The organism is Bacillus sp. XF8 (genome assembly GCF_017498755.1).
In the GTDB taxonomy this organism is placed as follows: domain Bacteria; phylum Bacillota; class Bacilli; order Bacillales; family Bacillaceae_G; genus Bacillus_A; species Bacillus_A bingmayongensis.
This window is the reverse complement of record NZ_JAGDQK010000010.1, coordinates 1-115343: the sequence shown is the minus strand read 5'-3', so window position 1 is coordinate 115343 and position 115343 is coordinate 1. Positions and strand designations below refer to the sequence as shown.

Here is a 115343-nt window from a genome sequence, read left to right as displayed (position 1 = left end):
GATAATCATCTAGTTGATCATATGTAATACCTAATTCTGTTTCATCCGCTTGCCCCGGTTTTTCATCTAATAAATCTGCTGTTGGCATTTTCAAGTAAAGGCGTTCATCGGCACCTAATTCTTGCAATAAACCTTTTCCTTGTCGTTTTGTTAAGCCTGTAAGTGGTAGAAGATCGGCACCGCCATCTCCGAATTTTGTAAAGAAACCTGTTACAGCTTCAGCAGCATGGTCTGTTCCGATAACAAGTAAACCTTGTTGTCCGCCAATTGCATATTGTGTGACCATACGAAGACGAGCTTTAACGTTTCCTTTGTTAAAGTCTGTTAAGGATTCGCCTAATAGGTCTTTATATTGGTTAGAAAATGCATCGACAGCCGGAGCGATATCAAAAGCAATAGATTGATCTGGTTTAATAAATTGAAGTGCTAATTGTGCATCATCTTCATCTTTTTGCACTTTATATGGAAGACGTACAGCAATAAACGTTGCATTACCGCCTTCATTGCGAACTTCTTCAACAGCAAGTTGTGCTAGGCGACCTGCTAGTGTAGAATCTTGTCCACCACTAATTCCAAGCACAAATCCTTTTGCGCCGGTTTTTCTTAAATAGTCTTTTAAGAAGTCAATTCGTTTACGAATTTCTGCCTTCGGATCGATTACAGGTTGAACATGTAATGCTTTCATAATTTGTTCTTGTAATGTCATTATGTTTTCCTCCTATTCATTTAGAACGAGCGATAAGTATATATGTACTGATTCATAAAGTGAAACTTCCATCCGCGGGGAGGTTTCATCCCCCGCGGATGGAAAGCCCGCACCAATCGGGCTTTTACGAGCAGTTATCCCCCACCTATCTTCCTAGGCGCTCTCTCAATCTTGAGGTGAGGGTCTTACTGCCCGTTAATGCGGGGTAAATCTCCATTCTTATTATTTCGCAAAATTAACGAATATACAATAGGTTGAACGTATGAATATGAATGTAGTTATTATAATGAAACTGCTTCGTTTAATCAATTTTTCTGTAACCTTTCAAAAATGTAAGGTTTTTGTCATTTGAATCGATGGAAGATATTTCTTCGCTTTATTATGATAGCAATATAGTTATTGAGAGAGCGGAGGGTACAACATGAATATTAGAGAATTAGCGTTTCGTAATGTAACGCGAAATAGACGAACATATTCAGCTTATTTTTTGAGTAGTGCATTTGCAATTATGGCCTTTTTTGTTTATTCATTTTTTGCTTTTCATCCTGCATTAAGTGCGGGGCAATTGGGACAATATGTGTTTGTAAGTATGTCTTTCGCACAATTTATTATTTATCTTTTTACATTTTTCTTCATTCTATATTCAATGAGCATGTTTTTAAAAACTAGAAAGCGTGAACTAGGAATTTTAATGATGCTAGGTATGACAAAATTTCAATTAAAACGTCTTATCTTTTTTGAAAATGTAATGATTGGGATTGCGGCTATTATTACGGGTATTATTTGTGGAATGATATTTTCAGGGATATTGATTGTGGTGGCACCATTTTTGTTAAAGCTAGATTTACCTTTATCATACTATGTACCAACGACAGCAATTGTTGTAACAAGCACTATGTTTTTTATCTTATTTATTATCATTTCTTTCTTTAGTGCAGGGTTAATTCGTAAAAATCAAATTATGAAACTATTTAGAGGTTCAGTAAAAGCCAAACCTGAACCAAAAGCATCTATTATTTCTTCAATACTAGCCGTATTATTACTTGGCGCGGGATATTTAGGTGCTTTAACTTCGCATGGTGCCATGGTGTTTATTATGTTAATTCCTGTAACGACAGTTGTCATTATTGGCACATACTTATTTTATAAGCAGCTCAGCGTATTTATTATTCGAGTATGCAAGAAGAGTAAACGGTTCTATTGGACAAGAACAAATATTATTACTCTCTCAGATTTAGCGTACCGTATGAGAGATAACGCGCGAATGTTCTTTATTGTTACGATTATTTCAACTGTAGCATTCTCAGCCATTGGTACATTAGTAGGCTTTGCTTCTATGACAAAGGGAATTATGGAGCAACCCATTGCATTTCATTATCAATCTAAACAAGGGAATGAAAATGAATCCGGGCATGTAGAATTGATTGAGCAAACATTAAAGAAACATAATATATCTGCTGAAAAAATAGATATTGCATCAAAGCAGACTGAAAATAAACCATTAAGAGGTGTGACTTTTGTAAGAGAATCTGATTATAAAAAGTATGCAAAATTAGCGGGGGAGCCAGTTGATTTATTAACTGAAAATGCAGTTCTATTTCTATCAATAGAAATACCCGGTCCACCGCAAAAAGAGAGAAAAACAATTGAATTACCGAATGATAACAAATCGTTGCAGGTGAAAAAAGTTAATACATCTTCTCTTGGTAAAGTACTTACTGGAAATATATATGTAGTTTCAGAGGCTCAATATAATTTATTACAAGATGGATTTAAAGAAGTAAAAGATTATATGTATAAAACAAAGGAAATGAAAAATGAAATTGAAGCTGGAAAAGAACTCACAAACCAGATAAAAGCCCATCAAGAGCATTCAAGGCTTAGTGCGGCAGAATATGATCAAAATCAGGCTTTACAATTTGCTGGACCTATTTTGTTTGTAGGATTCTTTATTGGTATTGTATTCTTTGTTTGTGCAGGTAGCTTTCTATACTTCCGTCTATTCTCGGACTTAGAAGATGATTATCGTTTATTTGATTCCATTCGAAAAGTGGGATTAACAAGTAGTGAGTTAGCAAAAGTAGTAACAATTCGATTGGCGTTATTATTCTTTGTTCCAATTGGTGTTGCAACATTACATGGTGCGGTTGCGTTAACAGCTTTAGGGCAAATGTTTGAGTATTCGCTTTTCAAAGAAAATGCGATTGTATTAAGTATCTTTGCAGGAATTCAAATCGTATACTTCATCTTGATACGATCCCGTTATTTAAAACAATTGAAAGAAAGATTACGAATGAGTTAACATACAGTAATTCATAAAAAATCTCTTAACACATGACGTTAGGAGATTTTTTTTGGGGGATACGTGGGAGGTTTTTAATAATTATATATAAATAGTAATTTGTAGTTTTTGTGAACAGTCTTGTTTCTCACATATATTTGTCCTACACTTTATTTGTTTGTAAGAAAGCAACATACATATAGTGTAAAGTTATTAATTAACTTTATTAAAGATTAACAACATGTAAGGAGGGTTTGTATGTGGAAATGGTTACAGAGCACAACAGACTTTGCGAGTAGTAAAAAAGGTGCAAAAATCATTGTTGTATCTTGGATTATTATTATGCTCGTACTAACAGGAGTCACAAAACCAGCAAAGAAATATGCAAATAATGTAAGTGGTGATGGCATTCCGGAAAGTGCAGCATCCTTGCAAGCTGAAAAACAAGTAGAAAAATATTTTCCAAATGATGAAGGCTTGCCTGCTATTATTGTATTTGATCAAAAAGAGGAAATGAAGGAAGAGGAATTACATAGTATTCAAGAATTTGCAAAGAAGTTAGCAGGTAAGAAGATCGAGCATGTGGAGAAAATTGTACCAATTAATGAAATGCCAGTTCAAATGTTAACAGGCTTTTTATCTAAAGATAAAACAAGTTTTATTTTACCTGTAACAATGACAAATAATTTAGAAGTAGAAGAGATTCATACTACTGTAAATCAAATGAAAAAAGAATTAAAACGGGAATTGCCTTCTAGAATGGAGGCCAAGATAACGGGTCCAGCAGGGATTGCTGCGGATACACTAGAAATTTTTAAAAATGCTGATGTGATACTTCTATTATCAACAATTGGATTAATTTTTGTGTTATTAATTATTATTTATCGCTCGCCACTTTTAGCAATTATCCCGCTCATAGCAGCAATTATTGTGTATCAGGTGATCGATCGAAGCCTTGGCTTGTTTGGTAAATTTGGTCTTGAAATTAAATCACAATCATTATCCATCATGTCAATCTTATTATTTGCAGCATTAACAGATTATGCTTTATTTATTTTTGCAAGGTACAAGGAAGAATTGCAAAGGCGAGAAGATAAATATGAAAGTATGAAACAAGCGATGAGAAGAGTTGGGGAACCAATTCTCTTTAGTGGGAGTACTGTACTTGCTTCGATGTTAATGCTCTTTTTCGCAGTATATAATGGTTATCGTAACTTTGCACCGCTATTTTCTATTGCGCTTGTTGTCATTATTCTAGGTGGAATTACATTACTACCTGCTTTGTTTACGCTGTTTGGTAGAAAAGCATTCTGGCCGTTTATTCCGAAGGTCGGGCGGCAAAAAGAAAAAAACGTGATATGGAAAAAGGTGAGTCATGCTGTAGTAAGCAGACCATATATAGTTGGAGGAGCAGTTGCGATTTTTCTAATTGTATGCTCCATGAATATTTTTCAAATTAAGTATTCATTCAATTTATTAAAGTCTTTCCCGGCAAATTTAGAATCAAGACAAGGGTATGAGTTAATTGAAGAGAAATATTCTCCAGGCCAATTAGCACCTATTACAGTTGTAGTAAATAAAGAGGAAAAACTATCAAATGAAGAAATAGTACAATTTGTAGAAAAGTTGACCGTACAAAAGGGTGTAGAAGGGGTCAATCCTTCCATTGAAACGATTAAAAAGAATACAAGTCAATTATTGTCTGAGGATGAGAAAGCAGCAAAAGTGCAATTAATCTTAAAAGATCAGCCATACTCATTACAAGCAATGGATACGATTCAATCACTTCAAAGTAAAGAAAATGACTTCGTAAAGGATGGTCATGTTTATTTTGCAGGTGAAACAGCAAAGCAAGCTGATCTTTATGATATAAATAATCAGGATACAACATTAATTGTCGTGTTAATATCTATCTTAATTTTGATTTTGTTAGGCATTCAAACAAAATCACTCATTGCACCAATTTATATGATTGGAACAATACTATTATCATATTGTGCAGCATTAGGGCTTAGTATGTTCTTATTTGAGCATTTGTTTGGATATACTGACATGAGTTATCGAATTCCGTTATATACGTTTGTGTTTCTTGTTGCACTTGGTGTTGATTACAATATTATGCTCGTTTCACGTATTAAGGAAGAAGCAACGCAACACTCGTTACAAGTAGCTATTGAAAATGGGCTAACAGCGACAGGTGGCGTAATTTCTTCTGCTGGTATCATATTAGCAGCTACATTTGCTGTGTTAACTACTCAGCCATTACTAGAGCTGTTTATGTTTGGATTTGTAGTTGCACTAGGGGTTATTATCGATACATTCCTTGTGCGGACATTGCTTGTTCCAGCAATTATGTTGTTATTAAAGAAGTGGAGTTTGTGGCCACAAAAAATTAAGTAGTACAATCAAAAATGTCTTTTTCGTCAGAATATTTGATGGAAAAGACGTTTTTTATGTTGAGAAAAATTTTGAAGCAGGAAAATAGGAGCGAGAAAACGAATGTTGTTAATAAATGTAAGCGCATTCAAAAGGAGAAAATAATATATTTTTTAGGAGGGATTATGATGAACAGTAGTACAGCGAATAAACAAAAAGGTATTCAATTAATTCCGTTTACGGTCGATAAAGTAGTAGAGCAAGTAAACGAAATTCCATCAGGTGTACAACTGATTCATGCTCCTGGGGTTTGGGAAAAGAGTGCAAAAGGAAAAGACATTGTCGTTGCTGTTTTAGATACGGGTTGTGACGTAAATCATATTGATTTAAAAGATCGAATTATTGGCGGAAGAAATTTTACTGAAGATTATGAGGGAGACCCGAAAGTTTATCTTGATAATAATGGCCATGGTACGCATGTTGCAGGAACAATTGCAGCAACAGAAAATGGTGATGGTGTTCTAGGCGTTGCACCCCTTGCTAAATTACTAGTATTAAAAGTGTTGTCTGGGGACGGTTCTGGGAATTATCAACATATTATTGAGGCGATTGATTATGCAGTGCGTTGGAGAGGGCCTAACCAAGAACGGGTACGGGTCATTTCTATGTCACTTGGTGGGCCACAAGATGTTCCGGAGTTACATGAAGTCATTCAACATGCGGTGAAACAAGATGTACTTGTTGTATGTGCCGCAGGAAATAATGGAGATTGCAGTGATGAAACAGAAGAATTAGACTTTCCAGGTGCTTATTCAGAAGTAATTGAAGTAGGAGCTGTAAATTTAGAAAGGAAACTTGCTTGCTTTAGTAATTCAAATCAAGAAATTGATTTAGTAGCACCAGGGGAAGGGATTCTCTCTACTTATCCAGAAGGAAAATATGCAGTATTAAGCGGAACATCAATGGCTACGCCACACATTGCCGGAGCATTAGGGCTTCTTATTAAGCAATGTGAGAGAGAGTATGGTAGAAAGTTATCAGAACCAGAAATTTATGCACAGCTTATTAAGCGTACTGTACCTTTAGGATATGAACGAACATCTGAAGGAAATGGTTTAATAGATTTATTAAAAGAATAGCTGTACTAAAAAACATCTCATTTTAAAATGAGATGTTTTTTAGTATGGTTCTGTTGCATGTAAGATTGTATCAAGTAATCCTGGAAATCTAACGTTTAAATCTTCTGTTCGGATCGAAATAAAACGTTGTGTTCCTTCTATACGTGTATACATTACACCTGATTCACGTAAAACTTTAAAATGATGGGATAAGGTTGATTTTGCTACAGGAATATTTAGCGAACCGCATGATTGTTCACTTTGTTCCAATAGCATGTTTACAATTTGTAAACGAATTTGGTCGCTGAGAGCATATAAGACAGAAGAAAATTGAATTTCTTCTCGATTTGGATGGTATAGTGTTCGCATAATTTCACCTACTTTTATAAGTTCTTTCAGTTGCACTATATCATAAAGCATGATATATTTCTATTGTTCGAATATATTCGAACAATAGAAATATAGGGGGATGAAAATGAATTATACGACATTGCAAAAGGCAGGATTACAAGTTTCTCAAATTGGTTTAGGAACAAATGCAGTAGGGGGCCACAACTTATTTTCAAATGTAAATGAGCAAGAAGGAACGAAGATGATTGAGGAAGCTATAAGGCAAGGAGTTACATTTATAGATACAGCGGATGCATATGGGGTTGGAAGGTCAGAAGAATTAATAGGGCAGACAATTAAAGGGAAACGACAAGATGTTGTGCTTGCTACAAAAGGAGGAATACAGCATTTATTTAAGGGCTCTACTTGTATTAATAATGAACCAAATTATTTAAGAAGTGCGGTAGAAAATAGTTTGCGAAGACTACAGACAGATTATATTGATTTATATTATTTACATTTTACGAATCCAGAAACTATGTACATAGATTCAATTGGAGAACTTGTTCGTTTAAAAGAAGAAGGGAAAATTCGTTCAATCGGAATATCAAATGTGAATCTAACTCAGTTAAAAGAGGCAAATCAGTTTGGGGATATTGATGTACTGCAGTCTCCCTATAATATGTTAGATCGTACAGCAGAGAAAGAACTTTTACCATATTGTATAGAAAAAGGGATTTCATTTATTCCATATGGACCTCTTGCTTTTGGAATTTTAGGTGGTAAATATACAGAAAATTTGAAATTAGATGAAAAAGATTGGCGCTGGGACGTATCGTTATTTGAAGAACATACATATAAGAAGAACTTTATGAAAGTTGAAAAATTAAAAGATTTTGCTAGAAAAAAAGATACAACGTTATCTAATATAGCGCTAGCTTGGCTTCTAAATCAAAGAGGAATTGATACAGTAATTCCAGGCGGGAAACGTGCAGAGCAAGTAATAGAAAATGTAAAGGTAGTAGATGTCTCGTTAAATGAGAGTGATTTGGAATATGTACAATCTATTTTAGAGGATTAATAAAGAGGGGTGAAACGTCTACCCCTTTCTTACCATTTAAGGAGATGAAAACGATGAATAAAGTTATGATTATATTTTTTGTCATAATGTTTATGATTGGAACAGATACTTTTTTAATTTCACCACTTTTACCAACATTACAAACGGTATACGGGGTTCCAACAGAAATTTCGGGATGGATGGTAAGTGCGTACGCATTAGGGTATGCTGTATTCGCACTTATTGCCGGCCCTATTTCTGATGGATTAAATCGGAAGAGGGTAATGCTAGGAGGTATGAGCTTTTTTGCGATTAGTACGTTTTTATGTGGATTAGCACCGAGTTTTTGGTGGATGCTAACATTTCGTTTTTGCGCAGGGGTAAGTGCAGCATTTGTATCTCCGCAAGTGTGGGCATCTATTCCACTTCTTGTACCAAAAAATCAAATTGTGAAATTTATCGGAATTGCAACGGCAGGATTGTCGTTAGCACAAGTGCTTGGTTTACCTATTGGAGCATATTTAGCAACAATACACTATACAACCCCTTTCTTTACAATTGGTATTTGTTCAGCGATACTTGTCATTTTTATTTATGTTGTAGTGCCGGAAATTCACCCGCTACAAATAAAACGTCAATCCATTATAAATCGCTATCAACAATTATTGGGGAATTCCAAGGTTTCACTTTCTTATTTTGCATATTTTCTCTTCCAAACTGGCAATTTTGCAGCATTTTCATTCTTTGGAGTATGGTTAACCACTCAATTTGGATTACAAGTAAACGAAGTAGGAACCGCAATGCTTATACTTGGATTAGGAAATCTAACAGGTAATATTTTAGGACCTAGATTTGTTAAAAAACTAGGTTATGCTTCTACTTTTTATGGTGGTATTCTTGTTGTAGCTGGTTTATATGTCATTTTACCGCATTTGAAACAAATTCTATTGGTTGAGCTATTTTTCTTTATCTTATTTTTTATTACAGGAATTTTATTTGTGTTAATGATGAGTCACTTGCAAAAAATGTCTAACACAGCTAGAGGAACCGGTGCAGCACTTGCAAACTCTTCTATGTATATTGGACAAACGATAGGGGCTGCGGTCGCAGGAGTTTTCTTTGCATCATTTCATAGCTTCGTATCAATTGGTTATTTTACAGCTGTTACGTATGTAATTGCATTTCTCGTGTTTAGAAGAAGTGATCGGCATATAGAACAAGAAATAGGAGAGAAACAGAACGTTGTTTCATAATAAAATAACTATAAAAAAATTATGTAAACAAAAAAACAAAAAGCACTGTTTTAGACACATTACTAAAACAGTGCTTTTCGTTTAGACTGAACAGTTGCAGCATTTTCATCTTCGATTCCTGCTTCTTCAATAATTCGTTTTTTTGCTTTATCTAATAGGTGATTGACTGTTTCACCAAAATAGTTAGCTTCGCGCTTTGTGCGGGCTGCTCGTAAACATTTATAGTTTTCTACCAGTTCCCCTTTTTCAGAGTCTGTTAAGAAATCTTCTATTTTCTTTTTTGTCATACGACACAACCTTTCTTCTGACAGACGACGCAATTCAGAAATATTTATTTCTCATTATAACAGTAATTTTTAGATGAAGTATAGACTAACGTCGTAATAATTTGTCAATTTCTTGAATTTTCTCATCCGCTTTACCAATCTGTGTATTTTTTGCTTGTTCACCACCGAGAGCCTGATGAAGTAAGAAAGTTTGCCCAGAAATGGCAGTCACAATAGAAACTTTAATAATCTCTTTTATTGTTACCGCATCAAATAAAACGAGCCCAAGAAGTGCAGCAAGACTACCAGTCAAAATATCAGTAAAAAAACCAAGGTGGAAAAATGTTTTTAAACGGCGTGGAAGCAATAACTTGCCTTGGTTATTGATCAGATGGGAAACGAAACCAGTAACGCCACCAATGAGAACAGCAGTTAGCCATTGATACATCTCCATCAAATCCACTCCTTTTAGTATATAAAATTCGGACTACGTTGTATGGATTCCTTTTTCAATTTCATATACAAATATTGAGAAAATTTGGTTTGGCTACATGCAGGCTCAATTTTATTATAACAGAAAATTCTGGTATATTTCAGTCTGTTATATGACGTTCTTTTTCATTATTATAAATCTAGAGAAGGAGGATGAGAAAATGCAAATAGATTACCGAATACGAAGTGTAGAGGATTATACGCCCAATATTGGACAACTTGTTAGTATGCTTGAGCATACAAGAGCGGTTACATTGCAAGAAATAAAGGATTTAACAGTTGGAGATATAGATTTTATCCTGGTCGATGGTGGCAATTCTATTGGAGCATTGTTAAAGCATATTGCCGCAATAGAAAAAGTTCATCAGCTTATTTCCTTCCATAAACGAGATTTTACAAAAGAGGAGTTGGAGGTCTGGAATGACGCTCTTTTCTTAGGAGAAGCGGGAAGAAAAATCTGTGGAAATGAAGTACAATACTACGTACAACTTTTAAATAAAGTTAGAGAAGAATCGTTGCGATATTTAAAAGAACAAGATGATGATTGGTTAATGTCAGAAGGACGATGGGAAAACGGAGTCGTATATAATCAGTACTATTTGTGGTTCCATGTACTAGAAGATGAAATCAGCCATCGTGGACAAATAAGAACGATAAAAAACAAATATCTGAAAATTTAGTTAAATAAAGTAGCTTTTCAAAATAATATTTCATATAATGGGATTAACTAAAAGAAGAACGGAGTGATGTATTATGGCGATGATTTATATGAATGTTAAAGCGAATACAAAGGTGGACGGAAAGAGCGGGACTTTGTAAGGAATCGCGCTATCCTTCCACTGGGCTCAAAATAGGGAGGATATAAATTTGAATCAAAATCGATTAGAAGCATTTGGATGGGATTCTTTTTTTGAGGATCAATCTTTAGAAAAGTATGAGATAGGTCGAATTTTACTTGAACATAAGCACATGTATCGTATTATTTGTGATGATGGCGAATATATAGCAGAGTTATCTGGAAAGTTTCGGCATGAAGCGCTAGATAAAGGTGATTATCCAGCAGTTGGTGATTGGGTGCATATAAAGAGAATAGAAAAGGAGAACAAGGCAATTATTCATCGTGTTTTTCAAAGAAGAAGTTCCTTTTCTAGACAAGCGGCCGGCGAAAGAACGGATGAACAAATTGTGGCAGCGAACGTTGATTATTTATTCTTAGTAAATGCGCTTAATCATGATTTTAACGTAAGGAGAATCGAGCGTTATTTATTATTAGCTTATGAAAGTGGGGCAATGCCTGTTATTGTTTTGACGAAAAGTGGCCTATGTGAAGATGTGGAGCAAAAAATATTGGAAACAGAAGCGGTAGCTATTGGTGTTCCAATCTTTGCAGTTGATAGTCTGCAACAAGCGGGAATTGAATCTTTGCAACAATTTGTCGCTCCTGGCAAAACGATTGCCCTCGTTGGTTCATCTGGTGTGGGCAAATCTACTTTGTTAAATGCATTAATGGGAAGAGGAGTTGCAAAAACAGGTAGTATTCGCGAAGAGGATAGTAAGGGACGACATACTACGACTCATCGTGAGTTGTTCCAGTTACCGAGTGGTGGTTTAGTTATTGATACGCCAGGAATGAGAGAGCTTCAACTATGGGAAGGAAGCGAAGCAATTCATGCGACGTTTTCTGATATTGAAAAATTTGCGGAAGAGTGTCGTTTCCGTGACTGTGAGCATGAAAATGAACCTGGATGTGCAGTTCAAGCCGCCATTGATGAAGGTATTTTAGCAGCAAACCGTTTGCGGAATTATAAAAAGCTGCAAAAAGAAATTGCATACGCGATGAGAAAACAAGATCCGGTGCTTGCTCGTGCAGAGCGGGGAAAGTGGAGGAAAATCGCGAAGCAGAATCGGAAAAAGTAGAATAGAATGAGAAACCAAAAGCGAATAGAGTGCTTTTGGTTTTTTGTCATGTATTCTATAAAAATGGTATGAGTTGAAAAATAGACAATTATAGTCGAAAAATAGAGGAATTTGTTATATGCGTGTATAATTATTGAAAAGTAGACTATTTATAAAGGAGAAGAATATGGGAGTGTATTGGGGAACAAAAAGACATTCTTGGCTTAGTTATGTTTCATTCTGGGTGAGTATTTCATTTTTTCTTATCTTTTTAATTGAAGTGTTTGTATTTAGAACACTTTTTAATAGCTCGAGTGGTGTCGTACAATTTATTAAATATTTTTATTTCATATTTGTGCCATTAAATCTCATTATTAGTTTAAGACTATTGTTTAAAAAGAATGAAAAGAAAATATTACCGATTTTTAGTTTTATTGTATCATTACTCTTTGCAAGCTTAATAGCGGTATTAGCTTTAGCTGCGACAGGAAAAGTATTTTAATGGAAAGCAGGGATGATAAACGTCATTCCTGTTTTATTTTTGTGCATTCTATTATAGTGGGAAAGTTATTAGGCAGATGAATAAGGAAAGAGAAGTGATGTATGGTACAATAAGCTTGATAGTGATAGAGAAAAAGGGTATATAAAATACTCATTGTTTTTTTAGTACGAGAGGGGTTATCTTATGCTATACGAGGATTTGATGTCATTATTTCAAGCTGCTCCAACGGAAGATGGGAAAAATGGCTGGAGATATGTAATCCAAGAAGAAGAGGGTAAGTATTCAATTGTTAATAGTGTATCAACAGAACATATGAGTGTAGAATTGTTTTTTAATGAATATGACGAGTTGCGAATTACTTTATATAAAGAGGGTCAGCCAATTACAACTATACAACGAATAGCAATCTTAAAAACCGAGTTAGAAGAAGAGGAAGACGGGATTCAATTTGTTTTAGAGCGTATGCCGAGTCGGATGATTCGGTTACAATTAAAACCATTTCTTGCAGTAGAAATGGGGCTATATTGGGAAGTCTGTGAAGATTGTGAGTGAAAAAGCATCCGGGCATAGCGGATGCTTTTTTGCTATGTTTTTTCTAGTTGTTTATATGCGATAATTGGCAGAAGAATGATGCTAACCCATCCGATTATTGGATACAAGATGTGAAGAAGTTCACTGTAACCAATGTAGCTAAAGGCATAACTAATTAATAAAATAAAATAAACAATATTGTTGTTTTTCCAACCAGTGATAGACTGCATTTGTTTTGTCATCCCAAATACATTTCCAACTAATGTTGTAAACACTTCTCCAAAAATAATTAGAACAAAGAAGAAATGAAAAGTAGCATTAAATCTTCTTACTACTTCAGCCATAGGAATGTTATATTGATAAAATTGGTCAACAGATAAAATGGCTAAATGACTACATAATAAAATAAAACATAGTCCAGCTCCTCCTAAAATTCCGCCCCATAGAATGGCTTTTCGATCTTTTACTTCACTTGCTAACGGCACTAGAACACTTTGAGCGAGAGAAAGATTTAAGGCGACATATGTAAGGGGGCTTGTTACCCATTTCATATTCCAATTTTCTGTAGGAACAGTGTTAAGAATTGGTACTGTGCCATGAATAAAAGTTATAATAGCAAGTCCGATAATGAAAATCATCATAATTGGTACTACAAGTGTATTCACTTCAAATACACCTTGCAATCCACGGCTACCAATAATAATACATGCGATAACTGTAATGAAAATACCGAGTTGCCGTGGTAGACGAAGTTGTTCTTCGAATACAGCACCAGCACCTGATAGCATAACGCTTGTTACACCAAAAAGTACGAGTAATAACAAAGTGTTTATCACATTTCCAAATACATCACCAAACAAATATCGGTTAAATTCTTGAGCAGAAAATGCACCAATTTGTGAAGAAAGTAACATCATCTTCGTACCTAGCCAAATAAAGAAAATTCCACTTATGCATATTCCGATTGTTCCGTATAATCCGTTAATCGTAAAAAATTCAACAATCTCTCGCCCTGTTGCAAATCCAGCCCCGACGACAGTCCCAATATAAGTAGCAGCAACTTTTTTAGCTACTTGCCATTGCTGATTATCCATGTAATCCCTCTTTCTACTATGATGAGCTTGACCTATTATTATGCATATGTGTGAGCTTGGACAATTAGACATATGAAGTGAAAGAAAGGGTACATGGATTTTTCTGCATTAGGGAATGATTAAAGTTGTTGCAACTTTGTTACATATAAGCGAATGATTTGGACGAGTAGGGAATTTATGGTACAATAAGAATGTATTATTAAAAGAGAATAATTCTAAAAAAGTAAGAGGAGTGGATTGAATGAGTACGAAAACAAATGTTGTTGAAGTATTAAACAAGCAGGTAGCAAACTGGAATGTATTATATGTAAAACTCCATAACTATCACTGGTATGTGACAGGCCCACACTTCTTTACATTACATGAAAAATTTGAAGAATTTTATAATGAAGCAGCAACGTATATCGATGAACTAGCAGAGCGAATTTTAGCGTTAGAAGGAAAACCATTAGCAACAATGAGAGAGTATTTAGAAACATCTACTGTGCATGAAGGTACAAGTAAAGAATCAGCTGAAGAAATGGTACAAACATTAGTAAATGATTTCTCTGCAATTATTCAAGAGTTAAAAGAAGGTATGGAAGTAGCAGATGAGGCTGGAGACGAAACATCAGCAGATATGCTATTAGCTATTCATACAACATTAGAACAACACGTTTGGATGTTAAGTGCATTCTTAAAATAAGATATAAAAAACCTATTGAAAATTCTTTCAATAGGTTTTTTTATGATTTTTCAGCTTTCTTTTTATGGTATAATATAGTAAAAAGGAGGCGATGCAATGTTTCGCTTTTTCAAAAGTGGAAAAGAGGAGAGGTCAATTACGAAAGACGAATTAGAGCAAGCAATGGCTAAATTTCTGGAAACAAATGCAAATATTGTTTATACAGTATTAGTCAATGAAGATTATACAGTGAATTATGATTTGTTAAAACCGTATTTACCAGCATTTCCTACAAATACGTTCATTATAACGAAGGAAACACTGGAGGTATTTGAACATACAGAAGAAAATTTAGAACTCGTAAAAGAGATTGATCTTGTGCAAAAAGCAGTAGACCAATACGTTACAGAAAAAGAAATGTTTCCTATTGTAGAAGACGATGAGAATCGTCTTATATGTGGAATGAAACTAGCACCATATTTAGATCGTATATTAAAGCGAAATTTATATATTTCAGAGAAGCATTATTTAGTATCCAGTCAGCCGGATAAAAGTAAAAAAAATATTGTGTAACAAAAAACAACAATTATATAATTGTTGTTTTTTGTTACGAAAAGAAATTTGAGTCTGGAATAACAGATTGATTTTTCTGTCTATTGGTGTTTTTATTTAATATATAAGAGATTGAGAGGAGCGATGTATTATGAAAAATTATAAGTTAATTAATAAACATTGTCCTAAGAATAGAGGTAGTTACTGTTAATTTGACAGTATGTATATACCGGAACCTTAGGATAACTGAAAACGTGTTAGAGAAGTATATATCCCTAAAAAGGTTACGGGAGGAATTTATGTGAGTAACATTACGTATACAAGTTTATTAAATGAAACACTAGCGTGTTATACAAAGAAAGGGAGTTTAGAAGCGTATCGATATATTACCAAAAATGCTAATAAGGTAACTGGTAATAATGCTCAAATATATAATTTTAGATATGCATTAGCAAGTGCATCGGGGCTTGAGAAAGAAGCTTTACATATAATGAAAGAAGCGATTGTAGAAAATAAATTTTGGTATACCTATGAGTACCTAATAACAGACGATGATTTGAAATCCCTTCATAGATATGAAGAATTTCATCAGATGATTCGGCTATGTAAAGAAAGAGAAGAAGTAGCAAAGAAATCTGAACAAGCTGATTTGAAAATTATACAAGGAAATAACGGTATTGATAACAATTTACTCATTGCATTGCATGGTGATCAAGAAAATATGAAGATAGCAGAACCATATTGGCAATCGGTTGCGTCTCAAGGGTATCTGTTAGCATTACCGCAGTCTTCTCAAATTCAATTTTCAGAAGGTTATGTTTGGGATAATGTAGAAAAAGGATCCCGTGAGTTGAAGGAACATTATGAAAGTATTATAACGAACAATCATGGTGAGCTAGATTATACAATTATCGGGGGATTTTCTGCAGGTGCAAGGGTATCGCTACATGCAATATTAAACAAAAATATAACGGTAAAAGGATTTATTTTTGTAGCGCCATGGCTCCCTGAAGTTGAAGAGTGGGAAGATTTGCTGAACACATTAAGAGATAAAGGTGTCAAGGGATACATTGTGTGTGGGAATCAGGACGAAGATTGTTTTGAATGTACACAAAAGTTTGTGGCATTATTAGAAAAGAAAAATATAGAGTATAAATATAAAGTTATAGAGAACTTAAATCATGATTACCCAGAGAATTTTGAAGAAATCTTACAAGAAGCAGTTAGGTATATTGAGGGTACAGATTTATAAAAAATTTAGGTTAAAAAAGAGTGCATTATATAGAGTGATGCACTCTTTTTTGTATATTATAACTGAAAAGCTTCTGCCAACAAACGATATGACTTTAATTTATCCTCAAATTGATGAGTGATGGTTACAATCATAAATTCCTCAGTATTGTAAGCCTTACTCAAGTTTAAGATTTGTTCTTTGACGTATCTTTGATCACCTACAATCATACGTTGCCGATTTTCTTTAATTCGGAATCGATCATGGGTGCTATAAGCATAATTTTGTGCTGTTTCAATGGAAGGAGTACCAGTTGTGCGTTTTCCTTGTTCTAATAATAGAATGGATAAATCTAGACTAGATGCGATTTTCTCAGCTTCTTCAATTGTTTCTCCGCAAATAACAAAAATGGAAACAATTGATTTTGGTTTGTCTCCTAAGAAAGATGGCTGGAATTGTTCTTGATAAGCTTTCATCACTTCAGGGCCACCATAGCCGTTAATAAACTGAGCGAAAGCAAAGGCTGTTCCTTGTTTTGCTGCAACCATGGCGCTCTCTCCACTTGATCCAAGCATCCATATTTCAGGTGCAGTAGGAATGACAGGTGAGGCCTTTAAGTTAGCATATTGATGATTTTCAGGTACTTTGTCATATAAGTACATTGCCACATCTTGAATTTGTTCAGGATATTGATCGAGCGAAACCAGTTTTCCTTCTTGTAACGCTCGAGTTGCGATGGGCATACCACCAGGTGCTCTGCCTAACCCAAGATCGATTCGATTTGGATAAAGTGCTTCTAATACACGGAAATTCTCAGCTACTTTGTATGAGCTATAGTGCGGAAGCATAACGCCACCAGAGCCAACACGGATGCGATTTGTTTTTGCTGCAATATGAGAGATGAGCACTTCCGGGCTTGAGCCAGCTAAACTTACAGAATTATGATGTTCAGATACCCAAAAACGAGTGAAACCTAGCTTTTCTACTTCTTGAGCAAGTGTTACAGTATTGGAAAAAGCCTCAGTTGCTGTACTACCATCGGAAATGGGGGATTGATCTAATACGCTTAATTGAATCATAGAATATACCTCTCTATCCTTAATGTACATTCTATTATATATTTACTTACGAAAAATGCGTAAAGAAATGCTCAAAGGAAAAAGCGAATGCTTTCACACCCGCTTTTAATGAGAAATTCCTCGTTCATAATGATTCATTTCCACTAAAGTTAGAATATATTCGTAGTTATCGATCTCCATCTTAATTTGATTTCGATCCTCTTCAGTTAAATTTACATCTAATAATTTTTTACATAATAGTTGTTTTTTCAATTCTAAATGTTTTTTTGTTTCAGGATAGTCGTAAGTACGTTTCATTTTTATCAATCCTTTCCTTACATTTCCTATCTATATCTTTATTATATGATAAGGAATGTGAGATGAGAGCAAATCTCTGTGAATTATTAGTGAATATTCAGAAATATAATGTGTTGTTCTACTATACTCGTGAATACAATTCAGAGAATCACTGTTTTGTATTTCAAAAGTAAGGGGTGGAATGATGCGAGTGCATACACAATCCCATGTCACAACGGATGAAATGATGGGAATTATTGATAAGGGATTACCAAAAACAGTAGCGCCAAAACAAATTATTATAATTGGTGCTGGAATGGCTGGCCTAGTATCAGCATCGTTACTTAAGAGTGCAGGACATCATGTGAAAATTTTAGAAGCAAATAATCGTGTAGGGGGCCGAATTGAGACTGTTAGAATGGAAGACACTGGATTATATTTAGATGTAGGAGCAATGCGTATTCCTTATATACATACATTAACGATGGCCTATATAAGAAAGTTTGATTTACAAGTGACTCCTTTTATTAATCGGAATGAAACGGATATTATTTATGTAAATGGCAGAAAAACAACGCTGCAACAATATGAGAAAAATCCAAGTATTTTAAGGTATCCAGTTGCAGTGAATGAAGTGGGAAAGACTTCTGAAGAGTTATTATTGTTAGCAGTGCAGCCAATTATTGATTTTATTAAAAGAAATCCAGATAAAAACTGGGGGATTGTTGAAAAAGACTTTGGAAAGTATTCAACAGCACAGTTTTTAAAGTATCACCCTTATCAATATAATACGTATTTTTCGCCAGTAACGATTGAGATGATTGGTGTGCTTTTAGATTTAGAAGGATTTTTAGAAAGGTCATTTGTTGAAACACTACGCTTTATATATATACTGCAGCAGGAAAGTGGTTTTTGCGAAATTAGTGGCGGCAATGATAAATTACCTAAATCTTTTTTACCTCAGTTAGAGGGAGATATTATTTATAATCAAAAATTAATGAAGCTTTATCAACATGATAAAGGTGTGACAGCATATTGCAGACATGAAGAGACTTTTGAATATAGCAGCATAACAGGTGATTTAGTTATTATTACAATTCCATTTTCCACAATGCGCTTTGTTGAAATTGATCCTTTTGATTCTGTATCACATGAAAAGTGGAGAGCGATCCGTGAATTACATTATATGGCGGCTACTAAAATAGGAATTCAGTTTAAAAGTCGCTTTTGGGAAGAGCAAGGGCAATTAGGTGGAAGGATTATAACGGATTTACCAATCCGCTATGCGTATTATCCAAGCTATGGTCTCGGGACTAAGGGGCCAGCTATGATGCTTGGGAGCTATACATGGTCGTACGATGCATTATTATGGGATGGATTATCAAAAGGTGATCGTATTTATTATACATTACAAAACTTAGCAACGATATTAGGTGGGCAAGTCTATGATGAATTTATGGCAGGTATATCAAAAAGTTGGACATTGGACCCGTATGCATTAGGAGGGTTTGCAATTTTTCAAGCAGGTCAAGAAACAGAGCTGCAACCAGCTATTGTAAAACCTGAGGGAAAAATATATTTTGCTGGAGATCATACGACGCTTTATCATGGATGGATACAAGGAGCAATTGAGTCTGGAATACGTACAGCGGTAGAAGTGAACCAATTGATTGTATGAGTAGTAGGAAAAGATTATGATGCCTATGAATTAGGAGAGGTATATGTAATTGGATTTGAAAATAATTTAAATTCAGAAAAAACTATTTACTGTGTAGTTTGAATTAAATATTATTATATATAAAAGAAAATAGGGAGTGTTTGTAATGAATCCATTATTACTAGATTTTCCTTCTGAGTTTTACACTGATAGACTTCTTATTCGCATGCCGAAACCAGGGGATGGAAAAGCTGTATATGAAGCGATTCGAGCATCAATAGAAGAATTAAAACCTTGGATGATTTTTGCCCAAAAAGAGCAAACGGAAGAAGAAGTAGAAGCGAGTATAAGAAGATCACATATTCAATTTTTACAACGTGAAGATTTGAGATTACTAGTATTTTTAAAAGAAACCGGCGAATTTGTAGCTTCTGCTGGATTGCATCGTATTGATTGGGAGATACCGAGATTTGAAATTGGATATTGGATAGATTCGCGCTTTGGTGGAAAAGGTTATATGACAGAAGCGGCGAAAGGGATTATGGATTATGCTTTTACTGAGTTAAAGGCAAACAGGATAGAAATTCGCTGTGATTCACGAAATATAAAAAGTAGAGCGATACCTGAGAGGTTGGGCTTCAACTTAGAAGGGATTTTAGAAAGTAGTGGTGTAGCAGTAGATGGTAACGGATTAAGGGATACGTGTGTGTTTGCGATGACAAGAAACAGGTATGAAAAAGAAGAGCTGTAATGTATTAGCTCTTCTTTTTTTGATTGTTAGAAAATTATGGAACGGGATGTCCATTAGAACTTTCAAAGATGGTAAACCATTGCTGACGATCTAATGTAAGTTTTGTTGCAGCAATAGCTGCCTTCACGCGATCGAGTTTACCAGAGCCAACGATTGGCATCATTTTTGCTGGATGAGCAAGTAGCCATGTATACATGACAATATCGATGCCATCAACATTTAGTTCATTCGCAATCTTTTGTAAAGTTTCGCGTAAGCGTACAGCACGTTCATTTTGTCCTGTAAAGATTTCTCCACCAGCAAGAGGAGACCAAATCATAGGACTAATTCTTTTTTCTTGGCATAGATCAATTGTACCTTTTTCAAAATGCTCAAGCTGCATTGCTGATACCTCAATTTGATTTGTAATAAGAGGGAAATCTAAATAAGAACTGAGCATGTTGAACTGAGATGGTAAAAAGTTCGATACACCAAAATGACGTACTTTTCCATCTTTCTTTAAACGTGTGAAAGCTTCTGCCACTTCATTTGGGTCCATAAATGGGTCAGGTCGATGAATGAGTAACAAATCAATATAATCAGTATGTAAGTTTTGCAGTGATTGCTCCACACTTTTCATGATATGTTCAGCGCTAGTATTATAATGAGCAACATAACGCTCTGGAAATTTTGGTGATGGGGGAGCGATTCCACATTTTGTGACAATTTGCATATTTTCACGTAAAGAACGCTGTAATTGTAATGCTTCCCCAAATAATGATTCACACGTATATCCTCCGTAAATATCGGCGTGATCAAAAGTTGTAATTCCCATATCCATACAAGATTCGACAAAAGAAAGTAATTCTTGTTTTGACATATTCCAATCTGCTAAACGCCAAAATCCTTGAATGATGCGAGAAAATTCAAGGTTATTAGCCATTTGAATTCGTTCCATTTTGAGTAGACCCCCTTGATGAATGATGATATTTTTGAAAAGGCTTTCTTATTCGGTACTATTATATAGTTATTAGACTGTACTTACAATGAATATATCTTTGTTGTAAAAACGATTTTATCCCGCTATTTGCGGGTAGTAAGCCCCCGCCTCAAGGGTAAGAGAAAAACGAGGAAGATAGGTGAGGGATAACTGTCCCTAAAAGCTCGATTCGTTCAATTAACCATCAGTGGGGCTGAAGAAATTCCACTTATGGAAGTTTCACTTTATCTGTATGGTATAATGTACGAAGATATAGCTATAAGGAGATGTACGAAATGATTCCAGTAACAATTTTAACTGGTTTTCTTGGATCCGGGAAAACAACATTATTAAATCGTATTTTATCAGAAGAACACGGAAAGAAATTAGCGGTTATTGTAAATGAAATAGGACAAATTGGCATCGATAATCAGTTAATTATGAATGTCGAAGAAGAAATTATGGAAATGACAAATGGCTGTTTATGCTGTACAGTGCGAGAAGATCTACTTGTTGCTTTAAAACAATTACTGGATGTAAAAGAAGAAGGGAAAATGGATTTTGATGGTTTAGTGATTGAAACGACAGGTCTTGCAAACCCAGGGCCGATTATTCAAACGTTCTTTTTAGATCCAGTTATTCAATCAGCATACAAAATTAATGGTGTTGTGACAGTGGTAGATAGCTATCATATACATAAACATTTTGAAAAAGGACTAGAAGCGAAAGAGCAGATTGCCTTTGCTGATATGATTTTAGTAAATAAAGTAGATTTAATTGAGGAAGCAGAAAAGGAAAAACTTCTTACTGAGTTACAAGGGATTAATCCGATGGCAAAATTAATTCCAACGACAAATTGTGAAGTAGATATTCCTGCTTTATTAGAAATTCAAACGTTTAAAACGCGTGATACACTAGAGATTTACCCACATAAAGAGCATCATCATTTAGAAGGTGTAAAATCATTTGTATTACGTGAAGAGCGTCCATTAGATTTACAGAAGTTAAATGAGTGGATGTCAGCTGTTGTTCAAGAGTTAGGAGAGTATTTATATCGATATAAAGGAATTCTATCAATTGATGGAGTAGATCGCCGTATTGTTTTCCAAGGTGTTCATACACTATTTGCTGCTTCTTACGATAGAGAGTGGCAAGAGGGAGAAGAGCGCATGAGTGAAGTGGTCTTTATCGGGAAAGACATTAATAAAGAATGGTTCCAAGAACATTTTAAAGAATGTGTAAAAAAAGCCTGCTAATTTAGCAGGCTTTTTCTTTCATCTATAAGTAATTCCATTACAACACCAACAACGGGTCCTTCATCGTCAATATCACCAGTTAAGTGAAAACCGAAAGATTCATATAGTCTCATTGCTGGTTTGTTTTCTGGATGAAGACTTAAATAAATTTTTTTACATTGGAATTTTTGTTGTAAATACTGGATGAGTAAGTGGAGAAAACGTTTCGCGTAGCCGTTTCCTTGAAAATGGTAATCAATCATAAAACGATCTAACCATACACTATCATCTTTTGCTGAATACCAACCGTACATTGCGTATCCAATAAGTGTTTCTCCATCATATAAACCTAATGACGTTCCATTTTCTTCATATAGAGATTCCGCTAAAGAAAATGTATTACTTTCAATGAATTGTTGCTGCTCCGTTGCTACGTCTAGAGCAGCGACTGAACGCCAATTATTTGCTGTTACTTCACAAATGTGAAGATTCATAGTTCCAACTCGCTTTCTGAAATGTTATAAAGCTAACACATGGATAATTTTACTTGTTATTTTGTGCAAGTCAAGTTGAAGCGTACGGAAAAAACAGCTGAATAGGATTCAGCTGTCTGATAGGAAATGTAAATTTAACTTGTAGCTTCTTTTAAAGCGTTCACGTTCTCTTCCATTAATGTAAAGTAATCTTTATTTTTCTTCGCATCATCTTCAGAAATAGTAGCCAGGTGATTCAACCGTAAAATTTTTGTTCCTGTTTCTTTTTGAATAACTTCTGCTACTTTTGGAGTAGAGAATGTTTCAAATAGAATATATTTCAAACCATGATCTTTTGCTGTTTTTGTAATGTTAGCAAGTTCTTTTTGTGACGGCTCATCAGAAGCAGAGATGCCAGCAACTGGTATTTGTTTTAAGCCATAGCGTTTTTCCCAGTATCCATATGCAGCGTGAGAAACTAAAATATCTTTCGTTTTTGCATCTGAAATAACAGATTTAAAATGATCATCTAAGTCAGTGAACTTTGTTTGTAGAGCAGCGAAGTTTTTCTCGAATTCTTTTTTATGATCTGGTTGCAATTCTACGAGTGCATCTTTAATTTTTTCAGCTTGCTTCATCGCAAGTGTAGGATCAAGCCATACGTGTGGGTCTTTGTCGTGATGGTGATGTTCTTCCTCTTTATGACCTTCCTCGTGCTCGTGGTGTTCTTCTTCTGATGAAGCGATAAGATCGAAACCTTTAGAGGCATTAACAACTTTTACATTCTCTCTTTTTAATGTTTTTTCCATTTTTTCTGCAAAGGGTTCTAATTCTGCACCGTTATATACGAATAAATCTGCCTTTGCAACTTGTACCGTTTGTTTTTGACTTGGCTCATATGTATGAGAGTCAGCGCCAGGTGGATAAATTGTTTCAACATTTACGTACTCACCACCGATTTTTTTAGCGAAATCAGCAAGTGGAAAAATGGTTGTATACACAGAGAGTTTTCCATCTTTTTTTGTCAATCCGTCTTTTTTGCCGGTACATCCAGCGAAAATTAATGTAAAAATAAGTATAAAAGAAAATACCATTAACCTTTTCTTCATGTCATTCTCCTCTTTTCTTTCTTTTCCAATTTTATTTTCTCCAAAAATAAGAGAAAAAATATCTTTTTATAGCAAAACGGAATAATTACGTTTTAAGTTGCGAACTTAGTATAATACATCTTTACGAAAGTTGCAATAAATAATAATCATTACGATTTGATTTTGTTATAAAGTTGTCAAAAAGGACAGTATTAATTTTTACGAATGTCGCATATGTGACAACACGTCTTTCATATATTGAGGTAGGGGGTATGAAAAGGGGATGAGAGATTGGATTACTTAATGGAGGCAATCTTATTGATATTAGCGGTAGTTTTACCATTAACATGTGTTTTGATTTTCCTCAAGACATTAATTAGTAATCTAGGTGACTCTACAATAATTACAAAGCTACCGACAGAGAAAAAAAGAGAGAAGAGTAAGTAAAGCACTTGCATCACGCATAGTGCTTTACTTATGATAGAATAAGTAAAAGGAAACTCCTATAAATAGGATTTGTACTGCCTGGTTGGACGGTATAAAATTAGATAAAGAGGTATAAAGATAAATGAATAAAAGAACAGCCTTAGTACTCGGTGCAAGTGGTTTAGTTGGACAAGAAGTGACGCAGCTATTGCTTGACTCAGATTACTATGATTCGGTTATGGTTTTTGTCAGAAAACCACTGCAATGGGAACATGAAAAGTTACAGCAAAAACAAGTCGATTTTTCTACATTAGAAGAGTATAAAGAATTGTTTGCTGTTGATGATGTCTTTAGCTGTCTTGGGACAACAATTAAGAAAGCAAAAACGAAAGCGAATTTTAAAAAAGTAGACTATGAATATACATTACGAGCAGCTTGTTTAGCAGAAAAACAAGGTGTACAAAATTTTCTTGTTATTTCTTCTATGGGGGCCAATTCAAAATCACTTTTCTTTTATTCACAAGTAAAAGGGAAGATGGAGGAAGAACTTCAAAAGTTGGTGATTGGAGGGATTCATATATTTAGACCATCACTATTGCTTGGGGATCGAGAAGAATTTCGTTTTGGAGAAAGATTGGCTGAGAAGATATTTGGTGTTTTGCCATTTGTATTTAATGGTACTTTAAAAAAGTATAAGCCGATTACAGCCGAACAGGTTGCAAAAGGGATGTATTTAGCGGCACTACGCGAAGAATCTGGTGTCCATATTTATAATTCCACAGAGATTACAATGATGGAATAATGAGAACGAGAAGGGGGAGCCCTTCTCGTTTTTATGTCGTATTAGTGGCGAGTCGGGGCTATTTTACCACGAGCACGTTGATATTGACGTGGCTCTTGTAATTCAAATCCAAGTTCATTGGCTGCTGTTCTTGGAAAATATGGATTACGAAGTAACTCGCGACCAATAAAGATTAAGTCTGCTTCATTATTTGCTAAAATTTCTTCTGCTTGTATACCACTTGTAATTAGTCCTACTGCACCTGTCGCGATGTCCGCTTGTTCTTTTATATGATTTGCATATTTTACTTGATAGCTAGGGTAAACGTCGATTTGAGCAGGGACAACTGCACCAGAGCTGCAATCAATTACATCTACACCTTGTTCTTTCATCCATTTTGCAAATTGAACATAGTCATGTACTGTTAATCCTTCAGGATGATAGTCATTTGCAGAAATACGAACGAATAAAGGACCATTCCAAACTTCATTTACAGCATCAATGATTTCTCTTAAGAAACGATAACGATTTTCAGGTGATCCGCCATATTCATCAGTTCGGTTGTTTGATAATGGAGAAAGAAATTCGTTAATGAGATAGCCATGAGCCGCGTGGAGTTCAATAATATCGAAACCTGCTTGTTTGGAACGGTATGCAGCATCTTGAAAAGCGGAAATTGTCTTTTGGATTAGCTGTTTACTCATTTCTACTGGGATTTTCATTGTATCATTAAATGCAATAGCCGAGGGTGCTACAGCATCTGTATGTAATTCAGCTTTTCGTCCAGCATGTGCTAACTGAATAGCTGATTTTGCGCCATTTTCATGGATGAGTGACACCGTTTTTTGTAACCCTGGAATATGATCATTATTCCATATACCTAAATCTTTATTAGAAATACGTCCCTCAGGTACAACAGCTGTAGCTTCAAGCATAACAAGGCCTACTTGACCAGCTGCTCGAGATGCATAATGGATATGATGGAAATTTGTAACCTTTCCATCCTCGTTTTCTGAAGAGTACATACACATTGGTGACATAACAATACGATTTTTTAATGTAATGTCTTTAATCGTATACGGTGAAAAAAGATGATAGTCCATAGTTATTCCCCCTTATTGCAGTTTCCTTTATTGTATCATCATCATTTTTGTTTCCATAATGAAACGCTTATTCTCGAAATTTTGTACATATATGTTACAATTACTGAAATGAATCAAATTGGGGGATAGGGCATGTACCGAGCTTATTATGAAAGTGAAATAGGTTTGCTTGAAATTACTGCAAATGATGAAGGGATTACTTCTGTTATTTTTGTGGAGGAACGGAAAGAAGAGAATAAAAGTCAAATTGTAGAACAGTGCCTCGCTGAATTAGATGAATATTTTAATCAAAAGAGAACTGAATTTACAGTACCACTGTCAGCAGTTGGAACGCCATTTCAAAAGAGTGTTTGGGATGCGCTTTATACAATCCCATATGGTGTGAGTGCTTCTTATTTAGATATTGCAGAAAAGGTTGATAACACAAAGGCAGTGCGTGCGATAGGCGGAGCGAATAGCCGCAATCCGATCTCTATTATTGTTCCGTGTCATCGTGTAATTGGAAAAAGTGGTAAGTTAGTTGGCTATGCAGGTGGCCTATGGCGAAAAGAATGGTTATTGAAACATGAGGGAATTTTGAAATAATGATGAAACTCTTTGTTTTAATATGAATGGTTTAATCTGTTATTTATGAGGAGGTACCATCATATAAAAGTCTCTTTTTTCAAATAACTAAGTTTTTTAGTATGTGGGACAACAGAAGTATAAGTAGGGGATAAATCAAGGAAAGAGGGATTATTTTGCATTGTATAAATTGTGGGAATCCTTGTTCTGACGGTCAGTTTAATTGTGAAGCTTGTCAGCAAATTTTACATAATAGAACAAAAGAGGAGACCTCACCAATCGAAAAAAATATGGAACAATATGTGGGAGTGCACTATCCATATTATAAAAGAAAATGGGATAAAGAAAGGAAACGAATAGCAAGGTGGAGTTGGAATGGATGGGCTGCTATTTTCAATGCCGGATGGTTTGGTTATCGAAAGTATTACTTACCTGCTTGTTTATTTGTAATTTTATTAGTAGCTTGTGATGCATTTTCATATTATATGGGATTTAATGTAGCACTCCCAATTATTAATATGGTTCCGCTTACTTTTCTATTGCTCATTTTGATGATGATAGGAGTCGGGATTTTTGCTAATGGGTTATATTATCGATTTGCTGAGCGGAAAATATATCGGATAAAAGCAACAGGAATAAAGAATGAAGCTGTTGAGGGGTATCTTATCCGTGATAGTGGTGGAACAAGCAAAATTGGAGCGGTTGTTGTTACAATTTTGACAGCTGCTAGTATATTTATGAGTCACTTTTTCTTTCCGACAGATCAAGATGTCATTCAAAAAGTACGAGCAAGTTCCCTTTATGAGTATCCTTTCTTTCCTATCGGAGAATCGTTTGAGCAGCATTTTCAGCAACCAAACTGGGGTTATTATCGCGGGGGAGATGGATTGGAATTAGTAGAATTTCATGGGTATAATCGTGGTATGACAAGACAGAAAATTGTCATTCAATTTGTTGTAGATTACAGGTTGCATGAAATTGAACCATATTCTTTTACAGTTAACGGTGAGCCACAAGGTGAAGAAGAATTCTTAAAAATGATGGAAGATGTGTTTCGTACGCAAGATCTTTTTGAGTTAGATGATGGATTACACAAAGATGATAAAAAAGAAATGTTATAAGAAATGAATGTAAAAGCAGATGAAGTAGCTTTTACATTCATTTCTTTTTTATTTTAGGAAAGAAAAATATTTCAAATAATCAGAATGTTTTGTATAATACTATCATACATGCTTTATTGTATACATACAGATTGGGGGAAGGAAGAATGAAGAAAAAAGTTACAACGCTTGCGGCACTTGCATTATCAACAAGTATGTTCGTTGCAGGTTGCGGAAATGGGGAGAAAGCATCGACAACGAAGAAAGAAACTGATAAGGGAATGGCCGATAAACAAGTGCTAAATTTACTAGAATCAGCAGAAATTCCTTCGATGGATACGTCAAAATCAACAGATTCTGTATCATTCCGAGTATTTGTAAATGCAATGGAAGGCTTATATCGATTAGATAAAGATAATAAACCGACTCCAGGTATGGCAAAAGATGTGAAGATTAGTGAAGACAAGAAAACATATACTTTTGAATTACGAGATGCAAAGTGGTCGAATGGTGATCCAGTTCGTGCACAAGATTTTGTATATGGCTGGCAACGTGCACTTGATAAAGCAACAGCAGCCGAATATGCATTTATTTTATTTGATGTAAAAAATGCTCAAAAAGTTAATAAGGGAGAGTTACCACTTGATCAGCTAGGTGTAAAAGCAAAGGATGATAAAACACTAGTAGTAGAACTAGAACAACCAGCTCCCTATTTTCTAGATCTTACATCATTTCCAACGTTTTTCCCTTTAAATGAGAAGTTTGTAAAAGAACAAGGAGATAATTATGCATTAGAAGCTGATAAAATTTTATATAATGGACCGTTTACGTTAAGTGAATGGAAACATGAACAAAGTTATCAATTAAAGAAAAATCCAAATTATTGGGATAAAGATACTGTAAAACTAGAAGAAATTAATGTCAGTGTCGTAAAAGAAACGAGCACAGGTGTGAACTTGTATGATAGTGATCAAGCAGATCGCGTAATTTTAACTTCAGAGTTTGTTGATAAATATAAAAAGAGTAAGCCAGATGAATTCAAAACGAAACTAGATCCGCGTATGTATTTCTTACGTTTTAATCAACAAAATCCAACATTTAAAAATCAAAAAGTGCGTGAAGCGATTGATTTAGCTTATGATAAAAAAGGTATTGCAAATGTCATTTTAAATGATGGCTCATTACCAGCATATTTCTTAGTACCGGAAAAATTTACAACAGGTCCGGATGGAAAAGACTTCCGTACTGTAAATAAAAACTTCCGTGATAGTAAAGACAATGCGGAAAAAGCGAAAAAGTTATGGGAGGAAGCAAAAAAAGAATTGGGTCAAGATACAATTACGGTAGAATTACTAAATGATGATAATGGTAGCCGGAAAAAAGTTGGCGACTTTATTAAAGAAGAGCTTGAGAAAAATTTACCTGGAATTAAAGTGAATTTAAAACAACAACCATATAAACAAAAATTAGATTTAGAGAAGAAATTACAATATGAGTTTTCACTATCAGCATGGAGCCCAGATTATCCGGATCCAATGACATATATTGATATGTTTATTACAGGAAGTTCATTTAATGAAATGGCGTATTCAAACCCGAAATATGATGACTTAGTTGCTAAATCGAAAGGTGAGTTGTTAACAGATGATGCAGCGCGCTGGAAAGCCCTTGCAGAAGCTGAAAAAATCTTAATTGGAGAAGATGCTGCAATTTCACCGACTTATCAGCAAAGTACAGCATATTTAGAAAAACCATATGTAAAAGGAATTGCAAATCATACATTCGGTGGCGATTTTAGTTATAAATGGGCATATGTTACAAAAAAATAGTATAATAAAAGATGCGTGAATTTTTACGCATCTTTTATTAGTGAGGTGGACTAACATTGCTAAAAGGTATTAATCATATTTGTTTTTCTGTTTCAAATTTGGAAAAATCCATTCAATTTTATGAAACAGTATTAGAGGGGAAGTTATTAGTAAGAGGGAGAAAACTGGCGTATTTTGATATATGTGGAGTATGGGTAGCGCTCAATGAGGAAGTAGATATTGCAAGAAATGAGATTCATCAGTCTTATACACATCTTGCGTTTTCTGTTAAACAAGAGGACTTTGGTCGGCTATTACAGCGATTAGAGGAAAATAAAGTTCATATTTTACAAGGAAGGGAACGTGATGTAAGAGATTGTCAGTCTATATATTTTATTGATCCAGATGGACATAAGTTTGAATTTCATTCAGGTACATTACAGGATCGTTTAAATTATTATAGAGAAGCAAAGCCGCACATAAAATTTTATTAATAAACATAGGGGGGAGAGAATGCATGCACTGATTATTGGTGGTACGGGGATGTTGAAGAAAGTATCTGTTTGGCTTTGTAATCAAGGAGTTCATGTTTCTATTATTGGACGAAATAGAAATAGATTAGAAGATGTGAAACAGACATGTCATTATCCAAGAAGTGTCATATGTATCTCTCTTGACTATCATGACAGCAAAGCTCTACAAGAAGCTATAAAGGAATCTATTAAGCAAAATGGACCTATCACATTAGTAGTAGCTTGGATTCATACAACTGCTAAAAAGGCGTTGCAAGTAATTTGGGAAGAAATTGAATTACACTCTAAGGCGTATCGCTTATTTCATGTGTTAGGGAGTAGTGCTTCTCGATTGGAACGTCAAAACATAGGAAGTTCCTTATGTAATTATCATAGAATTTTATTAGGATTTGTTTTACAAGGTGAATATTCAAGATGGTTGACTCATGAAGAAATTGCTAAAGGGGTTATTGCAGGAATTCAAAATAAAAAAAGTGAATGGATTGTAGGAACATTGGAGCCATGGGAATTACGGCCAAGATGATAAGGGGGATAAAAATGAAAACAACATTATATGTAACACGTCATGGAGAAACGGAATGGAATGTAGCAAAGCGTATGCAAGGAAGAAAGAACTCGAATTTAACTGAAACAGGCATGTTACAAGCAAAGCAGCTAGGGGAACATATAAAGGATATACCACTTCATGCGATATATAGTAGTCCAAGCGGAAGAACAATGCATACGGCAGAATTAATAAAAGGGGAGCGGAATATTCCAATTATAGCTGATGAGCACTTCTATGAGATTAATATGGGAACCTGGGAAGGGCAAATGCTTGCAGATTTGGAAGTGCAGTTTCCAGAGGAAGTACATACGTTTTGGAATGAACCTCATCACTTTTGTTCAACATCAGGCGAAAATTTTTATGATGTGCATAGTCGGGTGATGGAAGGAGTAAACCTTCTTTTAGAAAAACATAAAGGACAAAATATTTTAATTGTATCACATGCAGCAGCTGCAAAATTGCTGGTGGGGCACTTTGCTGGTCTTTCTGTTGAAAAAGTGTGGGATGATCCATTTATGCATAGCGCGAGCTTAAGTATCATTGAATTTGAAGGAACAAAAGCTAGTGTTAAACAGTTTGCCGATATAAGTCATTTTCAGCAAGTATAAAAAAGACCGCAAGAGAGCGGTCTTTTTACGTTCACTGTTAACAATAAGGTATAAAGAATTAATACTTACGTTTTTTATACCAAAAGTGATCGAATTTTTTATTCTTTTTATAGAATGAATGTTTGTGATGATTGCAATCATGGCATTTTGAATGCGAATCATCATCACATGATGAATGTTCGTGGTGATCACAATCACAATCATGATCTCGGAAGAATACAGTTTTTTTACAGAATGATCGTTTAGTCCAGAAAAATTTCTTTTCAAAGCGAACGCATTTTGTAACGAATTTGCATTTTTTTACACGTGTAATTTTTGTAACGAACGTACATTTTTTTACACGTGTAACTTTTGTAACGAATGTAAATTTTTTTATGCGTGTACAGCGTGTTCTTGGACAATCACAATCTTTATGACAGTCACAATCGTCATGTGAATGTTCTTCATCGCACTCAAAAGAAGATGGGTCTTGATGTAAAAACTCCTCCATTCCTGCACTTTTGATTTCCTCAACGGCTTTTCGAATATCGCGTTTCATGAAAATCCTCCTTATCACTAATTAAAATGAAAAAGTATCCTTTTACATTACTCATGATATGAAAGTGTTTATCACCTTGTATGAGACAAGAGTTTAATTATCATGGAAATTAGGTATATAGCGGATGTATGGACAAAATTTGGAGCATACATTGAATGAAGAGAAAGAGAAAGAGAAAAAGAAGGAGTGGGAGAATATGTTGCCTTCTTACGATTTTTTTATTCATCCGATGTATCTTGTCGAATTAAAGAAAGACATTTGGTCTGACAGTCCAGTACCTGCTAAATTAACATATGGGAAAAGAAAATATGATATTGACATTGTATACCGCGGAGCGCATATTCGAGAGTTCGATAAAAAATCATATCATGTTATGTTCTATAAGCCGAAACAATTTCAAGGAGTGAAAGAGTTTCATTTGAATTCTGAGTTTAAGGATCCGTCACTTATAAGAAATAAATTATCACTTGACTTCTTTAGCGATATTGGTGTGCTCTCGCCAAAATCTCAGCATGTTTTTATCAAAATCAATGGTCAAATTCAAGGGGTATATTTACAATTAGAATCTGTTGATGAAAACTTTTTGAAAAGCCGTAAATTACCGAGTGGCTCAATTTATTATGCAATTGATGATGATGCAAATTTTTCTTTAATAAGTGAGCGTGAGAAGGAGGTTAAAACAAATCTATCTGCAGGCTATGAGTTTAAATGTGCAAATGAACATAGTGAAGAACAGCTTAGTGAATTCGTTTATCAGGCAAATGTACTATCACGAGAAAAATATGAAAAAGAAATTGTAAATTATCTTGACGTTGAAAAATATTTGCGGTGGCTAGCAGGTGTTATTTTGACTCAAAACTTTGATGGATTTGTTCATAACTATGCATTGTATCATAATGATGAAACGGGTTTATTTGAAGTAATACCATGGGATTATGATGCTACATGGGGGCGTGATGTAGAGGGGAGGCCACTTAACCATGAGTACATTCGAATTCAAGGATATAATACGTTGAGCGCCAGAATTCTTGATATACCGATATTTCGAAAACAATACCGTAATATTCTTGAAGAAATTTTGGAAGAAAAATTCACAGTTTCTTTTATAAAGCCGAAAGTAGAGGGGATGTGTGAAGCGATTCGGCCATACCTTATACAAGATCCCTATATGGAAGATAAAATAGATATTTTTGATCAAGAAGCAGAGTTTATTTTTCAATATATAAACAATCGCCGTAAATATATACATGAACATTTAGATGAATTGTCATAAAACAAGAAAGAGATTGATATATTGTCAATCTCTTTCTTGTTTATATAAATCGAAATAAAAACGACATAGCCTCTATCTTTTTAGGCGAGAGACGGCTATGCATAGAAGGGTGCCCCATGCCAAGGGAAAACAGAGAGAAAATGAGCGTAAGTCATCTCTTAATCTTCATAGCAGCAACTTATATGTCGAAAAATCAAAATGGATTAAGATATATAAAACACTAGGCTTCTATAAAAATATTTGATTTCTTTTAAAATTTGTGTGAATAGGATACTATTTGTATAGGTGAGGTAAATTGAAACATTACACTATTTATAGGATGGTGAGAATATGGAAGTGAAATGGATCGAGTGGGTAAAACAAATACAAGCCATCGCTCAGGCTGGATTAACGTATTCAAAAGATGTGTATGATATTGAACGTTTCGAGCAATTACGTGATCTTTCAGTTACTATGATGTCTCATTATACGAAGACAGATTGGGAAGTGGTAAAGAAATTATTTGCTAATGAAACAGGTTATCAAACACCAAAAGTAGATATTCGGGCTGTTGTGCACCAGGATGACAAATTATTATTTGTGAAAGAAAAAAGTGATGGGAAATGGGCCCTTCCAGGGGGCTGGGCAGATGTTGGCTATACGCCAACAGAAGTGGCAGCAAAAGAAGTATGGGAAGAAACGGGTTATAAAGTTGATCATTTTCGATTATTAGCAGTATTTGATAAAGAAAAACATCATCCATCACCATCAATAGTGCATGTATATAAAATATTTATTGGCTGTGAAATTGTTGGTGGAGAAAAACAAACAAGTATTGAAACAGAGGAAGTAAAATTTTTTGGTGAAAAGGAAATTCCAGAGTTATCCACTGCTAGAAATACAGAGTGGCAAATTAGAGAGATGTTTGCTTATATGAAAGATAGGAATAGAAGAGCCTTACTTGATTAAGAAAAGTGTATAAATCTCTTTTTCTTTCCATTCATGCTTGGTATATTTATAATGAATTGTACATATTTTGGGTAGAGAATGCGGAATATATTGGCATGCATAAATATTTGTGGGATAATAGAGGGGTATGTGAGCAGAAAAGGAGATAGAAAATGTTAGCGAATTTAATAGAGCAGTTGTTACAATTTTTCGCAAGTCTAGGATACTTTGGAGTTGCCTTAGGGTTAATGATTGAAATCATTCCGAGTGAGATTGTTCTCTCTTATGCTGGATTTTTAGTTGCAGACGGTAAAATCAGTTTTGTTGGAGCGGTAATTGCTGGTACAATCGGTGGTACTTTGGCGCAAATCTTTTTATATTGGCTAGGATATTACGGGGGACGTCCTGTAGTTGAAAAATATGGAAAATATCTATTGATTAACAAGCATCATTTAGATGTGGCGGAAGGCTGGTTTAATCGATATGGGGCGGGAGTAATCTTCTCAGCACGCTTTATACCAGTTGTGCGTCATGCAATTTCGATTCCAGCAGGATTAGCGAAAATGCCTTTGAAAGATTTTACGCTATACACAGTAATCGCAATTATCCCATGGTCGATTTTGTTTATTTATTTAGGAGAAAAATTAGGTGGGAATTGGCGTCATATTAAAGAATATGCAGCTGACTATACACATTACATAATTATTGGGGCAGTGTTCTTTATTGCTCTTTATTTCGGTTTAAAGATATTGAAAAAAAGAAAAGCAGCTCGTTAAAGTCAATGATTTCATTGACTTTTTTTATATTTTTCAGTTCTAAAATAAAGAAGTTGTCCATAATGTGTAGTAATAAAGCGTAGCGGGGGAATGAAATGAAAGGATCACCGTTTTTACGTGGAACACTATTTTTAACAATGGCAACGATGATATCTAAAATGCTCGGATTTATATATGTTATTCCATTTACAGCAATGGTTGGTACTGGAGGATACGTATTATATACGTATGCATATCGGCCATATACAATTATGCTAAGTATTGCAACGATGGGATTACCACTAGCTGTTTCAAAAATGGTCTCGAAATATGATCAGTTAAATGACTATCATACAGTAAAACGGGTATTGAAAAGTGGAATATTTTTTATGATTTTCATGGGAGTAGTTTCATTTCTAGTTCTTTATATGTCAGCTCCATATCTTGCAAGGCTAGTGATTGATGGAAGTGATCAAACAGGCAATAGTATGACTGCTGTTACATATAATATTCAAATTGTTAGTTTTGCATTATTGATTGTACCAGTAATGAGTTTATTACGCGGTTTTTTTCAAGGATTTCAGTCTATGGGACCATCGGCATCTAGTGTAGTTGTGGAACAGTTTTTTCGTGTATTAACAATCTTAATAGGAAGCTTTGTTGTTTTGCATATTTTGAAAGCGTCTGTTTCGTTAGCGGTAGGAGTTTCAACTTTTGGTGCATTTATGGGGGCGGTAGCTGGATTAACTGTTTTGATTGGATTTTATATGAGAAGGCGGAAATACTTAAAACGAAAAGAAATTGCCAGTATCCCACAGACAACGAAGTCTTTTTTCGCTTTATACAAAGAGTTATTTACGTATTCAATTCCATTTGTTGCGGTCGGATTAGCGATTCCGTTGTATCAAACAATTGATACATTTACAATTAATAAACTTTTAATAGAGATAGGTTACGTACAAATCGAAGCAGAAAAAATAAATGCGATAATTGGGCTTGTTCAAATGGTTGTACTTATTCCAGTTTCGGTTGCAACAGCTTTTAGTATGTCTCTCGTTCCTGAGATGACGAAAGCTTACACAGCTGGAAATGTACAATTATTATATAAGCATTTCACGAAAACGAATATACTTGTTGTAGCGATTACAATTCCGGCAGCAATTGGAATGATGATATTAGCTAAACCTATATATACTTTTTTATTTGGAGTAGGAAATGATCCGAGTTTAGGAAGTGTTATTTTACAGTACTATGCACCGGCATGTATATTATTTTCATTATTTACAGTTACTGCTGCGATGTTACAAGGGATTGATCAGCAACAAAAAACAGTTCTAGGTTTAACCTTAGGAATGATAATAAAAGTGGTACTAAATATTGTGTTATTGCCGTACTTTGACTACACAAGTTTTATTATCTCAACATATGCAGGCTACACCGTTTCGGTTTCATTTAACTTGTGGATGCTTTCTAAATATGTTATAAAGGCAACATGAGCTTTTGAAAAGACAGAGCAGTCTCTGTCTTTTTCTATTTTGAAAGAAATTATGAAGAAAAGCGTTTTCAAAATAATTTTCTATTGAAATTTGAACGTTTGTTTCATATGCTGAAAATGGCGGTTCAAAAACTGTTGTTTAAGTGAGGTAGATTCCCACATGTAAAAAGAATCGGGGTGATAGTATGTTAAATATTTATTTAACAGACCGAAACGGAAAACTACAAGAAATAGAGGAAATTGAAAAAGGTTGTTGGATTAATGTACTCCATCCGACAGAAGAGGAAATTCAATTTTTAGTGCAAACATTGAATGTAGAATTGGATTTCATTAAGGATCCATTGGATGATGAAGAGCGATCTCGTATTGAAAAAGAAGATGATAATGCACTAATTATCGTTGATATTCCAACAGTGAGGCATGATGAAGAAGGAAACTCAATATATGACACGATTCCAATTGGTATGATTGTAATGCCGGAATGTTTCGTTACAATCTGTTTGGAAGAAAATCCAATTTTTGAGCGGTTTATTAATCAACGTATTAAAGAATTTTATACGTTTAAAAAGACGCGTTTTGCTTTGCAGCTCTTATATACGATTTCTACTTATTATTTAAGATACTTAAAACAAATTAACAGAAAAACAATTGACTTGGAGCATGAATTAAATAAGTCGATGAAGAATAAAGAAATCTTTACGTTACTAGGTCTTGAAAAAAGTTTAGTGTATTTTACAACATCTTTAAAAGCAAACAAAATCGTTATTCAAAAGTTAATGCGCAATAATACGTTTATTAAAATGTATGAAGATGATCAAGATTTACTAGAAGATGTATTAATTGAAAATAAACAGGCCATCGAAATGGCTGAAATATATAGTAATATTTTAAGTGGTATGATGAATACATTTAGTTCGGTTATTTCAAATAACTTAAATAGTGTCATGAAACTGTTGACTTCTATTACCATTATTTTATCATTACCGACAATGGTTTCGAGCTTTTTTGGAATGAACGTAGAAATTCCTCTTGGTAATAATCCACATGGTTTTATAATTGTAATGATTATATGTGCAACATTATCTTGCACTTTAGCATTTATTTTTTGGAAAAAACGTTATTTTTAAAGATTGAAAAAGCTGCTCTAGCATAGTTATGAAACTACGCTAGAGCAGCTTTTTTGCTTATAGTAAAGGATATTTAATATACGGAATATGATTGCTAACAAGTATAATATTATTATTTTCAAATTATATAAGACTTGTTAAAATTGCTATTTGGCGTTAAAATTACACATTGTTAATGAAAAGATGGAGGAAATACATCATGGAATTGTTTCAGTTACCGAAAGCATTCCTGCAAATGAATACAATATTTATCTCAATTTTAATTGAAGCACTACCATTTGTGCTAATTGGTGTATTTATTTCAGGATTCATTCAAATGTTTGTGACAGAAGATATGGTGGCAAAATGGATGCCGAAAAATCGATTTCTTTCTGTATTGTTAGCTACTTTTCTTGGAATGATGTTTCCAGGTTGTGAGTGTGGAATCGTTCCAATTGTAAGGCGGTTAATTGGGAAAGGTGTCCCGCCGTATGCTGGAATTGCATTTATGTTAACGGGGCCAATTATTAACCCAGTCGTATTATTTGCAACGTATGTAGCGTTTGGAAGTAGTATGCATATGGTATGGTATCGCTCAATTGTGGCAATTATTGTCGCGATTATTGTTGGACTGATATTATCATTTATGTTTAAAGATCATCAACTACGTGATGACCATTTCCCGGAAGTGGATCATAAGCGTCCGCTACGTAAAAAAATGTGGGATGTTTGTACACATGCGGTTGAAGAGTTTTTCTCAATGGGAAAATACTTAGTTATGGGAGCGTTGATTGCTGCTGCTGTTCAAACGTTTGTACAAACTTCAACACTACTTGCTATAGGTCAAGGGCCGTTTTCTTCATCAGCTGTTATGATGGGACTTGCTTTTATTTTATCGCTATGTTCAGAAGCGGATGCCTTTATTGCTTCCTCGTTCCAAAGTACGTTTTCAACAGCGTCACTTGTCGCGTTCCTCGTATATGGACCGATGGTGGATATTAAAAATATGTTTATGATGCTTGCGACATTTAAAACAAGATTTGTAATTGTTGTGACTGTTACTGTTACACTCGTTGTTTATGCAAGCTCACTACTCATTTATGCGATGGGGTGGTAGGTTATGTTTCGAGCGTATATTTTACTTGGTTTTACAATTTTAATAGCACAGCTTCATATTTCTGGAAATATAACGAAATATATTAATATGAAGTACGCGTATTTATCAACAACTGCTGCAATTATTTTAGGATTTTTAACGATTGTTCAAATCATTATTGTGTTTCAAAAAGAACACGGGAAGAAAGCAGAAGAACATGCTTGTGGCTGTGACCATAACCACTGTGGACATGATCATTCAAAAGATGAAAATACATGGTGGAAACGCACTTTTGCTTATACCTTATTTTGTTTCCCTATTATTACAGGGTTATTCTTTCCAATTGCGACATTAGATTCGGATATTGTAAAAGCGAAAGGGTTTCATTTTCCAGTTTCGCAGCCGGATAGTCAAGATCCATTTATGAGAAGACAATTTCTAAGGCCGGATACGAGTATTTATTATGCGAAAGAAGGATATAGAGATGTAATGGAGAAAGGGAAAAAACAATTTGTAAATAAAGATAAGATAGCTTTAAATGATGAGAACTTCTTAAAAGGAATGGAAACAATCTACAATTATCCTGGAGAATTTACAGGGAAGAAACTTTCTTTTAAAGGATTTGTCTTCCGCGATGATTCTGCAAAGAAAGAGCAATATTTCTTATTCCGCTTTGGTATTATTCATTGCGTAGCGGATTCAGGTGTATATGGTATGCTGGTGAAAAAACCAGAGGGAGTAGAGTGGAAGAATGATGATTGGATTGAAGTGGAAGGTGAAATTTCAACGGAATTTTATCAACCATTCCACGCAAATATTCCTGTTTTAGAAATAACAAAATGGAATAAAGTTGAACAGCCGAAAGAACAATATGTATTTAGAGGAGCCGATTGATTATGATCGGTTCTTTTTTATAGACGTAAAGTTCTAAAAATTGTTAATATATAATATATAGTTCACTTAGTGTAATTTTTGTATGCAAGATGAACAGAAAAGTATGGGAAAGCTCGGAAATTCTCATATTAATTAGTATGTTGGACGTGTAGGATTGTGAGAAGTTAGGGAGTAGTTATTTAGTTTCTATGCCATTTGATATTTACGAATGAATTTAAGAGGTGAAGGAAATGGGAGAAATAAAGGGGAAAACAGTTAATGAATCACGAGTTTTTAAAACAAGTCGTGTCTTTCCAACAGATTTAAATGATCATAACACATTATTTGGGGGTAAAATATTAGCTGAAATGGATATGATTGCATCTATCTCAGCAACGAGGCATTCACGAATGGAATGTGTCACGGCATCGATGGACTGGGTGGATTTTTTACATCCAGTTCGTTCAACTGATTGTGTTAGCTATGAATCATTTGTTATTTGGACCGGGAGAACGTCGATGGAAGTGTTTGTAAAAGTAGTGGCGGAAGATTTAATTTCTGGTGAAAAACGAATTGCAGCAACATCTTTTGTTACATTTGTGGCCCTTGGAAAAGAAAATAATCCAGTTCCTGTTCCACGTGTGATTCCGGAAACAGAAGGAGAGAAAAAATTACATGAGATTGCTGTTTTACGTGCGCAGCAACGTCATATTCGAAAAGCAGAAAGTAAGAAAATTGCAACGTTATTAACTTTATAAGTGACCTGGAATGAAAAGCGGACACCTAAATTTAGGTGTCCGCTTTTATAGTTTTTCATCTGCATATCGCCTTGGGAGAGCTAACTAGCAAAAGCAAGCAGCACCGACGATAATTAAGAGGATAAATAGTACGACAAGTAACGCAAATCCATTTCCATGTGCGAAGCCCATTGTTATTTCCTCCTTTTATTGTAAGATACAACATACAATATGCAAATTCACTTTTGTTTGACAGGGACATATATCACGAAACTGTGGATTTTTCTTGTATGTTAACGTAAAAAAAAGGAAAGATATAGGAATAACAGCTTTTGAAGAAAGGGTTTTATCCATGAAAAAATGTATAGCCATTTTGTTATGTATCATAGGGATATTCATATGGATGAACATCGATCTAGAAATGGGGAAGAAAATGGCGAATCAACTTGAAATATCACAAATTCGGCAGGGGAGTTTTCAGTCATTTGCAAATGGAGAAGATTTATATCGGAATATGTTTGAAGATATCAATCGTGCTAAAAAATTTATTTATCTTCATTTTTATATTGTAGGTAAGGATAAAGTCAGTCGTGAATTTTTAGAACTATTAGAGAGGAAAGCATCGAGTGGTGTGGATGTGAAATTATCGGTAGATCGAATTGGTGGCTATAAAATTAAGAAAAAAGTAATTCGGCAGTTAAAAGAAAAGGGTGTTAAGTTTACTTTTAGTAAAAAGCCTAAATTAAAAAATCTGTTTTATTCATTACATCAACGTAATCATCGCCGTATTGCAGTGATTGATGGAAAAGTTTCTTATGTCGGTGGTTTTAATATTGGAGAGGAGTATCTCGGGAAGGATCCTAAATTCGGGAGATGGCGTGATTATCAATTGCGCATTGAAGGGGATGGCGCAGTTGATATGGAGCGGAAATTTGCAGAAGATTGGCATGCAGATACTGGTGAAAAGCTTTCTTTATATAAAGAGGTTTCTACGCAAGGAAGTGCAAAATATCAGTATGTATTTTCTGATGGGAAAGGATTTTGGAAAGAGTATAGTGCACTACTGAAGCAAGCTAAAAAGTCAATTATCATTGCAACGCCATATTTTGTACCAGGAAAAGAAATGATAAACGTTTTACAAGAGGCATTGCAGCGAGGAGTTGCTGTAAAGATTCTTGTTCCATTTAAAAGTGATGCTCTGTTATTAAAACAAGCTGCTTATCCACATTTAAAAAAGATGCTAAATGCTGGTGCAGAGATCTATCAATACCGAGATGGCTTTTTTCATGGAAAGGTGACAATCATTGATGATATAAGTGCTGATGTAGGGACAGCTAATTTTGATATGCGCAGTTTTTATATAAATACAGAGTCAGACTGTTTTATCTATGATAAAGCAGTTGTTGCTGAAGTATGGGAGAAATTACAAAAGGATTTTCATGATTCTAAACGATTAACAGACAAAGATTTTGACAAAATAAATAGTTGGGATTGGTTTCTAGCAAAAGTGGCAAACGTTCTGGCTTTCTATTTATAGGCATATATTTAGAAGAAAGGGGGGAGTTATAATATGAGATGCATGGAAGAATTAATGAAGTGTAGTTATGAAGTGATTCATATGATCGGTGAGTGTATGAATAAGGTGGAAGATGAAGAACTAGGAAATATATTAAAACAACATTTGCCCTATATTTTACAAGCTTACAATGAACAGGTGAATTTTCAAGAGGGTGAAAATGTACAGCATATAATTTGTGAACAATTGGAGTCTCCCCTTATCCAAAATAACATACCAATGAAAAATACTAGTAAAAGCGATATCGAAGTTGCTATTTCTTATATTTCAAATTTAAAAAGATTAGCACTCAGGTTTGCCCAAGTTGCAGTAGAAGTTGCGAATCCAGAGTTTCGTTCTTTTTTGGAAAGTTGCTTCGTTAAAATGAATCGTTATGCATATAGTGTGTGGCAATATGTTGTGAAGAAAGAATATAAGATTGAACATATATATGAAGATGAAAAATTTGCATAGAAAAACAAGACGGAATAGTAGCCGTCTTGTTTTTTTGTATAAGAATTATAAACTTTTTACCATTCCACCATCAACAAGGAATGATTGCCCGGTCATATAAGTATTTGCATCGGATGCAAGGAATGTAGCAAATTTAGCAAATTCACTAGGACGACCATATCTTCCAAGAGGGATAATTGCTTCATATTGTTTTTGAACGTCTTCTACTGCAATTTCGCGTTTTTCGGCAGCTGTTTCATCGAGAGAAGCGATGCGGTCTGTAGCGATACGTCCAGGTGCAATCGTATTAATTAAAATATTGTATGGAGCAAGTTCAGATGATAACGTTTTTGCTAACCCTGTAATGCCGACGCGGAATGTATTCGATAATAGTAATCCGGGAATTGGCTCTTTAATAGAAGACGAAGCAATGTTAATAATTTTGCCGCCTTGCTCCTTCATATATGGAAGTACTTCACGAATCATACGAACGTAACTTAATAAATTGAGTTCAAATGAGCTGTACCAATCTTCATCTGTTAATTGTTCAAATGTACCTGGCTTTGGTCCGCCAGCATTGTTAACTAAAATATCGATTGTACCAAAAGTTTGTACAGTATATGCCACCGCTTGTTTGATATTTTCTTTATTTGTGACATCACAAACTGTATACATGGCAGTACCTTTGTTAAGAGCAATCAGCTCTTTTTGTAAGGATGCTAGCTTTTCTTCATTACGACTAAGTAGCATAACATTTGTTCCTTCTTTTATAAGCTCTGTAGCAATTGCTTTTCCTAAGCCTTGACTAGAAGCGACAACTAGAGCAGTTTTTCCAGCTAATCCAAGTTCCATATGTATCAACCTTTCTTTTTTATATTACTTTTATTATAGGTGAAAACGCTGCAAAATTAAAAAAATAAGATTGTTGTTATCAGAAAATTTACAAACATTTACCGTATCTTTACTCTTTTCTAATATTTCCTTCAAAAAAGAGAAGTAATATGAGATTGTACATATTCTATCAAAAGGGGGATAAGCAAATGAGTAAATGGGTTAAATCTTTGACTGCTATGGCACTTGCGAGCTCTTTATTTCTGGTAGGTTGTAATAATAATGATGAGGAAAAGAAGAAAGATGAAGAAACTACAACACAGCAAGATGAAAAGACAGATCAGGAAACGAGTAAGGATAGCAATTCTTCAGATTCAAAGGAAAAAAAATAAGATTATGTTATGTATAGTGGAGCTTCCTCAGGTGATGAGGAAGCTTTTTTAGTTGTATATTTTTCGTTTTTGAGAAAAAATAGAGAGAAATAGAGAATAAGGAGAAGAGAGATGAAAATATGCATATTTGGAGCAACTGGAAGAGTTGGGGCCCAGTTAATGAAACTGGCATTACAAGATTCACATGATGTCACAGTATTAGTTCGTGATCAAAATAAGCTTGTGGTAAAACATAACAATCTACATATAGTAGAAGGAGATGTATTGCAAGAAAATGATGTGAAGAAGGCTTTAAAAGGAGCTGAAATTGTTTTAAGTGCTCTTGGGACAGATGAAAATAGAACGTTATCGAATAGTATACCTAGTATTATAAAACATATGGATGAAGAGGGAGTGAAAAGGATTATCACGATAGGAACAGCAGGTATTTTACAGGCTCGAACAAATCTGAACATATATCGGTTTCAATCGGAAGAATCAAAAAGAAGAACAACAACAGCTGCAGAAGATCATTTAGCTGCTTATGTAGCTTTAAAGAACAGTGGGCTATGCTGGACAATTGTTTGTCCCACATATCTAATTGATGGTGAAGAAACGGGTATGTACCGGACGGAGGCAAATATGTTACCACTGGATGGATCGAAAATTACGGTAGGAGATACGGCTTGTTTTACATGGTCTCTAATAAATGAAAAAGTATATGAAAATAGCCGCGTAGGCATTGCTTATTAAAAAACCATCCCTGAAAAGGGATGGTTAAAAAAGAATGTAACATACAAAAATGATAATCATAATGATTTGTAAGATTGCTTTTGCTACTGTACTGCTTAAAAAGCCGACGACTGTAGCGATTCCGACCATAAATGCTTCTTGCGGTGTTTTTTTATGCATTATTTCTGTCACGAAAACAGATAGAAATGGAATGATAATGAGACCAAATGGTGGGAAGAAAAAGGATCCGATAATAATAGAAATCATTCCCACGCGTTCGCTCCATTTAGTACTTCCGTATTTTTTTAAGAAGTATCCATTTGCAATAAAATCAGCAACGAAAATAATGATGGTAAAAATGATTTGAAGGATCCAAAAACTTGTTGTTAGTTCCTCGCCATTTATACCAAAATGATAAATGATATATCCAGCCCATAGTGCAAGTATGCCAGGGATGATTGGATAGATAAACGCAATAAATGATACGATAAAACAAGCAATTATACAAAGTGTTAATAAAACAGTCAATTTATATCTCCTTTTTACTATCTAGTTTATGTACAGCAACTTTCTTAATTTGATGCCCGTCAAGCTCTAATGCTTTAAATTGGAAACCAGCATATTCAATTGAATAGCCAACTTCGATATTTAAATCAATAGCCTGGGATAGAAGCCAGCCACCAATTGTATCTAAATCACTTTCATCAATATGTAAACCAAACATATCATTTACTTCTGAAATGAGTACTTTGCCATCCAGTACAGTGAGTTTTGGTGTGCGTTTTTCAATCATCGGTGATTCATCTGCATCAAACTCATCTTGAATTTCACCAATAATTTCTTCAATAATATCTTCCATTGTTAATAGTCCAGCTGTTCCGCCATATTCATCCATTACAATCGCCATTTGCACACGATTTTTTTGAAGATGAATTAATGTTTTACGGATTGGTACTGTTTCAAATACAGTTAAGACCGGATGTATATACGCTTCTAAAGGTTTTTGAATTCCCTTCGTTTGATCGTGAAAAATTTCTTTTGTATTTAGCATCCCGATAATATCATCTTTATCTTTTTCAATAATCGGATAACGTGTATATTTTTCAGATGCCACGATATCCATATTTTCTTCTAATGTATTTTCGGTAGATAAACAAACCATTTCGGTACGAGGTACCATTATTTCTTTGGCAACACGATCATCAAATTCGAAAATATTATTTACATATTTATATTCAGTTTGATTAATTTCACCGCTTTTAAAGCTTTCACCTAAAATGAGTCGCAATTCTTCTTCTGAGTGAGCAAGTTCATTTTCTTTTGCTGGTTCTAAGCCGAATAGTTTTGTAAAGAATACGGCTGTACCATTAAGTAACCAAATGAAAGGATACATAATTTTATCAAACCAAATGAGTGGTTTGGCAAATTTTAATGTAATTGCTTCGGCTTTTTGAATTGCAAAAGATTTTGGAACAAGTTCACCTAATACAACATGGAAAAAAGTAATGACACTAAATGCAATGATAAACGATAGCGTGTTAGCCATTGTCCCAGTAATATTTATTTTTTCAAATAGTGGTCGTAGTAAGTGTTCAACAGTTGGTTCACCAAGCCAACCAAGCCCTAAAGACGTGATGGTAATACCAAGCTGACAAGCTGATAAGTATACATCTAAGTTAGAAACAACGCTTCTGGCAGCTAATGCTTGCTTATTTCCTTCATTTGCAAGCTGATCAATTCGACTTTTTCGTACTTTTACCACCGCAAATTCAGATGCCACGAAAAAGCCAGAAATGAGAATAAGTACAAAGATGAGAAAAATATTTAATATGTCCAAGTGTGTTCTCTACCCCGAAGTGGGAATAAAGATGTCACCTCCTGCAAGTATGTTATACTTTTATAATAAATCGAAATGAAAATAATAGTCAAAGGAAATGAGTAAATATTGGAATGTTTTTCTAAACATTCATGAATTTGTTGGTATTTTACCCTGAATGAAAGGGGAATAACCCTCCGTTTTTAAAAGGAGGGAGATAGCTTAAAGTTTAATTATTTAATTATTGTTTTTGAGATAGCATAAGTTTGATGTTTAGACTGGTTTGTTGTCCATACGGATTGAAGAAAGGAAAGAATGATGTAAGGAATATAAATGAGTAGCAGTCCAATTGTGACAACAGTTGGTGAACTTCCTCCAAATTGAATAATAAATTGTAGTAATCCTTTTGTATGAAAAATACATTCCATATAAAAGAATGAAAGAATAATGGAGCTTAAAATAGATTTATGATTTGAAACGATTGCCATAAATAACGTATTAATGAGAAATGAGGAATCACGTATATCATGTTCTTCAGTTTTATTTAAAAACGGAATCCATTTTTTGATTGCCTGTATAACTATAATCATTGATGTACTACATATGATGATGAGGGAGGACAGGAATGGAATTGTTATGTACTTTGCAATGTATAAAGAAATTAAAACGATAGAACATTGTAATAAAGCAGTACTGAATGAGTATGGAATCCAGCGCAATATTGAAATGTATTTTTTTAATTGTTTTGGTGCCTTTAAGAATAAACGTCCAATCGCTAAGCTAATGAAAAAACCAATTGCGAGTGTGAGTGTAAAGCGAACGATTGATAAAAAGTATACTTCCCACATATAGGGGAATAGAAGTGGAGATTGTCCTGGAACATGTAACGTTGTGGTAGAATTTATAATAGGTTGAGATGAGAAAAGAATGGATTCATGCATCCAATCAATCATTGGGATGGAAATGGACGGAAAATGAGCAAAATTATGAAAAATCCCAAGTAAACCTTTTAAATAAGAAGATTCATGCGTTAATAATATAGCGGGAAGAGGGCTTATGATAAAAATGATTAGGAATCCAGCTAAAAAGCGATATGTGTAAGAACGAAATAATGAAGACATAATTGCTCACCTGCTCTTTGAATATTCAGAAAATTCTTATTCTTATTCTTATTCTAACGCTTTTTTGAAGAAGTTACAATATCTTTTTCTTTACATATTGGTGTAAGTTATGATAATAAGTAATTCTCTTTATTTTTAAAGGAAAACGGTAATGAAAAATAACAATCTATTTATAAATTTTTTAGTCAGCAATTAAGTCCAAAAGGATAATCTCTAAATTTTTCAAAATATGAATCATTCATGAACAAATTATGACAATAATACAAAAATTTCAGAAAAATAAAATAAATCATTTATTTTTTTCTGGAAATATAATATAGTTATGGCACAGAAAGTATTTTAACATAAGGAGGCTTTTTATGAGAGTAAAAGGAAATTATGTGTCAAAAAGAGAAGTCTTATTTTGTTCTGCTTCATTTACGATAGGTGAAGCATTGGATCATTTAAATAAAACGGGTTATCGTTGTGTTCCGGTACTAGATGAAAAGAAAGAGAAATTTTTAGGGAATGTATATAAAGTAGATATTTTAGAATATAAAGGATCATTAGATGATAATTTATTAAAATTATTAAGTGATAAAGATGGATATGTGAAAGAAGATTCTTCTTTCTTTAAAGTGTTCTTTACAATTAAAAAGTTACCATATTTGTCCGTTATTGATGAGAAAGGAACATTTCTTGGAATCCTAACTCATAAAAAGGTATTTGAGCTATTAGAGGATGCATGGGGTGTTCATTCTAGCAAGTATTCCGTCATGATAGGAACTCAAGATTATAATGGAGCGATCCAAAAACTATCTACAGTTTTGAAAAAATATAGTGGTATTCAAAGTTTAATGACATTTGATAATGATGCGTTATTAGTACGCAGAATTATGTTTACACTAGGTGAGGAGTTTAAAGAAGAAGGGTTAGAGACTTTACTTAAGGATTTAGAAGATCACGGATTTCGTGTTGTATATGTAGAAGAAATGAATAATCCACGTGAAGTAGAGATAATAGAATAGATATGGAAAGCCATCTGTTTGATTTAGGTGGCTTTTCATTATATTAGTTAAGGAAGAAAAAATATTTTGAAATAACAAAATGAGGGTAATGGCTTTTTCTATAGAAATATTTTTGCAAAAGAATAACATAAAAAATAAGTGTATACTATTTTGTTTTTCAAAAAATTCCATATATAAAATATGTTTCTATTTTTCAACTAAATGTGTTACTATATGTGTGACAAAAGTAAAGAGGTCTGACCTATTAACTCTGTGATATAACACTCTGATGTTTTTAATATTCAAAAAAATCAAAATTCGTTAATTAGAGTAAGAAAAAGGAGAAATTATGGGGAAAGACATTGCTTTTTGAGGAGCATATATAATCAACATGGATAGAGAGGAGGATGCATAGCATATTGTGAAAGAGATAAAAACAATAGAGACATGCTATGCAAAAGAGAGATGAAGGGACGATTAAGGCCAGGAGATACGCTAGCAATCGGTTTAATGTTATTTGCATTATTTTTAGGGGCAGGAAATTTAATTTTCCCACCAGTATTAGGTCAACAAGCAGGAGAAAATGTTTGGATTGCCACAATTGGATTCCTTGTGACAGGAGTCGGTCTTCCTCTACTAGCTGTATCTGCTGTAGCTTTTGTAGAAGGAGACTTGAAAGCGTTATCCTCAAGAGTACATCCTATATTTGCGTTAATTTTCCCACTGATTAGTTATTTAGCAATTGGACCATTTTTTGCAATTCCGCGGACGGGAGCAGTTTCATTTGAAATGGGAATGAAGCCGTTTTTATCAGAAGCATTTGTGTCAGAGTGGTATATGCTGTTTCTATACACAGTAATTTTCTTCGGTATTACTTGGTATCTATCACTAAACCCATCGAAATTAATTGATTGGTTTGGAAAATTTCTTACTCCATTATTAGTATTAATTGTCGCTGTAATTGTAGGGAAAGCCATTATTGATCCAATTGGAGCGCCCGCTGCACCGGTAGAAGCATATAAAGAGACTGCATTTTTTGGTGGGTTTATTCAAGGATACTTAACGATGGATGCTATTAGTGCACTTGTATTTGGCATAGTTGTTGTACAAGTTATTCGTTCAAAAGGGATAAAAGAGAGCGGGCAAATTGCAAAAACAACAATTGTATCTGGAATTATTGCTGTATTAGGTTTAACGTTAATTTATTTATCACTCGCTTATCTTGGTTCGACGAGTACATCGCTTGGTGTTTCTGATAATGGAGGTCTTATTTTAACAAAAGTTGTAAATGAGCTATATGGAACGAGTGGTAAAGTATTATTAGGCCTTGTTATTACACTTGCTTGTTTAACAACTTCAGTTGGACTTACATCAGCCTGTGCGGGATTCTTTACAAAGTTATTCCCTAAATTATCACATAAAATGATTGTAACATTGGTATGTGTGTTTAGTTTAGTTGTATCAAACTTAGGATTAACACAGCTTATTGCTGTAACATTGCCAGTATTGATGATTATTTACCCTGTTGCAATTGTACTAATTGTACTGTCTTATTTCAATAAATGGATTGGAGAGCGAAATACAATATATATTGGTGCAATTTTAGGTGCACTAGTTATTAGTCTATTTAACGGTTTAGAAAGTGCAAATATTAAGTTTGATGCAATAACAAATGTGCTAGAAATACTTCCTTTATATAAGGAAGGAATTGGTTGGTTACTGCCATCGTGTGTTGGTGGAGTTATCGGTTACTTCCTATATAGACCAAACGAATCAAGTGAGTTGCAAAAGAAAGGTGCTTAGGCATCTTTCTTTTTTTAGAGGAAATTTGTATGTTTTGTCTAAATGATAATTGGGAGGGAGAATAAAATGGCTAATTTTGAAGATTTTTTACAGTTAGATTTACGTGTAGGAACGATAATAAAAGCAGAAGAGTTTAGAGAAGCTCGTGTACCTGCGATTAAGCTGGAAATTGACTTTGGTGAACTTGGTATGAAGCAGTCCAGTGCTCAAATTACGAAGAGATATACACCAGAGGGGCTAATTGGCAAACAGGTTGTAGCTGTCGTGAATTTTCCGCCCAAACGTGTTGCAGGCTTTAAATCAGAAGTACTTGTGGTAGGTGGAGTTCCCGAAGCCGGGGATGTAATCTTACTGCAACCTGATATAGAAGTCCCAAATGGAACACCTATTAGTTAATATGGGAGAGGATTAGAAATGGATGTTGGAAAGGTCTATTTAGAATGTGCCATTTCAAACTTTAAGGCAATGCAAAAGCAAGGAGAACGGACACTTTCACAGTTATCATATGAACAAATAAGTTGGACACCTCATGAAGAAGTAAACAGTATTGCAATTATAATCAAACATTTACATGGCAATATGCGCTCAAGATGGACAGATTTTTTAACGACAGATGGTGAGAAATTAGATCGGAATCGTGATGGTGAATTTGAGGGTGGTTATGCTTCAAAAGAAGAGGTGCTAATAGCATGGCAGGAAGGCTGGGAATATGTTTTTCAAGCGCTGCAATCATTAACTTCACAAGACCTCTTAACAATCGTCCATATTCGAGGTGAAGTACATAGTGTTATGCAAGCAATTGAGAGACAAATTGCTCATTATGCTTCACATGTTGGACAAATCATTTATGTTGGAAAAATGTTAAAAGAAAAAGATTGGGAGTGTTTGAGTATTCCTAAAGGACAGTCTAATCGTTATTAGCAAAAGTGACGTTCAATATAATAGTAAGAAATCAACCGACATAGGGCAGGGGTTAAAAAGAAAATCCAAATAACTGATGGTTCAATTAAGGGAAAAATACTGCCTATAACGAGAGTATACCAAATGAAATATACTCCAAATAGTGTATTAATAGGAATAAAGCTAGAAAAGAACAATTGTTGGCTAAAACAAGCTTCGTGAAATAAGTAGAAACGTATGTGAAATATTGTGGTAATAAGATCTTGCTTTCTGATAATTTTTTTGGCAGTTATGACATATAAAAGTTGGTCTCATTTTTACACTCCATTTAAGCATTAAGTTCTTCTTAAATTTGTTACTAGTTTATAAATGAGGAGATATAAAGAGTATACCCCTACATAAGCACCGGTGATGAGAAATAATGGATTCAACAAAATACCGTGGATGGTTGTCATAAACACTAAGCCGTGCAATACAACATCATATATGTTAAAAGCAATTAATATACCAAGTATATATAAAGAAAGGTACGCACAAATATCTAAGAAAATACGGACTTTAGGATGTGCTGCAAATAATAAAAAAACAGATGATAAAAAAATAGGAATTATACCGATAATTAGCTTCAATTCATTTCACCTCTATGACAATATAGCCGAAATTTAGGCGGTCTATTCTCTATAGCTTGTACATAAGTTGAAACAGAGAGGGTGATGTTATGAATCGAGGCTTTTTTTATGTGCAATTAACAAGTGTACGTAAGCTTATTTTATTTGTTGTCATTATGATGTTAGCAACTTTTTTTCTTATTAGTATGATGGTGACTTCATTGAAAGAAACAAAGTCAGCATATTTATATAATTGGTTGAATGAGTTATCAATGAATGGGTATATGTATGTGATTGGAAAAGAAAATCATTATTTTACACAAGAATATCGAAATTTAAACCAAGACTTTTCGATTTCATCGTTTCTTTTTTCTACAGCGACAAATATTCGATTTGATGATGTTCGCAGTTTCGTTGGGAAAGAACTTCCTGGGTTTGGAAGGTATGATACAGAAATTGTCATTGCAGGTGAAGGGACTGATTATTCTAATTTACCAATAGAATCAAGTGTTCCGCTTGAAGAATTGGTGAAAGAAAGAACGGGAGAAACTGGACAGGTTCCTAAAACGGATACAAATAAAGAAAAGAAAAAACCTGCTCAAACGACGGGGAAAAGACAAGTTGCATTTATCTATCATTCTCACAGCTGGGAGTCTTATTTACCTTTATTAAATTTAACAAATGATCCAGATCCGAATAAAGCAACAAGTTCAGTGACGAATATTTCTATACTTGGAGAACGGTTCCATAACCAATTAGCAAATGAAGGGATAGGAGCAGTTAATGATAAAACGGATGTTGGGAAAAAGTTGATTAGTAAGGGATTAAATAGTAATAGTTCTTATAAAATGTCTCGGGAAATTGTACAGGAGGCAATGGCAGGCAATAAAGAACTACAATACTTTTTTGATTTGCACCGAGATAGCGCCCGTAAAAATGTCACGACAAAAGCAATTGGAGATAAATCGTATGCGAAGCTTGCTTTTGTCATCGGAAAAGGAAATAAAAATTACGCAAAAAACTTACAATTAGCAACTGCACTGCATGAAGCGATTAATAAAAAATATCCAGGGGTAAGTCGAGGGGTTATACAAAAGGGGTTTCAAACAGGGAACGGTGTTTATAATCAGGACTTGTCAGGACAAGCGATTTTAATTGAAGTGGGAGGTGTAGATAATACAGCCGAAGAATTAAATCGTTCAATTGATGTATTGGCGAAAGCATTTAGTGAATATTTTTGGCAAGCAGAAAAAGTAAATGGATGAACGTAAGCGAGGTGCTTACGTTTTTTTGTGCTCAAAAAGAAGAAAAAGATTGGAAGCAAGATTTTTCTAAATAAAGTTGCATCTTCATTATACTAATATCGAAATTTGTCTATTTATCCTATGAAAAATAGAAAGGTATTTCATAAAAAAATAGCGAAATTCTCTTTATGAATAAAATTTTTATCTTAAAAAATCGGCAGGGTGATAGAGATGATTCGAGAAATTCAAGTAGAGGACGCAGCAGCATTTTTGCAATTAGGAAAACAATTAGATGAAGAAACTTCCTTTATGTTATTGGAACCAGGGGAACGGGATACAACAGTTGAGCAGCAAGAAAAGATGATTCAACGTTTCATAAATAATCATACTTCTACAATATTTGTAGCTACTCATGAAGAACAAGTGGTAGGATTTATTTTAGCTAATGGTAGTGATGTGCAAAGAAAAAAACATGTTGCAACAATTGTGATTGGAATTTTACAAGAATATGGTGGCCAAGGTATTGGGACAGCTTTGTTTAAAGAAATGGAAAAATGGGCAAAATTACATGATGTATGGCGTTTGGAATTAACGGTAATGGCCCATAATACGCGAGCGCAGGCACTATATAAAAAAGCAGGATTTGAAAAAGAAGGTGTCAAAAAAGCTTCTCTTATTGTTGATGGAAAAAATATCGACGAGTATTATATGGCCAAATTATTAAAATAAGAGGTCGTTTTATGAAAAGAAGATGGACACTACTGAGTGTCGTAGTAGTTGCAATTATTATTGGAGTGGCAGGTATTAATTATAAAATGTATAAAGATAAACAGGCACAAGAGGTGAATAGTAGCGTTGCATTTCCAAAAGAGCAAGAAACCATCGCTACAACAGAAGGCGATATTGCGGTTGTGAATAATCCTGATTCTATACTTGTACTTGTAAATAAAAGCAGACGGTTACCAGATCACTATAAGCCACAAGATTTAGTCATTCCGAAAGTACGTTACTCAAGTGAAGGAGATCAAGAGAAGAAGAAAATGAGGAAAGAAGCAGCTCAGGCACTTGAGAAGATGTTTCAGCAAGGAGATCAAGAAAGAATGTTTCTTTTTGCAGTCTCTGGGTTCAGGTCTTTTGACCGGCAAAAAGCATTGAATACAATGTACAAAATTCAAGATGGAGAAGCGAAAACAGCTATGTCGAGTGCGATTCCAGGTACGAGTGAACATCAAACGGGACTCGCAATGGATATTACATCACAATCTGCTAAATTTCAATTAGAATCTATTTTTGGGGATACAAAGGAAGGGAAATGGCTTGCTGAAAATGCACATAAGTTCGGCTTTGTCATTCGATATACAAAAGAGAAGGAATCTATTACTGGTTATCGGTATGAACCTTGGCACGTACGTTATGTAGGGAATCCACAAGCTACGTATTTATATGAAAATCAACTCACCTTAGAAGAAGCAATGAAATAATCAATTGAGGGGAGATGGACCAGATGACGAAGTTATATAAGAAAAAGGTATATGCATACATTACAAGGGAAAAAGAAGGAGTTACACAATTACTTGTTTTTACACATCGTGATATGCCAGAAGCAGGTATACAGGTCCCGGGTGGAACAGTTGATGAAGGAGAAAAATTAGAAGCAGCAGTACTGCGTGAGGTATTAGAAGAGTCTGGAATTCGTCATTTATGTATAGAACGTTTCATTGATGATTATATCATCTATGTGAAAGAAAAACAGGAGTATCAAAAGCGTCACTTCTTTCACATTTCATTATTAACAGATGTAAAAGATATGTGGGAACATATAGTAAGTGCAGGAGAGGAAGATGAGGGCCTAACATTTTGTTATGAATGGGTTGATATAGCAAAGTGTCCTGTATTAACAGGCAATCAAGGTGAATTTGTACATTTGTTAGAGGACGTGTATGTGAAATAAAAGAGAGTTTGAAAATAGGAAGAAAATAAATGTGATTGTTAACAACGTTTTAGATAGTTTTATTCGTCTAAGGCGTTTTTTATTTTGTTTGAAGGTTTTTATGTATGGTAGACGAAATGTTTAAACAGATGTGAATTTGTCGAAATGAGGAGACAAGGCAATGATTCAAGCTAATAAGTAATAAGATAAGATTTGAAAGTGTGCAAGAAGAGGTAAGGGGAGAAATTAAATGGAAATTCAGTTCAATACATTATTAAGAAAAGATTTTCCTAATACGTTAAGAAACCCTGAATATTTGAATGCAAGATTAGAAGATTTATATTTTTCTCAGGAGCAAGGGAGTGATTTTGCTTTAAAAAAATATAATCTTGATGCAATTCTTTTCCCTTCATATATAGGGTCAACAATATGTGCTAAAGCAGGGGATCCTTCTATAGCGGTACCGGCAGGGTATTTGAAAAACGGAAGACCTTTTGGAAACACATTCGCAAGTATCGGATTTAGCGAAGGGACTTTAATCAAACTTGTATACGCGTTTGAACAAGCTACAAAGAGCATAGAAGAAGCCCCAATTTGTCGTAAATATAGTAGTAAAAGGATAGAGGATACTCTATCCTTTTTGTATGCTGTAAAGTTTCATATGCTAAACAAACAGTGAAATCAAAGAGAAACATCCTTTTCTTGTTGCTTCGTATGTTTTAGTAAAATAAAAGATAAACAAGCAGAACATAAAATTAGAAACGCAGCAATGATGTATATAGTGCGAACACCAAAAATATCGGTAATAATACCAACACTTAGCATAGAAAGGCCTGAAACAGCCGAAGTAAGAGCGCCGTGAGCTGTATACATTTTTGATAATAGAGATGGCGGTACACTTGATTGTAAAACGGTTGTTTGAGAAATATCCCGAATTTGATAGGAAGGCCCCATTAGAAGACAAAGAAACAGTGCAATAAATCCGTTACTTGTGATGCCATATAAGAACGTAAGTACGCTAAATAGAAGTGATCCTAAAGCCATTGAGCGTATTAAATTATTTTGAATATATGTACTGATTCGCCATGCTAATAGCCCACCAATTAATGTTCCGATATAATAACTCGTGTTGATATACCCCCACCATTCTTCTCCTTTATGAAGAGCGGTTGTTACATATGCCATCGTAATACCGCCAATCCATATCGTTCCAGCAAATGTTTCAATTAAGTCCATATATGTAACTGTACGGAGGGAAGGATGCTGAAATAACAGTTTCCATCCTTCTATTAATGTAGCTGATTTGGAGGGTGATTTCTCTGTTGTTTGTTCAGTTTGTATAGTGCGCAATGAAACATATAATGCAATACACCCAAAAATCATTAATATGTTGTTTATCATAAGTGTAGAAGTAGCTCCAATGAAAAGGACAACTACACTTGTGAATGAATAAGCAGCCGCCTGAACAATTTGCGTTGAAAAGGAAAAGACACTATTTACTTTTACTAATTTTTCTTGCAGTGTTAGGCGTGGAATAACAGCGTATAATAAAGGAGAACTCCAACCTCCACATAATGAAATAAGAATAATGAAAGTCAAAAGAGTTATAACGTTTGATGATAGAATAGGAAATAGTATAGTCAAGAGAATTAAAAGGAACGTTTTGACCCATTGTAGCGTGAAAAGTAATGAATAAGACGAAAAACGATTCATTAGAAGTGGTGCAGATGTACTTGCAATAAGGCTTGCAATAACTCGTAATAATGGGAAAAGAGCTGTGATAGTAGCTGATTTGGTTGTCATATAAATATGAGTAGTAAGAATCATTACATAAACAACATCGGCGAGAGTGATACACATTTTTGAAAACCAATAAAAGGGTAACGAGTGTTGGTTCAATAAGAGTACCGCCTTTCAAATAATAACAATTTTTTTTGAAATAATTATAATCTGAAAATTTAATTTTTAAAAGAATTTTATTTTTTGTAACTTTTATAAAGGGATTTTTATGTATAATAAAGAATATATTAATATATCATTTTAATAATACCCATTGTAACAGTGAATATGTATAGTAGCTTCCATTAAAACGTCCCGTATGCATTAGGAGGACGTGATAAACAATTCTTTTTTTCATATACATATAGAAAATAAAAAAGAAAGTGAGGGTTGCATATGGCTGGATGGGTAGTTTGGTTTATTATAGCTGGTGTTTTATTTATTGCAGAAATGCTATCGATTACTTTTTACATGTTATGGCTTGGAATCGGAGCGGTTGTCGGAGGTCTAATTGCACTATTTGCCCCAGAGGCACTATTCTTACAAGTTGTTGTAGGGGCAATTGTGAGTTTAACATTGACTTTCTTTACGAAACGAATCTCTAAAAATTTTCGAGAGGCAAAAGGGTTTATTGATACTGTCGATAAACTGGCTGGTAAAAAAGGAATTATCATGCAAGCGATTACAAGTGAAGGGAATGGAATTGTGAAGGTAGATGGAGATACTTGGACTGCTATTTCAGATGTTCCTATTTCCGCTGGGGAAAGAGTCATTGTTATAAAGAGGAGCAGTACAGTTTTACATGTGAAAAAGGAGAGTGAATAAACATGGTAGCATTAACATTAACGATTATTTTTGCATTAATTGTTGTTGTATTTGTAGCGTTAACAATTAAAATCATTTCGCAGCAAAAGGTGGCAGTTGTTGAAAGGTTTGGTAAATTTCAACGCATTATGCATCCAGGATTAAATATTTTAATTCCTATTGTAGATCGCGTTCGTGTTTATCATGATTTACGTATTCAACAAACAAATGTACCACCACAAAAAGTTATTACGAAAGATAACGTACAAGTAGAAATTGATACGATTATTTTCTATCAAATCGTTGAACCGGAACTTGCGACATATGGTATTTCAAATTATGAATATGGTGTTCGTAATATTACATCTGCAACAATGCGTCAAATTATCGGTAAGATGGAACTGGATGAAACATTATCAGGGCGTGAAAAAATTTCAACAGAAATTCGTTTAGCACTTGATGAAGCAACAGAAAAATGGGGCGTTCGTATTGAACGTGTAGAAGTTGTTGATATTAATCCGCCAAAAGATGTGCAAGCGGCGATGGAAAAACAAATGAAAGCAGAGCGTAATAAGCGTGCGATTATTCTAGAAGCAGAAGCGGCTAAACAAGATAAAGTTCTTCGTGCTGAAGGGGAAAAACAAAGTAAAATCTTGATGGCTGAAGGGGATAAAGAAGCGCGTATTCGCGAAGCGGAAGGTATACGAGAAGCGAAAGAACTAGAAGCACAAGGGGAAGCGAGAGCGATTGAAACGATTGCGAAAGCAGAACAAAACCGAATCGAATTACTACGTGCAGCTGATTTAGATGAGCGTGTTCTTGCTTATAAATCATTTGAGTCATTGGCTGAGGTTGCAAAAGGACCAGCTAATAAAGTCTTCATCCCATCTAATGCAATTGAAACACTTGGCACACTTGGTGCAATCGGTGAAATTTTCAAAGAAAAACAAGCGAAGAAATTGCCTTCTTCTGATACACCAAAAGAACAATAGAAATGAGAAAGAGAAATGGGTCGCCATTTCTCTTTTTTATTTAGAGGGGATCATATGAGAAAGGCTTTAAAAAGGATGGAAATCTGTATGGTGGTAGTATTTGTTTTGATTTGGTGCTGGGTGCTAAAAGATATTATTTACACTATTCTGTTTGGTTACATTGGCTGTATATCATTTGTTTTTCTTTAAGTTTTATCAACGCATATCAATCGAAGAAAAAAGTATTTGCATTGCTATTCTTTTTAGCTGTTGTATTAAATATAACAAGTGTATTCAAAATGTATATTACATAAAGCTTGTACATATCCATGTATAGAGAGGGTGATACATTGAAAAAGTATGCAACTCATATACATGGAAAGAAACTGATATTTTTAATCTTGTCGTATGCATTTGTCGTGATAGTAGCGGCGTCTATTGTAACTTCGCTTTTACATACAATGAAATCTTATTATGCAAATCAGTGGTTTGGTAAAGTTTCGATGCAAGGGTTTGTTCAAATGCTGGAGAGTGAAAATCATTATTTTGCATTTGATTATTTTAAAACAAATAAACGAGAATCAGTTGGGAATTTGATATTTTCTATTGCAACGGATCTTAAAATACAAGATTTAAGAACATTCGTTGGGAAAGAAGTGCCGGGAATGTCAAAATACTATTCTAATATTATCGTAGCAGGAGAAGGAACGGACTATACAAATATTCCGAACGAATCCAGTGTCCCAATTGAAGAGGTAACGAAAGAACGTGAAGTCGCAAAAGATAAAGTTACAGAAGCAGATAAAAAGAATCCTGTACAAAAAAATAAAAGCGATGTAAAAGGTGAAAAAGCCGTATATATTTATCACACGCATAGTTGGGAATCTTTCTATCCATTGTTGCCTGGGGCGAAAAATCCATCAAGTCCTGATGTAAATGTCTCGCTACTAGGAGAGCGTCTAAAAGAACAGCTGGAAGGACAGGGAATACCGGTTCTTCATGACAAAACAAATATGGGGGATTTATTAGCGAATAAGAAATGGAAATGGTATCAAGCGTATACCGCATCTCATGGATATGTGAAAGAAGCGTTGTCACAAAATAAAAATATTATGTTTCCGATTGATATTCACAGGGATGATCAGCGGAAGAATGTTACGACAAAAGTGATTAATGGAAAATCTTATGCGAGACTGTATTTTATTATTGGGATGGAAAATAAAGGACGTTCTAATAATGAAAAGATTGCAAAAGCGATAAATTCATATTTAGATGAAAATTATTATGGATTAAGTAGAGGCATTTTCCCGAAATATAAAAAAGATGGAAATGGTGTTTATAATCAGGATTTATCAAAAAATGCCATGCTGATTGAAGTGGGCGGTGTTGATAATACGTTGGAAGAGCTGTATAACACAATTGATGTTTTGACAGAGGCGTTTAGTAAATATTATTGGGATGCAGAGAAGGTGAATGGATGATGTAAGAGGGACAGGAAACTGTTCCTTTTTTATATGTCTCTTAAAAAATTTACTAGAATTTCATAATGTGAAATAAGGCAGTCGTTTTGAGTAGAGATTGTTTTATAATAATTAAAAATTCTGTCAATTGTAAAGGGTGACTAGAATTTCTAAACTTATTTGTATAGTAAACTTCAAAATGTATATATTGGAGGGGTAAATATGGCGATTCGAACAGGGGCTCAGTATATTGAAGGATTAAAGGCGAGAAATCCTGAAATTTGGATTGGTGGAAGAAGAGTAACAGATGTTGTAAATGAAGATGTTTTTCGGGAACCGATTTTACAAATTGCAAACCTATATGATATGCAGCATGATCCAAAATATCAAGATAAGATTACCCACATATGCGAAGAGACCGGAGAGCGGGTTTCGAATGCATTTTTAGTGCCGAGAAATTATGAGGATTTAAAAGCGCGTCGTGAATTGTTTGAGGTATGGGCAAAAGCTACCTTTGGTTTAATGGGCAGAACGCCAGATTTTTTAAATGTTACGGTCACTTCAATGGCGAGCAATGCATGGTTTTTTGAAAAATTTGATTCCTCATGGGGGGAAAATATAAAGAATTATTATAAACATATACGTGATCAAGATTTGTTTTTAACACATGCGATCATTAATCCACAAAATGACCGAAGTAAAGCGTCACATCAACAAGAAGATGAAACGATGCATTTAGGTGTAGTGAGTGAAACGGAAGAGGGAATGTATGTGAGCGGAGCTAAAATGTTAGCAACTCTTGCACCGATTACAGATGAAGTAATCATTTATTCCTATCCGAGCTTTAAACCAGGTGATGAGCGTCATGCAATCTCTTTTGCAGTTCCAATTGATGCACCAGGGTTAAGAATTCTTTGTCGTGAGCCAATGCAAGATGGAAAACGATCATTATTTGATCATCCACTTGCATCGAGGTTTGAAGAAATGGATGCATTACTTGTATTTCATAATGTATTTATTCCATGGGATAAGGTGTTTATTTATCAAAGTGTAGAGGCTGGAAATCAGCTGTATCCTAAAACAGGAATTGGACATCAACCGGCACACCAATCGGGAGTCAGGGGTCTGGTAAAACTTTCTTTTGCCGCTGAAGTGGCGATCAAGCTAGCAGATTCAATTGGAGTAGATGGCTTTTTAAACGTACAAAATCAGTTAGCAGAATTAATACAAGATGTAGAAACAATTCGAGCGCTCTTACAAGTAGCAGAATATGAGTATGAAATGAATGCATATGGTGAAGCTGTACCAGCAAGGTTACCTCTTGATACGATACGTAGTTTATTACCTAAAATGTATCCGCGTGCTATTGAAATTATTCAAACAATTGGTGCTGGTGGACTGCTAATGTCGCCAACTGGTGCGGACTTTATGAATCCAGAAATTCAAGATGATATGCATAAATATTATCTTGGGCGTGAAGGGGTATCTTCTGAGGAACGTGTTCGCTTATTTAAATTAGCTTGGGATTTATGTGGTGAAGCATTTGGACAACGTTTATTACAATATGAGCGTTATTATTCTGGCGATCCAGTTCGAAAAATGGGTATGTTTTATAATGCGTATAAAAAACAACAATCTTTATCCCTTGTGAATAATGCTTTGCAAACGAGTTCATCTGAAAGCGCATTAAGTTAACTACAAAATGATTACGCTTACAATTTTGAGTGAAAAAGGAAGGAGCAAGAAATAGATAACAAGAATTTTACTGTTAGGATGTAAATCTTCTTATAGGTTTAGCTCTATATGAATCTGAAAATATGTAACTGGAATAGGGGAGGTAAGTTATTTTGATCGCTTCTATCAGTAAAATTTGCAAAATTCTAAATTGTTTCACTAGTGATGAGCCAGTATTAGGAAACTCAGAAATTGCAGCGAAATTAAATATGAATCCGAGTACAGTTCATCATCTTGTTCGTACATTATGTGAAGAAGGAATGCTCATTCAAGATGAACAAAGAAAATACCGGCTTGGTTGGAAATTACTTGAGTGGGGCAATCAAGTAATGTTCCAACAAGAGATTTATAGTGGGGCAATTCCAATTGTAGAAGAGCTTGTGAGGAAATTTAATGGAACAGTGCATATTGGTATGTTTGATCGCGGAGACGTTGTATTTATTTTGAAAGTTTCATCAAAGGATTCCGTTCAAATTTCAACTCATGTTGGATCTAGAAAGCCTGCATATTGTACAAGTACAGGGAAAGTACTACTTTCATTTAATCCTTCTTCTTTAGAGTACACTTCAGAGCATGCGCTTTTGCCCAGGGCGCCAAATACGATTACCTGTATGAAGAAATTTCAAAAGGAATTACAGACAATTCGTAAGCAAGGTTATTCCATAAGTGATAACGAAAATGAGCATGGACTATATGGAATTGCCGCTCCTATTCGTTCTTACACTGGAAGAACGATTGCGGCTCTTAATATTGTTGGGCCAATAACGTATATGCAAGGCAGTAATCGTCAAGTCATGATTCGAAGTGTAATGAATACGGCAAATTTAATTTCAAAAGAATTTGGTTATTTAGATATTTGATGCCGATTAAAAAAAAGAGGTGAAAATCATTTATATACATGATTATTGTGTACCTAAATTAATAAAATCGATTGTTTCCATTGGAGCTTTTGATGGTGTTCATAAAGGACATCAAACTGTTATTAGAAACGCGGTAGAGAAATCTAAAGAACTACAGATTACAAATGTCGTGTATACATTTGATCCACCACCACGTGCTTATTTCCAGGGAGCTCAAGTATTAACATCAATTGATGAGAAATTAAATCGATTTCAAGAACTTGGTGTTGAACATGTAATTGTTATTCGTTTTGATGAAGCGTATGTAATGAGAACGGCTAGTCACTTTGTTCAAGAGTTACAAAAGTTATGCCCAGTAGGGATTTATGTAGGAGAAGATTTTCGGTTTGGAAAAGATCGTGAAGGTGATATAGGACTGTTAATGAAATATTTTGATGTTTCTATTGTTGAAGAAATTTGCTGTGCAGAAGGTGAAAGGATTTCTTCAACGAGAATTCGAAATCATTTATTTCAAGGAGAATTACAGAGGTCTCAATCTTTATTAGGATGGCCTCTTAAAACTATATAAATGGGATGAATTATAAGGAGGAAAAAACATGTCAAAAACATTACAATCTTTTAATTTACTAAAATGGATTGATGAAAATAAAGAGTTATTGAAACCACCGGTGAATAACAAGGTAATTTGGCAAGACTCAGAGTTTATTGCCATGATATTAGGAGGGCCAAATAGAAGACGTGATTTCCATGTAGATCCTTCAGATGAATTTTTTTATCAAATAAAAGGCGAATGTTATGTGGAATGTATTACGGAAGAGGGGAAACGTGAAGTTGTTACAGTGAAAGAAGGCGATGTATTTATGTTACCAGCTATGGTGCCACATTCGCCGCACCGCGTTGCAGACACGTATGGATTAGTAATTGAAAGGAAACGTAACCAAGGAGAACTTGAAGATTTTGTTTGGTTCTGTGATGAGTGTAATCATGAAATGCATCGCGTACGAGTTCAATTAAACGATATTGAAAAACAAGTGAAAGAAGCGATTCATAGTTTTAATTCTAATAAGGAAATTCGTGCGTGCAAAAACTGTGGGCATATTATGCCAGAAGAAGTGGAGGAATGGAAGTGCGAATAGATTTTCATACACATATTATTCCTGAAACATTTCCGGATTTTGAGGAGAAGTTTGGTGGTGGACGTTGGCCAATATTAAATCGCACTTGTACATGTGGTGCAGCCATTATGGTTGGAGGGAAAAACTTTCGCGATGTGACAGATCAAGTATGGTGTCCGGAGAAAAGAATTGAAGATATGGACCGTGAAGGCGTAGATATACAAGTACTATCACCAATTCCTGTTACATTTTCTTATTGGGCAAAACCAGAAGAAGCAGAAGCAATGGCGCGTATTCAAAATGATTTTATTGCGGAAACAGTCCAGGCATATCCAGATCGTTTTGTTGGATTAGGAACAGTGCCGATGCAAGATGGAGAAACTGCAGTTCGTGAGATGGAGCGATGCATAAAGGAATTAAGGTTACATGGAATCGAAATTGGAACGAATGTAAATGGGAAAAATTTAGATGATCCCTCATTTATTGAATTTTTCCGAATGGCTGAAAAGTGGCAAGTCCCGATTTTTATTCATCCATGGGAAACATTAGGACGTGATAGAATGCCACATCATAATTTTATGTATACAGTCGGGATGCCAAGTGAAACGGCACTTGCCGCAGCCACACTTATATGGAGTGGGATAATGGAGAAGTTTCCTAGGCTAAAGATTTGTTTTGCTCATGGTGGTGGTTCATTCCCGTATATTTTGCCGCGATTAGATCAAGGATGGCAAGTATGGCCGCATCTGAGACTAACTACGTACCCTCCTAGCCATTATGCAAAGAAATTTTATTTCGATTCTTTAAACTATGATCCTGTCAATCTTAAATATATGATAGAGCGATTTGGACATGAAAAGATTTTTATGGGATCGGATTATCCGTTTTTACTACGGGAAATTCATCCAGGTAAAGTAATTGACGAGACACTTGAGTTATCCGAGGAGCAAAAGGAAGCTATGCTTGGTGGAAATGCAGCGAGCTTCTTAAATATTGATATGAAAAAAAGAGGTGTAGTATATGCAGAAAGTACAAACACCAGAGAGTAAATTAAATGAAATGGGACTTACACTACCAGCTATTCGTCCGGCGGTAGGTAATTATGTAAGTTGTGTAAGGGTTGGAAACTTATTATTTACTGCTGGACAAGGTGTTGATGAGTACCATGGGAAATTAGGCAAGGATGTATCAATAGGAGATGGATATAAGGCAGCCCGGCAGTCGATGTTGAACTTATTAAGTGTCGTAAAGAATGAACTTGGTGATTTAAATAAGGTGAAACGAGTTGTGAAGTTACTTGGTTTTGTGAATAGTGCGGAAGATTTTATTGATCAGCCAAAAGTGATGAATGGTGCATCTGACTTATTAGTAGATGTTTTTGGTGAGAAGGGAAAGCATGCTCGTTCTGCTGTTGGAATGGCTCAACTACCGAACAATACAACAATTGAAATTGAGATGGTTTTAGAAATTGAAGAGTAGGAGGCAAAGAGTGTGAATAAAGAACTGTTAACTGAAAAAATGAAAGTAAAAGATGCAAAGTTATTTATTGGTGGTGAATATGTTGATGCGATGTCCGGTGAAACGTTCGATACGTTCAACCCATCGACAAATAGAAAACTTGCCTCTGTTGCACAAGCAAATGAAGAGGATGCAAAGCGAGCGATAGATGTGGCAGAGCGTACGTTTACAAATGGCATTTGGAGTAAAATGCCTGTAGAAGAACGGTCCACTATTTTATGTAAAATGTCCGATTTGATTATGGAAAAAGTGGATGAGTTAGCGTATATAGAGACACTTGATGTTGGAAAGCCGATAAAAGAGAGTCGTGGCTTTGATATTCCGCGTTCCGCACATAATTTTCGCTTCTTTGCTGAGATGGCGAAGTATATGGTGCATGAACACTATGATAAGCATAACTTTATGTCATATGCAAAATATGCACCTGCAGGAGTAACAAGTTTAATTATTCCTTGGAATCTGCCGTTTATGCAGATGACATGGAAGGCGTCTGCTGCACTAGCTGCTGGTAATACAGTGGTTGTGAAACCAGCTTCTTACACGCCGTTAAGTGCAGTCATGCTCGGTGAAATTGCGAATGAAGCTGGGCTGCCTCCTGGCGTACTTAATATTATTACTGGTCCAGGGAGTACGGTAGGAACAAAAATGACGACATATCCTGCTGTAAGACGTATTTCATTCGTAGGAGAAAGTAATACAGGGAAAACAATTATGAGGAATGCCTCAGAAAACTTAATACCAGTTTCGTTAGAATTAGGCGGGAAATCAGCGAATATTGTATTTGAAGATGCTGATTTAGATGAAGCGATACAAGGATCAATTGAAGCGATTTATCGGAATCAAGGAGAAATTTGTTTAGCTGGCTCAAGGTTACTTGTACAAGAAAGTGTATATGAACAGTTTTTAGAGAAATTTGTAGCAGCCGTAAAAAAGATAAAAGTTGGAGATCCTCTTGATGAAGAGACGGATATGGGAGCGCTTGTTTCAAAATCCCATCTAGAAACAGTTGATCGTTACGTAGAAATTGGTCTTTCAGAAGGAGCAAAATTAGCCCATGGCGGAAAAAGGATCGAGGGTCTAGCGCAAGGGAATTTTTATGAACCAACTGTATTATATGATGTTGATAACCGTATGCGTGTAGCCCAGGAAGAGATTTTTGGTCCAGTTTTAGTTGTTATTCCATTTAAAACAGAAGAAGATGCAATTCGTATCGCAAATGATTCTATTTATGGCTTAGCGGGGGTTGTTTGGACAAATGATCTTCGAAGAGCACAGCGAGTTGTTTCACAAATTGATTCGGGCTTGTTATGGATTAATTGTTGGTATGTTCGAGATTTACGTACCCCATTTGGTGGTTCTAAGGCAAGTGGTATTGGTCGAGAAGGTGGACGCCATAGCTTTGAATTTTATACGGAAGCGAAGACAGTCACGATGAAATTATAAAGTGAAACTCCATCAGTGGAATGGTATTTCCACTGATGTCTTATAAATATAGATTCTAAAAATGAGGTGAGATAAATGCAAGTGTTAATAAAGGAATTAGCAGATGAACTGTTGCAGGCAGAACAAACATGTAGACCAATTTCTCCTTTTACAGAAAGGTATCCAAATTTATCAGTTTCAGATTCGTATAGCATTCAGCTCGAAGTAGTGGGACGAAAGCTAAAACAAGGCCACACAGTGATTGGAAAAAAAGTTGGACTTACGAGTAATGCCATGCAGAAAATGCTTGGAGTAGATGAACCAGATTACGGACATTTACTAGATGATATGAAAGTAGAAAGTGGAAATATAATCTCTATAGATTCGTTTGTATCTCCGAAAGTAGAAGCAGAAATTGGATTTGTTTTAGCAGAGGATTTGAGTGGGCCTAATATTACATATATAGATGTGCTAATGGCAACGAAATATATTGTACCTACACTTGAAATTATTGATAGTCGTATTGCAGATTGGAAGATTAAGCTTGCTGATACAGTAGCAGATAACGGTTCATCAGCGAAAGTCGTGATGGGTAATCAGTTTTCAAACGTATCAGAAGTAGATTTACGTACAGCTGGAATGACGCTCTATAAAAATAATAGTTTAATTGCTACTGGAGCAGGGGCAGCGGCATTAGGGCATCCTGCGCAAGCTGTTGCTTGGCTAGCGAATAAACTTAGTGAATTTCATATATCATTGAAGGCAGGGGAATTAATTTTGCCAGGTGCATTATCAAGCGCTGTTTCAGTTCAATGTAATGATGTAATTCAAGCTGATTTCGGGTCTCTTGGTTCGGTTTCTATTAAATTTGTATAATCTTATGATTATGTGAAAAGGAGGGGATATATGTGAGGAAAGTGAAGGCGGCTATTATAGGTTCTGGAAATATCGGTACGGATTTAATGTATAAATTAAGAAAAAGTGAAGGTATTGAAATGACTGCCATGATAGGGATAGATTCTGAATCGGATGGATTAAAGAGAGCGAAGGAAGAAGGATATGAGATTTTTGATAATGGTATACAAGCAATCATTGAGAATCCTAGCATAGCGGATATTATATTTGATGCAACTTCAGCTAAAGCCCATATTTATCATGCAGAAGTCTTAAGAGAGTTAGGAAAATTAGTGATAGATTTGACACCAGCCGCATGTGGCCCATTTGTTTGTCCAGCTATACAAGACGATAATTATGTAGAAGCGCGAAACGTGAATATGATTACCTGTGGCGGGCAAGCAACAATTCCGATTGTCCATGCTATTAATGAAGTAGCGGACGTTACATATGCGGAAATAGTTGCTACGATTTCGAGTTTAAGTGCAGGGCCAGGTACACGGGCAAATATTGATGAATTTACGATTACAACAAAGCGTGGGATTGAAGAAGTCGGTGGAGCAGATTGTGGAAAAGCACTTATTATATTAAACCCTGCAGATCCTCCTATATTAATGAGAGATACAGTATATTGTGAAGTTAAGCATATGGATGAATTCTCAATTCAGCAGGCGATTTGTAAGATGGTTGAAATAGTTAAGTTATACGTTCCAGGGTATTCTTTAAAACAAGAACCAATGTTTGATGGGAACCGTGTGACTGTATTTTTGGAGGTAGAAGGAGCTGGAGATTACTTTCCTCCTTACGCTGGTAATTTAGATATTATGACAGCGGCGGCATTAAAAGTTGGAGAAGGGTTTGCATGCCGAATAATTGAAAGGCAGGAACGAGGTGTGATGAATGAAACGAAATAGTGATATGCCAATCAAAATAACTGAAGTTTGTTTACGTGATGGAAGTCATGTAATGAGGCATCAATTTACAGAGGAACAAGTTCGTTCTGTAACTAGGTCGTTGGATGAGGCTGGTATGCATTATATTGAAGTCAGTCATGGAGATGGATTAGGTGGTTCCACTTTACAATATGGGAAATCGTTAATAGATGAAATGAAACTCATTGAAGTGGCAGTAGAAGAGTGTAAACATGCTAAGGTAGCTGTTTTACTTATCCCTGGCATTGGTACTGTCCATGAATTAAAACAAGCAAAAAGCATTGGAGCAAAACTTGTCCGTGTGGCAACTCATGTGACAGAGGCCGATGTTTCAGCGCAGCACATTCATTTTGCACGGGAATTAGGTATGGAAGTGTGCGGGTTTTTAATGATGGCACATTCTGCACCAGTTGAGAAATTAGTAGAACAAGCAAAACTTATGGAAAGTTATGGAGCACAAGCTGTCTATGTAACAGATTCAGCTGGCGCTTTATTGCCACATGAAGTACGTGAACGTATTCAGGCATTACGGCAATCTTTAAATATTGAAATTGGCTTCCATGGTCATAATAATCTTTCTGTTGCAGTAGCAAATACAGTTGCTGCAATTGAAGAAGGGGCAACTCGTATTGATGGAAGTGTCCGCTGCCTTGGAGCCGGGGCTGGGAATGCACAAACAGAGGTGTTGTTAGCTGTATTGGATCGGATGGGATATAGGTTAGATATAGATTTGTATAAAATGATGGACTTGGCAGAGGATATTGTTGCGCCGCTGTTACCAGGGCCGCAAGAAATCCAAAAAGGCAGTCTTGTAATGGGATATGCTGGTGTCTATTCAAGCTTTTTACTACATGCTGAAAGAGCTGCTCACAGATTTGGCGTAGATGCTCGTGATATTTTAATAGAACTTGGTAAGAGAAAAGTAGTTGGCGGTCAAGAAGATATGATTTTAGATGTAGCAGCTGAATTAGCGAAGATAAAAGCGGGGGTGTAAAATATGGCTTTAGTTAAAGGGGCGGATTTGGAGATTGTTGAATATTTACTTCAGGCCGAGAGGAAACGAAAAGAAGTAGTAAAGGTAACGGATCAGCATCCTGATTTAACAGTAGAAGATGCTTACATATTGCAGAATCGGTTAGTTGAACAGAAGATGAAAGAAGGATCGAAAAGAGTTGGAGTAAAGCTTGGATTAACAAGTAAAGCGAAACAACAAATGATGGGGATTGATGAAGCGATTTACGGCTATTTATTACATGATATGTTAGCGTTTGAATGGGAACCTGTGCAGTATGAAACGCTAATTCATCCAAAAGTAGAACCAGAGATTGCCTTTTTAATGGGGGAGGATTTACAAGGTACTAACGTTACAGCGGATGATGTATTAAAGGCAACAAAATATGTTGCGCCAGCTTTGGAAATTATTGATAGTCGTTATTTGAATTTTAAATTTACATTACCTGATGTAATTGCGGATAATTGCTCATCCTCAAAATTTCTATTAGGGAGTAAATGGGTTAATGCTAAGGAAATAGATTTAGCTAATACCGGAATGGTGATGTCGAAAAACGGTAAAATGGCCACAACAGGAGCGGGAGCAGCGGTACTTGGACATCCTGCAACGGCAATTGCTTGGGCGGTAAATAAGCTTGGATTACAAAATGAGGGGTTGAAAAAAGGTGATATTGTACTAAGCGGAGCATTATCTGAAGCAATTGCTTTTAAAGCTGGTGACGCTATTATTGCACAGTTTGAAGGTTTGGGTAGTGTATCAATGTTTTGTGAATAAAGAGTAAAGCGAGAGATGAGTATGCCAATTGTACAAATTCAAATTATTGAAGGTAGAAAACAGGAGCAGATTCAAAATCTCATTTCGAATGTTACAGATGCAGTTGCCAAAAGTTTGGAGGTGGATATGGAACGAGTACGCGTCCTAGTAAATGAGATTCCAGGTTCACATTGGGGTGTTGGAGGAAAGGTAAAAGGTAGTGTGGAAGAAAAATAATAATTTCGAGTAGAAGCGATTCTTAATCCTAATAAGAATCGCTTATTTGTTTGAAAAATCAGAAATAATGTGTTAATATCTTTCTTTGTTTAAAGAGGATAAGAGAAAGAGAGGGTAATATGTATAAAATTGTATTTTTTGATGTTGATGGTACTTTATTGAGTGAAATTGACAGGAGTATCCTTGCGAGTACGAAAGAAGCGATTGGGAAGTTGATTAGAAAAGGAATTATAGTAGTAGTTACAACAGGGAGGCCTTACAATTTATGTGCAGAATTTAAAGAGATAGGCATAGATACGTTTATTTCCGCGAATGGTGCACATATAAAATGTAATGATACAGTTATACATAAATCAGTGCTTTCGAGAGAAACAGTTCATGATATCACAACTTTTGCCGAGTTAAATGGTCATGGTGTTTCTTATTTTACAGAGGAATTCGCAATGAATGGCATGGCTTCTAATGATGAAAGGGTAATGAAAGCATTAAAAGAGACTTTAAACCTACAACAATATCCTGAAAAAATGAAATCCCTTTCAGATGAGGTTTATTGCGTGTGTTTGTATGCGGATGAAACAGAAGCTCAAAAATTTCTAGAAAGATTTCCAGCACTTAAATTTGATCGTTTTCATGGATATGTTATGAATGTACTTGAGGATACTGAAGTTTCTAAGCTAACGGCTATTAAGAAGGTATTGGATTATCTAAATATTTGTGAATCGGAAGCAATTGCTTTTGGAGACGGTGGAAATGATGTTGATATGTTAGAGTATGTAGGTTTAGGAATTGCCATGGGAAATGGCGGGGAAAGGCTAAAGCAAAAGGCAGACTTCGTTACAAAAAAGGCAAGTGAAGGCGGGATAGCCTATGCATTAAAGGAGTTTGGTGTCATTTAAAAATAATTATCATTTAGGTGATTTTGGTCAAGAGATTGTTCATGTTTTGATTGGTTTCATTATTCGAATGAAAAAATCATTCGAATAATGAAATTTTAGGATCTTTACTATGTTCAACTAATAAAATATAAATTTGTCCACGATGATGGTAGAAGTGAGCAACAATTTCAAGTAACCATTCAAAACGGGAATAGGAAATGCCCCAATATGCAGTTGTTATTTCAGCTAACTTGTCATTTGAATAGGATAGAAATGTTTTAGAAAGAAGGTTATACCCTTGAAGCATAGTTTGCTGCATTTGAACAATCGTTTCGGGTGTATGTTCTAGATAAAATGTATGTAATTCTTCTTGTGTAGCTTCATTTAAGATAAGCAGATCTGCATGACAAATGAGAGAAAGATGAGCACACATTTCAAATAATGATCGTTTATTTTGAAGTGGTTTACTTTGTAAATCTAATTCGGTGAGTTGATTAAGCATTTCTATAGATGTATCAACAGCAACTGTAAGTTGATGCAATGCAGCTTGAACAAACATTGTAATTCTCCTCATCTCCGTATATAATAGTGTCTTGAGAGTATTATATCATATTCAAAATTCCGAAAATTCTAGTAGTTTGACTAGGGAAATGAAAAGTATTATATTGTAAAAGGTCATAATGAACGAGAAATAGAATGGAAAGCAATTATTGAGTTAGGAGTTTAGACCAATGAGTTCGAGATATGGAAGAGATACAGTTGTTGAAATTAATTTAGATGCTGTAAAACATAATGTGAGAGAATTTAAAAAACATGTAAACGATAAAAATATTGCAATGATGGCAGCTGTAAAGGCGAATGGTTATGGACACGGGGCAGTTGAAGTTGCAAAAGCGGCAATTGAGGCAGGAGTGAATCAACTTGCTGTTGCATTTGTAGATGAAGGAATCGAACTACGCGAAGCCGGAGTTACTGTGCCAATTTTAGTTTTAGGTTATATACCAGTGGAAGCTGCTAAAGATGCGATTGAATACGATATCATGATGACAGTATATAGAATAGAAGATTTAAAAGGTATTAATGAAATCGCCAAAGAACTTGAAAAGAAAGCCCGTATTCAAGTGAAAATAGATACAGGAATGAGCCGTATTGGTTTACAAGAAGAAGAAGTCCGTCCATTTTTAGAAGAACTAAACAACATGAAGTATGTAGAAATAGAAGGTATGTTTACACATTACTCTACAGCAGATGAAATTGATAAAACATATACAAATATGCAAACGAGTTTATTTGAGAAAGCTGTAAATACAGCGAAAGAAATGGGAATTCATCTTCCGTATATCCACAGTTCAAATAGTGCTGGATCAATGGAAGTTAGCAATACATTTCAAAATATGGTCCGCGTTGGAATTGGCGTATACGGTATGTATCCTTCAAGAGAAGTAGATCATACAGTTGTTTCCTTAGAGCCGGCATTATCATTAAAGTCGAAAGTTGCTCATATTAAACATGCGAAAAAAGATCGTGGTGTAAGTTATGGGAATACGTATGTGACAACAGGCGAAGAGTGGATTGCAACTGTTCCAATTGGCTATGCAGATGGGTATAACCGTCTGCTGTCAAATAAGGGACAGGCGCTAATTAATGGAATTCGTGTACCAGTTCTTGGTCGCGTTTGTATGGATCAATTAATGTTAGATGTTACGAAAGCAATGCCTGTACACGTAGGGGATGAAGTAGTTTTCTACGGTAAACAAGGTGAAGAAGAAATTCCTGTAGAAGAAATAGCTGATATGCTTGGTACCATTAATTATGAAGTGACTTGTATGTTAGATCGAAGAATCCCGCGTGTATATAAAGAAAACGGCGAAACGACGGCTGTTGTGAATATACTGCGAAAAAAATAAACATGGAAAAAGACTGAATCATGATAGGCTGATTCAGTCTTTTTTATGTGACTTATTCTCTCGTTGATATAAAAATTGTTTTGTTTGTGCCATGAGACTAAATGTTTTTTTAGCTCATAGATTGCAGAGAAGTAATGATTTCTTTTTTTGAATCTACATATTGTAATCTTCTTAAGAGTATTTTAGAAAAAGGCGGGGTGTTGTAACCATTCTTCTAAATCCACATTTCCTTGAACGGATAATAATCGATATAAATATCGGTACGGTGCTCTGCATTGTTCTAAATCCGGAATAGGCATAATTGTCTCGTAACCTTTCCGGAAAGCGTTGGCTTCTTTCTCTGTAAATACATATTCTAATCCGATAAAATCAAGTTCTCTTGGTGCAATTACGTAAGCCTCAGTATCTACTAATCCAGTAATCTCTATATCATCTGTTAAAAATTGAGTTGGGTCCATATCGATTAAAATAAGAGTTGTTTCCTTCGGTGTCGATAGCGCATAAAGTTGTGATTGAAAAACTTCGAATGAATCATTTATTTTAGAATGATTAGAGTAAAACATAGTTACAAGTTGTTTACTTACGTCTGTTATATGTTGGTGAAATTTATGAAGCGGAATTTGAAAAGTTCCAGACGGATTCCCAATATAGGTAGTTTTATATTGGTGGATTTGTGCCAATCCTTTTCCAAGACAATATAATATAGAGTCGGGTTGTCCAATAAATGATTTGAGTACTTGACCATTTAATTTCTCAACGACGACATATTCTCGCTCTAATGTATGTTTTTGTAATATTTTTGGAATAGGGAGCGTTGTATACTGTTGCAACTGTTTATGTATCGTTTCTAGCGCGTGTACATTTCTTGGATCAATCCCAAATAGATGTTTACATCCCCACCAAAAATCATTGTTTGGTTCTGTTTTCATTTTAGAAGATCGAACGATGACCTCCTCTGTTTCTGTTTTTATGAGCCAGACGTCACTTGCATGATCTTCATAACCTGGATGTAATGAGTCTATAGATAAGATAGGGGAGCTGAATAACTCTTGTAACATAAAAAAACTCCTTTTTTTCTAAAGATTCAATAAAATAATTATATAATATTTAGAAATAGAATATATAAAAATTTCCAAAAAAGTGTCGGATTTGTGTAAACATAGCCATTTCTTTGCGAAAATAGAGAATTTTCGCCATGATAATACTAAGAAAATATATCCGTTTTGGGGGTAATGAATGAAAAAATATTTGAATATGTTTTATTAACAATTGGATCGATTATTGTGGCTGGCTCTTTGGAGCTTATTTTAGCGCCGAATGGACTAGTAGATGGTGGGTAACAGCCATTTTTATTATGGCAAATAAAGTTGCTGGTTTACCGCTTTATGGTGTATTTTTAGGACTTAACATTCCTATCTTATTATTTACTGCAAAAGTAATGGGGAAACGGTTCTTTATTCGTACGTCCTATGCAAACGTTATAACAACTCTCGGCTTAATTTATTTGAAGCCATTTCCGGCTATTACAACGTCTGAATTACTAATTGTATTGTATGACGGGTGTTATTTGGAATTGGTGTTGGAATTGTTGTGAAAATGGGCGGTGCAATTGACGGGTCAGAAATGTTAGCAGTCTGGATGAACAAACATTTTAAAGTGCCGATTAGTACATTTTTACTTGCTGTAAATGCTGTTATTTTTGTATTTGTGGCTATTTTATTTCAATCGAGAAAGCAATGTTTTCCCTTGCAATTTTCTATATTGTTACGAAGATGATTGATTTCATATTAGATGGCATTAATCAAGGCAAGAGTGTCATGATTATTTCTAGTAAAAATAAAGAAATTGGTGAACTTCTTATGAAGGAGTTACAACTTTCTGTTACGTATCTACATGGAGAAGGTGGTTTTTTAGGAGAAAACCGGAGAATTATCTATTGTATTACAAACCGCTTTATTTACCCAAAGATGAAAGATTTCGTTCTCTCTGTAGATTCAAGTGCCATCATTGAAGCTTCTTATTCAACAGAAACAACTGGTGTGAAATGTCCAGGAATGTCAGCACGTTCAGGACAAACATCAAATGATTAGATATGAAAAAGCTGCTCCTTGCATTTATTTTTGCGAGGAGCAGCTTTTTTTAGTAAACCAAGCTTCTTTTAATAATGTTACAACAGTTTCGATTGCATCGATTGGTATCCCTCCAAAGCCTAGTAATACATAAGCTTCTTTTTGTAAATGATTTACTGAATCGTATATGGATAGAGGGTAAAGTTTTACATGTTTTTCGGCAGCTGACTGAATGAGCTCATATTCATTCATGCCGTTATGAACATGGAGTACGATATGAAGTCCAGATTGATCTCCAAGTATATCAACATCAGTGCCCATTTGGCTTACAAGTGATTTGATTAGTCGATGATGTTTTTTCTTATATAATGTACGAACGCGGTTTAAGTGTCGTTCCCAATCTCCTTTTTGAATGAAGTTAGCAAGAGCAAGCTGTTGTATTTTAGAAACAGTTTGTTTAAAAATGCCCCCGAAGTGTTTATAGACTTCCAAAACATGATTAGGAAGAACGATATAGCCCATTCTTAAGGAAGGTAAAAATGATTTTGAAAAAGTTCCCATGTAAATAACACGTTCATTTGTATCAAGCCCTTGCAAGGAGGGGATTGGTTTTCCAACGTAGCGAAACTCTCCGTCGTAATCGTCTTCAATAATATAGCCAGAGCAATCATTGGCCCATTTTAATAACTCAAGTCGCCTTGATAAAGGCATAATCATGCCATATGGAAATTGATGAGAAGGGGTAACATAAGCAACGTTCGCATTGCAATTATTGAGAGATGAAATGTTCATTCCTTTCTTATCCAATGAGACAGGATGAATAGGAAGACCACAGCTTTGAATAATGGCTTTTACGCGATGGAATCCAGGGTTTTCAATTGCATATGACTTTTGCTTTCCAAGTAATTGAATCAGTAACCAAAGAAGGGGCTGTGTACCAGCGCCGATAATAATTTGATCAGGAGTGCAGTGAACTCCGCGAGCATGGTACAAATACTTTGCAATGTGAGTGCGAAGTATTTGTTCTCCTTGTGGGTCTTCTTTTGTAAATAAGTCGTTTTCATATTGGAGTAAACATTCTTGCAGTGCTCTTTTCCAATTTGAGAGTGGAAAAGCTGTTTGATCGACATTTCCTTGGCTACAATCAAAATAGAGCGTTTTTATTTGTGCTTTTTCAGCTTGGTAAGATGGAGCTTGTTGATTATTCGGAATAACATCTACTTCAACGACAAATATACCGCGCTTTGGTTTACTCTCCACATAACCTTCTGCAGACAACTGCTGATAAGCTGATTCGACTGTAATGCGGCTAACACCAAGTTGTAATGCTAAATTTCGATGGGAAGGGAGACGTGTCCCCGCAGTAAGTGAGCCATTTAAGATTTCTTGTTTCATAAAGTCATAAATTTGTATGTAAATAGGCGTTTGACTTTCTAATTGTAGAGGAATGATTAAATCCATTGCATGCGCTCTCCTTTAAAACTGGCCTTATAAAAAAGAAAGAAACTGCCACTTAAGAAAAGGTCAGTTTCTATTTATACTAATGATATAACATTTAGAAAATTTTATAAATAGTCAGGGGAGATTCTTGATGAATGTTAAGGAAATAAAAACAGAAGAGCAATTAGATGAGGTACTACCCGTTTTACAACAATTACGAACTACGCTTACAAAAGAGGAAGCACAGTCTTTATTTTGTCAGATGAAAGAGGAACGTTATCAATTATTTTCTTTGTATAATGAAGAAAATGAGGTGGTAAGCCTTGCTGGGGTAGCGGTATGTACGAATTTTTATAATAAGAAGCATGTTTTTGTATATGATCTTGTAACAGCGGAGGCACATCGGTCGAAAGGGTATGGTGAGGTATTGCTATCATATATAGAAAGGTGGGGAAAAGAACAGGGGTGTACTTGTATTGCCCTGACATCAGCTTTTCCGCGTATAGACGCTCACCGTTTTTATGAAAGAGAAGGCTATGATAAGGTAAGCTATTCTTTTCATAAAGAGTTATAATAGAGAAGAAAATAGTAGATTCTAAATGTGATAAGATATAGAATCTGCTATTTCTTTGTTATAACAGAAATAGGTTAAAAAAGGTATAATAAGATATTTTGTCGAATCGTTTTTATGAAATGATAAAGGAATATATAAGTATGTAGAAAGCTGTAAATGAAAAAAAGGAGCGTCTATATTGGATAAAATAAGAAAATTATCAATTCCAAATGAGGGAAGAGTTATTGTTATTTCTGATATTCATGGAGAATTAGAGCTTTTAAAAAAACTATTAAGCAAAGTTAATTTTAGTGCAGAGGATTATTTAATAATTAATGGTGATCTTTGTGAAAAAGGAAGAAATAGTATAGGTGTTGTAAACTATGTCATGGAACTTGAAGCTCATAATCCCAATGTACATGTTATTGAAGGGAATTGTGAAGCCTTAGTTGATGCTCTCTTAAATGAAAATCCTGGGTTAATAAACTATTTATGCACGAGAAAGCATTCTATATTTAATGAATGGCTTGATCAATTAGGTTCTCATATTAACGAAGAGACGAATATTCGTGAGATAAAAGATATATTAATGAGCTGTTTTTCAAAAGAGATTAATTGGCTAACGGAATTACCAACTGCAATTGAAACAGAGGATTATATTTTTGTACATGCAGGACTTGAGGATATAGAAGATTGGAAGAAGACTGAAAGGGAAAATGCGATTGCAATGCCAGAGTTTTTTACTAAATCACATCGCGCAAATAAGTATGCAATAGTTGGGCATTGGCCTGTTGTCAATTATTCTGAAGAGGCACCATCTAATAATCCAGTTATCGATGAAAACAAGAAAATAATTGCGATTGATGGGGGGAATACTATTAAAGAAGCGGGACAATTAAATGCATTTATCATTCATAGATCAATTTCTAAAGATGTGTTTTCATATACATATGTAGATCATTTTCCACAATATGAAATATTAGCAGATTTTAATGCAGAAGCAATGATGCAAGGCGGAGTCACGTATCCGTATTATCATATTGTACCAGTTGAAACAAATGAAGATTTTACAATGTGCAAACAAATAGAAACAAATAAACAATTATATGTTAAAAATGAATATATAAAGCAAAATGAAGCAGACGATTATATTGTTAAAACCGATATTTCTTGTGCACAAATAAGTGTAAGGAAAGGTGATATTGTTTCACTTATTGATGATAGCTGTACGGGATATGATTTAATAAAAAAAGATGGTTTGGAAGGTTGGATAGAGAAGGGGCTTCTTCTTAAAGTGAATGAGAAGGAATTAAAAGTATATAGATAAAAAATAGGAGGGGAAATATCCTCCTATTTTTTATTTTGTAGACTTTGAGAGTGAATTCGTATTTCATCTAATTTGTTGCGAAGTTCATCTTCTAAGTTAAATTCAAAAAAATTAGCTAATTTACATAAATAAGCTAGATAATTCGCAAGTTCTTTACCGAGATTTTCATGGATTTCTTCTTTCGCCTGAGCATATGCTTCATGTTCAGGAACACCTTCCTTTTTAGTTGCGCTGTCTTGTAAAAGAGTGTCCGAAATTTCTCGGCGACTTCAGCGACCTCTGTTGTCAGTAACATATGGATATATTGTAGCTTTGTAAAAAAGATTGATTGTTTATAATAAAAATTGATAATTTGTAATAAAGTTTGATAAAAATCACCTCTTTAGTTATTCTTTGAGGTGATTTTTTTTGTTGGATATTTATGTTAAAATTGATGCTTACCTTGTGAAGAATTGTACTTAAACTAACGAAGCAGGTTAGTTGCAGAAGGAGAAAGACTTTTAATCTACCTTTTTTCTTTCATCCCCTATTCAGAAGATTTTGATTAAAAAATAGGATATTATGTTAAAATGGGTTTGTGTAATTGCTTAATTAACTGACAGGTTATTTGAAGAAAGGTATTTTTCCCCTTATCTATGGAACAGGTCGATAAACTCTAAAACATCTCCTCTCCCTAATACCAAAGAGCCGTAAAACATAAAAAGCATGGCTACGAAAATACTAGGAACCTAAATGAGATTGATAATAAAAGAGAAGTCCTTATTGGATTTTAGTAGAAGGGATGGATTAAAATAGATATTAGGAAAATGCGATATTTCATAATGGTGGCAGAAGAATTGAATTTTAGTCGTGCAGCAGAACGTCTTAGGATGGCACAACCTCCTCTAAGCCAAGAAATTCGTAAATTAGAAGAAGAATTGGGAGTTCAACTTTTTCATCGAACAAAAAGAATGGTTGAACTTACGGATGCTGGGAAGATATTTTTAGAAGGATCTCAACAAACACTGTTTCAATTAGAAAGAGCCATAAAAGAAACACAACTTGCAGCTGAAGGAAAAATAGGGAACTTAATAATCGGTTTTGTCGATTCCACAGAAATCGTTATAGAAGTTCTTAATAAATTTCGAGAACGCTTTCCTAAAATCCATCTTATATTACGTGAAATGACAACGGAGCAGCAACTAAAGGCACTCTATGAGAAACAAATTCATATTGGATTTATTCGTTCTAAACAGAACAATGGGATACTATCTACTGAAGTTTGTTCTGAAGAATCTTTAAGATTGGTTTTACATCAAGATCACCCTTTCGCCTCATTGCCCGAAATTCCACTCCAATTGTTAATTGATGAACCATTTATTTTGTTTCCGCGTCATTTGGGTCCAAATTTTTATGATTTAATTATTAGCTACTTTTGGGATCATGGTGTAAGTTTAAATGTTGTTCAAGAAGCTATTCAAATGCAAACTATTGTTAATTTAGTTGCAACAGGAATGGGTATTTCTGTCGTTCCATCGTCGGTGGAAAGTTATAAACGTCCTGGGGTTGTCTATAAAAAAATCCAAGAGACTACACCAAAAGTAAATCTATATGTTGGATGGAGACAAGATGAAAAATCTGCAGTAGTAGATCATTTCTTAACAGTTGTTAGAGAGGTATATTCGATTTTACAACTTAATCACCAAGAATAAAAGCCCATCCTGATGGGATGGATAGTAAAATATTACAAAGAAAGAATTCTAATTTAACTTAAATTTTAAAGTAAGACTACAAAGATTTTGTATATATTTCTAGTTAAGTCACGTGCAAAAACTTAACCTGTTTTACTCGGATCGTACTCAACGAAACCTTCTAGTACTTTGTCAATCTGATTCATTATTTCGGGTTCCAGTTTGACACCAGAAGCGAACGAATTCTCTCTTACCTGTTCCGGGCTCGAGGCACCGATAATTGCTGAGGAAATATTCTGGTTTTGTAGTACCCAAGCTACTGCGAGTTGAGCGAGGGTAAGATCAATCTCTTGTGCGATGGGTTTGAGATTTTGGATAGCAGTGAGTACATTGTCGTTCATCCAACGTTGTGCAAGATTATCAAAAAATGGTTTGCCAGCAGGAGAATTAGCACGTGATTGAGTTGGTACTGGTTTTTGGGGTTGATATTTTCCAGTGAGAACACCTTGTGCGAGAGGCGACCATACTACTTGCCCAAGTCCCTCACGTTGACAGGTTGGTATCACATCGGTTTCGATAACTCTCCACAACATTGAATACTGGGGTTGGCTAGCGATGAGCGGAATATTCAATTCCCGTGAAAGTGCTGCACCACGGGTGATTTGTTCTGCTGTCCACTCACTTACACCGATATAAAGCACTTTACCTTGTCTTACAAGATCTGCGAAAGCTAACATCGTTTCTTCAAGAGGAGTAGTTGGGTCAAATCTGTGTGCATAATAGACATCAATATAGTCGGTCTGTAACCGACGCAAAGATGCATTACAATTTTCTAGAATATGTTTTCGTGATAAACCTTTATCGTTTTGCCCATTCCCAGTCGGATGGCACACCTTTGTACATAGTTCAATGCTCTCCCGTCGTATACCTTGTAAAGACCGGCCGAGTACTTCTTCAGCTTTAGTGTCTGAATAAACATCAGCAGTATCGAATGTTGTTATACCGACATCTAGTGCTGCTTTAACACACTCTTTTGCAGTATCCTCATCTACTTTACCCCCATGATTTATCCAGTTTCCGTATGCAATCTTGCTTATTGTTAATCCGCTATTGCCAAGTTTACTAAACTCCATTCTAGTACCTCCTTTTAAAAGTGATATCTTCATTATAAAGACCATATTTTAGTATGGATAATATATTATTAATAATGAATTAATATAAAATTTATATAAGACTACAGTGCCCTTCTGTGTGCTCAGAAGTTTGCAAGGCTGTTGGGTATTACCACATCGCTATCAAGCTAATAATAAATTTACATATATAAGAGAAATTTTTTACTGTGCTGAAATTCATTGCGCCTATCATTATGATTCCAGCCCATTTCTTCTTGAAATTGTTGATATAATTCTTGAACTCGTTCCACAATTATTGTCTCCCAAAGCATATAAAGAATTAAAGTTTTGAAGATCATTATAAGAAATTTAATTTTTTATAAATGCAGCGAAGAATGATTTTTCTCTTCCAGAGAAGCAAATGAAAAAGAATCTTTATTTTTAACAAATGTTTTTTGATCTTGAACAGATTGAACTGCTACAGTTTGCGAATTTCTTGCCTTGATTGCATCTTGAATCCCAATTGTCATGAGCTTAATAAAAAGAATAGTAATAAAGAATGCAACGAGAGTATAAAAAATAATCCACAATGAAAGATTCATTTCATAACGATTTAGTCCAATAAGGCCTGCCCAATCATTAGAAAGTGAAACGGCTTTGTATTCACCTTGATTCATTTCCCGCATTTGTATCCCACCGATCACAATGTCAAGTAACGCTAAATGGATAATGAGTATGAGTGTTTGGACAATATGTTCCATAAATAATACAAATACGCGGTCAAGCAATAAGACTCGTAAGTGTTTTTTTATAATATGAAAACGGCTTGCCCCCATTAATTGTGAACTTAATATGTAATCTCGCTTCATAAATTCATCAACTTCTGAGGAGATGTATAAAGAAATTGTAGGCAGAGCGACAAAAATAAGTATGAGTGCTTGATAAAGTGCAAATGAAATATTTGGATTTAATCTGTCAGCATTTGATGTGATTACAATATTAACTGGCGTGATGAGTATGAATGCGATAAATAGAGTTGGGATATAATAAAAAACTTCTGAGCATGCCTGGAAAAATCTCTTGAATTTTGGAATATATAAACTTAAAAGGATTCCTATACATGTTCCGCATAAAATTCGAAGGAAGCTAATTGCCACGGCAAATAAAATGGTGAATTTTGCTCCTTCTACAATTTGTAAGAAAATAGATTCTCCAAAACGATCAGAGCCAAAAGGTGGCATTAAAGATGGTGAAAAGGGTGCCTTTCCAATTAATTCATTATTGTCATTGTAAAGCAACAGAGGTGCTTCTGGTATGCTGTCTTTAAAGAACAAGCTATAAATAAAGCTAGCTGTAACTAGTACAAAAAGATAAATGAATCCGACTAAAAAGCGTTTTGATTTCCAAATAGATTTCATAGAACTTCTCCTTTCATTTGTTTTTGCCACCTAATCATCATAAAAGAGGTGATTTGAAAAATAGTATAAAACGGTAAAATAATCATGATAAGTATGATAAATGCAGCAGGAGGTGAAATAAACGCCTTCCTAAATAAAAATTGAATAATGCCTTGCATATTAAAAACAAATTCTAAAATGAACAAGTTAGAAAGTAAGAAAACAAAAATTGTTTTTAAATGGTGGAAGAAGTGAATAGATATATTTTTGAATAAATGAATGCATAGTATATAACTTGATGAAAGACCCTTTCCGTAAGCAACTTCTACATATTGTTTTCCATGTTCTTCTTTTATATATAAAATCATCATCCGAAACATTTGTAATGTAGGTAAAACCGCTAAAGATAATATAGGGAGTAAATAGGCACGATTTTCATTAAAAGAAATAATTGTGACAGGAGATTCCCCGAATTTCTGAAGTAACCAAATGAAAAACATTTGCAAACAAATCATCATCATCATATCAGGGACAGCTTCTAATATAAAAACAAATCGGTTTATCCACTTTTTGATAGAATCTTTTGCTAAGAAATAAAAAAATGCCATGCTGGACGAAAAAAAGAGCGCAAGAAAAAAAGCTACAAATAAAACAGTAAATGAATATGTGTAAGGTTCTAAAACAGTTGGAAATAATGGGATTTTTTTGAAATTACCAAACTTCGCGTCTGATGATAGAACTATAAGAGACTCGGGAGAGAAAACCTCTTTTAACATAGTAAAGATCTGTTTTAAAAATTGTATCGGCTGAAAGGTGAATCCTCCTTGGGTGATAAATAAATAAGGTAAATTTAATAATAGTAAGAGTGATAAAACAATCGATGAAAGTTTTATTGTGAATTGAGATATTTTATTTAACATTAAATCCCTCCGGCGTCTTTTTACAATATTATACAATAAAGTCTATGTTGTTGTTTGATTTTTCTAAAAAATAAATATACTATTATTAGTATGTTAAATTCTAATATTTGATTTAATAGTATGGGAGGCAAGTATGAAACATATATATTTACGAGGTAAAAAAGTGATAGTAAGAAAAATAGAAGAGAAAGATATACATTCTTTATATTCACAAATATATAAGGAAGAAAACCCTGAGTGGAAAAAGTGGGATGCACCATACTTCCCGTTTTCGATTCAGGAGTATCCTGTGTATAAAGGAAGTTTGCAATCTAAGCTTAAAGAAGAACCTTTGTCGCAACTTATTATTGAAACAGATAATGAAATAGTAGGGACAGTTGGCTTCTATTGGGAATATAAGGAGTCACGTTGGTTAGAAATAGGAATTACGATTTATAACCCAGCATATTGGAATGGTGGTTATGGTACAGAAGCCTTGCAATTATATAGGGATTTGTTATTTGAAAACATGGAGATAGGTAGGGTAGGATTAACGACCTGGTCTGGAAATGAACGCATGATGAAAGTTGCTGAAAAAATTGGGATGAAGTTAGAAGGTAAAATGCGAAAATGTCGGTACTATAATGGGATATATTATGATTCTATTCGAATGGGAATGATTCGTGAAGAATGGGAAGAGTTAAGAGAAGTGAAGGAGTGAAATGAGATGTACGCCCGTTATTGCTACATTTGATGAGAAGTTTTCGAAGCAAGTAATAGAGATTGGGGAAGGGTTAACGGGCATTGTACATAATGAAGATCTAGAGCCTCATATTACATTAGCTGATTATCATACTTTGGATTTGAAAACATATAGAGAAAAATTAGAAAAGTTTACAGAGGATATAGAGTGCTTTCCAGTTGAATTTTCTTCTGTCGGTACCTTCCCTACAAATGGAACAATCTTTTTGGCACCAACGATAACAAGAAGGTTACTAGCGTTACATCAATCGTTTTATAATCATTTTAAGGATTTTCATGATCATCCGCAGTCATATTACGTACCTGAGAAGTGGGTGCCACATTGTACGATTGCTAATCGTTTAAAGCGAGAGGAATCTATTCGTGTAATGGAGTTTGTATATAAAGGTTTCAGTGTACAAACGGCAGTTGTAGAAAGTTTAAAGTTAATTAAAGTGAACGATGAAAATGGTAATCTAGCTTCTTGTAACGTAGTAGCAGAATACAATTTGAAAAGAATGGAGTTATCAATATGACGTATGTAGTTAGAGAAATGAATGCACAGGATATTGCTGCTGTACAAGAAGTGGCGAAAGTGGCTTGGCATGATACATATAAAGGGATTATCCCAGAAGAAGTACAAACCACGTTTTTGAAACAAGCGTATTCGGATGAAATGATGAAACGAAGACTAGAGCATTCACACCTATTTGTAGCAGAAGCAGATGACCAAATTGTAGGGTTTGCTAATTTTTCACCTATCAAATATCAAAATGAAGCAGAATTAGGGGCTATTTATTTATTACCGGAGCATCAAGGAAAAGGAATTGGGACGGCTTTATTGCAAAGAGGTATTACCCTTTTAGTAGGTGTTCGAAAGATTTATATTCATGTAGAAGCCGCGAATGAAAAAGGGAAGCGTTTTTATGAGGCAAAAGGCTTTGCAACTTTGGAACGATTTGAAGAAGACTTTGAGGGACACATGATGCAAACGATAAGAATGGTGTTACATATTTAGTAAATGTTATAGGAGGAGAAGGGATGAAAATATTCGATTTTAGTGAAAAGGTAGGGAATCACATATCAGTGTTTCATTCTAATTTTATCATGTTAACCGAGAAGCCCCCCTCCTCTAAACGAAGTGAAGGTGGAGGTAGTTCAATATGTCAAAAATAGTAAAACATCAGGGAGAGGTACATATTGGTTGTATGCATTTACAACCAAAAGGAGTGATCTGTGATTTGAAGCATAATTTTTCCGTAATAACATAGATATACTTGTGGCAAAAATAGACTTCAATATTTTGAGAAAGAAGTAACTCATCTGAAGGTTATTCTTTTATCAAAGTATATCGTCCTTAACAATAAGAAGTTCTTTATGAATGTGATAAACTCAACCAAAGAACTTATATAAAGTTGGAAATAATATAAATCTGGGTTGCTCTTTCTGGTCGTTAATCCAAAGATATCTGTATAATCACGTTATAATAGGGTTCGATTCAATCTATTGGCATCGTGCATAATTACACAAAAACATTAATGGTTTGGCAGACAACGTTTTAAGCTGTCTGCCGAGTAAAGCGTTTAAAGCGAAGATTGCCAGTTTGAATAGACTACAACCGCAGCCCAAGCGGATTAAGGATAGTATGTGTAGATATTTATAAAATATACAAATTTTTTTAAAAGCTTGGCAGACAACTATATGAGTTGCCTACCTGTGGGTTTCATGAGTTTGACCGGAAAACTAATTGTATTCCTAGTCATATAAAGAGTGAAATCAATAGTTTGAATGGCGTAGGAATAGTGTGTACGAGATTTATAAAAGTATATAAAGAAAAATATCTATGCTACAAAAAGCAAGAGCACTATATAAAAGTGCTCAGTGGAAAACAAGCGCTATAAGTAAAAACATTCTATATGATAAGATATCTGGCTCATTTACATGTGAAAAAAGTTGGTATTTTTAATGTTAATAATTGCTAACAAAAGAAATTGGAGTTTGCTTACTGTTATATAAGATACGAAAAATTTATTATTTTTAGTTTATCATCTAAAGAAAAAGGATGACATTGAATCATTCCTTTTCAGTTAGCCTAAAAAGTATAAATACTTTCTAGGTATATAAATCTAACCATGATGTGACTTATGCCAAAAGTCTAGTAATCACCGCATTTTATTGATTATATTGGGGTTCTTCTTGCTGAACCTCCTGAATATGTGGATTTAAAGAATCGATAATTGTCTGTGTTTGCTGAGCTGCATTTTGATACAGTTGTTTTGCTTGCTGATTGTCAGTATCAAGAACAAATCCTTCTAAACATGCTTGAGCACTTTTTAATCCAGAAATAGTTTGTTTAAGTTTGGTAATTACTGTCATAATTAAATTCCTCCTTATAATCATGGATTCACTATTTAGAATAGCTATTTGCTACCAAAAGTATGATTTCTAAATTTTGGGTGTCTATAGAGTGAATACATTGACTAAGAGTTTAAAAATACTAATGACGAATCGGGCAGAATAAGCTTTGTTATTTGGTTTTCAACAACAAAGCGAAGTTGAAGTTATAACAAAAAGAAAGGGAATCCTATTTGAAGCAGCTATAGAGTCATTAAGAATAATAAAAAACTCGTGACTAAAAGACGAGTTTTTTATTATTCGCGATAGTTATTGGTTTTGATTTCCTTGTTTCTTTTGACTGTTAGGCATAATTTCATTGGCAAATTCCATATTTGCCAGGTTTACTTTGGATGGAATAAATGGTCTTGTCGTATTTTGAACACCTTGGAACAAACGTTGAATCGGTCTCATCATATTTGAATTACGGGTTGCTGCTACACCAAAAGCCGTTCCTAATCCTAGTAAAGAAATCCAAATCCATCCTCTATTATTTCGGTTATTCCTAAACAATTTAAACATTTGCTGAGTTCTTCTTCCAGAATTGAATAATGACATCAAGAAGTTAAGAATATTCATTTTTTGCCCCCTGTAAAAAATAATTAGGAAAAAGAAACACTAATTTCGATTTCACATCATTTATGTTGCTATATTTTATAGGAATTTATGATGCCAACTTATACTAATACTTCTTGATTTTTCTTACTAAAATTCTTAAGATTTCCTAAATATTTTTTATGGAAATATGCAAAATAGTTTTATCAAAACTTCAAAAAGGGAAATGAAAACAAAATGAAAAGTTATGTATTATTGGTTTGGAATTTTATTGATCCAATATATTATAAATTCACTCGCTTAACTTATATTCATAACGAAATTCACAAGGAAAATATTTTACGTGTAAGACTCACTCGTTACAAGGGGAAACATGTTACTCTTTCTGATGGTACACAGATCAATAAGAATGATATCTTGGTTAAAATTCATTTACATAATGTTCGTTTAATCAATGAAATGAAGTCCGTTAAAAATGACATTACAAAAGGGCGATTTATTTATCAACATGTTAAAAAATCCTTGCCTAGTCTTGGATCATATATTCAAAATCATTCTAGGGCAGATGAGATTAAAGGGATAATTGGGATTTCAATGTTAAACAGAGGAGCTGACCGATTAGGTTTTGAATTTGTTGCTATTTCTAATCCTTTTTATAAATGGTTTAAATGGTTAGCATTTTTACCAATATGTTTATTATCTAATAATGATTCGATTTTCAAAATGATAAAGAACAATATATCTTCCACACCAAAATATTTATTTATGTCTAAGGAAAATTTATTACAAATATATAATGGTGAATCTCGAGATGAAATTGCTAAAAGAAAATGTTAATCGCTTTTCTTTTGTTAAAAAGTCAATGGAATTTTATATACTGCATTCAAAATGATTTGACAGTAAAATGTAAAGGCTGTTAACTAGGTTCGTTAACAGCCTTTACATCTTATATTGCAGGTAGTTCCCTACTCTTAACTGTTGATATTGATAGTTGATGCAATGTAATTTCTGGTCGACTTCCAACTCGAATATTTACTCCTGTTTGACCTAGTCCTTCACTAATATAAAAAGGTTTTCCATCTTGCATATGAAGTCCTTTTATAATGTTCATTCTTGCAAGTTTACCCATTTTCACAAGGTGATAGGCTTTTGGATAACAAATTTGGCCACCATGGAAATGACCTGCAAGTAAATAGTCAAAATGATATTTCTTCATATGAAGCACGATGTTTGGATCATGAGTTAATATTAAATTCGTACCTTGCTTAATTCCTTTATAAGAAGCTGTTAAATCACTGCGTTTCGTACTAAAATCATCAATACCAATAATATTTACGCATTTACCTTGAACATAAATGACATGATTTTCATTTTGCATTACTTTACAGTCGTATTGTTCAAGTGTTTCTTTTAATTTTTGTAAGTCCGTTTCACGTAACACATAGTCATGGTTACCGAAAACAGCATATATACCATGCTTTGCATGTAATTGATTTAATACCTCTAAATATGGAGCAAGTTTAGAAATCGTACGTTTACGGTCAAGGAAATCTCCAGTAAGTGCAATCAAATCAATTGATTCATCTTTTAATTTTTCATAAAGCTGATCTGGGGAAATGGAGATGTTTTCGAGATGTAAATCGGAAAGGTGAAGAATATTTAGTATCGGATCATGTCCGTGATTTTGCTTTTGATTTATTTGAACTTTATTCATCACGACATCGGTCGTGTTTTTGTGAGCTTTTTTGAATATATAGAAGAGAATAATAAATAAAACGAATAGTAATAAAATTTTCAATCACATCACTCCTTCTATAAAAATTATACATGAAAAATCTTTTCATTTTGTATGTAATTTATGGAACAAAATCCATTGTAATTTATTCTAAATAGTTGCCAGAATAGAAAAAAAGAAGTATCACATAATAAAAAAACGAATGAAAAAACAAATCGTCAAGTGTACGTCAAGAGGTGATTTATGGAACAAAATCCAACAAAAAAGACCATCTTGTTTTTGCCATTTTTACAAATTCCATCAGGCCACCATCAAGTTGCAAATGCATTAATGGAAGAGATACAAAAGGATCAATTGAATACAAAATGTGATCAAGTAGATATTCTTTCTTATAGTTATGGGAGAATAGAGGTACTAGTTTCAAATATCTATCTAAAATGGATCAAAGCATTCCCTGATTTCTATAATTGGATATATAAAACCGCTGTCTACAAAAATGTCGAAAAGAACAAACGTTATCGATTATATGAACTTCTGTTTGTAACATTTATGAGAAGATTAATAAGAGAAAAACAACCTGATCTAATCATTTGCACTCATGCTTTACCTTCATACATATTAAATTATTTGAAAGAAAAAGGTGAACTAAAGACACCAGTTATAAATGTATATACAGATTATTTTATTCATAGTTGTTGGGGCGTTGAACATATTGATTTTCATTTTGTACCGTCTCATTATATGAAGGATTTTTTAAAAAAGAAGAACGTAAACGATGAGCAGATCTTTATCACAGGAATTCCTATTCATAAAAAAATAAAAAAACAAAAAGAAAATATAATGAACACCGCCGCTTCTTCTTCATGGTCAGTTTTAATTACTGGTGGAAGTTTAGGAGTTGGTGCAATGGAAGATTTAATTCACAAAATAGGAACGGAAACAAAAATTCACTTTTATGTGCTATGTGGAAAAAATGAAAATTTATACCAAAAACTTCACCAATTACAGCGAGATAACATCACACCTTTAACATATATTACATGCAGGGAAAAAATGAACAAACTTTATGATCAAGTAGATGCAATCATTACAAAACCTGGAGGAGTAACAATAAGTGAAAGTTTATTTAAAAGAAAACCTATTTTTATTTATCATGTACTTCCAGGGCAAGAGGAAATTAATTTACAGCAACTAAAGAAATTGGGTGTGATTTTCCATTTAAATAAATGGAAAGATGAAAAAAACACAATTGGGGAGCAACTTCACTCATTTTTTCAAAACAAAAATCTGCTTCAACAGTATCAAAACCGTATAACAGAATATCATCGACAGCTTATCACGAAAGAACCATCACAAATTATAAAGGAACTAATAACGAAAGTATAACGCTTAAGTACTCAAATCGATTTCTATTATGCAGCATTTTTTGAAAGTTACTTTTTCTTTAGAGAGCAGTTAGGAATGATTTTAGGTCTTTTAGGTCATTACATACATGAAAGATTTATCTCTCGAATTAAACAACTTTAAAACCCTTCCAACAAATATATTGTAGGAAGGGCATTGTTTTATAAAGAGAAAATTAAACAACTTTATTATCTCTATACAATATTTCGGGCAAGTTTTCACAGTATATTCATAAACTAGTAAAAATCAGTTTACAAAATTGTATCGAGCTTATATAATTTGATTTATACAAAAAAGTTGCCTGAGGGAAACACGAATCTGATTTTACGTTATATGTATAATATAATTTATCTTATATTTTTTTGTCTAAAAGTTGCCTTCGTCCAAAATACTTATCCGAATGAAAAAAAGAAGGGAGAATACATAAAAAATGAATGAGGCTGTAGTTGTAAAGGATTTGTTTGTATCATATCAAGGGAATCAAGTGGTCCAGAATGTTTCCTTTGATATTGAAAAAGGAAAGCTTGTTGGAATTATTGGTCCAAATGGAGCAGGAAAATCTACTTTGATGAAAGCTGTTTTAGATTTAATTCCAAACGATAAGGGATATGTTCGCATTCTTGGAGAGAATATTCAGAGCGTCAGAAAGCATGTTGCGTATGTACCGCAAAGAAGTGATATAGATTGGGATTTTCCTATTACGGTTTTAGATGTGGTGTTAATTGGTACTTATCCATCTTTAGGAATGATCAAAAGACCAAGAAAAGAACATCGAGATTGGGCATTCGAATGTCTAAAGAAAGTGGGAATGGAGGAGTTTAAAAATCGTCAAATTGGTGAGCTTTCAGGAGGGCAACAACAACGGGTATTTTTAGCAAGAGCTTTAACACAGAAGGCGGAGATTTTCTTTTTAGATGAACCATTTGTTGGAATAGATGTAATGAGTGAAGAGGTAATTATCGAAATTCTTAGAGAATTGCGTAAGGAAGGAAAAACAATTATTGTTGTACATCACGATCTAAGTAAAGCCGAATCTTACTTTGATGAATTACTTTTATTGAATAAAAGCTTAATCCATTATGGAAAAGTTCAACAAGTATTAGAACCAACTGTTATGTCAAAAGCGTATGTGAATCAGGGTATATTCTTTAACAAGTCAACGGAGGTACACTCATCATGAAGATTGTAGAATTTATAGATGCATTAATGCAGTACGGTTTTCTACAGAAGGCGTTATTAACTTCCGTTATGGTAGGAATCATCTGTGGTGTAATTGGATGTTTTATTATTTTACGCGGGATGGCGTTAATGGGTGACGCAATTTCACATGCCGTTCTTCCAGGAGTAGCGCTCTCTTATATGATTGGAATGAACTATTTTATCGGTGCGGTTTTAACAGGTGTTATTACTGCGATTGGAATTGGATTTGTAAGTCAAAACAGTCGTATTAAACATGATATGGCGATCGGAATTATGTTTACATCTGTATTTGCTGTAGGGATTATCTTAATTACTTTTATGAAAAGTAGTTCTGATTTGTACCATATTTTATTTGGAAATGTCCTATCTGTTCGTTCTTCTGATATGTGGATGACACTTATTATTGGAATTGTAATTATTGGTCTTGTGTATTTATTCTACAAAGAATTACTGGTTTCTACTTTTGATCCCACAATGGCGCAAAGTTATGGATTACCTAACAAATTGATTCATTATGGCTTAATGATTCTCCTTACAATGGTTACAGTTGCATCACTTCAAACTGTAGGGATTATTCTGGTTGTTGCTATGCTTATTACACCAGCAGCTACAGCGTATCTATTAACAAACCGTTTATGGGTCATGATTTATTTAGCAGCGGGTATTGGTGCACTTTCATCTGTAGTAGGATTATATTTCAGTTTCTCTTATAATCTTGCTTCAGGTGCGACAATTGTTCTTGTTGCAGCATTCTTGTTCGGATTGGCGTTCTTTTTCTCACCGTCACAAGGGTTGTTTTGGAGAGCTTTAAAAATTAGAAAAAATAGAGCAGAATTGTCATAATTTGATTGGAGGATAAAGATGAAATTGAAAAATGTACTGTTTTCGATACTTTGTATTTTTGTGTTTGCACTAACAGCATGTTCTAGTAGTACAAATGGAAAAGAAGAGAAGAGTGGAAAATTGAAAGTTGTAACAACATACTCCATTATATATGATATGGTGAAACAAATTGGTGGAGATAAAGTTGAAATTCATAGTCTTGTCCCAATCGGTGCAAATCCGCATGAGTATGACCCACTACCAAAAGATGTTATGAAAATGACAGATGCAGATGTAGTGTTTTATAATGGTTTAAATTTAGAAGAAGGGAATTCTTGGTTTAAAAAATTATTAAAAACTGTAGACAAATCAGGGAAAGATGCACCTGTTTATAAGGTAAGTGAGGGTGTAGAGCCGATCTATTTAGAAACAAAGGGATTAGAAAAAGAACCAGACCCACATGCATGGATGAATATAAAAAATGGTATTCTATATGCTGAAAATGTAAAGAAAGCATTAATTAAAGAAGACCCTAAAAATAAAGAGTTTTACACTGAAAATGCGAAAACATATATTGCAGAACTTCAGAAATTACATGATGAAACAGTGAGTAGAATCCATCAGCTTCCTGAAGAAAAGCGTTTTCTAATTTCTAGTGAAGGTGCATTTAAATACTTTGGCAAAGCATATGGAATTAAGACAGGATATATTTGGGAAATCAACTCAGAGAATCAAGGTACTCCAAATCAAATTCGAGATGTTGTAAGTTTAATTCAAACAAATAAAGTTCCAGCTTTATTTGTAGAGACAAGTGTAGATCGACGAAGCATGGAAACTGTTTCAAAAGAAACAAATGTGCCGATTGCTGGTACAATCTTTACAGATTCACTTGGTAAATCAGGTGAAGATGGAGACACTTACTTAAAAATGATGAAATGGAATACAGATACAATTATTAATGGGTTACAGAAGTAGTTACATTATTTTGATTCAACATTTATATACAGGAAATAAAATCATTTATGAGAAATTCTTATTGATACAACAAAGATGTATATATTCCTGCATTAAGGATTCACGCAAAAAAAGCTCAATCTTTGTTATATAGGAAATGATACTTTTTACGTGCTATTAATAATCGAGGATATGTGAAGAAAAGACGACTTTAAGTCGTCTTTTCGCACTTATCATCAATATTTTCTTTTCATATGAGTTTGTTTTTACTGTGATTGTTGAGCTGATTGTGTTTGAAGGGATGATTGTACTTGACTTACTAGAGTTTGGGCTTGAGCTATCTCAGTTGAAGCTTGTTTTAAAGCTTCTTCACATATTAGTTGATCTGCAGCAGATTGTTCTATTGCTTGTGTAATAAGTCCCTTAGAAAGGGATACCGCTGCTTGTGCTTTTTTTAATTGGTTAGTATCAATTTGTTGTGGCATTTTTATTTCCTCCTGTATTGCATTTTTTGTACTCCTATATGATTTTCTTCTGTATCAGTTTTTATGTACATTTTTCATATATCTTGAGCTGTTGAAAGTTGGAAATTCCATTTCGATCTGATGTATTTTTAGAATTTTGTTGTAATCCTCAGTGTTGCCATTTGACGAATGTTTTTTGATCAATCATTCAAATGTATCTATTTATACATCTAGTACTCATTATTGTAAAGCTACAACAATTAAATTGTTACGTGCGTTCTTTAAGTTTTTTTTCATTGTTAACGTTTGAACGAAGAGTAAACTTTTCTATGTGTATTAGTATATGTCCAAAATTACCGATACATCGTCCACATACCAATATCCTGAAAACCTAAACGCTTATAAATTCGTCCAGCAGCTGGATTGTTATAAAACAAGCAAAGTGTTTTTCCTTCTTGAGTAAAATCCTGAATCATTTTTTGTAATATGAGTGAAGCGTATCCTTTACCGCGATAATTTGGATGCGTACATACTCCTACAACCATTGCAGATAAGGTTGGAAACTGATGAGGTGGGCTGAGAGTTTAAACCATGAGGTGTAACTATGAGGTGACTACCTTTATTGAATTATATTAAGGTTTATTCTAAGGTAGTCTTCCTCCACAGTCAATCCCCTTGAGTTCGACAACTCTCACGTTATCTCGTTTCACTGCAAGTTAACTCGTTGATGGGGTGCTAATAAGGAGGGGCTGAGAGGGTAAACTAACTAGGTGTACTAATGAGGTGAGAACTTTAAAACCCACCCCTCGATGTGGTCACTTTTGAGTAAAAATAAGTCAGAACTATTTAGTAATTATTATCTATCCAAACACAAATAGATCTGCTATTTAGCCTAGCTCACGGTCATAATTGAGAAGGTTAACCCCTTATGTGTTTCATTTAACTAAACCCTATTGACACACTTTTGAGTTGTTGATATCATTGACTTTACAGAGTCTCATATAAGTGTCTCATAAATGTTAAGGGGGAATTACTATGATTTACGGCTATGCAAGGGTTTCAACTCAAGGACAAAACTTGGAGTCCCAGCTCACAGAACTACAGAAAGCTGGAGCTGAGGAGATATACAAAGATAAAGCTAGTGGAAAGAACATCAACCGAGAAGGATTAAACGACCTGCTGAGTAGGCTAGCTCAAGGGGATACGCTCATGGTAACTAAGATGGATAGGATAGCTAGGAACGTACGAGAAGGTATTGACCTGATCAGTGAATTCAATGAGAAGGGAATCAAGCTGCATGTCCTCAATATGGGTGTATTCGATGGATCACCTACAAGCCGTCTCATACAGAATATCCTACTGAGTGTAGCTGACTGGGAACGTGAGATGCTACTGGAAAGACAGCGAGAAGGGATAGAGGAAGCTAAGAAGAGAGGTGCTTATAAAGGTAGACCTAAGAAGTATACATTAAAGAATGCTAGCTTAGAGCACGCTCTAGAGTTGTATCACAATAGAGATAGCAATAAGTTAACTATGAAGAAGATAGCTGAAATTACACAGATAAGCAGGGCTACACTGTATAGAGCCATTAAGGAACACGAGATAGGTAACAATTAAGTTGCTGCCTCGTTGTTTTTTTGTTTGTGTGCGAGTACGGATAATATAGCGCACCTCTTGAGCGTGTACCTAACAGTATGCTGTGTGTGGAGTTGATAAGCGAATACGTAAGTTGGTGCTTGTAAGTACGGCTGAGGAATGCTAGCTCATTGGTGTACTACGTGTAAGAATATGCTACATAGTACCTAGTGTGATGATAACAGGAGAGTATAACGCATAGCATTTCATTGAGTACGCTACCTCATAAGGTATTTGTTATTGATTGTTGTATGAGGTGATAACAAGTAGTTGTTACTGTTAGTGTGCCTTGTGAGTACGATACTACCTGCTGGTGTATGCTCAGTAGTTTGCTATGTGTACGACCTCATCAGCTTCCCATTCCCCGACATCAAACTACATTATAACAACGCAATATTATAACATACGGGGGTACGGATACGTTCGATAGTAGCCATATTTAGAAAGTATACCTATGAGTAAACTTTATCGTGTTTATTGAATGTAACTCCCGAGGAGTACAGCCGGTTAGCCGCCATTTGAGGGGGCAAAGCCTCTTGAGTTTTTACCTACCTCGCTTATCACCTAGAGCTATAGCTTATAAGTTGAATTTTAGAGTTGAAAATTTTTTAGAATTAAATTTTTGAGTAAAACTTTGGTGATTAAAAAGGGAGGAGGAAGTGCAATAGAACGCTTCTCAGGGGATTTGTATAGTTTTGCCTACAGAGTGCCAACTCAAGGGAAGACTAAATAAGCTGTAACCTCACAGCATCCTATACAGGAAACTAGAAGTTACAGCTTATTGGCTGATCTAATTTAGTTAGTGTTCGTAAAGAAAAATAAATATAAATAACCTTATGAGGTGATTAAATTAGTTAAACTAAAGGATTCCGCCTCGTAAGGTGTTTGAAATATTTTATATATACGAGACGGGAATGAATTAGGATTAACCCCCACAAGTAAGGCTAGTCGATTCTCGACAAGAAGTAACCTTGTGAATTTATCCTAAAGACTTTCCTCCTCAGATATTTTATTATTTTTGTTTGAGGAAGTATGATCTACATTAGTTGAACCTATATAAATTACATATGAGTAAAACTTGGAGCTGTGCTGATGAGTAAACTATATTGTTTGCTTAGTTGGTATAGCTCTTTTGTATGCTACTTGAGACGGGGACTAAGGAGGGTTAGTCTAATTAGGTACCACGAGATAGCCATGTAGTCTATAAGAATAAAGAAGGTTTTTCTGAGTGAAACAGGGGTAAACCTTAGAGCCACAAGGGATTGAACTGCTTTGAATCGACGCATTTTTTTTCGCATATTTGGAGAATCGACGCATTTTTTTTACATAATTAATTAGGTTAACTATTGTGTTTACTGTTAATATCGGCTGTTTTGGAGTGGCTTCTAGGTGATATCGAATCAAGGTAACATTACCAAGGGGGAGTTTTATTTGAGTAATTTACAAGTTGTTCACTGTCACTTTACCCATAAGTTGACCACATTTGGAAGCATTAGTTGACCAGAAAACACTTACTTTTATAGGCGATTATCTAATTATCTAACGGAATTGGAAGCATAAGTTGGCCATGAGTTAATTATTAACCCATAAACTGGCCGTTAGTTTATACAAAATTTTATACATATAGAGTACTGAAAACAATAAATCTTGATATGACAATATAAAATACCTACAAAAGCTATGAAGTTCATATTGCCATAAAAAAAGACACTTAATTAAATAAGTGCCTTGTCTTTTTAAATTTAACGAACTAAAATCTTTCTTTCACCAATCATATACCTTCCTGGCATTATATCAGCAATATCAACGTAAAATTTTCCGACTTTCATTTCATAAAACCAACCATTCCAAACCTTATGTCCATCTTGATAGCCGCCATAAAATAATTCTCTGTATGACGTACAAGCACCAGTCGAAACATTACATAAACGTACTCTTAAATTGTCTGCGTAACCGGGAATATAAGGTGAACCATCAAAACTTGCCTGCCACAAACCTCTTACAGAAACACTTACGGTTCGATCATAAGTGCTTGTTGTTAGTATCCCATCATACGTTCCATCTGCTGAGTGAAAGGATGACCAACCTGTAGAATAATCAGCACTTGCTTTGCTTTCTCCAAAAGAAAACACTCCAATTAAACTAAGAAGCATTGTGCAAAGAACAAATAATACTTTTTTCTTCATATGATACCTCCTTTAGATTTAGCAATATTATAATTAAAAACACCATAAATTGTAATATTTTTCTAACAATTTTAATAATCGGAATTTAATAACAATAGTCTATTGAGCCTTCTTTTTGTTGTATGCATATTAGAAGCATAAGTTTGCCGTCAGCTAAAGGAAGCATAAGTTGACCAAAACGGCCATCTTATGTTTCTTGTTACATTCACCAGCAAAACGTTTTAGGACAAACTTTTAAGGTTTATGGAACAATTGAGGAACCGTTGTTCCTAGCCAAGGATGTTGCTGAGTGGATTGAACACACCAACTTAACTATGATGATGAAAGTGGTTGACGAAGATGAAAAAATCATTATCAAGGTACCCACTAAAAAATCTTTAGGGGGTCTACAAGGGAATACAGAGTATACATTTTTAACTGAAGAGGGTATTTACGAAGTGTTAATGTTATCTCGTAAGCCAATCGCTAAACAGTGGAAAAAGGAAGTAAAGAAAATCCTCAAACAGATTCGCCTAACGGGTGGAGTTGTACAGACTGACCGTGAAGCTGAATTTATTGAGAATTACTTTCCTAGCTTTTCAGAGGATGTAAAGAAAATGATGGTTCTTGATCTACACTCCAAGAATCAGGAGTTAAAGAAGACTATTGAGGTGCAAGCTCCAAAGGTCGAAAAGTATGAGGACTTCTTGGAAGTTGATGGCTCATTAACCGCTACTCAAGTATTAGACAAACTACGTGAGTTAAACGAAAAGCTACCAATTGCTCAAAAGTTTGTACTAATTTTCTACAATTTAATACCATGGTAATACCTGAGTCAACCAATCGTTATAAAACACAATTTAGGGTATTCCTTTCTGTTTTAGATGGGACTATAATGATTGATGTTGCTAGACGAGGAGGTGTTTTTTTTGTTTGAACCAGTTGTTTTTATAGATGGATATGTAAAACTCGAGGTGGAATGTATAAGATGTAAAATTCTCTTCACCATACGAGTTATTTCAGGAGATATGATACAAACTGAATTATTGTTTAGTCAAGCTCAACAGGTGTTAAGAAAATTAGAGCAGAAACAAAGTATCGAGTTGTTGGGTTTAGAAGGTGAAATAATCTCTTTTACCCCTCTGAATGATAACTATTTGGCTATAGATATAAAAGGAAGAAGCAAAGAGGATGGTTTTGTACTAACCCCTGAGCAAGCACAAGAAGTCATGAAACTTTGTGGTAAAGCTCCATAATTAACTGTTAGGAGATAACTGAAATGAAGAAAGTTAAAACTGTTGCGTTTAATATACTTAATCCAATAGATAGGCGCTTATATAACCATATGAGACGGCAAAAATACTTTAGTACACACATTAAAAGGTTGATTCAAAGGGATTTAGAGAAAAGGAAAAATGTATACTCTGAAGGTAGTTCTACCAAGCTTAAGACAGAATAAAGCTATATAGCAAAACAAGAAAGAGGGTTTCTGTAAGCCTAAATTCAACTTGGGAAAGATGAAAATAGTACAACTAAATAAATCGAACACTAAAGCTGTAATTCACTAGTAACCTATAGAGGTTGCTTGTTGAGTTGCAGCTTTTTAACGTTCTCGAGGTGATCTAAGAGGCGTGACTCGCTGGCTACATCTATTAAATTTCAATTACCGTATTAAGGTTATTCCTCTCAGGTAACGCACTATGTGCACCTTTGTAGTTAAGCTTAAATTTGAGTCCATCTAACGAACGTAAATTTGCGTTCTCAGGGGCTGAAGCAAACAATCCTTGCATCGGGTGAGAGCGCCAAACCCTTGATACTACCGGGTTTTTCCTTAGCACGTCCCTCTTGGGCTATCTACCTATATGAAGGGGAAAAAATGAGAGAAATTATTTTCCTCTATATTAACTCTGAGACTAAACACTTTGCGTATCTACATTATGAAGGGGAAATTTTGAGAGTTTTACCTCGGTGGATTAACACTTGGAGCATATTAGTAATGAGGACATCTTTTTGAGGGTTTTCCCCAGATGTTACACTTCCGGTATATCTCTTATGAAGGGGAAATTTTGAGAGTTTTACTTCGTTATGTTGCACTTCGTTGATATTAGTTATGAAGGGGTAAAAAGGGAAAGTTTTCTTCCGGGTAACCCTCATGTCACACTTTTCGTATATCCCTATTGAAGGAGAAATTTTGAGAGTTTCATGTCACACCTGAAGCATATTAGTTATGAAGGCAATTTTTAGAGATTTTTTAATTTAATACTTCGAGGTGAATTCTAACCAGTTTATAAACTAGCTTGTTTGTAGATTGGTAGAGTTCATCTCTAAGGATATATTGTGAAGCTTTTCGTTGTAACTCACCTCCATTGCTTGGCTAGTCAGTTCTATCCCCATTGAGCTGGCTGGCTCCCTTTTTGGACTGCATGTGAGGTTAAATTCATGAGAGACAATAACAACAAAATAAACACCAAGGAGGCCGGTATGATGACAATCAAGGTATATTTCGATTTAGTTTCCATCTATGAGAAATATCGAACAAACCCATCAGATTTATCAAGACGGACTGGTATAGATAGAAGTTACCTTTATGGAATACAAAAGAATCAATCCATTAGTTTAAAGAATCTAGCTCGTATTGCTGCTGGATTAAACGTGGAGGATCCAACTAAGTTATTAACTGTTGAAGTAAACAAGAAATAAATCAAAGGGGAAAAACAATGGAGGCGATACTATGAAGGAAGTAAATAACTTTGTTAGATGCGGTGAGAGGGAGAACTCTAGAGTAACTATCAATGTACTTTGTCGCAGCTCAGAAGGAGGAAAAAACTAAATGGTTATTGCAGAAATGACAGGTAAAGAATTACTCGAAATAGGATGTGAAATAATTTCACCGTCTCAAAAGGAAGCTCGAAAAAATTACCTAAATAGTATGAAACAACGAGATGGGAGACATTTTACCATGATGAAACGAGATAATTTCAAAGTGATCAAAGAGAATTTAACTTTACAGCAACATGGAGTATTACTCTATTTAGCGACTTGCATGAAAATCAATCAAGATGGGAGATTGTTCTCTGAGAAAGGTGATCTACTAACAGTTAAACACTTAGTAGCAAGCTTAGATAAAACACGCTCTCAAGTTAATAAAATTCTATCAGAATTAGAATCTAATGGATTGATCAGCCGTGAGACGGTAGGGAAAATAACCTATGTAGATATGACTGACGCAGTATTTGTTTGTGAGAAACTAAAAGAGGAATACAAGGTAGTTAAAATCTTCAAAGCTCACCTACAAGAGAAAGCAAAGTCTATCTCGTTAAATGCCCTAGGGTTGTTTGGAATGATGCTTTCTTATATGAGCTGGAATACTAATTTACTTGTTGAGAATCCTGATGAGGAAGACACTAGTAAGCTTGTACTCTTAAAGCGTAAGCATCTAGAGGAATTACTTGGACTGTCTCGGCCTACTGTTAAAAAATTAATGAACGAGTTAGGAAAGAATCGCTTGATTGTAGAGATTAAGAGTGTTACTGAAGCTATCTGTTTAGATCCTAAAGCGGTAAGTCGTCAAGCTAAAAAGATTACTTTGGAGAAACTACTCGATAACATCGAGAAAGCCTCCTTCTCTAAAGAAAACTTCAAGAAATAAAACTACAGAATTCATCACCATAACACCACTACAGAGAAAGTTCAAAAGTATCATCTTAAGGGGAAAAGCAAAGGAGATAAATCATGATGAATAACTTACAAGTGTTTGACCATGAAGAATTAGGACAAGTTAGAAGCATCAAACAAGGAGAAGAGATTTACTTTGTAGCTAAAGATGTATCAGACATTTTAGAGTTTAGAGACGCATACACCGCTACTAGAGGGCTGGACGATGATGAAAAGCTCTTACACACAATTTATGTAGCAGGTCAAAACAGAGAAGTAACGCTTATTAACGAGTCAGGTCTCTACAGTTTAATTCTAACGAGTCGCAAGCCACAAGCTAAAGTCTTTAAGAAATGGATTACCAGTGAGGTGTTACCTAGTATCCGTAAAGATGGTGGCTACCTCGTAACGACAGAGGAAGATGATGAACAAGCTATCATGGCTAAAGCGTTATTGCTGGCTCAGAGAACACTCGAAAGAAAGAATGTACAACTTAAGCAAGCTGAGGAGATTATCAAGGTACAAGCTCCTAAAGCGGAATACACTGATAAGGTTTTATCTACAGAGAATTACTATATAGCAACAGAAGTGGCTAAAACTTTAGGGCTTAGATCACCTCAAGAGTTATATAACAAGTTAGTAGATAAGAAGATTATCTATAAAAGTAAGAAACGTAACTACTTACACAAAGCAGAGTTTTCATTCTTACGAGATGAGAATTACATTAGATATCAAACTAATGCGTTCGGCATTCAAATGCTTTTCTCTGAGAAGGGACGTTATTGGATCGCTCAACAATTAGGAATTATCACACAGTAACCCCAGCAGTAAAACCCCTACATTATATCCTCATATTTCCCACCTAATGAGGTAGCAAATTCCAAACAAAATTAAATTAATAGGAGAGTGTTTATACATGGGTATCATTCAAAAATTCTTTAACAAAGGTAACGAAACTAAATTGGATCAATTAACCGTAGCACAAGGAGAATTGAACTCTAAAGTGAGTGAATTAAATAGTAAGCTATCTCAGGTAGCTGGGGCTCTTAAGATTGCGAGAACTCACTTGATGATCGATGAGAGCGCAACTAACAAAAAATCAGTTGAAAAGCTTGAAAAAGCTCAAGAGAAATTTAACTCAGAGTTATCATCTACACAAGCTGAATTAAGCAAGGTTTCTAGTGAGATCGCAAGCATTACTCAAGAGGAATTACATGCTGAATTGGTTCAAGCAGCTAAACAGGATGCTGAGAGTATGGAATACTCAGAAAAGCATTACAAGGTTAAGAAATTATTCCAAGCTAAGATTAACAGGATTGATAACTTCATGGTAGGATTTACTCCGAATAACCTTAGAAGTTTGGCTAAACGCAGAGGAGATTTAGAGTTTACACATGAGCGGGATACGACTGGCAAAATCAATGCAGACTACCAAGAAGTATTAAATGAGGAGTCCCGAAAGGTGCACGCTAAAATAGATAAGGATTTTGAGGAATTCTTAAAAGCATTCAATAAATACTTTGGAGAAGGCAACTAAGGAGGCTGTCTCATGGAACAGACCATTAAAGATAACTATAAACGCTTGCTAGTGGTTTACGAGTATGCTAGCAAGCACTACCAAGAAACTGGAGATGTTGAATTGCTAAGTTATTCACTTGATGCGCTACATTCTTTTGAGTCGGCATTCATTAAGTATTACTCGTTAGACGAGCTCAAGAAGTTAATGCTACAAGTTCAGACAGAAGGAGTATACATTCATTAGTTGACTTATAACCCGGCTCATGGGTTAGCACCTCACCCAGCTATTGCTAAAGTAGGTGCAACTATTCTATTAAACTAACGAGGTGAAAACGCATGAAATTTAATTACGACAATGGCAAGCTTATTGAGTCGTTCTCAGAGGTAAAACATGGCGAGGACATGATTAAGGATGCTGAACTTTTTACAGTAGGCAAGCACCGAGGAAGAGAATACACAAGGGATGACCTACAGAGGTTAGCGGATGCGTTTAACCCCGAGGAGCAAGTACCTTTACAACTAGATCACTCTGAGTCAGCTCGTGATACTATGGGTTTCCTCGATAATGTACGTGTGATAGGTAATAAGCTTATGGGACAAATAAGAATTATTGACGAGGATACGAAAAAGAAAGTAACTCAAAAGCTTATGAAAAAGTTATCTATCTCCTTTTATGCTGACTCCGCAGGTAATCCCCAAAAGATTAGAGAGGTTTCATTCGTAGCATTCCCTCAAGTGAAAACTGCTCAGTTATTCCAAGAAGAAAATCCACTGACTGAACTACAAAAGAAAGTAACTGCATTGCAATTCGAAAGTACAAAACTATTAGCTCAGCAACTAGAAAGAGATATTAATAAGCTTACTCGTGAGTTTAGCAAGAAAGATAAACCTAAGAGATTAACTGACGAGGAGCGTACTAAACAAGCTCAAGAAGAGTTTGAACGATTCTATGAAAACTATCAGAAGACAATGAATTGGTAAAATCCAGCTTATATAAATAACAACTGAGGTGATAACTAATGAATAAACCAGCACCAAGAAAAGGAGCTAGGCCATCTAAATTAGATGATCCAAGACTGAAAGCTTTAGCTGAGAAGGTTGCGGTTGCAAAGGAGAAAGACAATCAGGAAGTTCTCAAGAAACTCCGTAGCCAGCTCAAGAAGGAACCGACTATATGCGGTGCTATCAAGGGTGACGGTAGGTTGTGCCTGAGAAAGCCACACATTAAAGAGGATGGTTCTACTAATGGAAAATGTCCGTTCCATGGCGGTAAGTCTACAGGGCAGAAAACTGAGGAAGGGAGGAAGAAAGCTATGGAAAATTTAAACCCAAAAGCTAACCTGATTCACGGAGCTTACTCAAAAGACTTCAAGGAAATGCTATCTCAAGAGGAGACGGACTTGTACAACGGGTTAATGGATTACTACATTGAAAACTATGAGATCGATCCGTTTAACCTTGTACTCGTAGACCGATTTGCTATAAATACAGTTAAATCTATGAGAATGGACTCTAAGGACTTCTTGCGAGATAGCAAAGCTTACAATGATACGGAGGTAAAACTAATTCGTTTCGCTGAGTCTCTAGGACTGAACCAAAAGTTTAAGCAGTCTAAAGAACACAAAGATAATGCTAGTACAGTTGATCTTAATGCGTTATTTGATATGGGAAACGATAACTAATTAAATAACTTGTTAGGCTTCCTCATGTGGGGAATCCCTTGAGGAGGCTTATTTGAGTTTAATGATGGAGGTGGACGAAATAGCTAGCTTAATAGAAATTGTAATCAATGCAGACGATAGAGCCTCTCATAAGTTTGACCAAGTGAGCAGGAATGCTCGTAGGATGCAACTTATCATAGCTGCAATCACTGCTGGAGCAGCTGCTTTCACACCAGCCTTGTTAGGTGGATTAGGAGCAATTGCTGCTTTGTTTGGAACCGCAGGTGTAGCCGCCGCAGGATTTGGAGCCTTAGCAGGTACCACCATAATGCAGACCTTTGAGAAGGCAGGGGACTTAGAAGATGCGCTCTTAGATGTTGATGCCGCCATGATAAACAATGATGCTAAAGGTTACGCCAAAGCAATGGCTAAGGTTCAAGCTATTTGGGATAGTATGACAGACTCTGAGAAGCGTGCTGTAATAGCTATCAACGAGTTTAAAAGTGAATGGCAAGATATGCAGATTCAGATGTCTCCTGTCACGTTAGACCTAATCACAGAAAGTATGTACTTTATGAGTAATGCTATGTCAGGAATCTTCCCTGCTATGAAAAGGGTAGGTCAGTCCTTTGTAGATATGATTGCATACATGAATCAAGCTATTGAGACAGGACGAGTTGACCCTTTCTTCGAACATATGAATACCTGGGCTGTTCCAATGTTTGAGCGAGTAATGATCTCAGCAGGTAATATTCTCAAAGGGTTTGGTGGCCTCATGGTGAGCTTTACTCCTTTAGGTATGGCTTTTGGTGATGGCATGGTAGATATGACTGACAAGTTTGCTAAGTGGGCATGGAATTTACAGACTAATCCAGCTTTCCAAGACTTTACTGATATGGTGAGAACGAACACTCCAATCATTTTCCAACTCATAGGGACTATTGTAGATGTTCTATGGCAGATCATTGTAACACTGAATCCGTTAACTATGAAAATTCTCTTAGCAGCTGATGCATTCCTCAAGTGGGCTATGGAGTCGGGAGCACTCGACAAGGTACTTCGCATTCTAATTGGTGCTGTTGAGTTATTCCTAGATAACGCTGAATGGTTAATACCAGTACTGGCTAGCTTATACTTGGGGTTTAAAGCTCTTAGTATTATTCAAATAACAGCCAAGCTCATGGGTGCTCTTTACAATGCAGGTGCTTTACTGGTGGGAGGCTTTGGAAAGCTAATAAATGTCGTGAGAACCGCAGCAGTAGCTCAAGGTACTCTGAATGCAGTCCAGTTGGCATCACCTCATTTCTGGCTCATTGCTGGTATTACAGCGTTAATTGCTGTAGGTGTCCTATTATGGCAGAACTGGGATACCATCGTTAAGTTTGGTAAGTACCTATGGAGTGAAACTAAGAAGGCTTGGAACGGTATCAAAAATGACGTAGTCGATTCTTACAATGAACAGGTAAAAAAGACTCAAGAGTGGTGGTCTGATACTAAGCAGAAATGGAACGACACAGTTTCAACTGCTAAGAGAAAAGCTGTTGAGATGTATAACGAAGTAGTCTCTAAATATAACAGCATGAAGACAGACACTAAGAACAAGATGTCTGAGATGGTCAACGATGCTCAATCTAAGTGGAACGACCTAAAGAGCTCAGCTTGGAAAGGTGCTACCTCGTTATGGAATGCTGGTGTAGAAAACGCTCGTAGCTTTAAAGATGGCTTTCAGAGTAGGCTTAATGGATTAGGAAACCTCATGTGGAATGGACTCAACGACATGTGGAAGTCAATAAAAAGCTGGGGAAGTACGTTCTACAACTCGGGGAAAGGTTTACTCTATGAGTTCGCTGATGGTATCTGGAAAGGCGTTCAAAAGGCTTATGATAACCTTTGGGAAGGGATGAAATACATCCGTAAGTTACTGCCGTTCTCACCTGCTAAGGAAGGCCCTCTAAGCGACCTAGACAAATCAGGTAAAGCATTCTTCCCTACATGGTACGAGGCAGCAATGACTCAAGTGGGAAGTATGGAAAAGGCCATTGGAGGAGCATTCTCGGGGGTTGCAAACTCAGCTAATACTGCACTAGCAGGAACTGGATTAGAAGCATTCACAGGAGGAGCTACAACCTTTACAGTACGTCATGTAATTGAAGGTGAGGTGGGACTAGATGGTTCTGGCTTAGAAGAATTCCAAGATAAAATGCAGATAGCTGTAGAGAACGCTGTAACTACAACAGGCTCAAGCTTTGGAGGTGGAGGATTAAGTAAGATGTCATTAAGAAAAATCTAATTGGTTGCCCTCTTAGGGATAGGAGGGCTTCCCATATTATTTAAATTGAGTAACCAAAATTTAGCTGTCTTTGATGCTATACCAACTAGAGGAGTCGTCAGAAGTTTTACAGAAAGTAACATAACAGGACAACGAGTGTTACTAGCTAGGTTTAGTGGGGTTACTGTAGTGATAGATGTACTATAAGGCATTCCCTTCTAAGGGGATTGCTACAGACAAATAAACTAATGAGGTGGTAGCTATGAAGAAATATATCAGTATTGAGACGGTGGTTTACTATAAAGAACTAGATGAGAAGCATGTTTATACTAACTATCGTACAACTAGTGAGGATATGGACAAGATAAGACACTTTATAGCTACTACTTATAAAGATATGTGGCAAGAAGTGATTGATGAGCATACCTCAGGAGGACTTGTTTTGTCTACAGAAGTTAAAGAAATTAGCGAGCTGGACTATAAGAGAGAAGCCTTCAAGCCACACAACAAATACAGTAAAGCAATAAGGGGATATTGATTGGCTTAAACTGTTTGTTACCTGTCTCATATGGTGTAATAGTATTAACCAAATAAGATAAACGAGGAGCACTCAAGGAAGAGAATAAGTTCAAAGAAGCTGTGAAAAAAGCTAACCAGCAACACCGCTAAGAGTGAGCTCAAGAGGAGTAGCCTACACAGGTTGCTCCTTTCTTTGTGTGCATACGATTTGGGGAAAATAAGGATGGGGGAGTCTTTCTATCTCGGTATCAGCTATCTGTTAATTTATTAGTTTTGACTAAAATTGCTTTACCTGAGGAGGAAAAAGATTTCGTAGTTTTAAGAGTATAAAAAATATTCTTCTGTTTAATTACTTTCCTGTGGTAAAATCTACTATATAAATATTTAAAAGGGGAATGGCTATGGGGAATATTAAAGTAACTCCTGAACAGTTGCGCAAAGTTGCATTTTCTATTCGATCAACAATCACCAATGCAACTGCAACACAAGAGCGACTTAAGAAAGATATTGATATGATTTCTAATGTTTGGATGGGTTCGACCTATATGAAATTTAATACAGATTTTCGAGATTCATCTTTCAAAATGGCTCAATTTATAGTCATATTAGAACCACTTGAGAAGTTTCTTCTTGATTCTGCTAATAAATTCGAACAGGTAGATAACATGGATGTTGCTATTGCAATGGCTTCTGGTATTCTTAATCCAAATAATGATAAAGTTGAATATTTTACAGGTTCAGCAGAAGGTGCTCAGGAGGGAAGATTTGGTGGAAAGTTAGAAGGTACGATATTAAATTCAACAACTGAAATTGGAAAAGGAACAACAGTAAATAATAAACTGGGAACGGGGACTTTAGAAGCTAATTTTGGAAAAAGCCAAGAGGCTATAATGGAGGATATCACCACAGGTGGTCTGTTTGGTTTTAAAGCAGAAGCCTCATTTATGGAAAATTCTATTGAAAAAGAAGGGTTATTGGGAGAAAAAGCGTCAGTAACACAAAAGTATCAAAACATAAGTAGTGCATTTGGCGTTGATGAATATACTTTTAAAGCGGATGCTGCTTATACTGCACATAAGTATGAAGTGTTATTTGAAAAAATTGATATACCGGATATTATTCCATATTTCCGTGATCATGACATTACCCTGCGTTTTGAGTTGGGAGTTGGAAACTTAGGTTTTAAAGTACATGCTGGAGCTGAGAATGGGATTTATACTCCTTTGTATAAAGACTTTGCAGCTGGCTTTTTTGTAAAACCAGAGAAAAAGGAGTAAATAAATGCGTCCTTTCAAACAAATGAGAACTATATATTTAATAACAGTACCTATTATTGCATTACTTTCATTATTTTTTCCGCAGTCATTAGGAGATCGTATTCTTACTTTCTTTTTTATACTTGTTTTTGGTGGATTAGCAATTGGATTTACATATTTAATGGACTTTATTGGAAGAAAAGTGAAAAAATAAAGGAGAATATATAACTATGAAACTTTTACCAATTGGAACAGTAGTGAAACTAGAAAATTTAGAACAAATTGTAATGATTATTGGAAGAATGGTTGTTGCAGCGGATAAACGTGATTTTGATTATGCAGGTGTTCCTTATCCTATTGGCTATTTAGGTGACGAAAAAGTATTATGCTTTAATCACGATAAGGTTGTAGAGGAAATGCATAGAGGATATATGACTGAGAGTGAATTAGTTCTACGTGAAAAATTAGTAGAGTTGTAATGAAGAAGTGAAGTTAAAGAAACTAACAGGAGCAGGGAGAAATCCTTGCTTTATTTTATTACTAAGTAGAATATCATTAAATTAGGATATCTGAGGGGGATAAATAAAAAAGCCGACTCAGGGAGCCAGCTTGGTAGTGTTACTTATTAGCAGAATTATATCTGCTTTCAACCTCCTCGATACTCTTGGTAATCTTATCCTGACAGTAACCTTTGTACTCGGTTGAGAAGTCCTTCCATGCTTGAACTACTCGTTTACAAGCGAGGTTGTGCTTGATAACTAGCTCTGTAGCTTCTTCCTCAGGTAATTCATCAATATAGTCAAACTCAGTAATTAATTTCTCTTGTTCATCCTTGCTAATCAACAACTCTGAAATAGCTTCCTTGACTACATCGCTTGTTACTTCGTGGTATAGAGTTGGTAGCTCTTGCATAATAAAGTACTCACTATCGGCTATAGCTTCGTCGTAAATCTTAGGAGCTTGTGCTTCCTTGTATGCATTGTCAAGTGCTTCCCAGATTCCTACCAAACGACTTACCTTGATTTCTAATTGAGTTTTCATAAATAATCTCTCCTTTAGTTTTAATTGTTTTCTTACTTCTATTTAGCTACGTTTCAAAACAAGACACAAGATATAAGAATAAATTTGTTGAGCCTTCTTGTTATTTAACCTCGCTTAAATCAAACAATAAGGTTTTACTAGCGTGCCCGCTTCTAAGGTAGACTAGGTAGGCACTACCAATAGAGAACGTGTTCACTTCAGTTTCTACTCCAGTGATAGCTGTCAAAGCATTCTGGAATTTTTCCACTAACTCGTCAATACTTTGCATAGCTTTATCTAAATTAGTTACTTCAATAGTGTTTGTTGTCATAATAAAATTTCTCCTTAGTTTATAATTAGTAGTTGACTATTAAGAGTGATAGGAGATAGCCGACTCCATAAAGAAAACCTGTCATACCACTTGCTATAAGTACGGACTCTAGGTTTTGCTTTCTCACGGTATGTCCCTCCTTTGAGGAATCACCTTGTCAGTCATCTGCTAATCATGCTAAACTAGAGGATGACTGCAAGGTACTTCCTTGTGGTGTGCTAGGAGCGTTCACCTCAGCGACCAAACTGAGAGGGTGAACGCTCCTTTGCTTTTGGTTAGTTTTCGGTTAGTCTGTTAACTTCTTGCCAGCGTACATACGAGTCAGCATTTTGTCGATCTTATCCGCTTTGTCTACTGTATGTATCTTATTGAGTTGATTAAAAGCGGTATAAAACCTTTTAGCGTCCTCAATTGTCTCTAGCTCGTAGAAGTCTTTGACTTTACCGTAAAACTTTTGTTGTTTACTTTCCAATGGCTCACCTCGTTTCCTTAGTGGCTTAAGTACATCATAATCCAAAAGTTCTAGAACCGTCAATTATTATTTTCGAGTTTTTTAAATTTATTTTCATGAGGACGCTGAAATAGATAAAATCTTACGAAAGACGCCTCTGATTCTCTCTGTTGAGGTTTATTTTGTTTATATATATAAAGGGTTGGTCGTTCTTGTAAAATCCCATACAAGCGAATCTGAGAGGTCGTTTTCTTTGATATGGCAACTCAGCGGGCATTATAACTAGAATATTCCGTCCTCACAGGTGTAAGTAGAGTAGGATCAACTAGATTACTATGTTCAATAATTCCCCCCCCTTAGCATGCAATTAAGAATATACTTAATAGCACCACCTCAAGGGTTAAAGCTGAGAAGGACAAAACCCAGTTGTTAGGGATTATTACTTATCAGTAATTACAATGAGTGACTCTCCTCAGTTTAATCTTGTAGGAAATTGAATAACTTACATTTTAGCTTTCTTTGCTCAACAGACATCATCTTTACGAGAACGCCAAACAGATAACCTTTGAAGTCTTTTCTAATTTTGTTCATCTTCAGAGCAAATACTGATTGCTTAAATGCTGAGATCGCCACCTCAGTTGTATCGACTAAATCAGGTGCGTACTTGTTAGCAGCCAATTTAACTTTTCCCCACAGAGAATAGATTTCCTTAGCTGTACTAAAGAAAGGGGATACTGTATTGATAAATTCCATCGGTACACATGAGCTAGCCAAATAAGATGAATCTAACTCATTAATACTAACAGGTGCGCTATTACGTATCTTTAATTCTTTAGAGCTTTTAGCTTTAAGTGTAATAGCTTCGTTCTCGTGAGATGGCTCCTCAGGTTGCTCAGGAGTAGACTCGGCAGCTTCTTTGCAAGATGCCAACTCAAGGTGACGCTCGAAAGGATTAATTACACAGATGAAAGCTGAGTAGCCACCTCTAACAGGTTTAAACTGTTCAATACGAGTAATGATTCCCAACTCGCTGAAACGCTTGAGGGCACGCTGAACAGTACGCTTAGAGTATCCTGTTAGATCTGCTAACGTGTTATTCTTGAGATAGCTAACTCCAACGAACTTACATGAGTAGTTTGATAGCTTTAAAAGTATCACTCGTTCGCTTTCCTTTAAGTCATATTCTTTTAGAGTAAGATCAATAGTTTTGTCCATTTTAGCAACGGACTGAAAGCTTTCATATTGTCTTAGTTTCTTCATTACACATATTCCTCCTATATGAGAAGGAACAACCCTTGAGCTAGTACCAATGAGCATGATACAATAGCAAACAAGGAAGCTCCTTCGAGTTTCTTTAGTAGCTGTAAAAGAGTCCTGTGTGGTCGCCAAACTACAAGCAGGGCTCTTTTGTTTTGTCTAAATATCTAAATTGTTCAAAGGGTTGTACTTGTCGTTAGTCTCCTTGAGGGAGTCACTCCAAATGTGTATGTACCTCTCAGTCATCTTTATAGAAGAATGTCTCATGAGTCGACTCACAGAGTAAGCATCTACTCCGTTTCTTAGCAGCTTGCTGCAATAGTAGTGCCTACAAGTGTGCGCACTCACTCGTACGCCTTTGAAGTTCATTATCCTAGCTAGTCTAGTGAATACGAGCTTTACAGCGTTAGGAGTAAGTGGTTTACCTTTTTGGTCTGTAAACACATGAGTAGGTAACTCATTAAACTGTCTCTCTAGGTAAATACGATACTCGCACAGTTCCTTCACGAGCTTGTCACTAAGAGGTTGACTTTGTTGTTTCTTCAACTTTCCATAGAAAACAACTGAATAGTTGACCAAATCGCAATCACTCCATTTAGTGTTGATCATCTCGCCAAGTCTAGCTCCAGTACCTAGGAGGAAGACCAACATAGTGTAATTGCGATAGTTCCAAAACTGTTTGTCCCTCTTTTGCCTCCTGTAGTACCTCAACATCATCCTCACTTGTTCATCTGTAAAGACTTCTAACTTACTGTCAGATTTATTCTGAGTCAGCCTCCTAGTTGGGTTATTCCTCTCTAGGATGATCTCCTCATCTATGAGGAACCTAAAGAAGCTCTTAAGATGCTGTAACTTGGTGTTAACTGTGAGTACTGCATTGTTGCGTTCTCGTTGGCAGTACATGAGATAGGACTTAATAGTTTTCTCACTTATGTCCTCGGTGTCTATAAGCTCCCTGTCAGAACAAAACAGTTGAAACTCGTTGAGTGTATCCCCATAAGCTTTAATTGTGCGAGGTGCTAAGTTGTTGAACTCCTTCTCATCTAAATATTCCTTAATGGCAAACTTAATCAGCATAGTTATTCCTCCTTTGTTTAAACGCAAAAGGAGACTACCTAGTCAGCCTTATTGGTTTCCAATAAAGCAAAATAGGTAGTCTCCTCTAATGAGATAGTTTCTGTTAGTAACAACCACAGTTTTAACTCTTGAGTTAACCTCTCAAGCCTTGATACTCCTGCGGTTTCCAATTTGGATGCGTACATACTCCTACAACCATTGCAGATAAGGAGTTTTCAGCTGATGTGGAAGCAGAAGCGACGATTTCACCATCTTCTTCAATGTAATATGTACGTCCTGTGTTCGTTTCGAGTGATTGGTGTAAAATCTTTTCTGATTGCTCCGACTGTGGAAATTCTTCAATGCTGTTTCGAAGATTTATAATTCGTTCAACATCCTCTATAGTTGCTAGCTTAATTGTAGTATGAAGCATTATTTCTGGTAGGGCAGTACCATCTTTACACTCACAAAAATATGTTTTATTTTTTGTGCCGAGTTGTATATTAGGTATATCTTCAAAATTTTCGACAACTTCTGCTTTACCGGAGATTTTTAATGGTTTATAAGTAGCAAGAATTTCTTCATAGTCAGTTGCGGAAAAATCATCTTTTCCATATGGGATAAACGAATCATGAAAGCGCAGTAATACGGATTGTAACGCTCCGTTTTCTGTAAATACACCCCATAATTCTTGGGAATCTGCCTCATAACCGAATGCTTCAATGTCTCCAATTATGAATAGGTTAATGGCTGCCTCCTTTTTTAAAAAGGCCAGTACTTGTTTATGATCACCCTTTGTTAATTTTCTTATCATCATAATCCCCTCTTTATTTTGTTTTTTCTAAATATTATTACTTATTGTTTTTGAAATCAATATGAAATTTTATGTTTAGTTCACAAGGTTTCGGAAAAACTAGGAAAGATATGACAAAGGAGGTTATGAACGGTGGATCATCCAATTCAAGGATTAATGAAAGCGGCAATGGAAAATTTAAAGGAAATGGTCGATGTTAATACGATTGTTGGAGAGCCTGTTCAGACGGCTGACGGCGGTGTAGTGTTAACTGTTTCCAGAGTAGCGTTTGGATTTGGAGCAGGAGGATCGGATTTTCAGACAAATGGTGGAATGAAAGCACAAGGTAATCCGGCATTTGGCGGAGGGAGTGCGGGTGGTGTTTCAATTACTCCAGTAGCCTTTCTTGTAGTGAATAAAGATGGTGTGAATATTCTTCACTTACAAAATGCTACACACCTAGCTGAAAAAATGATTGAGTTAGCGCCGCAAACAATTGATAAGATTCAATCCATTTTTCAAAAAAACGAAAAGCATACTGAAAATCATCATCCGCAAAATCCGGACGAAATCGCGTAAAAAAGCCTGTTTTTCAACAGGCTTTTTTTCTTGTAATCAGTATGTAATAAAACTCATGAAATTGTAAATAGTTTTTGAAGTTTTTTCTATGTTTCTAAAATTTTTCATGTTAAAATATGCTATAGAATTGAAACATATAAAACGAAGGTGGCTAGGTGCTTTGTCTGGAGGATCTGACCAAGTAAAGAATATGATATATATTAATGGTAATCGTCGGGGTCATTGTTTTATTACATCTGGAATTACATTTGAAGAGTTTGCAAGTAATATCCCTTCACCGCTTCATCAAGTGTTGCTTTTAAAACATAATTTTGAGTGGACTGATTTTCACTATCATACATTATTCGAATATGTTGAAGAAGAAAACATACATAGATTAATTAAAGCAGAGATTGATGAATTTGATGAGTTTTGTTGGGTGGACTTTGATGATGCAAGCGATTTAGATGAATTGGAGCCAAAAGAAATTGCAGAATTGTTATATTTGGCTCACAAAAAAGAACCACTTGGGAGAGCGTTTTTCCCACTTTTGAAAAATAGATTTGTCTATTTTTCACATGATGACGGTTGGTACAACAAAGTGTATTACCGTAGAATCGCTGATTTTGTAGGAATGCTTAGCAAAGTAATTCCGTACAAACTCGGTTCATTTGGAAAAAAACGATTTTCTTTCTTTCAAAAATCAAAAATATTCCCAGCAATTTCAAAAGAAGTTATTCTTGGGCTTGTTCCATTAATGGAAGATGGAATGTATATTGATTTAGCGGGGAAAATTGAGTCAAGAAGAGGTTTAGAGATTCCTGTATATGTAGTTGGTTCGTATGAAAGTACGGATGAAGTATTAGATAACATAGAGGAATTAAAAGAAGATGCAACCGAAACCGGCTGGCTTATTTTTGATAAGAAAGAACAAGAGTGGCAATGGGTTGTGGACTAAGAGAACTTGACGGATTAGGTCAAGTTTTCTTGTTTTTTGAAAGGAGAAAAAATGAAGAAATATTATACAGCAGTAGGTATTGTCAGCATTATCCTTGTTGCAGTACTACTTTTAACTTGTCCGAAAGAATCTGATTTCAGATCTTATTTAGAGAACAAGTATGCATTGATTTGTAATCAAGATAGCTTTGAATGTACACAAAATGTAGATAAGAAAGAACAAAAGATGAAGTTTGTAAGCACGGATACACGAAACGGTGTATTTTTTATCACAGTGAAACAAACTTTTGAAACAGAAACTGGTAAAAAGAAAGAGTATAGCGGAATAGGCATATTTGGTACATTTCTTTTTGTTACAGAAAAGACTTTCTAATTATAGAAGGTCTTTTTTTTATGCATATGTTCATATAGATGAAGTAAGACAAGCATAGGAGGGATGAGAATGAAAAAAATATGTGTAGTTTGTGGTGGAGAAGAATTCTTTTCATCGACATTATATGCACGTACGAAACAAGACTGGGCTTATGCCCCAAACATGTATCGTTTTGAAAAGGTATTTATTGAACACCGGGATGAAGAAAATTATCCAGTGTTTCAAGAAATTATAGCAAAGCATTGCTGCGGATGCGGACATATTATGTTGTATCATGAGTGAACACACCAAGTAATTGAAGTGAACCCAAAAAGTTAGACAAATATTCTAAGCAGCTAATAAGGATTGGATTCTGTATTCCACAGGGCTCAA

Annotated in this window: 125 protein-coding genes and 6 pseudogenes (1 of these 131 running past the window's edge); 93 read left to right on the top strand and 38 right to left on the bottom strand. The window is 35.0% G+C overall.

What is annotated here, in order from left to right; all coding sequences use genetic code 11:
* Positions 1 to 706, bottom strand: partial view of an ammonia-dependent NAD(+) synthetase gene (gene nadE / locus J4P91_RS07375; RefSeq protein ID WP_017152135.1) — the 5' portion only. The gene continues 113 nt to the left of window position 1, outside the view; only the first 706 of its 819 coding nucleotides appear in the window; it begins with the start codon at positions 704 to 706; the stop codon falls past the left edge of the window.
* 421 nt (positions 707 to 1127) lie between these two features.
* On the opposite strand from nadE, the gene J4P91_RS07370 reads away from it, so the two are divergent.
* From J4P91_RS07370 to J4P91_RS07360, 3 genes are all read left to right on the top strand, one after another.
* Positions 1128 to 3008 (top strand): FtsX-like permease family protein, encoded by a 1881-nt coding sequence (locus J4P91_RS07370; RefSeq protein WP_207993428.1) that lies wholly within the window; start codon positions 1128 to 1130, stop codon positions 3006 to 3008.
* A gap of 237 nt (positions 3009 to 3245) precedes the next feature.
* Positions 3246 to 5387: an MMPL family transporter gene (locus tag J4P91_RS07365; protein WP_207993427.1), complete on the top strand. Its 2142-nt coding sequence runs from the start codon at positions 3246 to 3248 to the stop codon at positions 5385 to 5387.
* A 164-nt stretch (positions 5388 to 5551) separates the two neighbouring features.
* Complete coding sequence (locus J4P91_RS07360) at positions 5552 to 6502, top strand: S8 family peptidase (protein WP_207993426.1); 951 nt, start codon at positions 5552 to 5554, stop codon at positions 6500 to 6502.
* Between the two features lie 39 nt (positions 6503 to 6541).
* Here J4P91_RS07360 and J4P91_RS07355 read toward each other — a convergent pair whose 3' ends face one another.
* A complete protein-coding gene (locus J4P91_RS07355; protein ID WP_017152131.1) occupies positions 6542 to 6850 on the bottom strand; it encodes an ArsR/SmtB family transcription factor in 309 nt (102 codons plus the stop codon).
* A gap of 106 nt (positions 6851 to 6956) precedes the next feature.
* Between J4P91_RS07355 and J4P91_RS07350 the strand changes: the two genes are divergently transcribed.
* On the top strand, positions 6957 to 7892 hold the full coding sequence (locus J4P91_RS07350) for an aldo/keto reductase (protein ID WP_207993425.1): 936 nt from the start codon (positions 6957 to 6959) through the stop codon (positions 7890 to 7892).
* Positions 7893 to 7945: 53 nt separating this feature from the next.
* Entirely contained in the window at positions 7946 to 9124 is a 1179-nt protein-coding gene (locus J4P91_RS07345) for an MFS transporter (protein ID WP_207993424.1), read from the top strand.
* Between the two features lie 62 nt (positions 9125 to 9186).
* Here the strand turns inward: J4P91_RS07345 and J4P91_RS07340 are convergent, their stop codons facing one another.
* Together J4P91_RS07340 and J4P91_RS07335 are read right to left on the bottom strand one after the other, a co-directional pair.
* The gene (locus tag J4P91_RS07340) at positions 9187 to 9411 is read right to left on the bottom strand and encodes a hypothetical protein (RefSeq protein WP_207993423.1); all 225 of its coding nucleotides are present in this window, start codon (positions 9409 to 9411) and stop codon (positions 9187 to 9189) included.
* A gap of 85 nt (positions 9412 to 9496) precedes the next feature.
* Positions 9497 to 9844 carry a DUF4257 domain-containing protein gene (locus J4P91_RS07335; protein ID WP_017152127.1) on the bottom strand — a complete coding sequence of 116 codons (348 nt, stop codon included), beginning with the start codon at positions 9842 to 9844 and terminating at the stop codon, positions 9497 to 9499.
* A 199-nt stretch (positions 9845 to 10043) separates the two neighbouring features.
* On the opposite strand from J4P91_RS07335, the gene J4P91_RS07330 reads away from it, so the two are divergent.
* The 4 genes from J4P91_RS07330 to J4P91_RS07315 all read left to right on the top strand — a co-directional run bounded on the left by J4P91_RS07330 (position 10044) and on the right by J4P91_RS07315 (position 12832).
* On the top strand, positions 10044 to 10562 hold the full coding sequence (locus tag J4P91_RS07330) for a DinB family protein (RefSeq protein ID WP_207993422.1): 519 nt from the start codon (positions 10044 to 10046) through the stop codon (positions 10560 to 10562).
* Positions 10563 to 10749: 187 nt separating this feature from the next.
* Entirely contained in the window at positions 10750 to 11799 is a 1050-nt protein-coding gene (gene rsgA / locus J4P91_RS07325; RefSeq protein ID WP_207993421.1) for a ribosome small subunit-dependent GTPase A, read from the top strand.
* 166 nt (positions 11800 to 11965) lie between these two features.
* The gene (locus J4P91_RS07320) at positions 11966 to 12280 is read left to right on the top strand and encodes a hypothetical protein (protein ID WP_207993420.1); all 315 of its coding nucleotides are present in this window, start codon (positions 11966 to 11968) and stop codon (positions 12278 to 12280) included.
* A 183-nt stretch (positions 12281 to 12463) separates the two neighbouring features.
* Positions 12464 to 12832, top strand: coding sequence for a DUF3979 family protein (locus J4P91_RS07315; protein ID WP_207993419.1), 369 nt, complete (start codon positions 12464 to 12466; stop codon positions 12830 to 12832).
* 32 nt (positions 12833 to 12864) lie between these two features.
* On the opposite strand, the gene J4P91_RS07310 is transcribed toward J4P91_RS07315, so the two are convergent.
* A complete protein-coding gene (locus J4P91_RS07310) occupies positions 12865 to 13905 on the bottom strand; it encodes a YkvI family membrane protein (protein WP_207993418.1) in 1041 nt (346 codons plus the stop codon).
* A gap of 241 nt (positions 13906 to 14146) precedes the next feature.
* On the opposite strand from J4P91_RS07310, the gene J4P91_RS07305 reads away from it, so the two are divergent.
* The 3 genes from J4P91_RS07305 (at position 14147) to J4P91_RS07295 (ending at position 16373) form a co-directional block, all read left to right on the top strand.
* Entirely contained in the window at positions 14147 to 14590 is a 444-nt protein-coding gene (locus J4P91_RS07305) for a Dps family protein (protein ID WP_207993417.1), read from the top strand.
* A gap of 96 nt (positions 14591 to 14686) precedes the next feature.
* The gene (locus tag J4P91_RS07300) at positions 14687 to 15142 is read left to right on the top strand and encodes a DUF3939 domain-containing protein (protein WP_207993416.1); all 456 of its coding nucleotides are present in this window, start codon (positions 14687 to 14689) and stop codon (positions 15140 to 15142) included.
* Positions 15143 to 15422: 280 nt separating this feature from the next.
* Positions 15423 to 16373 carry an alpha/beta hydrolase gene (locus J4P91_RS07295; protein WP_207993415.1) on the top strand — a complete coding sequence of 317 codons (951 nt, stop codon included), beginning with the start codon at positions 15423 to 15425 and terminating at the stop codon, positions 16371 to 16373.
* Positions 16374 to 16429: 56 nt separating this feature from the next.
* On the opposite strand, the gene J4P91_RS07290 is transcribed toward J4P91_RS07295, so the two are convergent.
* Both J4P91_RS07290 and J4P91_RS07285 read right to left on the bottom strand, forming a co-directional pair.
* Positions 16430 to 17431, bottom strand: coding sequence for an LLM class flavin-dependent oxidoreductase (locus J4P91_RS07290; protein ID WP_207993414.1), 1002 nt, complete (start codon positions 17429 to 17431; stop codon positions 16430 to 16432).
* A 105-nt stretch (positions 17432 to 17536) separates the two neighbouring features.
* Positions 17537 to 17728, bottom strand: a complete 192-nt coding sequence (locus tag J4P91_RS07285) for a DUF3896 family protein (protein ID WP_017152117.1) — start codon at positions 17726 to 17728, stop codon at positions 17537 to 17539.
* A 184-nt stretch (positions 17729 to 17912) separates the two neighbouring features.
* On the opposite strand from J4P91_RS07285, the gene J4P91_RS07280 reads away from it, so the two are divergent.
* Both J4P91_RS07280 and J4P91_RS07275 read left to right on the top strand, forming a co-directional pair.
* Complete coding sequence (locus J4P91_RS07280) at positions 17913 to 19385, top strand: flavin monoamine oxidase family protein (protein ID WP_207993413.1); 1473 nt, start codon at positions 17913 to 17915, stop codon at positions 19383 to 19385.
* Positions 19386 to 19530: 145 nt separating this feature from the next.
* Positions 19531 to 20115, top strand: a complete 585-nt coding sequence (locus tag J4P91_RS07275; protein ID WP_017152115.1) for a GNAT family N-acetyltransferase — start codon at positions 19531 to 19533, stop codon at positions 20113 to 20115.
* A 34-nt stretch (positions 20116 to 20149) separates the two neighbouring features.
* Here J4P91_RS07275 and J4P91_RS07270 read toward each other — a convergent pair whose 3' ends face one another.
* A complete protein-coding gene (locus J4P91_RS07270) occupies positions 20150 to 21052 on the bottom strand; it encodes an aldo/keto reductase (protein ID WP_207993412.1) in 903 nt (300 codons plus the stop codon).
* Positions 21053 to 21369: 317 nt separating this feature from the next.
* Here J4P91_RS07270 and J4P91_RS07265 point away from each other — a divergent pair, with 317 nt between their 5' ends.
* A complete protein-coding gene (locus J4P91_RS07265) occupies positions 21370 to 22329 on the top strand; it encodes a CobW family GTP-binding protein (protein WP_207993411.1) in 960 nt (319 codons plus the stop codon).
* Here the strand turns inward: J4P91_RS07265 and J4P91_RS07260 are convergent.
* Both J4P91_RS07260 and J4P91_RS07255 read right to left on the bottom strand, forming a co-directional pair.
* Positions 22326 to 22802: a GNAT family N-acetyltransferase gene (locus J4P91_RS07260; protein WP_207993410.1), complete on the bottom strand. Its 477-nt coding sequence runs from the start codon at positions 22800 to 22802 to the stop codon at positions 22326 to 22328. The genes J4P91_RS07265 and J4P91_RS07260 overlap by 4 nt on opposite strands.
* Before the next feature lie 134 nt (positions 22803 to 22936).
* On the bottom strand, positions 22937 to 23890 hold the full coding sequence (locus J4P91_RS07255; RefSeq protein ID WP_207993409.1) for a metal ABC transporter substrate-binding protein: 954 nt from the start codon (positions 23888 to 23890) through the stop codon (positions 22937 to 22939).
* A 547-nt stretch (positions 23891 to 24437) separates the two neighbouring features.
* Between J4P91_RS07255 and J4P91_RS07250 the strand changes: the two genes are divergently transcribed.
* Positions 24438 to 25097 (top strand): oxidoreductase, encoded by a 660-nt coding sequence (locus tag J4P91_RS07250; RefSeq protein ID WP_017152109.1) that lies wholly within the window; start codon positions 24438 to 24440, stop codon positions 25095 to 25097.
* A 41-nt stretch (positions 25098 to 25138) separates the two neighbouring features.
* Here J4P91_RS07250 and namA read toward each other — a convergent pair whose 3' ends face one another.
* Positions 25139 to 26179 carry an NADPH dehydrogenase NamA gene (gene namA, locus J4P91_RS07245; protein ID WP_207993408.1) on the bottom strand — a complete coding sequence of 347 codons (1041 nt, stop codon included), beginning with the start codon at positions 26177 to 26179 and terminating at the stop codon, positions 25139 to 25141.
* 132 nt (positions 26180 to 26311) lie between these two features.
* Here namA and J4P91_RS07240 point away from each other — a divergent pair, with 132 nt between their 5' ends.
* From J4P91_RS07240 to J4P91_RS07215, 6 genes are all read left to right on the top strand, one after another.
* Positions 26312 to 26764, top strand: coding sequence for a methylated-DNA--[protein]-cysteine S-methyltransferase (locus J4P91_RS07240; protein WP_017152107.1), 453 nt, complete (start codon positions 26312 to 26314; stop codon positions 26762 to 26764).
* Positions 26765 to 26919: 155 nt separating this feature from the next.
* A complete protein-coding gene (locus J4P91_RS07235) occupies positions 26920 to 27864 on the top strand; it encodes a DUF2628 domain-containing protein (RefSeq protein ID WP_207993407.1) in 945 nt (314 codons plus the stop codon).
* 146 nt (positions 27865 to 28010) lie between these two features.
* Complete coding sequence (locus J4P91_RS07230; protein WP_207993406.1) at positions 28011 to 29672, top strand: peptide ABC transporter substrate-binding protein; 1662 nt, start codon at positions 28011 to 28013, stop codon at positions 29670 to 29672.
* A gap of 56 nt (positions 29673 to 29728) precedes the next feature.
* The gene (gene fosB, locus J4P91_RS07225) at positions 29729 to 30145 is read left to right on the top strand and encodes a FosB/FosD family fosfomycin resistance bacillithiol transferase (protein WP_017152104.1); all 417 of its coding nucleotides are present in this window, start codon (positions 29729 to 29731) and stop codon (positions 30143 to 30145) included.
* A gap of 19 nt (positions 30146 to 30164) precedes the next feature.
* Entirely contained in the window at positions 30165 to 30707 is a 543-nt protein-coding gene (locus J4P91_RS07220; RefSeq protein ID WP_207993405.1) for a short-chain dehydrogenase, read from the top strand.
* Between the two features lie 14 nt (positions 30708 to 30721).
* Entirely contained in the window at positions 30722 to 31339 is a 618-nt protein-coding gene (locus J4P91_RS07215) for a phosphoserine phosphatase 1 (RefSeq protein WP_207993404.1), read from the top strand.
* A 58-nt stretch (positions 31340 to 31397) separates the two neighbouring features.
* Here the strand turns inward: J4P91_RS07215 and J4P91_RS07210 are convergent, their stop codons facing one another.
* On the bottom strand, positions 31398 to 31877 hold the full coding sequence (locus tag J4P91_RS07210) for a CotG/ExsB N-terminal domain-containing protein (protein ID WP_207993403.1): 480 nt from the start codon (positions 31875 to 31877) through the stop codon (positions 31398 to 31400).
* A gap of 196 nt (positions 31878 to 32073) precedes the next feature.
* Between J4P91_RS07210 and cotH the strand changes: the two genes are divergently transcribed.
* The 8 genes from cotH (at position 32074) to J4P91_RS07170 (ending at position 40160) form a co-directional block, all read left to right on the top strand.
* Positions 32074 to 33150 (top strand): spore coat protein CotH, encoded by a 1077-nt coding sequence (cotH, locus tag J4P91_RS07205; RefSeq protein WP_207993517.1) that lies wholly within the window; start codon positions 32074 to 32076, stop codon positions 33148 to 33150.
* Between the two features lie 330 nt (positions 33151 to 33480).
* Positions 33481 to 34098: an NUDIX hydrolase gene (locus J4P91_RS07200; RefSeq protein WP_207993402.1), complete on the top strand. Its 618-nt coding sequence runs from the start codon at positions 33481 to 33483 to the stop codon at positions 34096 to 34098.
* 152 nt (positions 34099 to 34250) lie between these two features.
* Positions 34251 to 34853: an undecaprenyl phosphate transporter UptA gene (gene uptA, locus J4P91_RS07195; RefSeq protein ID WP_207993401.1), complete on the top strand. Its 603-nt coding sequence runs from the start codon at positions 34251 to 34253 to the stop codon at positions 34851 to 34853.
* 95 nt (positions 34854 to 34948) lie between these two features.
* Entirely contained in the window at positions 34949 to 36328 is a 1380-nt protein-coding gene (locus J4P91_RS07190; protein WP_207993400.1) for a putative polysaccharide biosynthesis protein, read from the top strand.
* A gap of 184 nt (positions 36329 to 36512) precedes the next feature.
* The gene (locus J4P91_RS07185) at positions 36513 to 37454 is read left to right on the top strand and encodes a magnesium transporter CorA family protein (protein WP_017152096.1); all 942 of its coding nucleotides are present in this window, start codon (positions 36513 to 36515) and stop codon (positions 37452 to 37454) included.
* 199 nt (positions 37455 to 37653) lie between these two features.
* The gene (locus J4P91_RS07180; protein WP_207993399.1) at positions 37654 to 38550 is read left to right on the top strand and encodes a permease; all 897 of its coding nucleotides are present in this window, start codon (positions 37654 to 37656) and stop codon (positions 38548 to 38550) included.
* 3 nt (positions 38551 to 38553) lie between these two features.
* A complete protein-coding gene (locus tag J4P91_RS07175) occupies positions 38554 to 39423 on the top strand; it encodes a TIGR03943 family putative permease subunit (RefSeq protein WP_207993398.1) in 870 nt (289 codons plus the stop codon).
* Between the two features lie 230 nt (positions 39424 to 39653).
* Entirely contained in the window at positions 39654 to 40160 is a 507-nt protein-coding gene (locus J4P91_RS07170) for an acyl-CoA thioesterase (RefSeq protein ID WP_207993397.1), read from the top strand.
* Positions 40161 to 40244: 84 nt separating this feature from the next.
* On the opposite strand, the gene J4P91_RS07165 is transcribed toward J4P91_RS07170, so the two are convergent.
* Entirely contained in the window at positions 40245 to 40331 is an 87-nt protein-coding gene (locus J4P91_RS07165) for a YjcZ family sporulation protein (RefSeq protein ID WP_000505094.1), read from the bottom strand.
* Between the two features lie 160 nt (positions 40332 to 40491).
* On the opposite strand from J4P91_RS07165, the gene cls reads away from it, so the two are divergent.
* Positions 40492 to 41676, top strand: a complete 1185-nt coding sequence (gene cls / locus J4P91_RS07160; protein WP_207993396.1) for a cardiolipin synthase — start codon at positions 40492 to 40494, stop codon at positions 41674 to 41676.
* A 33-nt stretch (positions 41677 to 41709) separates the two neighbouring features.
* Positions 41710 to 42168: a spore coat protein gene (locus J4P91_RS07155; RefSeq protein WP_207993395.1), complete on the top strand. Its 459-nt coding sequence runs from the start codon at positions 41710 to 41712 to the stop codon at positions 42166 to 42168.
* Positions 42169 to 42213: 45 nt separating this feature from the next.
* On the opposite strand, the gene J4P91_RS07150 is transcribed toward J4P91_RS07155, so the two are convergent.
* Entirely contained in the window at positions 42214 to 42999 is a 786-nt protein-coding gene (locus J4P91_RS07150; RefSeq protein ID WP_207993394.1) for an SDR family oxidoreductase, read from the bottom strand.
* 188 nt (positions 43000 to 43187) lie between these two features.
* Between J4P91_RS07150 and J4P91_RS07145 the strand changes: the two genes are divergently transcribed.
* Positions 43188 to 43370, top strand: a complete 183-nt coding sequence (locus J4P91_RS07145; protein ID WP_207993393.1) for a hypothetical protein — start codon at positions 43188 to 43190, stop codon at positions 43368 to 43370.
* 111 nt (positions 43371 to 43481) lie between these two features.
* Complete coding sequence (locus J4P91_RS07140; protein WP_207993392.1) at positions 43482 to 44102, top strand: NAD(P)-dependent oxidoreductase; 621 nt, start codon at positions 43482 to 43484, stop codon at positions 44100 to 44102.
* 24 nt (positions 44103 to 44126) lie between these two features.
* Here J4P91_RS07140 and J4P91_RS07135 read toward each other — a convergent pair whose 3' ends face one another.
* The 3 genes from J4P91_RS07135 to J4P91_RS07125 form a co-directional block, all read right to left on the bottom strand.
* Positions 44127 to 44609: a DUF456 domain-containing protein gene (locus tag J4P91_RS07135; protein WP_207993391.1), complete on the bottom strand. Its 483-nt coding sequence runs from the start codon at positions 44607 to 44609 to the stop codon at positions 44127 to 44129.
* 1 nt (position 44610) lies between these two features.
* A complete protein-coding gene (locus J4P91_RS07130; RefSeq protein ID WP_017152086.1) occupies positions 44611 to 45918 on the bottom strand; it encodes a hemolysin family protein in 1308 nt (435 codons plus the stop codon).
* 212 nt (positions 45919 to 46130) lie between these two features.
* Complete coding sequence (locus J4P91_RS07125) at positions 46131 to 47018, bottom strand: hypothetical protein (RefSeq protein ID WP_207993390.1); 888 nt, start codon at positions 47016 to 47018, stop codon at positions 46131 to 46133.
* A gap of 359 nt (positions 47019 to 47377) precedes the next feature.
* Here J4P91_RS07125 and cbpA point away from each other — a divergent pair, with 359 nt between their 5' ends.
* The 4 genes from cbpA (at position 47378) to J4P91_RS07105 (ending at position 50728) form a co-directional block, all read left to right on the top strand.
* Positions 47378 to 48025 (top strand): cyclic di-AMP binding protein CbpA, encoded by a 648-nt coding sequence (gene cbpA / locus J4P91_RS07120; protein ID WP_207993389.1) that lies wholly within the window; start codon positions 47378 to 47380, stop codon positions 48023 to 48025.
* 444 nt (positions 48026 to 48469) lie between these two features.
* On the top strand, positions 48470 to 49807 hold the full coding sequence (gene brnQ4, locus J4P91_RS07115) for a branched-chain amino acid transport system II carrier protein BrnQ4 (RefSeq protein ID WP_207993388.1): 1338 nt from the start codon (positions 48470 to 48472) through the stop codon (positions 49805 to 49807).
* 66 nt (positions 49808 to 49873) lie between these two features.
* A complete protein-coding gene (gene csaA / locus J4P91_RS07110) occupies positions 49874 to 50203 on the top strand; it encodes a chaperone CsaA (RefSeq protein WP_207993387.1) in 330 nt (109 codons plus the stop codon).
* Between the two features lie 18 nt (positions 50204 to 50221).
* Positions 50222 to 50728, top strand: a complete 507-nt coding sequence (locus J4P91_RS07105) for a DUF1572 domain-containing protein (protein WP_207993386.1) — start codon at positions 50222 to 50224, stop codon at positions 50726 to 50728.
* Here the strand turns inward: J4P91_RS07105 and J4P91_RS28800 are convergent.
* Both J4P91_RS28800 and J4P91_RS07100 read right to left on the bottom strand, forming a co-directional pair.
* Positions 50725 to 51022, bottom strand: a pseudogene (locus J4P91_RS28800) (permease). The gene J4P91_RS07105 and the pseudogene J4P91_RS28800 sit on opposite strands and share 4 nt — an antisense overlap.
* Before the next feature lie 20 nt (positions 51023 to 51042).
* Positions 51043 to 51336, bottom strand: coding sequence for a hypothetical protein (locus J4P91_RS07100; protein WP_081584640.1), 294 nt, complete (start codon positions 51334 to 51336; stop codon positions 51043 to 51045).
* Positions 51337 to 51425: 89 nt separating this feature from the next.
* Between J4P91_RS07100 and J4P91_RS07095 the strand changes: the two genes are divergently transcribed.
* The 5 genes and pseudogenes from J4P91_RS07095 to J4P91_RS07075 all read left to right on the top strand — a co-directional run.
* On the top strand, positions 51426 to 52580 hold the full coding sequence (locus tag J4P91_RS07095) for a stage II sporulation protein P (RefSeq protein ID WP_207993385.1): 1155 nt from the start codon (positions 51426 to 51428) through the stop codon (positions 52578 to 52580).
* 210 nt (positions 52581 to 52790) lie between these two features.
* On the top strand, positions 52791 to 53288 hold the full coding sequence (locus tag J4P91_RS07090; RefSeq protein ID WP_207993384.1) for a GNAT family N-acetyltransferase: 498 nt from the start codon (positions 52791 to 52793) through the stop codon (positions 53286 to 53288).
* 11 nt (positions 53289 to 53299) lie between these two features.
* Positions 53300 to 54040, top strand: coding sequence for a M15 family metallopeptidase (locus tag J4P91_RS07085; RefSeq protein WP_207993383.1), 741 nt, complete (start codon positions 53300 to 53302; stop codon positions 54038 to 54040).
* A gap of 23 nt (positions 54041 to 54063) precedes the next feature.
* Positions 54064 to 54510: an NUDIX hydrolase gene (locus tag J4P91_RS07080; protein ID WP_207993382.1), complete on the top strand. Its 447-nt coding sequence runs from the start codon at positions 54064 to 54066 to the stop codon at positions 54508 to 54510.
* A gap of 256 nt (positions 54511 to 54766) precedes the next feature.
* Positions 54767 to 55092, top strand: a pseudogene (locus J4P91_RS07075) (amidase); the annotation flags it as partial.
* 78 nt (positions 55093 to 55170) lie between these two features.
* Here J4P91_RS07075 and J4P91_RS07070 read toward each other — a convergent pair.
* Entirely contained in the window at positions 55171 to 56349 is a 1179-nt protein-coding gene (locus J4P91_RS07070) for an MFS transporter (protein WP_374192022.1), read from the bottom strand.
* A 315-nt stretch (positions 56350 to 56664) separates the two neighbouring features.
* Between J4P91_RS07070 and J4P91_RS07065 the strand changes: the two genes are divergently transcribed.
* From J4P91_RS07065 to J4P91_RS06990, 16 genes are all read left to right on the top strand, one after another.
* Positions 56665 to 57093 carry an NfeD family protein gene (locus tag J4P91_RS07065; RefSeq protein ID WP_207993380.1) on the top strand — a complete coding sequence of 143 codons (429 nt, stop codon included), beginning with the start codon at positions 56665 to 56667 and terminating at the stop codon, positions 57091 to 57093.
* Between the two features lie 2 nt (positions 57094 to 57095).
* Positions 57096 to 58064, top strand: coding sequence for an SPFH domain-containing protein (locus tag J4P91_RS07060; protein ID WP_017152073.1), 969 nt, complete (start codon positions 57096 to 57098; stop codon positions 58062 to 58064).
* Positions 58065 to 58372: 308 nt separating this feature from the next.
* The gene (gene spoIIP, locus J4P91_RS07055; protein WP_207993379.1) at positions 58373 to 59524 is read left to right on the top strand and encodes a stage II sporulation protein P; all 1152 of its coding nucleotides are present in this window, start codon (positions 58373 to 58375) and stop codon (positions 59522 to 59524) included.
* Between the two features lie 201 nt (positions 59525 to 59725).
* Positions 59726 to 61198: a 4-hydroxyphenylacetate 3-hydroxylase family protein gene (locus J4P91_RS07050; protein WP_207993378.1), complete on the top strand. Its 1473-nt coding sequence runs from the start codon at positions 59726 to 59728 to the stop codon at positions 61196 to 61198.
* Positions 61199 to 61350: 152 nt separating this feature from the next.
* Positions 61351 to 62097: an IclR family transcriptional regulator gene (locus tag J4P91_RS07045; protein ID WP_207993377.1), complete on the top strand. Its 747-nt coding sequence runs from the start codon at positions 61351 to 61353 to the stop codon at positions 62095 to 62097.
* Between the two features lie 19 nt (positions 62098 to 62116).
* Complete coding sequence (locus tag J4P91_RS07040) at positions 62117 to 62665, top strand: FAD synthetase family protein (RefSeq protein ID WP_207993376.1); 549 nt, start codon at positions 62117 to 62119, stop codon at positions 62663 to 62665.
* Positions 62666 to 62693: 28 nt separating this feature from the next.
* Positions 62694 to 63233 carry a 3-hydroxyanthranilate 3,4-dioxygenase gene (gene nbaC / locus J4P91_RS07035; RefSeq protein WP_017152068.1) on the top strand — a complete coding sequence of 180 codons (540 nt, stop codon included), beginning with the start codon at positions 62694 to 62696 and terminating at the stop codon, positions 63231 to 63233.
* Positions 63218 to 64261, top strand: a complete 1044-nt coding sequence (locus tag J4P91_RS07030; RefSeq protein WP_207993516.1) for an amidohydrolase family protein — start codon at positions 63218 to 63220, stop codon at positions 64259 to 64261. The genes nbaC and J4P91_RS07030 overlap by 16 nt, the downstream gene beginning before the upstream one ends.
* The gene (locus J4P91_RS07025; RefSeq protein ID WP_207993375.1) at positions 64233 to 64691 is read left to right on the top strand and encodes a RidA family protein; all 459 of its coding nucleotides are present in this window, start codon (positions 64233 to 64235) and stop codon (positions 64689 to 64691) included. The genes J4P91_RS07030 and J4P91_RS07025 overlap by 29 nt, the downstream gene beginning before the upstream one ends.
* A 12-nt stretch (positions 64692 to 64703) precedes the next feature.
* Complete coding sequence (locus tag J4P91_RS07020; protein ID WP_207993374.1) at positions 64704 to 66173, top strand: aldehyde dehydrogenase; 1470 nt, start codon at positions 64704 to 64706, stop codon at positions 66171 to 66173.
* A 75-nt stretch (positions 66174 to 66248) separates the two neighbouring features.
* Complete coding sequence (locus J4P91_RS07015) at positions 66249 to 67028, top strand: 2-keto-4-pentenoate hydratase (RefSeq protein ID WP_207993373.1); 780 nt, start codon at positions 66249 to 66251, stop codon at positions 67026 to 67028.
* Positions 67029 to 67060: 32 nt separating this feature from the next.
* Positions 67061 to 67960 carry an acetaldehyde dehydrogenase (acetylating) gene (locus J4P91_RS07010; protein ID WP_207993372.1) on the top strand — a complete coding sequence of 300 codons (900 nt, stop codon included), beginning with the start codon at positions 67061 to 67063 and terminating at the stop codon, positions 67958 to 67960.
* Positions 67947 to 68972, top strand: a complete 1026-nt coding sequence (gene dmpG, locus J4P91_RS07005; RefSeq protein WP_207993371.1) for a 4-hydroxy-2-oxovalerate aldolase — start codon at positions 67947 to 67949, stop codon at positions 68970 to 68972. The genes J4P91_RS07010 and dmpG overlap by 14 nt, the downstream gene beginning before the upstream one ends.
* Positions 68973 to 68975: 3 nt before the next feature.
* Positions 68976 to 69764 carry a 2-keto-4-pentenoate hydratase gene (locus tag J4P91_RS07000; protein ID WP_207993370.1) on the top strand — a complete coding sequence of 263 codons (789 nt, stop codon included), beginning with the start codon at positions 68976 to 68978 and terminating at the stop codon, positions 69762 to 69764.
* 15 nt (positions 69765 to 69779) lie between these two features.
* Complete coding sequence (locus J4P91_RS06995; protein WP_279538563.1) at positions 69780 to 69980, top strand: 4-oxalocrotonate tautomerase; 201 nt, start codon at positions 69780 to 69782, stop codon at positions 69978 to 69980.
* A gap of 119 nt (positions 69981 to 70099) precedes the next feature.
* Positions 70100 to 70876, top strand: coding sequence for a Cof-type HAD-IIB family hydrolase (locus J4P91_RS06990; protein WP_207993369.1), 777 nt, complete (start codon positions 70100 to 70102; stop codon positions 70874 to 70876).
* Between the two features lie 76 nt (positions 70877 to 70952).
* Here the strand turns inward: J4P91_RS06990 and J4P91_RS06985 are convergent, their stop codons facing one another.
* Complete coding sequence (locus tag J4P91_RS06985; protein ID WP_207993368.1) at positions 70953 to 71414, bottom strand: DinB family protein; 462 nt, start codon at positions 71412 to 71414, stop codon at positions 70953 to 70955.
* 172 nt (positions 71415 to 71586) lie between these two features.
* Between J4P91_RS06985 and alr the strand changes: the two genes are divergently transcribed.
* Positions 71587 to 72762: an alanine racemase gene (alr, locus tag J4P91_RS06980; RefSeq protein WP_207993367.1), complete on the top strand. Its 1176-nt coding sequence runs from the start codon at positions 71587 to 71589 to the stop codon at positions 72760 to 72762.
* Positions 72763 to 72944: 182 nt separating this feature from the next.
* Here the strand turns inward: alr and J4P91_RS06975 are convergent, their stop codons facing one another.
* Entirely contained in the window at positions 72945 to 73820 is an 876-nt protein-coding gene (locus tag J4P91_RS06975; RefSeq protein ID WP_207993366.1) for a nitrate reductase, read from the bottom strand.
* 174 nt (positions 73821 to 73994) lie between these two features.
* On the opposite strand from J4P91_RS06975, the pseudogene J4P91_RS29380 reads away from it, so the two are divergent.
* Positions 73995 to 74852: pseudogene (locus J4P91_RS29380) on the top strand (YitT family protein).
* Positions 74853 to 74876: 24 nt separating this feature from the next.
* Here J4P91_RS29380 and pdxR read toward each other — a convergent pair.
* Positions 74877 to 76292, bottom strand: coding sequence for a MocR-like pyridoxine biosynthesis transcription factor PdxR (gene pdxR / locus J4P91_RS06965; protein ID WP_207993365.1), 1416 nt, complete (start codon positions 76290 to 76292; stop codon positions 74877 to 74879).
* A gap of 130 nt (positions 76293 to 76422) precedes the next feature.
* Between pdxR and J4P91_RS06960 the strand changes: the two genes are divergently transcribed.
* The 3 genes from J4P91_RS06960 (at position 76423) to J4P91_RS06950 (ending at position 79842) form a co-directional block, all read left to right on the top strand.
* On the top strand, positions 76423 to 76845 hold the full coding sequence (locus J4P91_RS06960) for a GNAT family N-acetyltransferase (protein WP_207993364.1): 423 nt from the start codon (positions 76423 to 76425) through the stop codon (positions 76843 to 76845).
* A gap of 178 nt (positions 76846 to 77023) precedes the next feature.
* On the top strand, positions 77024 to 78151 hold the full coding sequence (locus tag J4P91_RS06955; protein ID WP_207993363.1) for a metallophosphoesterase: 1128 nt from the start codon (positions 77024 to 77026) through the stop codon (positions 78149 to 78151).
* 791 nt (positions 78152 to 78942) lie between these two features.
* Positions 78943 to 79842: a LysR family transcriptional regulator gene (locus J4P91_RS06950; protein WP_207993514.1), complete on the top strand. Its 900-nt coding sequence runs from the start codon at positions 78943 to 78945 to the stop codon at positions 79840 to 79842.
* Between the two features lie 122 nt (positions 79843 to 79964).
* Here the strand turns inward: J4P91_RS06950 and J4P91_RS06945 are convergent, their stop codons facing one another.
* From J4P91_RS06945 to J4P91_RS06935, 3 genes are all read right to left on the bottom strand, one after another.
* Positions 79965 to 80954: an aldo/keto reductase family protein gene (locus J4P91_RS06945; protein ID WP_207993362.1), complete on the bottom strand. Its 990-nt coding sequence runs from the start codon at positions 80952 to 80954 to the stop codon at positions 79965 to 79967.
* A 356-nt stretch (positions 80955 to 81310) separates the two neighbouring features.
* Complete coding sequence (locus J4P91_RS06940; protein WP_207993361.1) at positions 81311 to 82351, bottom strand: ABC transporter permease subunit; 1041 nt, start codon at positions 82349 to 82351, stop codon at positions 81311 to 81313.
* Complete coding sequence (locus J4P91_RS06935; RefSeq protein WP_207993360.1) at positions 82348 to 83250, bottom strand: ABC transporter permease subunit; 903 nt, start codon at positions 83248 to 83250, stop codon at positions 82348 to 82350. Before J4P91_RS06935 ends, J4P91_RS06940 begins: the two co-directional genes overlap by 4 nt.
* A gap of 133 nt (positions 83251 to 83383) precedes the next feature.
* Here J4P91_RS06935 and J4P91_RS06930 point away from each other — a divergent pair, with 133 nt between their 5' ends.
* The 4 genes and pseudogenes from J4P91_RS06930 to J4P91_RS28785 all read left to right on the top strand — a co-directional run.
* Positions 83384 to 83950: a GNAT family N-acetyltransferase gene (locus J4P91_RS06930; protein WP_207993359.1), complete on the top strand. Its 567-nt coding sequence runs from the start codon at positions 83384 to 83386 to the stop codon at positions 83948 to 83950.
* A 1-nt stretch (position 83951) separates the two neighbouring features.
* On the top strand, positions 83952 to 84506 hold the full coding sequence (locus J4P91_RS06925) for a 2'-5' RNA ligase family protein (protein WP_207993358.1): 555 nt from the start codon (positions 83952 to 83954) through the stop codon (positions 84504 to 84506).
* On the top strand, positions 84503 to 84988 hold the full coding sequence (locus J4P91_RS06920) for a GNAT family N-acetyltransferase (RefSeq protein WP_207993357.1): 486 nt from the start codon (positions 84503 to 84505) through the stop codon (positions 84986 to 84988). Before J4P91_RS06925 ends, J4P91_RS06920 begins: the two co-directional genes overlap by 4 nt.
* Before the next feature lie 23 nt (positions 84989 to 85011).
* Positions 85012 to 85205 (top strand): annotated as a pseudogene (locus J4P91_RS28785) (hypothetical protein); the annotation flags it as partial.
* 937 nt (positions 85206 to 86142) lie between these two features.
* On the opposite strand, the gene J4P91_RS06915 reads toward J4P91_RS28785, so the two are convergent.
* On the bottom strand, positions 86143 to 86346 hold the full coding sequence (locus tag J4P91_RS06915) for a DUF1657 domain-containing protein (protein ID WP_017152044.1): 204 nt from the start codon (positions 86344 to 86346) through the stop codon (positions 86143 to 86145).
* A 288-nt stretch (positions 86347 to 86634) separates the two neighbouring features.
* A complete protein-coding gene (locus tag J4P91_RS06910; protein WP_207993356.1) occupies positions 86635 to 86943 on the bottom strand; it encodes a hypothetical protein in 309 nt (102 codons plus the stop codon).
* A 213-nt stretch (positions 86944 to 87156) separates the two neighbouring features.
* Here J4P91_RS06910 and J4P91_RS06905 point away from each other — a divergent pair, with 213 nt between their 5' ends.
* Positions 87157 to 87756, top strand: coding sequence for a YkoP family protein (locus tag J4P91_RS06905; protein ID WP_017152042.1), 600 nt, complete (start codon positions 87157 to 87159; stop codon positions 87754 to 87756).
* Positions 87757 to 87865: 109 nt separating this feature from the next.
* Here the strand turns inward: J4P91_RS06905 and J4P91_RS06900 are convergent, their stop codons facing one another.
* Positions 87866 to 88717: a metallophosphoesterase gene (locus J4P91_RS06900; RefSeq protein WP_207993355.1), complete on the bottom strand. Its 852-nt coding sequence runs from the start codon at positions 88715 to 88717 to the stop codon at positions 87866 to 87868.
* Between the two features lie 180 nt (positions 88718 to 88897).
* Between J4P91_RS06900 and J4P91_RS06895 the strand changes: the two genes are divergently transcribed.
* The 4 genes from J4P91_RS06895 (at position 88898) to J4P91_RS06880 (ending at position 93055) form a co-directional block, all read left to right on the top strand.
* On the top strand, positions 88898 to 90040 hold the full coding sequence (locus J4P91_RS06895; protein ID WP_207993354.1) for an MGDG synthase family glycosyltransferase: 1143 nt from the start codon (positions 88898 to 88900) through the stop codon (positions 90038 to 90040).
* Positions 90041 to 90488: 448 nt separating this feature from the next.
* Entirely contained in the window at positions 90489 to 91238 is a 750-nt protein-coding gene (locus tag J4P91_RS06890; RefSeq protein ID WP_207993353.1) for a metal ABC transporter ATP-binding protein, read from the top strand.
* A complete protein-coding gene (locus J4P91_RS06885) occupies positions 91235 to 92101 on the top strand; it encodes a metal ABC transporter permease (protein ID WP_207993352.1) in 867 nt (288 codons plus the stop codon). Before J4P91_RS06890 ends, J4P91_RS06885 begins: the two co-directional genes overlap by 4 nt.
* 18 nt (positions 92102 to 92119) lie before the next feature.
* Complete coding sequence (locus J4P91_RS06880; RefSeq protein ID WP_207993351.1) at positions 92120 to 93055, top strand: metal ABC transporter substrate-binding protein; 936 nt, start codon at positions 92120 to 92122, stop codon at positions 93053 to 93055.
* A 245-nt stretch (positions 93056 to 93300) separates the two neighbouring features.
* On the opposite strand, the gene J4P91_RS06875 is transcribed toward J4P91_RS06880, so the two are convergent.
* Complete coding sequence (locus J4P91_RS06875; RefSeq protein ID WP_017152037.1) at positions 93301 to 93519, bottom strand: hypothetical protein; 219 nt, start codon at positions 93517 to 93519, stop codon at positions 93301 to 93303.
* A 332-nt stretch (positions 93520 to 93851) separates the two neighbouring features.
* A pseudogene (locus tag J4P91_RS06870) lies at positions 93852 to 94055 on the bottom strand (GNAT family N-acetyltransferase); the annotation flags it as partial.
* Positions 94056 to 94533: 478 nt separating this feature from the next.
* Here J4P91_RS06870 and J4P91_RS06865 point away from each other — a divergent pair.
* Positions 94534 to 95115, top strand: a complete 582-nt coding sequence (locus J4P91_RS06865) for a recombinase family protein (protein ID WP_207993350.1) — start codon at positions 94534 to 94536, stop codon at positions 95113 to 95115.
* A gap of 1760 nt (positions 95116 to 96875) precedes the next feature.
* Here the strand turns inward: J4P91_RS06865 and J4P91_RS06860 are convergent.
* On the bottom strand, positions 96876 to 97319 hold the full coding sequence (locus tag J4P91_RS06860) for a hypothetical protein (RefSeq protein ID WP_207993349.1): 444 nt from the start codon (positions 97317 to 97319) through the stop codon (positions 96876 to 96878).
* 263 nt (positions 97320 to 97582) lie between these two features.
* Between J4P91_RS06860 and J4P91_RS06855 the strand changes: the two genes are divergently transcribed.
* The 15 genes from J4P91_RS06855 to J4P91_RS06785 all read left to right on the top strand — a co-directional run bounded on the left by J4P91_RS06855 (position 97583) and on the right by J4P91_RS06785 (position 108654).
* Positions 97583 to 98125, top strand: coding sequence for a BRO-N domain-containing protein (locus tag J4P91_RS06855; RefSeq protein ID WP_243763747.1), 543 nt, complete (start codon positions 97583 to 97585; stop codon positions 98123 to 98125).
* 102 nt (positions 98126 to 98227) lie between these two features.
* Positions 98228 to 98554: a hypothetical protein gene (locus tag J4P91_RS06850; protein WP_207993348.1), complete on the top strand. Its 327-nt coding sequence runs from the start codon at positions 98228 to 98230 to the stop codon at positions 98552 to 98554.
* A gap of 23 nt (positions 98555 to 98577) precedes the next feature.
* Positions 98578 to 98757, top strand: a complete 180-nt coding sequence (locus J4P91_RS06845) for a hypothetical protein (RefSeq protein ID WP_207993347.1) — start codon at positions 98578 to 98580, stop codon at positions 98755 to 98757.
* A gap of 1025 nt (positions 98758 to 99782) precedes the next feature.
* The gene (locus tag J4P91_RS06840; protein WP_207993346.1) at positions 99783 to 99998 is read left to right on the top strand and encodes a helix-turn-helix domain-containing protein; all 216 of its coding nucleotides are present in this window, start codon (positions 99783 to 99785) and stop codon (positions 99996 to 99998) included.
* Positions 99999 to 100128: 130 nt separating this feature from the next.
* A complete protein-coding gene (locus tag J4P91_RS06835) occupies positions 100129 to 100947 on the top strand; it encodes a MarR family transcriptional regulator (protein ID WP_207993345.1) in 819 nt (272 codons plus the stop codon).
* An 86-nt stretch (positions 100948 to 101033) separates the two neighbouring features.
* Positions 101034 to 101771, top strand: coding sequence for a BRO family protein (locus J4P91_RS06830; protein WP_243763746.1), 738 nt, complete (start codon positions 101034 to 101036; stop codon positions 101769 to 101771).
* A 97-nt stretch (positions 101772 to 101868) separates the two neighbouring features.
* Positions 101869 to 102489 (top strand): hypothetical protein, encoded by a 621-nt coding sequence (locus J4P91_RS28780; protein ID WP_243763745.1) that lies wholly within the window; start codon positions 101869 to 101871, stop codon positions 102487 to 102489.
* A 12-nt stretch (positions 102490 to 102501) separates the two neighbouring features.
* Positions 102502 to 102714 carry a hypothetical protein gene (locus J4P91_RS06820; RefSeq protein WP_207993343.1) on the top strand — a complete coding sequence of 71 codons (213 nt, stop codon included), beginning with the start codon at positions 102502 to 102504 and terminating at the stop codon, positions 102712 to 102714.
* Between the two features lie 92 nt (positions 102715 to 102806).
* Positions 102807 to 103451, top strand: a complete 645-nt coding sequence (locus J4P91_RS06815) for a hypothetical protein (RefSeq protein WP_207993342.1) — start codon at positions 102807 to 102809, stop codon at positions 103449 to 103451.
* A 38-nt stretch (positions 103452 to 103489) separates the two neighbouring features.
* Complete coding sequence (locus tag J4P91_RS06810; RefSeq protein WP_207993341.1) at positions 103490 to 104152, top strand: HGGxSTG domain-containing protein; 663 nt, start codon at positions 103490 to 103492, stop codon at positions 104150 to 104152.
* A 61-nt stretch (positions 104153 to 104213) separates the two neighbouring features.
* On the top strand, positions 104214 to 106421 hold the full coding sequence (locus tag J4P91_RS06805; protein WP_243763752.1) for a phage tail tape measure protein: 2208 nt from the start codon (positions 104214 to 104216) through the stop codon (positions 106419 to 106421).
* Positions 106422 to 106662: 241 nt separating this feature from the next.
* A complete protein-coding gene (locus tag J4P91_RS06800; protein WP_207993522.1) occupies positions 106663 to 106938 on the top strand; it encodes a hypothetical protein in 276 nt (91 codons plus the stop codon).
* 382 nt (positions 106939 to 107320) lie between these two features.
* Positions 107321 to 108196, top strand: coding sequence for a WXG100 family type VII secretion target (locus J4P91_RS06795; protein ID WP_207993340.1), 876 nt, complete (start codon positions 107321 to 107323; stop codon positions 108194 to 108196).
* A 4-nt stretch (positions 108197 to 108200) separates the two neighbouring features.
* Positions 108201 to 108389 (top strand): hypothetical protein, encoded by a 189-nt coding sequence (locus J4P91_RS06790; RefSeq protein ID WP_207993339.1) that lies wholly within the window; start codon positions 108201 to 108203, stop codon positions 108387 to 108389.
* A gap of 16 nt (positions 108390 to 108405) precedes the next feature.
* Positions 108406 to 108654 (top strand): DUF4176 domain-containing protein, encoded by a 249-nt coding sequence (locus tag J4P91_RS06785; RefSeq protein ID WP_207993338.1) that lies wholly within the window; start codon positions 108406 to 108408, stop codon positions 108652 to 108654.
* Between the two features lie 139 nt (positions 108655 to 108793).
* On the opposite strand, the gene J4P91_RS06780 is transcribed toward J4P91_RS06785, so the two are convergent.
* The 6 genes and pseudogenes from J4P91_RS06780 to J4P91_RS06755 form a co-directional block, all read right to left on the bottom strand.
* The gene (locus J4P91_RS06780; RefSeq protein ID WP_207993337.1) at positions 108794 to 109216 is read right to left on the bottom strand and encodes a hypothetical protein; all 423 of its coding nucleotides are present in this window, start codon (positions 109214 to 109216) and stop codon (positions 108794 to 108796) included.
* Between the two features lie 100 nt (positions 109217 to 109316).
* Positions 109317 to 109526: a hypothetical protein gene (locus J4P91_RS06775; RefSeq protein ID WP_207993336.1), complete on the bottom strand. Its 210-nt coding sequence runs from the start codon at positions 109524 to 109526 to the stop codon at positions 109317 to 109319.
* 286 nt (positions 109527 to 109812) lie between these two features.
* The gene (locus J4P91_RS06770) at positions 109813 to 109998 is read right to left on the bottom strand and encodes a hypothetical protein (RefSeq protein WP_207993335.1); all 186 of its coding nucleotides are present in this window, start codon (positions 109996 to 109998) and stop codon (positions 109813 to 109815) included.
* A gap of 456 nt (positions 109999 to 110454) precedes the next feature.
* The gene (locus J4P91_RS06765) at positions 110455 to 111237 is read right to left on the bottom strand and encodes a helix-turn-helix domain-containing protein (protein ID WP_207993334.1); all 783 of its coding nucleotides are present in this window, start codon (positions 111235 to 111237) and stop codon (positions 110455 to 110457) included.
* Positions 111238 to 111393: 156 nt separating this feature from the next.
* A complete protein-coding gene (locus J4P91_RS06760) occupies positions 111394 to 112311 on the bottom strand; it encodes a tyrosine-type recombinase/integrase (protein WP_207993333.1) in 918 nt (305 codons plus the stop codon).
* 142 nt (positions 112312 to 112453) lie between these two features.
* Positions 112454 to 113104 (bottom strand): annotated as a pseudogene (locus J4P91_RS06755) (GNAT family protein); the annotation flags it as partial.
* Between the two features lie 132 nt (positions 113105 to 113236).
* Between J4P91_RS06755 and ytfJ the strand changes: the two are divergent.
* From ytfJ to J4P91_RS06735, 4 genes are all read left to right on the top strand, one after another.
* Positions 113237 to 113662 (top strand): GerW family sporulation protein, encoded by a 426-nt coding sequence (gene ytfJ / locus J4P91_RS06750; RefSeq protein WP_207993332.1) that lies wholly within the window; start codon positions 113237 to 113239, stop codon positions 113660 to 113662.
* A gap of 160 nt (positions 113663 to 113822) precedes the next feature.
* Complete coding sequence (locus J4P91_RS06745) at positions 113823 to 114599, top strand: hypothetical protein (RefSeq protein ID WP_017152033.1); 777 nt, start codon at positions 113823 to 113825, stop codon at positions 114597 to 114599.
* A 51-nt stretch (positions 114600 to 114650) separates the two neighbouring features.
* Entirely contained in the window at positions 114651 to 114971 is a 321-nt protein-coding gene (locus J4P91_RS06740) for a hypothetical protein (protein ID WP_017152032.1), read from the top strand.
* A gap of 69 nt (positions 114972 to 115040) precedes the next feature.
* Complete coding sequence (locus J4P91_RS06735) at positions 115041 to 115253, top strand: hypothetical protein (RefSeq protein WP_098492336.1); 213 nt, start codon at positions 115041 to 115043, stop codon at positions 115251 to 115253.
* The last annotated feature ends 90 nt before the right edge of the window (positions 115254 to 115343 follow it).

What these genes read in the sequence shown, in the direction of transcription:
- J4P91_RS07370 (WP_207993428.1), top strand. Translation starts at nt 1,128, where the DNA reads ATGAATATTAGAGAATTAGCGTTTCGTAATGTAACGCGAAATAGACGA.
- J4P91_RS07365 (WP_207993427.1), top strand. Translation starts at nt 3,246, where the DNA reads ATGTGGAAATGGTTACAGAGCACAACAGACTTTGCGAGTAGTAAAAAA.
- J4P91_RS07360 (WP_207993426.1), top strand. Translation starts at nt 5,552, where the DNA reads ATGAACAGTAGTACAGCGAATAAACAAAAAGGTATTCAATTAATTCCG.
- J4P91_RS07355 (WP_017152131.1), bottom strand. Translation starts at nt 6,850, where the DNA reads ATGCGAACACTATACCATCCAAATCGAGAAGAAATTCAATTTTCTTCT.
- J4P91_RS07350 (WP_207993425.1), top strand. Translation starts at nt 6,957, where the DNA reads ATGAATTATACGACATTGCAAAAGGCAGGATTACAAGTTTCTCAAATT.
- J4P91_RS07345 (WP_207993424.1), top strand. Translation starts at nt 7,946, where the DNA reads ATGAATAAAGTTATGATTATATTTTTTGTCATAATGTTTATGATTGGA.
- J4P91_RS07340 (WP_207993423.1), bottom strand. Translation starts at nt 9,411, where the DNA reads ATGACAAAAAAGAAAATAGAAGATTTCTTAACAGACTCTGAAAAAGGG.
- J4P91_RS07335 (WP_017152127.1), bottom strand. Translation starts at nt 9,844, where the DNA reads ATGGAGATGTATCAATGGCTAACTGCTGTTCTCATTGGTGGCGTTACT.
- J4P91_RS07330 (WP_207993422.1), top strand. Translation starts at nt 10,044, where the DNA reads ATGCAAATAGATTACCGAATACGAAGTGTAGAGGATTATACGCCCAAT.
- J4P91_RS07320 (WP_207993420.1), top strand. Translation starts at nt 11,966, where the DNA reads ATGGGAGTGTATTGGGGAACAAAAAGACATTCTTGGCTTAGTTATGTT.
- J4P91_RS07315 (WP_207993419.1), top strand. Translation starts at nt 12,464, where the DNA reads ATGCTATACGAGGATTTGATGTCATTATTTCAAGCTGCTCCAACGGAA.
- J4P91_RS07310 (WP_207993418.1), bottom strand. Translation starts at nt 13,905, where the DNA reads ATGGATAATCAGCAATGGCAAGTAGCTAAAAAAGTTGCTGCTACTTAT.
- J4P91_RS07305 (WP_207993417.1), top strand. Translation starts at nt 14,147, where the DNA reads ATGAGTACGAAAACAAATGTTGTTGAAGTATTAAACAAGCAGGTAGCA.
- J4P91_RS07300 (WP_207993416.1), top strand. Translation starts at nt 14,687, where the DNA reads ATGTTTCGCTTTTTCAAAAGTGGAAAAGAGGAGAGGTCAATTACGAAA.
- J4P91_RS07290 (WP_207993414.1), bottom strand. Translation starts at nt 17,431, where the DNA reads ATGATTCAATTAAGCGTATTAGATCAATCCCCCATTTCCGATGGTAGT.
- J4P91_RS07285 (WP_017152117.1), bottom strand. Translation starts at nt 17,728, where the DNA reads ATGAAACGTACTTACGACTATCCTGAAACAAAAAAACATTTAGAATTG.
- J4P91_RS07280 (WP_207993413.1), top strand. Translation starts at nt 17,913, where the DNA reads ATGCGAGTGCATACACAATCCCATGTCACAACGGATGAAATGATGGGA.
- J4P91_RS07275 (WP_017152115.1), top strand. Translation starts at nt 19,531, where the DNA reads ATGAATCCATTATTACTAGATTTTCCTTCTGAGTTTTACACTGATAGA.
- J4P91_RS07270 (WP_207993412.1), bottom strand. Translation starts at nt 21,052, where the DNA reads ATGGAACGAATTCAAATGGCTAATAACCTTGAATTTTCTCGCATCATT.
- J4P91_RS07265 (WP_207993411.1), top strand. Translation starts at nt 21,370, where the DNA reads ATGATTCCAGTAACAATTTTAACTGGTTTTCTTGGATCCGGGAAAACA.
- J4P91_RS07260 (WP_207993410.1), bottom strand. Translation starts at nt 22,802, where the DNA reads ATGAATCTTCACATTTGTGAAGTAACAGCAAATAATTGGCGTTCAGTC.
- J4P91_RS07255 (WP_207993409.1), bottom strand. Translation starts at nt 23,890, where the DNA reads ATGAAGAAAAGGTTAATGGTATTTTCTTTTATACTTATTTTTACATTA.
- J4P91_RS07250 (WP_017152109.1), top strand. Translation starts at nt 24,438, where the DNA reads ATGAATAAAAGAACAGCCTTAGTACTCGGTGCAAGTGGTTTAGTTGGA.
- namA (WP_207993408.1), bottom strand. Translation starts at nt 26,179, where the DNA reads ATGGACTATCATCTTTTTTCACCGTATACGATTAAAGACATTACATTA.
- J4P91_RS07240 (WP_017152107.1), top strand. Translation starts at nt 26,312, where the DNA reads ATGTACCGAGCTTATTATGAAAGTGAAATAGGTTTGCTTGAAATTACT.
- J4P91_RS07230 (WP_207993406.1), top strand. Translation starts at nt 28,011, where the DNA reads ATGAAGAAAAAAGTTACAACGCTTGCGGCACTTGCATTATCAACAAGT.
- J4P91_RS07220 (WP_207993405.1), top strand. Translation starts at nt 30,165, where the DNA reads ATGCATGCACTGATTATTGGTGGTACGGGGATGTTGAAGAAAGTATCT.
- J4P91_RS07215 (WP_207993404.1), top strand. Translation starts at nt 30,722, where the DNA reads ATGAAAACAACATTATATGTAACACGTCATGGAGAAACGGAATGGAAT.
- J4P91_RS07210 (WP_207993403.1), bottom strand. Translation starts at nt 31,877, where the DNA reads ATGAAACGCGATATTCGAAAAGCCGTTGAGGAAATCAAAAGTGCAGGA.
- cotH (WP_207993517.1), top strand. Translation starts at nt 32,074, where the DNA reads ATGTTGCCTTCTTACGATTTTTTTATTCATCCGATGTATCTTGTCGAA.
- J4P91_RS07200 (WP_207993402.1), top strand. Translation starts at nt 33,481, where the DNA reads ATGGAAGTGAAATGGATCGAGTGGGTAAAACAAATACAAGCCATCGCT.
- uptA (WP_207993401.1), top strand. Translation starts at nt 34,251, where the DNA reads ATGTTAGCGAATTTAATAGAGCAGTTGTTACAATTTTTCGCAAGTCTA.
- J4P91_RS07190 (WP_207993400.1), top strand. Translation starts at nt 34,949, where the DNA reads ATGAAAGGATCACCGTTTTTACGTGGAACACTATTTTTAACAATGGCA.
- J4P91_RS07185 (WP_017152096.1), top strand. Translation starts at nt 36,513, where the DNA reads ATGTTAAATATTTATTTAACAGACCGAAACGGAAAACTACAAGAAATA.
- J4P91_RS07180 (WP_207993399.1), top strand. Translation starts at nt 37,654, where the DNA reads ATGGAATTGTTTCAGTTACCGAAAGCATTCCTGCAAATGAATACAATA.
- J4P91_RS07175 (WP_207993398.1), top strand. Translation starts at nt 38,554, where the DNA reads ATGTTTCGAGCGTATATTTTACTTGGTTTTACAATTTTAATAGCACAG.
- J4P91_RS07170 (WP_207993397.1), top strand. Translation starts at nt 39,654, where the DNA reads ATGGGAGAAATAAAGGGGAAAACAGTTAATGAATCACGAGTTTTTAAA.
- J4P91_RS07165 (WP_000505094.1), bottom strand. Translation starts at nt 40,331, where the DNA reads ATGGGCTTCGCACATGGAAATGGATTTGCGTTACTTGTCGTACTATTT.
- cls (WP_207993396.1), top strand. Translation starts at nt 40,492, where the DNA reads ATGAAAAAATGTATAGCCATTTTGTTATGTATCATAGGGATATTCATA.
- J4P91_RS07155 (WP_207993395.1), top strand. Translation starts at nt 41,710, where the DNA reads ATGAGATGCATGGAAGAATTAATGAAGTGTAGTTATGAAGTGATTCAT.
- J4P91_RS07150 (WP_207993394.1), bottom strand. Translation starts at nt 42,999, where the DNA reads ATGGAACTTGGATTAGCTGGAAAAACTGCTCTAGTTGTCGCTTCTAGT.
- J4P91_RS07145 (WP_207993393.1), top strand. Translation starts at nt 43,188, where the DNA reads ATGAGTAAATGGGTTAAATCTTTGACTGCTATGGCACTTGCGAGCTCT.
- J4P91_RS07140 (WP_207993392.1), top strand. Translation starts at nt 43,482, where the DNA reads ATGAAAATATGCATATTTGGAGCAACTGGAAGAGTTGGGGCCCAGTTA.
- J4P91_RS07125 (WP_207993390.1), bottom strand. Translation starts at nt 47,018, where the DNA reads ATGTCTTCATTATTTCGTTCTTACACATATCGCTTTTTAGCTGGATTC.
- cbpA (WP_207993389.1), top strand. Translation starts at nt 47,378, where the DNA reads ATGAGAGTAAAAGGAAATTATGTGTCAAAAAGAGAAGTCTTATTTTGT.
- brnQ4 (WP_207993388.1), top strand. Translation starts at nt 48,470, where the DNA reads ATGAAGGGACGATTAAGGCCAGGAGATACGCTAGCAATCGGTTTAATG.
- csaA (WP_207993387.1), top strand. Translation starts at nt 49,874, where the DNA reads ATGGCTAATTTTGAAGATTTTTTACAGTTAGATTTACGTGTAGGAACG.
- J4P91_RS07105 (WP_207993386.1), top strand. Translation starts at nt 50,222, where the DNA reads ATGGATGTTGGAAAGGTCTATTTAGAATGTGCCATTTCAAACTTTAAG.
- J4P91_RS07095 (WP_207993385.1), top strand. Translation starts at nt 51,426, where the DNA reads ATGAATCGAGGCTTTTTTTATGTGCAATTAACAAGTGTACGTAAGCTT.
- J4P91_RS07090 (WP_207993384.1), top strand. Translation starts at nt 52,791, where the DNA reads ATGATTCGAGAAATTCAAGTAGAGGACGCAGCAGCATTTTTGCAATTA.
- J4P91_RS07085 (WP_207993383.1), top strand. Translation starts at nt 53,300, where the DNA reads ATGAAAAGAAGATGGACACTACTGAGTGTCGTAGTAGTTGCAATTATT.
- J4P91_RS07080 (WP_207993382.1), top strand. Translation starts at nt 54,064, where the DNA reads ATGACGAAGTTATATAAGAAAAAGGTATATGCATACATTACAAGGGAA.
- J4P91_RS07070 (WP_374192022.1), bottom strand. Translation starts at nt 56,349, where the DNA reads ATGTGTATCACTCTCGCCGATGTTGTTTATGTAATGATTCTTACTACT.
- J4P91_RS07065 (WP_207993380.1), top strand. Translation starts at nt 56,665, where the DNA reads ATGGCTGGATGGGTAGTTTGGTTTATTATAGCTGGTGTTTTATTTATT.
- J4P91_RS07060 (WP_017152073.1), top strand. Translation starts at nt 57,096, where the DNA reads ATGGTAGCATTAACATTAACGATTATTTTTGCATTAATTGTTGTTGTA.
- spoIIP (WP_207993379.1), top strand. Translation starts at nt 58,373, where the DNA reads ATGTATAGAGAGGGTGATACATTGAAAAAGTATGCAACTCATATACAT.
- J4P91_RS07050 (WP_207993378.1), top strand. Translation starts at nt 59,726, where the DNA reads ATGGCGATTCGAACAGGGGCTCAGTATATTGAAGGATTAAAGGCGAGA.
- nbaC (WP_017152068.1), top strand. Translation starts at nt 62,694, where the DNA reads ATGTCAAAAACATTACAATCTTTTAATTTACTAAAATGGATTGATGAA.
- J4P91_RS07030 (WP_207993516.1), top strand. Translation starts at nt 63,218, where the DNA reads ATGGAAGTGCGAATAGATTTTCATACACATATTATTCCTGAAACATTT.
- J4P91_RS07025 (WP_207993375.1), top strand. Translation starts at nt 64,233, where the DNA reads ATGCAGAAAGTACAAACACCAGAGAGTAAATTAAATGAAATGGGACTT.
- J4P91_RS07015 (WP_207993373.1), top strand. Translation starts at nt 66,249, where the DNA reads ATGCAAGTGTTAATAAAGGAATTAGCAGATGAACTGTTGCAGGCAGAA.
- dmpG (WP_207993371.1), top strand. Translation starts at nt 67,947, where the DNA reads ATGAAACGAAATAGTGATATGCCAATCAAAATAACTGAAGTTTGTTTA.
- J4P91_RS07000 (WP_207993370.1), top strand. Translation starts at nt 68,976, where the DNA reads ATGGCTTTAGTTAAAGGGGCGGATTTGGAGATTGTTGAATATTTACTT.
- J4P91_RS06995 (WP_279538563.1), top strand. Translation starts at nt 69,780, where the DNA reads ATGAGTATGCCAATTGTACAAATTCAAATTATTGAAGGTAGAAAACAG.
- J4P91_RS06990 (WP_207993369.1), top strand. Translation starts at nt 70,100, where the DNA reads ATGTATAAAATTGTATTTTTTGATGTTGATGGTACTTTATTGAGTGAA.
- J4P91_RS06985 (WP_207993368.1), bottom strand. Translation starts at nt 71,414, where the DNA reads ATGTTTGTTCAAGCTGCATTGCATCAACTTACAGTTGCTGTTGATACA.
- alr (WP_207993367.1), top strand. Translation starts at nt 71,587, where the DNA reads ATGAGTTCGAGATATGGAAGAGATACAGTTGTTGAAATTAATTTAGAT.
- J4P91_RS06975 (WP_207993366.1), bottom strand. Translation starts at nt 73,820, where the DNA reads ATGTTACAAGAGTTATTCAGCTCCCCTATCTTATCTATAGACTCATTA.
- pdxR (WP_207993365.1), bottom strand. Translation starts at nt 76,292, where the DNA reads ATGGATTTAATCATTCCTCTACAATTAGAAAGTCAAACGCCTATTTAC.
- J4P91_RS06960 (WP_207993364.1), top strand. Translation starts at nt 76,423, where the DNA reads ATGAATGTTAAGGAAATAAAAACAGAAGAGCAATTAGATGAGGTACTA.
- J4P91_RS06945 (WP_207993362.1), bottom strand. Translation starts at nt 80,954, where the DNA reads ATGGAGTTTAGTAAACTTGGCAATAGCGGATTAACAATAAGCAAGATT.
- J4P91_RS06940 (WP_207993361.1), bottom strand. Translation starts at nt 82,351, where the DNA reads ATGAAATCTATTTGGAAATCAAAACGCTTTTTAGTCGGATTCATTTAT.
- J4P91_RS06935 (WP_207993360.1), bottom strand. Translation starts at nt 83,250, where the DNA reads ATGTTAAATAAAATATCTCAATTCACAATAAAACTTTCATCGATTGTT.
- J4P91_RS06930 (WP_207993359.1), top strand. Translation starts at nt 83,384, where the DNA reads ATGAAACATATATATTTACGAGGTAAAAAAGTGATAGTAAGAAAAATA.
- J4P91_RS06925 (WP_207993358.1), top strand. Translation starts at nt 83,952, where the DNA reads ATGAGATGTACGCCCGTTATTGCTACATTTGATGAGAAGTTTTCGAAG.
- J4P91_RS06920 (WP_207993357.1), top strand. Translation starts at nt 84,503, where the DNA reads ATGACGTATGTAGTTAGAGAAATGAATGCACAGGATATTGCTGCTGTA.
- J4P91_RS06915 (WP_017152044.1), bottom strand. Translation starts at nt 86,346, where the DNA reads ATGACAGTAATTACCAAACTTAAACAAACTATTTCTGGATTAAAAAGT.
- J4P91_RS06910 (WP_207993356.1), bottom strand. Translation starts at nt 86,943, where the DNA reads ATGAATATTCTTAACTTCTTGATGTCATTATTCAATTCTGGAAGAAGA.
- J4P91_RS06905 (WP_017152042.1), top strand. Translation starts at nt 87,157, where the DNA reads ATGAAAAGTTATGTATTATTGGTTTGGAATTTTATTGATCCAATATAT.
- J4P91_RS06895 (WP_207993354.1), top strand. Translation starts at nt 88,898, where the DNA reads ATGGAACAAAATCCAACAAAAAAGACCATCTTGTTTTTGCCATTTTTA.
- J4P91_RS06890 (WP_207993353.1), top strand. Translation starts at nt 90,489, where the DNA reads ATGAATGAGGCTGTAGTTGTAAAGGATTTGTTTGTATCATATCAAGGG.
- J4P91_RS06885 (WP_207993352.1), top strand. Translation starts at nt 91,235, where the DNA reads ATGAAGATTGTAGAATTTATAGATGCATTAATGCAGTACGGTTTTCTA.
- J4P91_RS06880 (WP_207993351.1), top strand. Translation starts at nt 92,120, where the DNA reads ATGAAATTGAAAAATGTACTGTTTTCGATACTTTGTATTTTTGTGTTT.
- J4P91_RS06875 (WP_017152037.1), bottom strand. Translation starts at nt 93,519, where the DNA reads ATGCCACAACAAATTGATACTAACCAATTAAAAAAAGCACAAGCAGCG.
- J4P91_RS06865 (WP_207993350.1), top strand. Translation starts at nt 94,534, where the DNA reads ATGATTTACGGCTATGCAAGGGTTTCAACTCAAGGACAAAACTTGGAG.
- J4P91_RS06860 (WP_207993349.1), bottom strand. Translation starts at nt 97,319, where the DNA reads ATGAAGAAAAAAGTATTATTTGTTCTTTGCACAATGCTTCTTAGTTTA.
- J4P91_RS06845 (WP_207993347.1), top strand. Translation starts at nt 98,578, where the DNA reads ATGAAGAAAGTTAAAACTGTTGCGTTTAATATACTTAATCCAATAGAT.
- J4P91_RS06840 (WP_207993346.1), top strand. Translation starts at nt 99,783, where the DNA reads ATGACAATCAAGGTATATTTCGATTTAGTTTCCATCTATGAGAAATAT.
- J4P91_RS06835 (WP_207993345.1), top strand. Translation starts at nt 100,129, where the DNA reads ATGGTTATTGCAGAAATGACAGGTAAAGAATTACTCGAAATAGGATGT.
- J4P91_RS06830 (WP_243763746.1), top strand. Translation starts at nt 101,034, where the DNA reads ATGAATAACTTACAAGTGTTTGACCATGAAGAATTAGGACAAGTTAGA.
- J4P91_RS28780 (WP_243763745.1), top strand. Translation starts at nt 101,869, where the DNA reads ATGGGTATCATTCAAAAATTCTTTAACAAAGGTAACGAAACTAAATTG.
- J4P91_RS06820 (WP_207993343.1), top strand. Translation starts at nt 102,502, where the DNA reads ATGGAACAGACCATTAAAGATAACTATAAACGCTTGCTAGTGGTTTAC.
- J4P91_RS06815 (WP_207993342.1), top strand. Translation starts at nt 102,807, where the DNA reads ATGAAATTTAATTACGACAATGGCAAGCTTATTGAGTCGTTCTCAGAG.
- J4P91_RS06810 (WP_207993341.1), top strand. Translation starts at nt 103,490, where the DNA reads ATGAATAAACCAGCACCAAGAAAAGGAGCTAGGCCATCTAAATTAGAT.
- J4P91_RS06805 (WP_243763752.1), top strand. Translation starts at nt 104,214, where the DNA reads ATGATGGAGGTGGACGAAATAGCTAGCTTAATAGAAATTGTAATCAAT.
- J4P91_RS06800 (WP_207993522.1), top strand. Translation starts at nt 106,663, where the DNA reads ATGAAGAAATATATCAGTATTGAGACGGTGGTTTACTATAAAGAACTA.
- J4P91_RS06795 (WP_207993340.1), top strand. Translation starts at nt 107,321, where the DNA reads ATGGGGAATATTAAAGTAACTCCTGAACAGTTGCGCAAAGTTGCATTT.
- J4P91_RS06790 (WP_207993339.1), top strand. Translation starts at nt 108,201, where the DNA reads ATGCGTCCTTTCAAACAAATGAGAACTATATATTTAATAACAGTACCT.
- J4P91_RS06785 (WP_207993338.1), top strand. Translation starts at nt 108,406, where the DNA reads ATGAAACTTTTACCAATTGGAACAGTAGTGAAACTAGAAAATTTAGAA.
- J4P91_RS06780 (WP_207993337.1), bottom strand. Translation starts at nt 109,216, where the DNA reads ATGAAAACTCAATTAGAAATCAAGGTAAGTCGTTTGGTAGGAATCTGG.
- J4P91_RS06775 (WP_207993336.1), bottom strand. Translation starts at nt 109,526, where the DNA reads ATGACAACAAACACTATTGAAGTAACTAATTTAGATAAAGCTATGCAA.
- J4P91_RS06765 (WP_207993334.1), bottom strand. Translation starts at nt 111,237, where the DNA reads ATGAAGAAACTAAGACAATATGAAAGCTTTCAGTCCGTTGCTAAAATG.
- J4P91_RS06760 (WP_207993333.1), bottom strand. Translation starts at nt 112,311, where the DNA reads ATGCTGATTAAGTTTGCCATTAAGGAATATTTAGATGAGAAGGAGTTC.
- J4P91_RS06740 (WP_017152032.1), top strand. Translation starts at nt 114,651, where the DNA reads ATGAAGAAATATTATACAGCAGTAGGTATTGTCAGCATTATCCTTGTT.
- J4P91_RS06735 (WP_098492336.1), top strand. Translation starts at nt 115,041, where the DNA reads ATGAAAAAAATATGTGTAGTTTGTGGTGGAGAAGAATTCTTTTCATCG.